The following is a 115,343-nucleotide window of genomic DNA, read 5'->3' as shown; positions in this document are numbered from 1 at the left end:
GTATTTACTTAGGAGGAAAAGTAGGATGGCTAGAGGAACAGTAAAATGGTTTAATGCAGAAAAAGGATTTGGCTTTATTGAAGTAGAAGGTAGCGAAGATGTATTTGTACATTTCAGTGCAATCAATAGCGAAGGATACAAAGCATTAGATGATGGACAAGAAGTAGAATTCGATATTACAGATGGCGATAGAGGACCACAAGCTTCTAACGTTGATAAAGTATAAACAATAAACTAATAAAGCTCCATGTAATCGCCTAGGCGATTACATGGAGCTTTTAATATAATTGCAGTTTAACGCAATAAATTATTTTTTAGCAAGTAGGCTGAATAGGAATACTACAATTACAGCACCAACGATTGCTGGAATAAGTGCAATACCTTCGATTGAAGGACCTAAGTCACCCAATAAATATCCACCTAAAGCAGAACCGATAAAACCTACTACGATGTTACCAATAATTCCACCTGGTACATTTTTACCGATGATTGCTTGACCAATGGCACCTACAACTCCACCGATGATTAACATTAAAATAAAACCTAACATAATAATTCTCTCCTTTTTCTTTGCTTCTTTATGTTATTAACTATACCGTAATGACATAATTTGTTCAAATAATACGACTCGTAAATAAAAAACTTCCCTAAGAAGGGAAGTTTTTTACTTAGTTTTCTGTGATTTTAAGCAGTTGATCTCTTAGACGATCTTCCATTCTAACGAGTTGCTGTTCAGCTTCTTTACGCTTAGAACGGCCTTCTTGTTGAATAGAAAGAGTCTCTTCAAGTGTTTCAACCAAATCAGTCTGTGTTTTCTCCAGTGTTTCAATATCGATAATACCACGTTCGTTTTCACGAGCTGTTTCGATAGAAGACTGTTTCAACATTTCGGAATTCTTGGTTAATAAGTCGTTTGTTGTTTCAGAAACTTGTCTTTGAGCGGTAACGGCTTCTTTTTGACGTAATAAAGTTAACGCAATAACAATTTGGTTTTTCCATAGAGGAATCGCTGTATTGACAGAAGTTTGAATCTTTTCTGATAAAGCTTGATTTGTATTTTGAATCAGACGGATCTGAGGCGCTTGTTGAATCGTCATTTGTCTTGCAACTTTTAAATCATAAACTCTTTTTTCAAGACGATTCTGGAACTGGTTTAAATCATTTACACGTTGAACATCCATCTGATTTGTACTGCTCTCTGCAACTTTCATCGCATTCGGTATGGATTCTTTTTGCAATTGTTCCAATTTTAACTCTCCGGCAGCAATATAAATATTTAACGCTTCAAAATATTCAAAGTTTTTTTCATACAACGCTTCAAGCATTTCGTTATCTTTTAGCAGCATATCTTTTTCTTTATCTAATTTAACGGCAATTTTGTCTATTTGAGCGCCAATCTTTTGATATTTGGCAGTTGTTTCGTAAATTGAGCGGTTAATTTTTTTGAACATTTTTTTGAAGATATTTGAATTATCTGCACGTAAATCATCGGGATTACTTTCTTTCAACCGGAACATTAAGTCGTTCAATGTTTCACCGATATGCCCAGTTTCTTGATTCTGCACATGATTCAGAACAGAATGGGAAAAATCTCCTAAGCGCTGCTGAGCAGCCGATCCGTAGTTCAAGACAGCATCTATATCATTCTCAGCGATTTGATTAGAAAGTTGTTGTGCTTGCTTTTGACGTTCCTCAGGTAAGGTGTCAAATAATCTTCTCGTTTCTTCAGCTTGTTCGCCTGTCAAAGAAGTACTCGTATTAGTACTAGGAGCAGGAGGGTTTTTCATAGTTTCTCCAAAGGGGTTCGCCAGTAAATCATCTAGCTCACTTGTTGACTGATCTTTTACTTTAGTAAGATCTTGCTGTGTATTCTTATCATCCATATAACGTGACATCCTTTCAGAATCAAAATGGGTTAAACTTCTTCATTGTTGATAGTATCTTCTTGGAAACCATTATCCTTGTCCAAAGATCTTTTTGCAAGTTCTACCTCTACTTCCATATCCACAATATCATCAGACTTGAATTGCACATAGTCTTCAGCGATTTGCTGACACATCTTATCTAAAGTTTGAGAGGCTTTGTCCAACATATCATAAGTTGCTTTACTTTTAGCTTGGTGGTTATTGATTTCATTATACTTACCAGACAAGTCTGCTAGAGAAGGTAAGTGAACATAGAGGAACTGATCAACTTCATGAAGACGGTTAGGCTCCTTGATGATTTCTCTGAACATTGACTTCGTTAGATGGATTGTATTGTTACGATTTTCGATCGCTTTTAATTTTCCAGTAGCTAACATATTAACTTCAATGTCTCTAATCTGTTGTTTTGCTTTTTGCATAGTTTGACGGAAGTACTGGATGTCTTCTTTCTCAAGACCTTTAGAGACGTAAAAAGCTTCTTTCTCAGAAGAAAGTTTTGGTAATTTCTTTTCATCAGCGGGACGATGTTTTCTTCCACGAGCGTAAAGTAATAGCACACCCAAAGAAATACTTAGTAATCCTGAGGGAATAACGTGAAATCCAAAAGCGACTAGAAAAGTAAACAAAAAGATGATCGTTGTACAAGTCAGTATAATAACAAGTATATCTGCTAAACGGTTTTTATTCATAATGGCTCCTCCATATTTTCCTATGTGATTTGTACCTTCATTTTATCACACATTTTAAAAAGAATGACATAGGACCTAAGTAGGATATATGAAACTTTATAAGAATCTTAAACTTCATGAAAGTCAGACTTGTGTTCTATACTACTAATGAAATATGATAGTAGATACTGTATGATATCAATAGTTGGAAAGGAAAGTGATCGTTATGATTTTTGAAGAAAAAACGCTTAAAAGTGAAGTTATTTATGATGGTAAAGTAACAAAGTATGTAGTAGAAGATGTCCTATTGCCTAATGGGAAGCAATCAAAAAGAGAAATCGTTAGACATGCTGGAGCATCTGCAGTTATTGCTTTCACTAATGATGATCGTTTACTCCTAGTCAAGCAGTACCGTAAAGCCATCGAACAAATCAGTATCGAAATTCCAGCAGGATTAAAAGATCCTGAAGATACCGACGGAATGACAACGGCTAAAAGAGAACTAGAAGAAGAAACAGGTTATCAGGCGAAAGAGTGGGCATTTGTAACCTCTTTTTATAGCACGCCCGGCTTTACAGATGAATTTCTAGAAATTTATGAAGCCAAAAATTTAATGACTGTAGAAAACCCCTTACCTAAAGATGAAGATGAAACGATTGAATTACTTGCTTTGACATTTGATGAAGCTTGGGCTGAATATGAAAAAGGACATTTACGTGATTCGAAAAGTGTTTTTGCATTGTTTTATTGGAAAATGAATAGAATACAAAACAAGTAAAGGGTATGATATCATGGTATCCAGAAAAGAAATTAGAGATCAGAAGTTAAAAGAAACAAAAGAAAAAGCAAGAGAAACTAGAAAACTAAAAAAAGAAAACCGTAAAAAGGAACGACAATTATCTAAGCAGGGAAAAACAACAAAAAAACGATTTGATGAAATGGAACGCTATAGAAGAACTGAAAAAGTTCTTACAAGAGCCATTATCATCGTGTCACTCTTATTGATTATCGTTTTAGTTTTTGCATTTTATGGTTAAGTTGAAGAGGTAGGTAAAAAAATGAAAATTGGTATTATTGCAGCAATGGAACAAGAAGTGAAAGAGCTAGTCAAACAACTCGAACAAAAAGAAGAGACAACAATTGCAAATCAGACATTCTATAATGGAGTTATTCATGGACAGGAAATCACTTTAGTACAATCGGGTATTGGTAAAGTAAATGCCTCGATTGCAACGACTTTGCTAATTCAGACCTTTAATGTGGATGCTGTCATCAACACAGGTTCTGCTGGTGGGATTGGGAAAGATCTTCGAGTAGGAGATTTGGTCGTCTCTACTGAACTATCCTATAACGATGCAGACGCACGCGTATTTGGATACACTTTTGGTCAGATTCCTCAGATGCCGGCTGTTTTTTCAGCTGATCCGTCTTTGAATGATCAAGTGATTGCTGCAGCATCTGAAACAAGTTGGAACGTTTCATCAGGAATAATCGTTACAGGCGACTCATTTATTGCGGGTAAAGATCAAACAGATAAAATTAAGGAGTTTTTCCCAGAGGCACTAGTAACAGAAATGGAAGGGGCAGCTGTAGCTCAAACTTGTTATCAATTCAATACGCCTTTTACAGTGGTTAGAGCACTTTCTGACACCTCAGATGAAGAAGCTTCTGTATCGTTTGATGAATTTATCGAACTGGCTGGAAAACAGTCAGCTGATTTGGTGTTGAGATTTATCAACAATATTCAACAATAAAACTAAATAATAGAACGTGAACAGACCTTTTCGCAATTCAGAAGGTCTGTTCTTTTTTGTTTACAAGTTGATTCTTAAAGGGCAGTTCGATATACTAATCTTGATAGTGATAATCATTCTCAATTAGGGATAGATAAATCACGAGGAGGTTAAAATGAAAAGAATCAGTTTATCTGTTTTATTTCTAGTAAGCGTTATAATTTCTCTGATGGTTGGTGTTGAGAACGTAACGTTCATGCAACTATTATCACCAGATGAGTTAACAAGCATTATTTTGTTCACGTTAAGAATCCCGAGGACAGTCAGCTTATTGGCAGCGGGGGCTATTCTTTCAGTATCTGGACTATTAATGCAACAGATGACCCAGAATAAATTTGTTTCCCCTACGACTGCGGGAACGATGTCTAGTGCACGATTGGGAATGATTTTAGCCATGGTTTTTTTCGGACAGCATACAGTGTTCCACCGAACACTTTTCGCCTTTATATTCTCAATAATAGGTACCCTTGTATTTTTACAATTTCTTAAAACCGTTAAGTTGAGAAATTCAATCATGATTCCGATGGTTGGTTTGATGTTTGGTAATGTCGTAGGTGCTATCGGGACATTCATAGCTTACCAATATGATCTGATTCAAAATGCGACCGCCTGGCTACAAGGGAATGTATCGTTAGTTAGTTCACAAAATTATAAACTGATTTTACTTACGGTACCCCTTTTAATTTTAATCTACTTATTTTCCCAGTACTTTTCTGTTATGAATCTGGGAAGGGAACAAGCATCGGGCTTAGGGGTTGCCTATCAGCAAATTGAACTGATTGGGATCGTCATCGTATCCATAGCGACAGCAGCTGTACTTTTAACGGTTGGTAACATACCGTTTATAGGATTGGTTGTACCAAATCTTTTGTCACTCAGATATGGAGATCATTTCAGGAAGTTACTATTTCCAACCGTATACTTTGGAGCGCTGTTTTTGTTGTGGAGCGATATCTTTTCTAGGATCGTAATATACCCATACGAAGTACCTGTTAGTTTAGTTGTAGGCGTGGTTGGGACTGCACTGTTTTTATTTTTATTACTTAAAGGGGAAAAAGCATGACAGATAACAAACATGTTTATAGAAATATTTTCATTGCAGCTATACTAGCTATGATTATGGCTAGTATATACATGACGATAGGTTCAAGAGGGAACTGGTCTTATATTCTATCACTGAGAGGAAAGAAATTGGCTGCCTTGACTATCGTAAGTATCTGTTCGACAACTGCCACAATCTTGTTTCATACGATAACTCAAAACCGGATACTAACTCCTAGCATCATCGGGATGGATGCAATCTACATATTTTTTCAGACAATCAGTTTGTTTTTATTTGGACACAATCATTGGTTTTTACAAAATACGTATACAAACTTTTTTCTTTCTACAGTTTCCATGACCTGTTTTAGTCTACTGTTATATTGGTTTTTCTTTAAAAATTTCCCGGGTAGAATTTATTTACTATTGATGACGGGCTTAATATTAGGGACATTTTTTAGAAGCGCAACTTCATTTTTACAAGTGTTAATAGATCCGAATGAATTTTTGATTCTTCAGAATCGCTTATTTGCTAGCTTCAATAATGTAGACAGTTCACTGATTAATGTCAGTATGATCGTAGTACTACCAGTACTGATGTATATTTTTTATAAAAATAAGGCAATGGATGTTTTACATCTTGGTCGAACAAACGCTATAGGATTGGGTGTCAATGTAGATCGTTTTAATCTTATATTATTCATTTCAATCAGTTTGCTTGTTTCAATCTCAACGGCTTTGGTAGGCCCGGTAATGTTTCTAGGTTTTTTAGGTGCGAATGTATCTTACAAATTATTTAAGACTTACCAACATTGGTTATTGATTATCGGGGGGTGTCTCTTCACGATCTCTTTTGTTTTATTTGGTCAAATTTTGATTGAACATGTCTTCAAATTCCAAACGGCTCTAAGTATTATTTTGGAGTTTGTAGGAGGTAGTTATTTCTTATATATCTTATTAAAAGAAAAGGAGGTAGCTTGATGATTGATTTAAATCAAGTTTCAAAGAGTTATAAAGAAAAAATTGTTGTGGATACTGTAACGATTCCAATTGAAAAAGGAAAATTGACTGCTTGCATTGGTCCTAATGGTGCTGGTAAGACAACCTTACTAGAAATGATCAGTCGCTTAGTCCCTAAAGATACTGGAGAAATTTATATTGACGGCGGTGAAATTAAGAGCTGGAAGCCGGGTGAACTAGCGAAGAAATTATCGGTATTGAAACAATCCAACAAATTTTCCATGCGCTTGACTATAAAAGAATTAGTATCCTTTGGTAGGTTTCCTTATACAAAAGGTAGGCTGAATGCCCACTGTCATGAATTAATCGAACAATCTTTAAGGCAGGTTGGCTTACTTGAAATAGCGGATCAGTACATCGATACACTTTCTGGTGGGCAACTACAAAGGGCGATGATTGCGATGGTTCTTGCTCAAGATACGGATTATATCTTACTAGATGAGCCGTTGAATAATCTGGATATGAAATATAGTGTACAGTTGATGGATATTATCAGAACATTTGTAGACGATTTTGGGAAAACGGTCATTACAGTGATTCATGATATCAATTTTGCTGCAGCTTATGCTGATAATTTAATTGCTATGAAAGAAGGGAAAGTTTTTGCAGCAGGGCCAGTTGAACAGATGATTACCCAGCAGAATATTAAGAACATTTTTGACATAGATGTTGAAGTCATTGACCGTAAAGGGAAAAAGTTTGTAATGTACTACTAAAAAACTAAAAAAGGATGATAAGAGATGATCAAAAAAATCGTTGCGTTCAGTATAGGTACAATTATGTTAGCTGGAGGTTGTGCAAGTGAATCTGCGGAAGTAATCAATACAGAAGATCAGAGTAAAGATAGTCTAGAATCAATTGAGGTAAAAGATTCTAATGGATTAGCTGTTGACGTACCTGTGAATCCTGAAAAAGTTGTCATATTTGATATGGGCTTACTGGACACTTTTGAAGTGCTAGACTCAAAGGATAAAGTGGTCGGTACAGTAACTCAGAGCCTTCCAGATTATCTTAGCAGCTTCGGTGATTCAGATGTCGTTTCTGTAGGGAGTTTGAAAGAACCAGATTTGGAGGCTGTGTATGAATTGGATCCAGATTTGATCTTGATTTCCGGAAGACAATTGGATTTTTTAGATGAGCTAGATGAAATTGCACCGACACTTTATTTAAGTGTAGATCTAGAAAAATACTGGGATTCGTTTGCAGAAAACATGCAAACAATCGGTCAGATTCTTTTGATGGAAGAACAAGTTGAAGCTGAGCTAGACTCTATTCAAAAAGAGATGGGGGCACTGCAAGAAGTAGCACAGGATTCTGGAAAATCTACATTAGTAACGATTTTAAATGAGGGTAGCTTATCGGCTTTTGGAGAACACTCAAGGTATGGTATGCTGTATGAAGAGTTTGGTTTTATCCCCGTAGATAATAGCATTGAGTCTTCTATACATGGACAGTCGATTTCTTATGAATATATTCTACAAGAAAATCCTGATTTGTTATTTGTTGTTGACCGCTCACAAGCTATCGGAGGAGATACATCAGTTAGCGATTTATCATTAAATCCTGTTATACAAGAAACAAATGCTTATCAGCAAGACGCTATTATTTATCTTGATGCCGACTTATGGTATTTATCTGGCGGAGGGTTGCAATCAATCCAGTTGATGATGAAAGAAGTTCTGAATCAAGTAGAATTTTAATAATCTATCTTCTGATTATTTTGTATTAATTTAAACTATATGTTTAAATTAATCGTTATTTATGTTACAATATATAAAGTGGTTTTGGAGGAGTACAATGCATAAAGGATTCACCAAACAAGATTTTGAACTATTTTTTATTGAAGGTCTTGAAGACAGAATGAACATAATAAGGAATGAAATTCAACCTGTTTTCCAAGATTTAGGAGACACCTATGCACCAATGATCCAGGATGAAATTGGATATCCCATGCAATTTCATATCGCTCAACATAGGAGAAGAACATCTAATCCTCCCGAATCAACCTGGTGTGCAATCGGTGGAGATGTTAGAGGATATAAAAAATATCCTCATTTACAAATCGGTATAAACGAAGATCACGTTTTTATCTTTATTTCTATTATAGACAATCCTCTTTATGAAATCGAAATGGGCAAAGCACTCTTATCTAGTCCAGAGAACTTAAATTCATTGACTGAACAGTTTGTGCTCTCAGGAGATCATACTAAAGCAAAAATTGAACCTGTTAGTGAACAGAAGATGATTGAAAAACTCAATCGACTTCTTAAGGTAAAAAAGGGAGAATTCTTGATTGGAAGAGTGATAGAAAGAGATAGTGATCTTTTAGAGAACATAAAAGCACAAAATAACTATATTAAACAGACTATAACCCAACTTATCCCATTATACAGACAGTTGTTAGACATTCATTTCGAACAGAGTGAATCGGCGTAGTCAGCAAGTTAAGACGTTGCCGATTCAGATCAGGGAGGCAAAGTTGATTATTAAAACGAAAAGATTAATATTAAGACCATTTCAGCAAAACGATTTCGAGGAAACTTTCGCAATATATAAAGATGAACAAACTTGTAGATTCTTATTGCATGAGCCATGGAAATCAGATAACGCACATGAAGAATTTGACAAAAAAGTTTTGAAAAACATTTTGGATAAAGACCATACTTTAAATCTTGCAATCGTCTATGAAGACCAAGTGATTGGAGATTTATCTTTATGGTACACAGATGTGAAAGAGACCATAGAAATCGGATATAGTCTTAATCGTTCGTTTGCAGGCAATGGCTTTGCTTCTGAGGCAGTTCACGAAATGATTCATCAGCTTTTCTATGAACTAGGAGTTCACCGAGTTCAGATTAATATGGACGCTAGAAATACGAATTCCCAGAAAGTTTGTATTAAAATTGGTATGAGAAAAGAAGCTCACCACATTCAAGATTTCTGGTATAAAGGAGAATGGTCGGATAGTTTCGTTTACGGAATGCTTGATTCCGAGTATTTGGAATATAATTAGTCTATTAGTGAAACCCAGTCGCAAAATCATGACTGGGTTTTATTGCGTATCTTTAGACAATTTATGACAGATTAGATATGATGAGATTATAGTTATCTTCAGGAATATTACTTTGTACTAATGAGTGAGACTCTTGGAGAAATAGATAATGGAAGGTGAAAACATGAAAGAATTATTTGCATTTCCAACAGACGAGATTTTACAGACGGATGAGGTTTATCTTTCTATTTCGATGAACGCTCAAGATAACGCGTTTGAAACAGAGGCAAACCAGATTCAGTTTCAGAATTTATTGAAGGACGCAAAAGAGAAAATTTGCGATGTATATGATGAAAAAACATGTGACACTTTCTTAAACGAACTAGAAGGCTTAAGAGATGATACTAATTTCTGGAGAAGAGCAACTAAAAGCCTTGTTTTTTATGTAACACAAACAGATACATTCTTTTATCGATTAGGCGTAGAAGTAGATAATAATGTGGTCGTATCCAATCAGGCTTATGTACTACCATTGATTGATAACTTCCAGTATGTGAGTTATTTCCACTTGCTATGCTTGAACCATGATAAGTTTACACTTTATAATGGTCGAGGAAGCGAGTTACAGGAAATTCCACTTCCAGAAGATGCACCAACTGATTTAGAAAAAGCACTTGGAGAAGAATTGACCGGTGGAAACTTAAATTCTGGTGAATATAATGGTGCGGGTGGATCAGCGATGTTCCATGGACATAACGAAAAAAGTAATGAAGTTCAAATTGATCAAGACAATTACTTTAGAATTGTAGATAAATATATATTTGAACATTACAGTAAACCAACTGGTTTACCTCTCGTATTGTTTGCACTTCCAGAAAATATTGCAGACTTTGGGAAAATTTCTAAAAATCCTCATTTGGATGAAACAAAAGTCGAAGGATCGACTGCACAACTTTCAAATGCTGAGATTGTAGATAAAGCTAAAGAAGTAGTCAATGAGATTATTGATCGTCGATACAAAGAACTTGTTGAAAAGTTCAACGAAACAACTCCTGAATTCAAACTTGAAGCCCAGTACAATGATTTGGCTATGGCAAGTATTCAAGGTAAAATTGGCACCCTACTCATTGAAGACCACTACCAAGTTCATGGAACAATTGATGAAAATGGTCAGTACCAAGAAGGGTCAGAAATCAATGCTTACGTGAATCAGCTTGTTCAAAACGTTCTGAAAACTAATGGAAAAGTTTACGTTCTAGATGTAGCAAGTATGCCATCAGATACAGGAATCGCTGCATTATTAAGATTCTAGAACAGTTTTATAAAAATCAAACTGAAGCAGCCTTCAACTTACGAAATTAGAAGTAAGCCAAGGGCTGCTTCTTTTTTATGTTGACAGCATCGATATAAAACGGTATACTAGCATTTGTGTAAAATAATGCAGCAAGAAATGGTAACCGCGTCAACAGTTTCTTAATCAAGTAAACTAGTAACCTGCGGCTGCAATGGCGAACGTTCGTAGAAACTGCACGTATTACTGAATTTCTATCACGTTATTTTACTCCAAAAAAATTATTGGAGGAATACAATTATGGCTCGTTTCACAGGATCTTCTTGGAAGAAATCTCGTCGTTTAGGCATTTCACTTTCAGGAACTGGAAAAGAATTAGCACGTCGTCCTTACGTTCCAGGACAACACGGACCTACAAGCCGTATCAAACTTTCTGAGTATGGTATGCAACTAAAAGAAAAACAAAAACTACGTTTTATGTATGGCGTTAACGAACGTCAATTCTTTAACTTATTCAATAAAGCTGGTAAAATTCGTGAAGGTAAACACGGTGTTAACTTCATGATCTTACTTGAACAACGTTTAGATAACGTTGTTTACCGTCTTGGTCTTGCGACTACACGTCGTCAAGCTCGTCAATTGGTAAACCACGGTCACATCACTGTTGACGGAAAACGCGTTGACATCCCTTCATACAGCGTAAAAGTTGGAGAAGTTATTGGTGTTCGTGAAAAATCTAAAGACATGAAAATCATTAAAGAATCTGTAGAATCTTTATATGGTCGTCCAGACTTCGTTACTTTTGACGAAGAAAAATTAGAAGGCTCACTTACTCGTTTACCATTACGTGAAGAAATGTCTGCTGATGTTGACGATTCATACATCGTTGAATACTACAACCGTTAATCTTAACTGGTTAGAAAAGCTTGCACATAGTGCAGGCTTTTTTTTTATGAATTGAATGAAACCGTTCTATAAGTTTTTAACGTATGATAGAATGAAAAAAGACTAGAAGAATACTAGCTTAGGAGGGGGCTTGTGAAATATTTCAGAGAAGTTTTATTTGCTTTAACGATTTTCTCGATCGCTGGATGTGATTTAGAAACTGCTCAAGAAGAACCGGCAAGTCAGACAGAAATTGTAGAACAAGATTCAGTAACTGAAATGCGAGAATCGAAAGAAATCCCTGATGATTTAAACAGAGTTGGCTTAGTAGACGCTGCTGGTCAAGAGAATGAATATTCCTTTTATTTCTTGGATGGTGACCTTGGAATTTACGATGGTAATGTTCAAGGCTATAGTACAGAAGATATCCAAGCCAAATTTATTGAAACAATTGAGTCCATTCAAAGAAAGGAAACGGAAGATGCTTATACGGTCACCGCTGAAGACTTCGAATTGATCTTGATGAAAATGGGAGGCTCATTGGTGAGAAATGCTGATAACGGTGAAGAGTACGAAATGGTTTTACAATAGAAAAATCCTAGTTCTAATCAGCTTAAGAGCGACTAAAACCAGGCTTATCTAAATAAATGAATTATAAATGAGCGACTAATACTGCAGCAAATTCTTCTAGTACTTCTTTGTCTGTTTCAGTGAATCTATTTTTGATAGGCGCATCAATATCTAGCACGCCTATTTGAACAGAATTTTTGGTTAATGGTATTACAATTTCAGATTCGCTTGCAGCGTCACAAGCAATATGGCCTGGAAAAGCGTGGACATCAGGCACCAAGTAAGTTTTTTGTTCTTTGAAAGCTGTTCCGCAAACACCAGATCCATTTGAAATTCTAACGCAGGCTACTTTACCTTGGAATGGTCCGAGTACAAGTTCTTGATCGGCTTCTTCCCATAAATAAAATCCTGCCCAGTTAATATCTTTTAGTTGATCGGACAAGAGAGCGGAAGCGTTACTTAAGTTTGCAATTAGATTATTTTCTCCAGTCAGTAAAGCATCTAGCTGCTTATTCATCATGTGTTTGATTGCTTTTGTTTCCAAATAATCACCTTTTCATTTTTTATAATAGTTGACTAATACAAGCAATTAGTTTGTAATATCAATTTATTTTAAACCTAATTTATAGAATTTGCTTGTAAGTATAACATAATCCCCTAATATTTGATATACTGTTAAGAAGAGAAAAGTAGGCATCGTTCTTTGCTTGTAAGGCCTAGTCGGAGGGAAATCAAATGACGTTAGAAATCGTCGTGATCATTTTAATCGTTTTAATCGTTGCCCTGTACATAACTACTTATTTAGTCAGAAAAAAACACTACAAAGAAATTGACGAACTGGATATTAAGAAAAAAGCGTTGATGGAACAATTTCCAACAACTAAGATACAGTCGATCGATAAAAAAAGTATGACTGGACAATCTCAGGATACAGCAGATGAACTGAAAAAAACATGGGATCTTATTGAAACAAAGCAATTCCCATCTATTGAAAGCTTATTATTTGAAGCGGAGCAGGCAACAGATCGTTATCGCTTTAAAAGAGCTAGTACTGATCAAGAAGCTGCTGAAGAGAAACTGATAGAAGTACGCTTGGCGCTTAAAAATTTAAATGATCAGTTAGATGAATTGATGCAGCGGGAAGAAGATAATTTAAAAAGAATTGAAACCATCAAAAAAAGGTATCACAGTATTCGAAAAGATTTACTTGCTAAGAGTTTTTCGTTTGGGAGAGCAGTTGATGCACTTGAAGATAAACTTGGGATAATGGAATCCGATTTTGCGACTTTCTCACACCTAACAGTGACAGGTGATCACGAAGAAGCGAATCAATTATTGAAGCAATTGGATGAAACGATTGGTGAGATGGAAATTTATATGGTAGAGATTCCGGTTATACTGGAGAAAATAGAGGAAGAAACAAAAGAACAAGTACAAGAGTTAGAAAGTGGCTATCAGAGTTTGAAAGAGGAAGATTACATCTTCCCTGATGACTCTATAAAAGAAGCACTTTCTCTGATTCACGTCAAAATAGAAAGTATCAACAAGGATATAAGCAAGCTTGAAATTACTAAAGCAGAAGAAGAATCAGTCGCGTTAGATCAGAAAATCGATTCGGTTTATGATCAATTAGAGCTTGAGGTTGAATCCAAGTCGGAAGTGAGAGAACTGCTGAATCAAATCAGAAAAATTCTCCTTTACTTGAAAGAACAGAATCGCAAACTGTTGATTGAAATCGATCGCCTTTCTCAAAGTTATCATTTGTATCGAGATGAAGCGGAAGGTGCAGAAGCTGTAAATGAAAGTATATCGGAACAAGAAAAATTGTTTATGAAAATTAACCAAGATCTAACAGATAAACAAATCGCTTTCTCTGAAGCTAGTGAAAAATTGAATGGATTATTTGATGAATTAGAAGAACTGAATAAAAAACAGGTAGAAATCAGCTCAGATCTATCCGATTACCGTGATAGTGAACTGGAAATTATAGAAGATTTAGAAGAAATGGAATTGGCAATGCGAGAGATGAAGAGATACGTTGAAAGTAAAAATTTACCAGGATTGCCTCAGGAATATCTGGAATTTTTCTTCTACACAACGGATCATGTTCAACAATTAAACCAAGTGCTTGCTAAGCCGCGCTTAGACATGAATGAAGTTTACAAGCTTCATGAAATGTGCGAAGATGATGTAGACAAACTTGCGGATAAAACGGACAAGCTAGTTGATCAGGCGATTTTAAGTGAATTAGTTAGTCAAAGGCTGTATCGATACAAAAATGAGCATAGTGAAGTTGCAGAGACCATTCGCTATAGTCGGAATTTATTCTCAGAAGATTACGATTATGAGACTTCTTTGAAAATGGTTCGAGAAAAACTTGAATCAATTGAACCAGGCGCTTATGAGTTAGTAGAGAAAACTTATTTAAAAGAAAAAAGTTTTACCCAATAACATAAAATAAAGTTGGATTGTGATCGTCTATTCACAGTCCAACTTTTTTGTTACTTGATGGCCGTTGTTTTTTTGCTATAATGGAACTCGTTTGAACAATGGTTTATAGAGAAGTGACTAGATTGAAGAGGTGTAAGATGATTTATTTCGATAATAGTGCGACGACCATGATAGAGAGTACGGTTTTAGAGACGTATAATACAGTGAATCGACTATATTATGGTAATCCGTCTAGTCTGCATGCAATAGGAGAAACGGCGTCTGGTCTACTTAAACAGTCCCGTAGTTTAACAGCAGATCTACTAGGTGTTCTTCCAGAAGAAATTTTTTTTACTAGTGGTGGTACTGAAGGAGACAACTGGGTCATCAAGGGTACAGCGATAGAGAAAATTTCATCCGGAAAGCACTTGATTACAACACAGAGTGAGCATCCAGCAGTGCTTGAAGCTTTTAAACAATTGGAACTTCTAGGTTGGGACGTCACTTATCTTCCAGTAGATCAGTTCGGTATGATTTCGTTAGAAGACTTGAGAAATGCACTGAATAAAGATACGGTACTTGTTTCCATTATGGCAGTAAATAACGAAACTGGGAGTATTCAACCGATAGAAGAAATCGGTAGACTACTCGAAGCGTATCCAACTGTTCACTTTCATGTTGATGCAGTGCAAGCAATTGGAAAATCGGATATCAAGTTAGGGAAGACTAGTCGAATCGATATGGCTGTATTTTCTGGACATAAATTTCATGGACCAAAAGGAACAGGATTTGTTTATATAAAGAATGGTAGAAAACTTTCGCCTCTTTTGAGCGGTGGAGGTCAAGAAGCAAACGCAAGGAGCGGAACGGAAAATATTCCAGGAATTGTTTCCATGGCTAAAGCGTTAAAGATACTCTTACAGTCAAAGGAAGAAAAGCAGCTCGTTATGAATGAAATGATGGATATGCTGAAAAAAGATCTAAGCACACGTAGTAAGGTTATGGTATTTTCTCCTGAGCAGCATGCTCCGCATATTCTGTGCTTTGGGATCAAAGGTATCAGAGGAGAAGTTCTTGTGCATGCTCTGGAAAAAAGAGAGATCTATGTATCGACTACAAGTGCTTGTTCAAGTAAAAAACAAAGTGAATCTAGTTCATTGATTGCAATGGGGATTCCTAGAAAACAAGCTGAAACAGCTATTAGAGTCAGTTTATCTGAATGGAATACAGTAGAGGAGATGACGCAGTTCATCGACCATTTTGATGAGATTTACAAAGGATTTAATGGGATTTTTTAGAATAGAAATTGAGGGATCAGATGATTACAGAAGTTATGGCAAGATATGGAGAATTATCAACTAAAGGTAAAAATCGTAAATTATTTATTAAACAACTAGGTAAAAATGTAGCGTATGTATTAAATGACTTTCCAGCGCTCACGATTAAAGCGAATAGAGATCGATTGCATATCGAATTAAATGGAGAAGCATACGAAGAAATCGTAGATCGTTTGAAAAAGGTCTTTGGTATTCAAACCATTTCTCCTGTTATAAAAGTGGATAAAACGATTGAGCAAGCAAATCGTGCGGCACTCTATTTATTGAATCAAGAGTATGAAGACGGTAAAACATTCAAAATCACAGCTAGAAGAGCCGATCATGACTGGGATTTTGAAACAAACGAAGCGAATCAAATCATAGGTCAGTTTATTACAGAAGCTATACCTGGAATCAAAGTGAAAATGAAAAATCCAGATATCAATATCAGAGTTGAAATTAGATTAGATGGTATTTTCCTATCTACTGACTCTATTCAAGGAGCCGGTGGACTTCCAGGAGGAACAAGCGGAAAAGGAATGTTGATGATCTCTGGAGGAATTGATTCTCCGGTAGCAGGCTATTATGCATTGAAAAGAGGAATAGAATTAGAAGCTGTCCATTTTCATAGTCCGCCCTATACAAGCCCACAGGCGCTTCAAAAAGCAAAAGACCTTACGGGGAAATTAGTTGAATTTACTGGACCCATTACATTTATTGAAGTACCTTTCACTGAGATACAGGAAACAATCAAGAAATATGTGCCTCAAGGTTACATTATGACCATAACGAGACGCATGATGTTGCGATTGACAGACACCTTACGTGCACAGCGAAGTGGCTTAGCCATTATTAATGGAGAATCGCTTGGACAAGTAGCTTCACAGACTTTGGAAAGCCTATCTGTAATCTCAGAAGTAACCCACACACCGGTTCTTAGACCGCTGATTTCAATGGACAAGAATGATATCATCAAAATTGCAGAAGAGATCGATACTTTTGATCTATCCATTCTGCCTTATGAAGATTGCTGCACAATATTTTCCCCACCTAAACCGCGGACAAAGCCAAAGTTGTCTCATGTGTTGGAAAACGAAGCTAAAATAGACGTTGAAGGCATGATTGAGAGAGCTTTAGCAGGAATTACTATTGTAGAAATCGGTCTGAATCAGTCGAAGGAAACAGATCAGAAAGCATTATTCGAAGACCTTCTGTAGATTTTGTTGTACAAACAGCTTGCTTATCGTTAAAATGAAACTATTAAAAGATAGAAAGAGGTTATCAGCATGGATGTTAAAATGAAAGGTAAACCACTTACTACTAATGGAGAGATACCGGCTAAAGGGTCGCAAGCTCCAGCGTTCACTTTAAAAGATTTAAATGACCAATCAGTATCCCTTGAAGATTACAAAGGATATGTTGTTTTGATCAGTACGTTTCCGGATATTAATACGAGTACGTGCTCAAGACAGACCGGTAAATTTAATGAAATGGCAAGTACTTTGAAAGATACTAAAATTATTTCTATATCTTCAAACACCGTTGAAGAGCAAAAAGACTGGTGTGCTGCAAAATCAATCGACATGGATCTGTTGCATGATAGTGAAAGAAGTTTCTCTAAAGATTATGGGCTTTATGTAGAAGAAATGGATAAAACTGCTCGAGCAGTTCTTGTGCTAAATAGACAAGGTCAAGTTGTCTATAATGAAGTCGTTAAAGAAATGTCGGAAGATCCAAACTATGAAGCAGCGGTTGCGGCTGCCAAACATGAAGAAGCAGAGATATCTTAAATAAAGCTTTATTTTCAAAGAGTAGTTTGATAGAATATCAATAAATCATAAAAGATCAACTAATTGAATATAGAGCAATGATCAAGAGAAGTATCTGTCGTGTATTCTGTTTAAGAGAATGGGTGTCTGCTGTAAATCCCTAACAGAACCAATAGAGAAGTAGCTTGAGAGCTAACAGAGTGAAATTTGAGTAACTTTGTTTGAAGTAACGGATCATTACATCCGTATATGAAGAGGTTTAAAGGCACGGTCGTGTTCTTTAATCAATTTAGGTGGTACCGCGAATCAAGAGCATTCGTCCTATTGTTATAGGACGAATGCTCTTTTTATTTTGTGTTTAATTTGATGTTGAAAATAGGAGATGAGTATATGACAGAAGAAATTAGCATGTCAAAAAAGTATCAGCCTACTCAAGTAGAAGCCGGCAGATACGAACAATGGATCGAAAAAGATTTATTTAAGCCAAGTGGAGATGAAAAAGCAGAGCCTTATTCAATCGTGATTCCACCTCCGAACGTAACTGGGAAGTTACATTTAGGTCATGCTTGGGATACAACACTACAAGATATTATTATTCGTCAAAAAAGAATGCAAGGATACGACACTTTATGGCTTCCAGGAATGGATCATGCGGGGATTGCTACCCAAGCTAAAGTAGAAGAAAAATTAGCACAAGACGGAATCTCTCGTTATGATCTAGGAAGAGAAAAATTCTTAGAAAAGGTATGGGACTGGAAAGAAGAGTATGCATCAAACATCAGAGCGCAATGGGCTAAAGTCGGTATTTCCGTTGATTATAGTCGTGAGCGATTCACGCTTGATGAAGGATTAAATGATGCTGTTAAAAAGGTCTTTGTTGATCTCTACAACAAAGGATTGATCTACCGTGGAGAATACATTATCAACTGGGATCCTAAAGCTCAAACGGCTTTGTCTGATATTGAAGTTGACCATAAAGATGTTAATGGTGCGTTCTATCACATGAAGTATCCTTTAACAGACGGCTCTGGAGAAGTTGAGATTGCAACAACAAGACCAGAAACGATGCTTGGTGATACGGCTGTTGCTGTACACCCAGAAGATGATCGCTATAAAGATCTAATCGGTAAAACACTTAAATTACCTTTAGTAGGTAGAGAGCTTCCAATCATTGCAGACGATTACGTTGAAATGGATTTTGGAACAGGTGTGGTTAAAATTACACCAGCTCATGATCCAAATGACTTTGAAGTGGGTAATCGTCATAATCTAGAGAGAATCAATGTGATGGATAATGATGGTTCAATGAATGATCTGGCTGGAGAATACGCAGGAATGGATCGTTTTGAAGCGCGTAAAGCCATTATTAAAGATCTAAAAGAACAAGGATATTTGATTAAAGTAGAAGAAATGGTTCATAGTGTAGGACACTCTGAAAGAACAGGAGTCGTAGTTGAACCAAGACTATCTACTCAGTGGTTCGTAAAAATGGATTCACTTTCAAAGCAGGCAATAGATAATCAGGGAACTGAAAATAAAGTTCATTTCGTTCCTGAACGATTTGAGAAAACATTTAATAACTGGATGGGAAATGTACATGATTGGGTTATTTCAAGACAATTATGGTGGGGCCATCGTATTCCAGCTTGGTATCATAACGAAACTGGAGAAATGTATGTTGGAGAAACAGAACCTAAAGATATTCAAAACTGGACGCAAGATAATGATGTTTTAGATACTTGGTTTAGTTCAGCGCTATGGCCATTTTCAACAATGGGCTGGCCGAATGAAGACTCTGAAGATTTCAAGAGATACTTCCCAACAAGTACGCTAGTAACAGGATATGACATCATATTCTTTTGGGTAAGTCGTATGATTTTTCAAAGTTTGGAATTCACGGAAGAACGTCCATTTAAAAATGTATTAATTCACGGATTGATTCGAGACGAGCAAGGAAGAAAAATGAGTAAGTCTTTAGGCAACGGGATTGATCCTATGGAAGTAATCGACAAGTACGGTGCAGATGCTTTACGCTGGTTCCTGTCGAACGGTTCAGCACCCGGTCAAGATGTCCGCTTTAGTTATGAAAAAATGGATGCCGCTTGGAATTTCATCAACAAAATTTGGAATGCCAGTCGATATGTCATCATGAATCTAGAAGACTTTGACTTAAAAGACATGAACTTAAGTGGTAAACAATCAATCGCTGATAAATGGATCTTAGCTAGATTGAATGAAACCATTGCACAAGTAACCGATCTCTTTGAGAAGTTTGAATTTGGAGAAGGCGGAAGAGCACTTTACAAATTCATCTGGGATGACTATTGTGACTGGTATATTGAAATGAGTAAAGAAATTCTCTTCAATGGTTCACATGAAGAGAAAAACTCTACACGAAGCATTTTGGTGCATGTTCTAGATCAAACACTTAAGTTATTGCATCCAGTTATGCCATTCGTTACAGAAGAGATTTGGGAGAATATGCCACACTCTGGAGAGTCTCTCGTTGTTGCGGAGTATCCTCAAGTGAATGGTGACTTTGAAGACGAAGAAGCTGTTAGCAATATGAACATGCTAATTGAACTAATTCGTTCTATAAGAACGATTCGAGCTGAAGTGAACCGTCCATTATCTAAAAAGATCGATATTCTAGTTCGTGCGAAATCAGATAAAGAAAAACAATTCCTTACAGATAATAAGAGTTTCATTGAGAGATTCTGTAATCCAGAAACTTTAACGATCGATACAACCGTATCAGTACCTGATGAGGTTAAGACGGCAGTGATTTCAGGAGCGGATATCTTTTTACCTCTTGCTGGATTAGTAGATGTTGATGAAGAAATTGAGCGTTTAAGCAAAGAACTGGATAAATGGGCACAAGAGATCAAACGGGTGGAAGGTAAGTTATCAAACCAGAAGTTTGTTGCCAATGCACCTGAGAAAATTGTTGAAGAAGAAAGAGCAAAAGAAAGTGAATACAGAGAAAGACAAGCTTCTGTTGCAGACCAGCTTGAAAAACTCAAAGCTTTAAAAGGAGCAGAGTAATGAGTAAAGTAAAAACCGTCATATTTGATATGGATGGACTGATCTTCGATACAGAAAAAATTTATTATCAGTCCAATCAATCCATTGCAGATCAAATCGGTCTGCCATTCACATATGAATTTTACGAAAAATATGTTGGTGCCAGTGATAAAGATTTTTTTGCAGCCTTACATGATGAATATAAGAATGAATCTTTAGTTGAAGAATTTATTCAAAAAAGTCAAATTGATATTCATGAGACCCTTTTAAAGACGACGATTCCTAAGAAAAAAGGATTGCTCAAATTACTTGGATTTCTGAAAGATCAGCAGATTGAGATGGTTGTTGCTTCTTCTACTGAACGGAGTATGGTAGAAACTTTGATTAAAAATGCCGGAATTGCCGATTATTTCATCGGAGTTGTAGGTGGAAACGAAGTTGAGAATTCTAAGCCAGATCCTGCAATCTTTTTGAAAGCAATTAGTCTGACAACAGCTAAAAAAGAAGAAGCTGTTGTTTTGGAAGACTCATTGAATGGCGTAAGAGCAGCACATGCTGCAAATATCCCAGTACTGATGGTACCGGATTTGCTCACTCCAAATGAGGAAGCCAAAGATAAAGCTACGCATATTATTGAAGATTTAACTAAAGTGATCGACTATGTAAAAAACAAGGCTAAATAAATCAATAATCTATTTTTCCGTAAGTATATAGAAGAGAGAGGTGATCGTTTGCCTCTCTCTTTTTTATATAGAGGAGGACTTTTATGACCGTCTTAACGCAAAAATTTATAGATGTACCGGAACAATCCAGACCAAGAGAACGACTAAATGAATATGGTGCGAAGGCACTCGCAAACCATGAGTTGCTTGCTATACTCTTAAGAACTGGGACTAGAAATTTGAACGTACTACAGCTCAGTATGAATGTTTTATCTGAGTTTGATGATTTGTTTTCTCTTCGTCATGTTAGCGTGGAAGAACTAATGAGAATCCAGGGGATCGGAAAAGCCAAGGCGATAGAGCTGGTTGCGGCAATTGAATTAGGTGGGCGGGTCGCAAGAGCTTCTCAGATTAAAGAAGGTACGGTGACTTCAAGTTCATATATAGGCAATCTGCTTCAAGAAGAATTAGGAGGATTGCACCAAGAACATGTTATGGCAATCTATCTGAATACAAAAAACGAAATCATAAAAAAAGAAACGGTATTTAAAGGTAGTTTGAATAGTTCTGTTGCGCATCCGAGGGAAATTTTTAGAGGTGCAGTGAAATACGCTGCAGCGAGAATTATCATAGCTCATAATCATCCTTCTGGTAATCCAGATCCTTCAGAAGCTGATATTTCTTTTACTGAAAGAATGATTAAAGCAGGCGAGATGATAGGGATTGATTTACTGGATCATATTATTGTTGGGGAAAATTCTTATATCAGTTTAAAAGAGTGCGGACTGATCTAATTATATAACCGTACATGAAATTGGTAAAATAGAACTCTCTTTTTTTGAGAAAGCGTTAGTAAAAAGTTTATAAATTTCAAAATTAATTTCAAGTAAATTTTATTTAATTGAAGTAATTGCTTGCGTTATTAAAAAAAGCATGGTATAGTTTACTTAGCATTTTGTTAGGGAAAGAAAAAAGATATGTGTAATAACATTCCGATTCGTTACCATAGCAATAATGTGAAATATAATGTGCTTACGGCACGAGGAGGAAAAAGTAATATGGAAAATGGTACAGTAAAATGGTTTAACGCAGAAAAAGGTTTTGGCTTCATCGAACGTGAAGGTGCAGATGATGTATTCGTACACTTCTCAGCTATCAACGAAGAAGGATTCAAATCATTAGAAGAAGGACAAGCTGTAACTTTCGACATCGAAGAAGGCGCACGCGGACCTCAAGCTGCTAACGTAGAAAAAGCTTAATTAAACTTAAAAATTTTCAACCGAGAGAGCGTCTAACGCTCTCTCGGTTTTTTAATTACCCAGAAAAGATTTTATCTTCAAGGGTTACATAGAATCTATAGGTATTTTTCATGTCCTATGTTAGAATTAAGCAACAATTTGAGTTTCTTCTATCAAATTGGTGTCAAATATAAAAAAAGAATTAAAGTCACAATCTAGTAGTGAAAAATTCTTTATAAAAAGGTACAATGAAGCAATGAATCTTTGCAATTAAACGAATAAATATCTAACAAAGATCGTAATGTTTTATTTTGAGAGGGGAACGAACACGTGCGTTGGTTTAACAAAAAAGGAATCGGGATTGATTTAGGCACAGCGAATACAAATGTTTATGTAGAAGGAAAAGGTATCGCTATAGGAGAACCTTCCGTTGTTGCTAAAGATAATACAACAGGAGAAGTCGTCTCAGTAGGCCTAGACGCTCAAAAAATGATTGGCCGTACTCCTGGAAGTATTGTAGCCATCCGTCCAATGAAAGACGGCGTTATCGCAGATTACGATACAACGATCGCGATGATGGAATACTTTATTTCTAAAGGAACAGGCAAAAAAAATTCCAAGCCAAGTGTCATTGTATGTGTACCTGGTGGAGGAACTGAAGTAGAAAAAAGAGCCATTATTGATGCAACTAAAATGGCGGGCGCAAGCGAAGCGTTCTTAATTGAAGAGCCATTTGCTGCTGCAATTGGAGCAGGTTTACCAGTTAACGATCCTACCGGAAGCATGGTAGTAGATATCGGAGGCGGTACAACAGACGTTGCGACGATTTCACTGGGCGGTATCGTCAGTAGTCGTACAATTAAATTGGCTGGAGATCAGATGGATATTTCAATTATCCACTATATCCGTAATAAATATAATTTATTAATTGGAGAAAGAACGGCTGAATCAGTGAAAATGGAACTTGGTTGTGCTTCAATTGAAGCAGCAAAAGAACTAGGTTCTACAGAAATCCGAGGTAGAGATTTGTTGACAGGTTTACCGAAAACGATTGAAATCTCAGCTGTTGATATCGCTGAAGCTATCCAAGAAGTTGTAGACAGCATTGTAATTGCTGTAAAAGGAACGCTTGAAGATACATCTCCAGAAATCTCAGCAGATGTTATCGATAGAGGAATCGTCTTGACAGGTGGAGGCGCCATGCTGAAACACCTAAGTGAAGTGATTGCAGAGCAAACTGAAGTACCTGTATTTGTTGCGAATGATCCATTGAACTGTGTAGCAATTGGTACTGGAGAAGCTTTAAATCATCTAGACCTTTACCGTAAACAAAGCAGATAATTAAATTGGATAACTGAAATAGGCGGGAAGGGCTACTTCCCGCTTATTTATTGAATTCAAGTGAAGTGAAAAGCTGCTCAGAGATGATCTGATTTTTTTATAGATGGCTTTATAAAAACTACGAATATGCTTGGAATTATGGTAAAATGACCAAAGCTATAGTATTTGAGGTGTGAGAAGTGAACCAATTTTTTACAAACAAAAAAATGATTGTATTACTAGTGAGTGTTATATTATTTGTGTCGCTACTGTCTTTATCTTTGACGCAAGCCGGTTCATCTAATTTTGTACAGCAGTTTACAAACGATATCACAGCAGTTACAGGACGGATTTTTGCTAAGCCAGTTAATGCGGTGAATGATCTTTTTGGTTCGATTGATCGATTACAGGATACTTTTGAAGAAAATCAGCGATTAAAAAAAGAGATTGACCGTATTTATGAAACACAGGCTGAACTTGCAGTATTAAGAGACGAAAATCAAATCATGCAAGAAGAACTCGATTTACAGAACTCTTTAACGGATTTCCAAACGATTACTGGATCTGTCATTTCTAGAAATCCAGACGCTTGGGTTGATCAAGTGACCATTGACCGAGGAAGTCAGGATGGTCTGGAAAATGGCATGTCTGTTATGTCCAATAACGGTTTAATTGGGAGAGTTGTTGAAACCAACCCAACAAGTTCTAAAGTCGTTCTTTTGACAAACCTTGAAGGATCTTCAAATCAAGTTTCTGCGGAAATCTTATCAGAAGAAGTGATTAATGGACTCATCAGTGGTTACGATGTAGAAACGAATCGATTAATCATGACTCAAATAACGTCTACTGCAGAAATTGCAGAAGGAGAACAAGTGATTACTTCCGGTTTAGGAGGATCTATACCTCGTTCGCTGGTTATTGGAACGGTAGATGAAGTTACAATGGATGACCATGGGCTAGCACAAAGAGTTTATATCAAACCAGCTGCTGATTTTGAGCATATTCGATATGTGACGATTATTAATCGTACTGCTGAAAGCGGGGAATAAGAATGAGTCAATGGAAGAAGATTCTTTATCCCCTAATACTCCTTTTAGTAGCCTTGCTACTAGATGGAGTGCTGACGGCTCAATTAAAAGCGGTATTCTCAACGGACGTAGGAACAATTGTTCCAAGACTCACAGTACTTGTGTTACTGATCCTTTCTTTCTATCTGAGCTTTAAACACATTATATGGCTCTCTTTGATTATGGGATTCTTATATGATAGTTATTATACTGGGTATTTAGGTATCTATATGGCTACATTTACATTGATTGCCTATGTGATTCTTCAACTTAGAAGTTATTTCAAGCCTAATTTACTGATTTACGTACTGTTAAGTGTCGTCGTTATTACACTTTTAGAGTTTTTTGTATTCGGAGTTTACCGGGCCATTAATATTACGCAGCTATCTATGCAACTTTTCATTGTAGAGCGTTTGGGTATTAGCTTACTCTTCAATGGTATTATGATGTTAATCATAGGTTATCCTGTTGATAAGATAGGTCAGAAGGTCGTACAAAAAGAAGAGATGAGATTTAAAAGATAAGCTTCATTTGATAGAAACAATAAGTGAAATAGTGGAATGCCAATCTTTATTACAGAGGTGAAAAACTTGCAGAAGATTGTAACGCTTAAAGGAACGAAAGAAGGATTTCAATTACTAGTTGACCAGTCAGCTTCGTTTCTTACAATCGTTGAAGAAACGACAAAACTGATTAACCCATTAAAAAAGGAAGCTACAGCCGCGAAACCAATCGAATTGACGATCAAAACTGGAAATCGATTGTGGAACGAGAAAGAAAAAGAAGAAATCAGAACGCTGATTGAAGAAAAGTCCTATCTGAAAATTAAAGCGATTGATTCAGAAGTCGTTAAAATACAAAGAGCTTTAGAGTGGCATGATGAAGTCAGCACGAAGCTTGAAGTCAGCACGGTTCGTAGCGGTCAAATCATTGATGTAGAAGGTGATTTACTGTTAGTTGGTGGCGTACATCCAGGCGGGACTGTGAAAGCTTCTGGTAGTATCTATATTATTGGAGACCTCAGAGGTATTGCTCATGCGGGGACGAAAGGTAAAGAACAAGCTGTTGTCATTGCTAATTTTTCTTACAATGCACAAGTTCGTATCGCTGATCATGTACATGTAGTCGATACTGCTGAAAAAGAAACACAGGATACTGCAGCAAAATTTGAAGTGGTTTATTTGGATGACTTACATATTTTGAGAGTGTCGCCACTCAATGAATTGAAAAAGATTAGACCAGAATTAGGAAATGTTACAGGAGGATTAATCAATGGGTAAAGCCATCGTTATAACATCAGGTAAAGGCGGAGTTGGAAAAACAACTTCAACGGCTAATATTGGTACTGCATTAGCGCTACAAGGGAAAAAAATCTGCCTAGTCGATATGGATATTGGATTGAGAAATCTGGATGTCATACTAGGTCTAGAAAATAGAATTATATATGATATCGTGGATGTGCTTGAAGGACGTGCTAAGCTTCACCAAGCCATTATCAAAGATAAAAGATTCAATGATCAGCTATTTTTACTACCTGCAGCTCAGCATGCGGATAAAAACGTCATCAATGAAGATCAGATGATTGAACTGATTAGCGAGTTAAAGAAAGATTACGATTATGTACTCATCGACTGCCCAGCAGGAATCGAACAAGGATTTAAAAATTCAATTGCAGCAGCAGATGACGCTATTCTTATAACTACTCCAGAAATTTCGGCCATCAGAGATGCAGATAGAATCATCGGTTTAGTAGAACAGACTAAGATTGGTTCACCAAAACTAGTCATTAACAGAATTAGAAAGCGCATGATGCAACAAGGAGATGTCATGGATATAGATGAGATTACGAGACATCTTTCTGTTAAGCTTTTAGGAATTGTTTTTGAAGATGATGAAGTCGTCCGTTCTTCAAACAAAGGAAATCCAGTTGCGTTAGATCCGGATAATATTTCTTCTCAGGGATACAGAAATATAGCACGAAGAATTCTTGGAGAAACGGTGCCTTTAATGACACTTAAAGAAGAGAAGAAATCATTCTGGCAAAAGATATTTAACAAAAACTAATTGACTTGAATAGTTTGTTTTGGTATGATAGTAATGTTGTATTTGTGCCGCACCACAGCTACAACCGCTCGTATATGAGTTTTCAAGATCTGATTAAGGTCACTTATAACGGCGAGTCTTAGTGCAATAGAAAGCATAGCGTTTTGCGGTGTGCTTTACTAAATAAGGAGGTGCAACAAACATGTATGCAATCATCAAAACAGGTGGCAAACAAATCAAAGTAGAAGAAGGAAAAGCAATCTTCGTTGAGAAATTAGAAGGTGAAGCTGGAGATTCTGTTACTTTTGGTGAAGTATTGTTTGTTGGAGGAGACAACGCAATCGTTGGAACTCCAACAGTTGAGGGAGCTTCAGTAGAAGCTATCATCGAGAAACAGGGACGTGCTAAGAAAGTTACTACGTTCAAGTATCGTCGTAGAAAAGACTCTCATACTAAACGTGGACATCGTCAACCATACACTAAAGTAACAATCAACTCGATTAAAACAAAGTAAGCGAAAGAAGGATTTTAAATGATTCAAGCGCATTTTGATCGTTTGAAGAATAACCAAATCATTTCTATCGAGATTTCTGGTCATGCAGACTCTGGTCCATACGGACAAGATCTTGTATGCGCGGCAGTTTCGGCGCTTAGTATTGGAGCGATAAATAGTATAATAGAGCTGGCTAAATTGACGCCTTCTATTGATATCGATGAAGAAAATGGAGGTTATCTTTCCATGACTCTTCCAGACAATCGATCTGAAGAACAGTCTAATGTAGCTCAGATTTTATTGGAAAGTTTATTGCTATCGCTTAAAAGTGTACAGGAAGAGTCCCCAAAATATATCAAGATTAAACAGACTAAATAAAGATGGAGGTGCATTCTAATGTTGAAAATGAATTTACAGTTGTTCGCACACAAAAAAGGTGGCGGGTCTACAACTAACGGTCGTGACTCTCAATCAAAACGTTTAGGCGCTAAACGTGGAGATGGTCAAGTCGTTTCAGGTGGTTCAATTTTATTCCGTCAACGCGGAACTAAAATCTATCCTGGAGAAAACGTTGGAAAAGGCGGAGACGATACTCTATTTGCAAAAATTGATGGCGTTGTTCGTTTCGAACGTAAAGGTAAAAACAAAAAACAAGTATCTGTTTATCCAGTAGCTAACTAATTTAACGGACTAATTCGTTAAGATGTCTGCCTAAACGGAAACTTTAAGGAATTATGAAGATCTAAGTTAATGGATCCTCATAATTCCTTTTTTGTTAGTGTGAATCCTTATTTTAATCTCTTGAGAAAACCAATAGAATCAGTTAAAATGAATATGTTACAGAGTTAAATTTTTCGATTACTTGACCGATTATTTCGTAACGCACACGTTTAGCAACAAAAGCTATTTTTCTCGATTCCAATTCTAGATTCTAGCTTGACGTGTACGGAATGAAGTGTCTTAGTCTTGTAGAAAGGCGGGCTAAAGTGTCGACAGAACATATCGAATCTGTTTACCAAGTTCTGGATCAATCTGCTATGATGCTTAAAGAAGATCTTCAGGTCTCTTACATGGAAGCTTTGATTGAAACAGGAGAAAATTTGCTGGATAACAAAACCGTTCGTATTTTGGATGGTAAACCATCCAAATACACTCAAGATGAACTTGAAGCTCTGTATGAGCAAGTAGATCTTTCAGAAATCGCTTCAAATGAGTTGAGACAGGCAATACAACTTTCAATATTGAGAGGAATGCGTGAAGATTTTGTTCAAGCAAACCACCAGATGACACCAGACTCTATTGGGTCATTAATGGCTTACTTGGTAGAAGTCTTAGCACCACCGAAACCAGAAGCCCCGTACCATTTACTGGATCTATCTATAGGAACGGGTAACTTGACCTATACACTCTTTCATTTCTTGAATAGAGACAATAGAATGATTCAGCTTTCAGGAATAGATAATGATGAGTTACTTCTGTCTTTAGCCGCTACTAGTGCAGCTCTTCAGGATGTAACCATTAGCTTAACGCTCCAAGATGCTTTAAGTAATCTGCTCATTGAACCAGCGGATACAATTGTATCCGACTTACCAGTAGGATATTATCCGTTAGATGAACAAGCTGAAAAGTTCGAAACTTCATTTTCGACAGGACACTCCTTTACCCATCATCTGATGATTGAACAGGGAATGAACTATCTGAAAGAAGGGGGCTTTGGGTTTTATCTGGTACCTTCAAATCTTTTTGAATCAGAAGAAGCCAAAGACTTACTTGCATTTATCCAGAAAGTAGGCCACTTTCAAGGAATGCTTACACTACCTAAAGAATTATTCAAAACAGAACAGTCCAGAAAATCGATTCTAATTGTTCAAAAAAATGGTGTGGGTACCCAACAGGCTAAAGAAGTCTTGTTAGCAACTGCTCCTGATTTTAAGAATTTACCAGCTATGCAAGCTTTAATAGCTGAAATAACGCAATGGAAACATAATTTTCTGAACTAATTAACTATAAAAGGAGAGACATGATGTCTAAGACAATTGCTATTAATGCTGGAAGTTCCAGCTTGAAATGGAAACTTTTTGAAATGCCTGAAGAAACTGTATTAGCTTCTGGTATCGTAGAACGTATCGGATTGAACGATTCGATTTTCACAATTAAATACGGTGAAGGTCAAAAATATAAAGAAGTATTAGATATTAATGATCATGAAGTTGCTGTTGAAATGTTACTAAAACAATTAACTGAATTAAACATTATTGAAGACTTCGATGAAATTACGGGTGTAGGGCACCGTGTTGTTGCTGGTGGAGAAATCTTCCAAGATTCAGCACGTGTTACAGACGAAGTCATTGATCAAATCGAAGAGCTTTCTGAATTTGCACCACTTCACAACCCAGCTAACGCTACTGGAATTAGAGCTTTCCGTAAAATTTTACCAGATATCACAAGTGTTGCTGTATTTGATACTTCTTTCCACCAAACAATGCCGAAGGTAAATTATATGTATAGTATTCCAATGGAATATTACAAAAAGCACAATGCACGTAAATACGGTGCACACGGAACAAGCCATAAATATGTAGCGGAACGTGCTGCTGAAATGATGGGTAAACCAGTTGAAGATCTTAAAATCATTACGTGTCATCTAGGTAATGGTGCTTCAATTACTGCTGTTGATGGAGGGAAATCTGTTGATACGTCAATGGGATTCACACCTTTAGCGGGAGTAACAATGGGTACTCGTTCTGGTGATATCGACGCTTCATTACTTCCATTCTTAATGGAAAAAGAAGGTATTGATAACATTAACGACATGATCTATATCTTGAACAATGAATCAGGCTTAAAAGGTCTTTCTGGTATCTCAAGTGATATGCGTGATCTTGAAGATGTAGAACATACAAATGAAGATGCTGCCTTAGCACTTCGCATTTTTGAAGATAGAGTTAGAAAATATGTAGGTTCATACGCAGCAACAATGAACGGCGTAGATGCAATCGTATTTACTGCTGGTATTGGTGAGAATGGTGTTGAGACACGCGAGAACGTGATCAACGGATTGACATTCTTAGGAGCTGAAATTGATACTGAGAAAAATGATGTTCGTGGAGACGAGCGCTTTATCTCTACTGAAGATTCTAAAGTTAAAGTCTTACTTGTTCCAACTGATGAAGAAGTCATGATTGCTCGTGACGTTGAAAAACTTAGATAACAACTAAATAAAAGCACATTGCCTTTATGAGGAAGGGCAATGTGCTTTTTTGCATGTTGTTATTTAATTAAGTTATTTTTCACATCTGTTCGAACGACCAGTACATCACAATCTGCGTGTCGAATGACATATTCAGAAACGGAACCCACAAATATTCGCTCAACAGCATTTAGTCCTGTAGCACCTAGCATAATCAAATCGACATCGTTAGACTCAGGAATTTGTTTAGCAACCATTACTTTTGGAGAACCATATTCAAGTACAATTTTCACATTAGAAACGCCGTCTTTTTCAGCTTCAGCTTTGTACTGTTCTAAAGTGTTCTGCGCTTCTTCTCTGGCATTATCAGCAATGGATCCATCAAAAGTAGAAAAAGACTGATAAGCACGTGTATCTATAACATGAGCTAAAACTAGAGCAGCACGATTTCGTTCGGCCACAGCAACGGCTTTTTTGAAAGCTTTTTCTGCCGCCTGAGAACCATCAACAGCAACGAGTATTTTATTGTATTCTTGTAACATAGGGATTCCTCTCCTTTGTATTCAAGTTTTCTGTAATTGTATATCTATAGTATACAAGAAAAAATAGAGATTATGATAATAGTTTAACCTTTTTGCAAAAGAAGGGTATAAAAAAACCACTTTAGTTTCCTAAAGTGGTTCAATTGCTAAGTATAAGAAATCCGATGGTGCCGGTAGATTGTCGTGTTTGGTTGAACCCGCAATATAGCAGGTGGGCTTCACCGGAAAAATATCTGACTACCAAGTGATAAGGCATGACATGAATTCTTCCTTCAGAATCCCAGGTTTTAAAGAATATGTTCGGTCAACACAGTAGCCGACAACGCGTACACCTCAGAAATCTTACTCTTATAATAGCATCGAATCCTAACTTTGTCAATCAGTTGAATTGTGTACTTAAAACAATATAAGCAAAATAATTCAGTGTAATCGTTTGTTCGTTTGATTAAGTTTATGAATTGAACTTGTTGTATTGTTTTGACAATGCTTCCTCAAATTTACTTTTTGAATTGGGGACATAGTACAGGGCTCCATTTAGCGAATCAGGTAAATATTGTTGTTCTACCCATGAATCAGGATAGGCATGTGGGTATTTATAAGTGACTCCTCGATCAAGCTCCTTTGCTCCGCTATAATGACTATCTTTTAAATGATTAGGCACGTGTCCACTTTTTCCTTGCCTTACGTCTGAAAGTGCTTGATCGATTGCAGATATAGCAGAATTTGATTTTGGAGAAAGTGCTAATTCAATGACTGCATTTGCTAACGGAATTCTTGCTTCGGGGAACCCTAATTTTTCTGCAGATTGAACGGCTGTTACAGCTCGAGCAGCGCCGGCAGGATTTGAGAGACCGATATCTTCGTAGGCAATAACCATTAGTCTTCTACAGATAATTTGAAGCTCCCCAGCTTCAACCAGTCGTGCCATATAATGTAAGGCGGCATGAACATCACTACCTCGGATGGATTTTTGGAAAGCTGAAATAACATCATAGTGTGCATCACCATCTTTATCATGGGTGAGCACTTTTCTTTGCAAACATTCTTCGGCTATCGCTAATGTAACTCGGATGATGTCTTCATCATCTACGGGAGTCGACTCAGCAGCCAGTTCAAGAGCATTCAGAGCACTTCTAAGGTCTCCGTTCGTTGCTCTAGCAAAATGCGTTAGAGCCTGCTCATCTACAACAAGTGACAGCTTGCCTAGACCGCTTTCCTTATCAGTTAAAGCTCTGTTTAGTGCCGATTTGATTTGTTCTTCGGATAGTGGTTGTAATTCAAATATTTGGGATCGGCTTCTAATAGCCGGATGAATAGAAATATATGGATTTTCTGTTGTAGCACCGATCAAGATGATACGACCACTTTCAAGGTGAGGTAAGAGGAAATCCTGTTTTGGTTTATCTAACCGATGAACCTCATCTAATAATAAAATAACCGTTCCACTCATTTTTGCTTCTTCAGCAACAATTTGTAAATCTTTTTTTGAATCAGTTGCTGCATTGAGCATTCTAAAAGCATACTGAGTTGATCCCGCAATGGCACTTGCAATACTAGTTTTTCCAATTCCTGGTGGTCCATATAAAATCATGGAAGATAAGCGTTTAGCTTCAACCATACGCCAGATAATTTTTTCTTTTCCTACAAGATGTTCTTGTCCAACAATCATATCTATAGAAGTGGGTCGCATACGATAAGCTAATGGCTGACTCAAACTAACAGCTCCTTTCGATTTCATTATAAGTAGTATAACACGAGAAAAATAGAATCTCTAATTTTAGTGAACGTCCGTTTGTGTATAGAGAAAATATTTATCGCAATCTTATACTGTTTAGACGTACTACTTTGTGATACTATGTATAGTGAATTAGTTCCAAAAAGGGAATAGATGAGGGCATGATATGATGGATATTAAAGGAATAATCAGCAATAATCGATTAAATAAAAGTGTAATGCAAGGATCTTTTGGTATTGAAAAAGAAGGCATTCGTGTGGATGAAGAGCAGCGACTTTCGCTAGAAGACCATCCTGCAGTTTTTGGGGACCGTTCGTACCATCCCTATATTCAAACTGATTTCAGCGAAGCACAGCTGGAAGTTGTAACACCACCTATGGCATCTCTCGATGAAGCGTTCAAGTGGATGCAAGCATTAAATGATGTTACCCAACGCTCCATTAGTCACAGTGAATACGTTTGGCCGTTTAGTATGCCAGCTGTTTTACCCGACACAGAGCAGATCCCAATTGTAAGAGTTAGTGATCAAAGTGAAGTAGCTTACAGAGAAAAACTCGCAAAAAAATATGGAAAGAAAAAGCAATTGATCAGTGGTATCCACTATAATTTTGCATTTTCGGATGATTTTATCCAAGCTATATTCGAAAAACAAGAAACGTACAGAACAGCTAAAGAAGTTAAGGATGAAATTCATCTTAAACTGGCGCGTAATTTCTTAAGTCATCAATGGATATTGACCTATCTATTCGGTGCTGCACCATTTGCACATGAATCATTTTTTGAAATAGATAAAAAAGAATCTATTTTAAAGGATCCAATTCGTTCTATCCGCAATAGTCAGCACGGCTATCACAACACGAACGATATCGTTGTTCGTTATGACGAATTACAGCACTACGTGCAAGATGTTGAAGATATGGTTGCAAAAGGCACGCTTAGTGAAGAACGAGAATTTTACGGAGCGGCTCGACTAAGAGGTAAATCCAAGAAAATTGGTCGTATGATCGAGACCGGTATTGAGTATGTTGAGTTCAGACCATTTGATATCAATCCTTATAGTGCTCTTGGATTGACGAAGGAACAAGCAACGTTTATTCATCTGTTTTTTGTGCTCATGATTTGGATGGAAGATTCCAAAGATTCGGCTATGATTCAAGAAGGAACTCGTAAGAACGAAGAAGTTTCTGTGGAAAATCCATTTAGCCAAACAAAGTACCATGAAGAAGGTCTTGAGCTTTTAGAAATTATGAAGCAAATGGCAGAAGAACTGGATTTAGATGCGGTGTATCATGAAGTAGTGGATACGGCTGTAGAGCAGTTCAACTATCCAGAGAAGACACTTGCTGCTAAACTGACCAGTCAAATAAAATCAGTGGACCGATATCTTGAAATTGGGAAAACTCTTGGACAAGGCTATAAAAAAGAAGCGAATGAAAAACCCTATCTTCTTAGTGGTTTTGAGACGATGGAGATGTCTTCTCAATTATTGATTTTCGATACACTACAAAAAGGTATTCGATTAGAAGTTCTGGATGAAGTCGACCAATTTTTGAAGTTGTCTCACAAAGGACACGAAGAGTATGTGAAAAACGGAAACATGACCGCTAAGGATACCTATATTTCACACTGGATCATGGAAAACAAAACGGTTACGAAAAAAATTCTTAAAAGCAAAGGATTCAAAGTACCTGGTGGAGAAGAATACCAAACTAAAAAAGATGCGCTTGACGATTTTTATAAATTTGAGAATCGTTCTATAGTTGTTAAACCTAAGTCGACTAATTACGGATTAGGCATTACGGTCTTTAAGCATTCTCCGAGTATAGAAGACTTTGAAGAAGCCATTGATATTGCATTTAGTGAAGATGCTTCGGTACTAGTAGAAGATTACGCAGCTGGAACGGAATATCGGTTCTTTGTACTTGATGGTAAGGTGAAAGCCGTCTTGTTAAGAGTTCCTGCAAATGTAACGGGTGATGGTGAGCGTTCCGTACGTGAACTGATTGAACAAAAGAATGAAAATCCTTTAAGAGGAACAAAGCATAGAGCACCTCTTGAAAAGATACAATTAGGTAACATTGAAAAACTAACATTAAAAGAACAAGGCTACACTTTTGAAAGTATTCCTGAAAAAGGTGAGACAGTTTATCTAAGAGTAAATTCAAATATTTCGACTGGTGGAGATTCTATTGACTTCACAGATGAAATGGATGAAAGTTATAAAGTACTGGCAGAAAAAATGGCCTTACCTATTGGGGTAAAAGTAACCGGAATCGATTTGATTATTCCAGATTACACAAAACCTAGTACAGAAGATGATCCTGGATACACCGTTATTGAAGCTAATTTCAATCCAGCCATGCATATGCATGCGTTTGTGTCTCAAGGAAAAGGTAGAAGACTAACAGTAGAAATACTCAAAATGCTGTTTCCAGAGGTTTACGCATAAAGTCAGTACCTGTTGATTTCCCAAGGAACGTATAGAAAGAAAGTGACATAATGAATCAATCTGTTTATTTAGATTACGCAGCAACAAGTCCAATGCATCCGGAAGTCATCGATGCAATGTCAAAAGCCATGCGAAGTCATTTTGGAAATGCCTCTAGTACGCATCAATATGGGCGATTGAGTAGAGGCGTATTGGATGAAGCAAGAATGGTTTTCGCGAAGAGTATTCAAGCAAAGCCTAATGAGATTTTGATAACAAGTGGTGGCACAGAAAGTGATAATACCGCCATCTTGAAGACTGCTGAAAAGTTTGGTACAAAAAAACGTCATATTATTACAACTAATGTAGAGCATCAAGCTGTATTGAAACCGATGGAATATTTAGAAACATTAGGATATGAAGTAACTTATCTGACTGTCAATGAAGAAGGTTTCGTTACGGCTGATCAAGTAGAACAATCTTTAAGAGAAGATACTTTTTTGGTTTCAATCATGTTTGGTAACAACGAAGTGGGTACAATTATGCCGATAGCCGAAATTGGCGAATTGCTGAAAGATAGAGAGCAGCCTATTTTATTCCATACCGACGCTGTTCAAGCTTACGGTTCAAAAGCTATCGATGTTAGCCAGTTGAATGTCGACTTGTTATCTGTTTCCGCACACAAAATTGGTGGACCAAAAGGCATCGGATTTTTATACTGTAGAGAAGGATTGTCCTTACCGAGTCTGATTCTTGGTGGAGAACAAGAAACGAAAAGACGAGCAGGGACAGAAAATATCCCAGCTGTCGTTGGGTTTAAAACTGCTGTCGAATTAATGTTAAGAAATCAAACTCAGCGCGTTCAAAAGTATTTAGAGTTAAAAGAAGAACTGTTGAACCAATTAGAAAAAGCTGGCATTGCCTATAAAATCAATGGAAATCTAGAAAAATCATTACCTCAAATCATCAGTTTACACCTCAAAGAAGTGGACGCTGAGCGTATGCTAATCAAGTTGGACCTTTCTGGCATAGCAGTATCCGCCGGATCGGCTTGTACAGCGGGTAATATTGACCCAAGCCATGTACTCACAGCTATGTACGGAGAAAATCATCCAGCGATTAGCGAGACTATTAGAATCAGTATGGGATTTGAAACGAAAAAACAAGATATCGACAGACTCGTTACAGTATTAGATAAAGAGATCAACAAACACTGAGCACAAAATAAAAATAAATGTTATTGATAAGGAGAGCATGAAATGGCTACTAAACCAATTGACAGTTTATCAGGAAGCAAGGATCAGTATAAAGTGAATGACCAAGCAAAAAGGTATACTTTAAAAGACCACGGATTCACTGAAACTAAAAATGGGTCTTTTCAGTATGAAAGAACATTAAGTAGCGTGATTTCCGATAAAACAGCACCTAAATTGAAGATTACGATTTCAAAAGATTTAAAAGAATTAAAGCTTGTAACGGTTACAGCAAATGGCTTAAAAAAGATCGATATTTTTAAAGATACTGACCTTAAACAAGCTCAATTGATGGTTGAAAATATTTTAAGTTCCTTTGTAGAAGAGTCCGTACTAGAAAAAGCATAAAGCATCCTCAAAGTAGTCCTATCAGATTAAAATACTTTTAAACAACTTGATTTCTTCTTTTAAGTAAGTATAATGATAAAGACTGAAACTTACGAACCTTCAATTCGTGTATAGTTCAGAATCTAAACTGAAATGATGGTGATTTTATGACAGACAACTCGAAAACTAGAGTCGTCGTCGGAATGAGCGGAGGAGTGGATTCTTCTGTAACAGCTTTGTTGCTTAAAGAGCAAGGTTATGAGGTTATAGGCGTATTCATGAAAAACTGGGATGATACAGATGAAAATGGCGTTTGTACGGCTACAGAGGACTATAAAGATGTCGCATTAGTCGCAAACAAAATTGGTATACCTTATTATTCTATCAACTTCGAAAAAGAATACTGGGACAAAGTATTCACTTATTTTTTAAATGAATATAAAAAAGGTAGAACACCCAATCCTGACGTTATGTGTAACAAGGAAATCAAGTTCAAAGCATTCCTTGATTATGCAATGGAATTAGGTGCAGATTATGTGGCTACAGGCCACTACGCTCGCGTTACGCGTGATGAAAATAACGTTACACACTTGCTAAGAGGACTAGACAATAATAAAGATCAAACTTATTTCTTGAATCAACTATCTCAAGAACAGTTATCAAAAGTGATGTTCCCGCTAGGGGATATGGATAAGAAAGAAGTTCGTAGAATAGCTGAAGAAGCAGATCTTGCAACAGCGAAAAAGAAAGATTCAACTGGGATTTGTTTTATTGGAGAAAAAGATTTCAAACAATTTTTAATGAACTATCTTCCAGCACAACCAGGTAATATGGTGACATTGGATGGAGAAATTATGAAACAACATGATGGTTTGATGTATTATACGATTGGTCAGAGAAAAGGTCTTGGAATTGGTGGAAATGGTACATCAAACGAGCCTTGGTTTGTCATTGGTAAAGATCTTGAGAAAAATGAGTTGTATGTTGGGCAAGGATACGAACATCCAACGCTCTATGCCACTCATTTAGACGCAAGTGACTTTTCTTTCACTAATCATGAAGAAAAACCAGAAACGTTTCACTGTACTGCTAAATTTAGATACAGACAAACAGATGTTGGCGTAACGGTACACCTTGATAAAGAACAAGGAACAGCGCAAATTGAGTTTGATGAGCCAGCCCGTGCAATCACCCCTGGACAAGCAATCGTTTTGTATGATGGAGACGAATGTATCGGTGGCGGACTAATAGATGCTGCTTACAGTAAAGAAACTGAATTACAATATGTTTAGCAACAGCTAAATAACTAAATATGAGAGGAGATAAATGGTCAGCCATCTATCTCCTTTTTTATTTTAGTGTATACTGATTTATGTCAAGCACTAGAAAAACAGCTGCGATTTCGATAGAATAGTAGAAGCGAAAACGAGGAGGGGTATAATGGAAGAAGAAACGCTTCAATTGGAAGATCACCAAGAGAAATACATCAACGGAGAAGTGTTGGCTATTTATTTTTCCAGTCCTTCGAATTTTTTCAAGGTTATGCTCGTGTCTGTTACGGAGACAAATACTGCGTATGATAGTACGCAAGTAGTTGTTACTGGTAGTTTTGGACAAGTGCATGAAGGGGAAAGTTATCGTTTTTTTGGGAAACTTACGGAGCATCCAAAGTACGGGCTTCAATTCTTAGCGGATCGTTATGCAAAAGAACAACCTTCAAGTGGACAAGCGGTTGTCTCATACTTGTCCAGCAGTCGATTCAAAGGTGTTGGAAAGAAAACTGCGGAAACCATTGTAGATACCTTGGGTGAAGGGGTACTAGATTTAATTTTAGATGATCCCAATCAACTTGACCGAGTTCCGGGTTTGAATCAAACAAAAAAACAAATGATTATGGATGTTCTCGATAAAGAACAAGGGATGCAAAGAGTCGTCCTCGCTTTAAATAAATACGGCCTAGGAAATCAGTTAGCTTATAAGGTCTATCAGAAGTACGAAGGCAAGACCTTATCTGTTATTCAGGAGAATCCTTACCAGTTAATAAAAGAAATCGAAGGAATTGGGTTTAACCGTGCCGATCTGATTGCCGAAGAAATTGGAATCAAGTCGGATGCACCTGCTAGAATTCAGGCAAGTATTTTGTATTCTATCCAAGAACTCACGTTAAGTGATGGAGATACATATGCTTCCAGCAAACCACTTCTTCAAAAAACCATACAGGTACTTGAAGAAAGTCGACCATTTATTATTGATCCAGAAATTGCAGCGGACAATATTATTGCGTTGGTTCAAAACCAAGAAATTATTCAAGATGATGATCGCTTTTATATTCCTTCTTTATATGCATCTGAGTGGGGAATCGCGACATCCGTAGAAAGACTCATTGAGCACGCTAGTAAAATTCCTCATTCAAAAAAGACTATCCACAAAAAACTCACAAAACTTGAAAAAACAATGAGGATTACCTATGGAGATTCTCAAAAGAATGCCATTGAAGAAGCGCTTAAATCGCCGATCTTTTTACTTACAGGGGGACCAGGTACTGGAAAAACGACCGTATTAAATGGTATTGTGACACTTTTTGCTGAATTGAATGATTTGTCACTTGACCCGAATGAGTACAAAGATGAAGCATATCCTATTCTACTAGCGGCGCCTACGGGAAGAGCTGCCAAACGTATGAAAGAAACGACAGGATTGCCCGCTTCTACTATTCACAGACTTCTAGGCTTAACGGCTACAGATGATGAAGAAGAGCTTGGTGATCATGATCGCAACCTGAAAGGAAAACTTCTTGTAATCGACGAGATGTCAATGGTTGATACATGGCTTGCTTATCAGCTTTTTAAAGCCGTTCCTAGCGATATGCAAGTCATTATGGTTGGAGACAAAGACCAACTGCCCTCCGTGGGGCCGGGGCAGGTTTTGAGAGATTTTCTTGAAAGTGACGTGGTACCACAGAAAGAATTAAAAGATATTTATCGTCAAGGAAATGATTCTTCCATTATTCCTCTAGCCCATAGTATCAAGGAAAATAAACTACCAGAGGATTTTAGAGAAAAGAAAATCGATCGTAGCTTTTTCCCTTGTTCAACCAATAAAGTATTGGATGTTATCACACAAGTTGTATCAAGAGCGATTGAAAAAGGCTTTTCGGCTCAAGATATACAAGTTTTAGCACCTATGTATAAAGGCCCTGCTGGTATCAATACGTTGAATAAGCATTTGCAGGATTTGTTTAACCCTAATCCAAATGGCGAAAAAAAAGAAATGAAATTCGTAGACAGCGTCTATAGAATCGGCGACAAAGTTTTGCAACTCGTCAATGACCCTGAAAGAAATGTGTTCAATGGGGATATGGGGATCATCACAGGCATTATTCCAGCTAAAGAATCAGAAACGAAGACAGACAATTTGGTTATTGATTTTGAGGGAAACGAAGTAACCTACCTCAGAAACGAATGGAATAAGATCACACTCGCATACTGCTGTTCTATTCATAAAGCACAAGGAAGCGAATATAAGATGGTTATCCTACCTATGGTCAATGGCTACCGTAGAATGTTGAAAAAAGATTTGCTCTATACCGCGATTACACGTGCCAGTCAAATCTTAATTTTGTGTGGGGAAGAAGCAGCTTATAGAAGTAGTTTAAACTCTACAAGTATGTTGCGAAAAACCACGTTAAAAGAAAGATTATTAGCGGAAGATCCTTTAAGTATCGAAGAGACAGAAGGGTTCACAACGGTTGAAGAGACGGAAGAACAAGATAATCGGACTGAAAAGCAATCCAAATACCTTACTCCAATTATGGTTGACAATAATGAAGTTGACCCGCTTATCGGTATGGTTGGTATAACGCCTTACAGTGAATAATAAACGCCTAAGAAGACGATTTCTAATCTTCTTAGGCGTTTATTCGTTACTGTTTTTTAATGAATCCAGAAGGCTCTTTTTTTGCTTGAAATAGTATAATCGCCGTGAAGTTCTTTTAACTCACCGTCATGTTGTCCGTATTGGTGAGACTGTATGTTTATAGCGTAATCTGTCATTTTAACAACGTTCATCTTTTTATGAGCAAGGTGGTCTTTTTTTAGGATGACTTTAGTTAGCAAAGATAAAAGTTCGCTAAAAGATACTTTTTCAGCAATCACGAGCTCAAATACACCATCAGTTGGATCGGCTTTTGGATGAATCGGAATCCCACCACCGAAAAACCGATGATTCACACACACAGCCAGTAATATATTTGAGAATTCCAAAGAATGGTTACCTGTATTTATACTGATATTGAAAGGCTTTTGTTTAAAGTAGGCAGATAGAATTGAGCTAAAATAAGCCGCATTACCAACAACTTTTTTAAATTTCGATTCAGCCAATGAATGGATAACCATTCCGTCGATCCCAACCCCAAAACTATTTAAAGCATATGAACGCGTATGTTCATGTTGAATTTCAATGATATCGAGTTGTCTAGGGGTAGTCGTTTGAAGCATATATTGAATAGATGCCTGAATAGTCAGAGGAATGTTGTGGGAACGAGCAAAATCATTTCCAGAACCTGTTGGAATATAGCCAATAGGACAATCCGCGTTTTTTGATTCTAATCCATTAATAACTTCACTAAGCGTACCATCTCCACCAACCACTACTAAAAGAGTATGAACTGTTAACGTAGCGGCAAGCGAACGAGCTATTTCGAAAGCATGTCCAGGATAGTGAGTTTTGTGAACACTATAAGTATATCCTTGTTCGTCAGAATATTGTTTGATCTGCTTCAAAGCTTTATGACCATTTCGGGAATGTTCGTTTAGTATGTAAGTGAATTGTTGATTTGTATTCATGGAATCACTCCATTCTTTATATAACAGTAGTATACGATATCCAAGTTCTTTGTAAAACCTACTATGATAAAATACTCATGAATCCGCCAACAGGGTTGAGAAAGTGATTTGCATAATGATAGAATGATTCGAGTTACTAACAAATTGAGGAGGAATGATATGCTAAAAATGGCAAGACGGTTTACTTTAAGTGCAGTAGATTATGTTTATATCGTGATTGGATGCTTGATTACGGCGGTTTCTTTTCAAGTGTTTTTACTACCAAACGAAATTGTATCTGGAGGGATAACAGGGTTATCGATTATAGCTAATAACCTTTATGGGTGGACTCCAGCAGTTTTTCAGTATGCGGTCAATATTCCCTTACTAATATTATGTTTTGCACTACTTGGTAAAGCCGCAGGATACAAAACGATTCTTGGAAGCATGTTACTACCTTTTTATCTAATTTTCCTTGAAGATTTAAGCCCGCTCACAAATGACCCTTTACTAGCAGCTGTTTTTGGTGGAGTATTCACAGGACTAGGATTAGGGATTGTATTTCGTGCTAAGGCCACAACTGGAGGAACAAGTATTATTGTTCAGATTTTATATCAGTACGCTCGCCTTCAATTTGGGTTGAGTACTGTCTTGGTAGATGGAGCAGTGATTTTCTTTGCATTAATTGTATTTGATCCAGAAACGGTTATGTATTCACTGATTGCTTTATTTATCATTTCAAGAACGATTGACTTGGTGCAGCTTGGTTTCAATCGAAACAAAAATATCTTTATTATTTCTGATAATCCAAAAGCTATCAAACAAGAAGTCTTGCATACTCTACAAAGAGGTGTGACGAATCTTGGTGTACGTGGGGGATATGGAAATACAGAAAAAGATATGCTAATGGTTGTTATCCAAGAAAGAGAGTTCACACTCTTGAAAGAAACGGTGTTGGAAGTTGATCCGGATGCATTTGTTGTTGCAATGAGTGCAAGTGAAGTGTTGGGTAGAGGATTTTCTCTTCATAAACAATTCAATGTAGACGAACCGATGCTGTAAATACACTTAAAGATTGTTTGATAAACGGTCTAGATTTTCAGCAAGTATTGACTGTATTTGAAAACTAGGCTATACTCATTTTAACGAAACTATAGGATATAGTTGATGAAAATGCTATTTAAGAGAGATTCTTGTCTTGGTGAAAAAGAATCATAGCAAACTTTTAACTGCTCCCTATTGTACTGTGTGAGAAATCACACCGCTTTCTTGGCGTTAACAAGACTTAAGAGGTAATGACAACTGAGTAAAGTCATTGCAAACGAGGTGGTACCGCGCGTAATACGTCCTTGTGAGCAGTGTTCTTTAGTCAGTTTTTTTTTGTGATTAAAAGTTAAAAGACGAGAGGACAGATTTGAAAAATGAAACAAGTAAATAGTTCTGAATTAAGACAACTCTATCTAGATTTTTTTGCAGAGAAACATCATAAAATTGAAAAAAGTGCTTCTCTAGTACCGATTGAAGATCCGTCACTATTATGGGTGAATTCTGGGGTTGCTACAATGAAAAAATACTTTGATGGTTCTGTGAAACCAGAAAACCCTAGACTTGCAAGCTCGCAAAAAAGTATTCGTACGAATGATATTGAAAACGTCGGTAAGACAGCAAGACACCATACTTTATTTGAAATGCTTGGCAACTTTTCTATCGGTGATTATTTCAAAACAGAAGCAATCGAATGGGCTTGGGAATTTCTGACAAGTGAAAAATGGATGAATATGGATCCTGAAAAGTTATATGTAACAGTATATCCTGAAGACAAAGAAGCTTATACAATCTGGAAAGATGTAGTTGGGCTAGGTGAAGACCATATTGTTGAAGAAGAAGGTAACTTTTGGGATATCGGTGAAGGTCCTTGTGGTCCCAACTCAGAGATTTTTTATGACCGTGGACCTGAATACAATGATTTGTCAGAAAATGATCCTGAAAGCTATCCAGGAGGAGAAAATGAACGCTGGTTAGAAATCTGGAACTTAGTGTTCTCTCAATTCAATCATAAACCTGATAATACCTATGATCCACTTCCAAATAAAAATATTGATACGGGTATGGGACTTGAAAGAATGCTTTCTGTTATTCAAGATGTACCAACAAACTTTGAAACGGATCTGTTTATGCCGATCATTCAAAAAGTAGAAGATATTTCTGGAATAACGTATTTAGAAGCTCCGAACAAAGGAATGAGCTTCAAAGTGATTGCAGACCATGTGCGTGCAATTACGTTTGCAATTGGAGATGGGGCATTACCTTCTAATGAAGGGCGTGGATATGTCTTAAGACGCCTACTCAGACGTGCTGTTATGCACGGCCGTAAGTTAGGTATTGAGAAACCTTTCTTAACCAAACTAGTTCCAGTGGTAGGAGAAATCATGCAAGAACACTACCCGGAAGTATTAGAAAAGGCTGATTTTATTACCAAAGTCATTTCTAATGAAGAGGATCGATTCCATGAGACTCTTGCGGAAGGTCTAGGAAGACTCAACGAAATCACTGAACATATTCAAAAAAATCAAGAAACGGTTATTAACGGAGAAGATGCATTCCAGTTATATGATACATTTGGATTCCCGATTGAGTTAACAGAAGAAGTAGCGGATGAACAAGGTTTGACAGTGGATATCAGTGGTTTCGAAAAAGAGATGGAGAAACAGCGTGAACGTGCTAGATCTGCTCGAAGCGACGAAGGGTCAATGTCTGTTCAAAGTAATCTTCTAACTTCTCTTGATAAAGATAGTGAATTTATTGGGTACGATAATATTCAGTCTGAAGCGACTCTTGAGACTATATTGTTTGAAGAAGCTTTTCAGGATACAATTTCATCCGGTAGTAAAGCTAGACTTATATTCGACGTGACACCTTTCTATGCTGAAAAAGGTGGACAAATTGGAGATACTGGTCAAATCAAAAATCAAACTGGAGAAGTTGTGGCTAAGATAGAGACGGTTAAAGCAGCTCCCGCAGGACAACCCCTTCATGAAGCAAACATATTAGCTGAAATGAAAACAGGAGAAGTCTATACATTAGAAGTCGATCGTAACCGTCGAAACTTGATTGAAAGAAACCATACAGCAACACACTTATTGCACCAAGCACTTAAAGATGTACTGGGGGATCATGCTAATCAAGCTGGTTCATTAGTAACACCAGATCAGTTAAGATTCGATTTCACTCATTTTGGACAAGTAACAGATCAGGAATTGAAACAGATGGAAGAGATTGTAAACCAGAAGATATTTGAATCACTTTCTGTTTCTACTGTGGTAACTTCAATTGAAGAAGCTAAAAAACTTGGCGCAATGGCACTTTTCGGAGAAAAATATGGCGATAGCGTCCGCGTTGTAATGATCGGAGAGTATTCCAAAGAGTTTTGTGGAGGCACACATGTTTCGAATACATCAGATATTGGATTATTCAAAATCATATCGGAATCTGGTATCGGAGCAGGCACAAGAAGAATTATCGCCAAAACCAGTGAAGGTTATTATAGATGGATGGAAAGCCAGCTAGCCTTATTACAAGAAACAAGTGCAATGGTTAAAGCACAAACAATCGAAGAAGTTCCTAATAAGGTTTCTCAATTATTAACAGAGTTGAAAGAAGTCAAACAAGAAAATGAGTCATTGAATGCTAAAATGGCCAATGCTCAAGCAGATGATGTATTCAAACAAATCGAAGAAGAAGCTGGAATGACGTTTATAGCGCAAGAAGTTCAGGTTAAAGATATGAATCAGTTGCGTCAATTAGCAGATAAGTGGAAGCAAGAAGTTTATTCAGATGTACTAGTATTAGGATTGAAAAATGAAGACAAAGTCAATCTGATTGTTGCAATGAGCGATAAAGCTATTGCTGCCGGACTCAAGGCAGGTAATTTAATCAAAGCGATTGCCCCCAAAGTTGGCGGTGGCGGTGGTGGACGCCCTGACATGGCCCAAGCTGGTGGTAAAAACCCAGAAGGACTTGCAGATGCTCTAAGTGCTGTGCAAAACTGGATTCTAGAAAACCAATAAATGAATCAAATAGATCTTTCTAGCCAGGTAGTTTAAAGAATCCCTTTGAATGATATGAAATAAAGGGGACCTCTTGATTTCACTATATAATAGGTAAACCGTTTATTGGTCATTGTACTTTTATTTAATTTCTTGTAAAATAATAACACATAAGCTTTATACGAAGACAAAAATTAAAGGATTTGCTTATGAAGTACGGAGGGAGATTTATGACTTCAAACGATCATACAGTACGCTTTAGTGTAGATAACAATCAAGAACACAACGTAGAGGATACTTTGAGAATTGTATATAAAGCACTTGAAGAAAAGGGGTACAATCCGATCAATCAAATCGTTGGCTATCTACTTTCCGGTGACCCAGCTTATATACCAAGACATCATGATGCGAGAAATTTGATCAAACGACACGAACGTGACGAAATTCTAGAAGAATTAATGACTAAATATCTAGAAAGTGACAAATAAATCATGCGCGTAATGGGATTAGATGTCGGATCTAGAACAATTGGAATTGCCGTTAGTGATCCTCTTGGGTGGACAGCACAAGGTATTGAAATTATCAAAATCAATGAAGATAAAGGTGATTACGGAATTGAACGTATGAAAGAACTCACCGAATCTTATGAAGTAGAGCGTTTTATCGTAGGTTTACCAAAAAACATGGATAGTTCAATAGGTCCAAGAGCAGAAGCATCGCTTGAATATGGTAAACTGTTAGAAGAGACATTCGGATTACCTGTCGAATATCAGGATGAGCGACTAACCACAATGCAAGCTACCCGCATGCTGATAGAAGAAGGAAATGCGTCTCGGAAAAAAAGAAAACAAGTAATCGATAAGTTGGCTGCAGTAATGATTTTACAAGGCTATCTTGATCGAAAAGCAAATAATCATTAATGAGGAGATGTAAAAATGGCAAACGATCACAACCACGAGCACGATCACGAACATATTACAATAATCGATGAAGAAGGTAACGAAGAATTATATGAAATCTTATTTACTTTTGATTCAGATGATTTTGAAAAATCTTACGTACTTGTTTACCCTGCTGGTACAAGCGAAGGGGAAGAAGTTGAACTTTCAGCATTCTCATATACAGAAGTAGACGGAGGACTTGAAGGAACATTAAGTTCTATCGACTCTGATGAAGAATGGGAAATGATTGAAGAGGTACTGAACACTTTCATCGAAGAAGAAGACGACGACGAAGCTTAAAAAGGATAACAATAGCCATGCGAAATGCTCCTGTTAATTTCACATGGCTATTTTCTTTTGTATATTAGGTTTAAGCGATAGAGTACATATAAGATGCTAGATCCAAAGAACCTTTAGAAAATTAGCTTTAATCTAGCAAGTGTATTGTGTATAATAGAACAGATATAAACATTTTTGAAAAGGAATGGTTCAAATATGCCAGACCAGGAATCTACACATACTGTGCGCAAAATCGTACTGAGTATCGTGGCTATATTGATCGTTTTGATTGTGATTCTAGGTTTTTCAAGTTATCACTACTATACTTCTTCTCTAGAACCTCTAGACCCAGAAAGTAATGAAGAGATACCAGTTGAGATACCTATCGGATCATCTAGAACAGATATTGCTCGTATTTTGGAAGAGAAAGGCATCATAAATAGTGCTTTTGTATTCAATTACCACCTTAGATTCAATGGTGAACAAGGATTTCAAGCGGGATACTATTTATTCTCGCCTGCTTTGTCTTCAGATGAAATTGTTCAAAGCTTGAAAGAAGGTGGCTCACCTATAACAGAGGAAACTGCTGGTAGATTAACGATACCAGAAGGATATACAATCGAGCAAATTGCTGTAGTTATTGATGATCAGACTGATTTCACAGAAAAAGAATTCTTTGATCTGATCAAAAATGAAACTTTCCTTCAAGAAAAAGTAGAAGAATTTCCTGAGCTTCTAACAAGCGCGTATGAAGCGAGAGAAGAGACCATATATGCTTTAGAAGGCTATCTATATCCGGCAACATACGAATTCAATGACGATACGACACTTGAAGCCGTCATTACTCAAATGCTTTCTAGGATGGATCAAGTTTTAGAAACGTATTATTCAGATATTCAAGAACAAGAAACAACCGTTCATGCGATTCTAACGATGGCATCTTTCATAGAGCGAGAAGGCATTACTTTCGAAGATCGCGAAATTATTTCAGGTGTATTTTACAATCGATTAGCAATTGATATGCCTCTTCAAACGGATGTTAGTGTAACCTATGCTTTAGGAGAACATCAGGAAAGAATCACGTATGATGATCTGGAAACAGACTCTCCCTATAATCTTTATCAACATAGAGGGTTAGGACCAGGTCCAGTTAACAGCCCGGCAGAGGATTCTATAAAAGCGAGTGTTTATCCGGCTGAAACGGATTACTACTACTTTATAGCAGATCTATCTACGAAAGAAGTTTATTTCTCACAAACATATCAGCAACACTTAGAATTACGAGAAGAATTAAATTAAAGCATTGAGCCTTTTGGGCTCAGTGCTTTTATTGAGAAAATCGGACGATCTCTTTAAATGAGCCTGTTCAATCGAGAGGAAAATTAAATATGAAAAAAACAAAACCAATAGTAATAGGTGTCACAGGCGGTTCAGGTAGTGGTAAGACAAGTGTAAGTCAAGCAATCTTTAATCATTTCCCTGGTAGATCGATCATGATGTTAGAACAAGATTCCTACTACAAAAATCAGGATCATCTAGATTTTGAAGAAAGACTTGCTACAAACTATGATCATCCCTATGCATTTGATACAGATCTGTTAATTGAGCATCTAAACAAACTAGTTAATTATGAAACCATTGAAAAACCTGTTTACGATTATACTAAGCACACTAGAAGTAGCGAAGTGATTGTACAGGATCCAAAAGAAGTCATCATACTTGAAGGTATCTTGATACTAGAAGATTCAAGACTTAGAGAAATGATGGATATTAAAGTATACGTTGATACAGATGATGATATTAGAATTATTAGAAGAATTAAAAGAGATATCGAAGAGCGCGCGCGTACATTAGACCAAGTTATTGAACAATATCTTACTGTTGTGAAACCGATGCATACACAATTTATTGAGCCTACTAAAAAGAATGCGGATATTATTATACCTGAAGGTGGAAGAAATCAAGTTGCAATAGATTTGATGACAACCAAGATCGATACGATTTTCAAAAAACGCTCTCTTTAAGCAAAATATTCAAGGAGTATTTAATAAAAAAACGCTTTACAAGATGTTAAGTTCGTGGTATCTTGATTCCATTGAGATTCCGAGCCTTGTGTTTGAATCGATATAGTAAGGTTTAGCTTATTATCCGGAATACTTGTTTGATCAGATTTTTAACGAATATATTATGGGGTGAAGTACTTGATGACAGAAAAAGTATATCCAATGACTTTAGAAGGTAAAGAAAATTTGGAAAATGAACTAGAAGAACTAAAAACAGTTAAAAGAAAAGAAGTTGTAGAAAGAATTAAAATTGCTCGAGGATTTGGAGATTTATCGGAGAACTCTGAATATGAATCAGCGAAAGATGAGCAAGCTTTTATTGAAGGTAGAATTAGTACAGTTGAACACATGCTAGCAAACGCGGAAATTATTGATAATTCCAAGTCAAAAACAGATGAAGTATCTTTAGGACGTTCCGTTATCTTTAAAGAACTACCAAATGGTATCGATGAAGAATACACAATCGTCGGTAAAGCAGAAGCTGATCCGTTTTCTGGAAAAATTTCAAATGAATCACCAATTGCTCAAGCTCTTTTGGGTAAAAAAGTTGGAGAAAAAGTTGAAATCAGTACACCAGGTGGATCAATGACAGTAGAAATCACTAAAGTATTTTAATTAAATACCAAAAGAACAAAAGATGGTCGTACTGTCTTTTGTTCTTTTTTATTTTCTACTCATACTTAAGACTGATTTTTCCTCTGTAGTAGTGCGGTATGATGAATTATCCATTATACTATAAGTACATCAATCTTGAGGAGCATGCAAAATGAATCATCCATTATTCAAACTGGTTATGGGGCTACTGGGTATCTGGTTACTTTACGATATCGTTACGAGCGGATCACTTCTAGTTCTATTTTTACTTGGGCTATTTTTAATGATCTTTCCAGATAAATTATTTAAAAAAAATCATAAACAAGAAAATCTATTCTGGTTAGGACTCATACTGTTTGTACTATCTATTTTCTTCACAAGTGCTGCCTGGGTGATTCTGATTGTACTACTAATCTTTAAAGTTGGAGAAGATCATAAGATGTTCAAGACCATAAAAGATCCTTTAACTAAAAAACAACCAAAATGGAGAGAAAAAGATTACGTTTCTTTTCAATTCAAAGAAGAACAAGAAGAAACAGTCAAATTATCTAGAAAAAAATGGTTTGGTGATGATTCGATAGGGTATGATATCTACGAATGGGATGATATCAACTTTTCTAAAGCGATGGGAGACACTGTAATCGATTTAGGAAATACCATACTTCCGAAAAAGGAAAATATCGTTATGATCCGAAAAGGACTGGGCGATACTAAATTACTGATTCCTGAAGAAGTTGGTGTATCACTGGATCTTTCTGTACTACTTGGGAAAGTTAAAATCGGGAATGATCATTTAGATTTAAAGAATGAAACATTGAAATGGCAGTCAGCGACTTATCCAGAAAGTTCCAGAAAGATCAAGATTGTATTAAACGCTTTAATCGGAGAAGTCGAGGTGATCTTTATATGAAACGCAATGCGACTGAATTCTCCAAGTACTTTTTTCTATTCTTTATCATGATTTTTTTGTTCACACTGTTTATCTGTTTTACGTATACAAGTGAAGACTGGTTTTATATGATTTTTCAATATCGATTTCAAGGGTTTCCTTTAATCTTTTATTTATTCTTCTTCTCTGTTTTCTTAACGTTTATCATGCTAGCCTATATGAAATCTTATGAACGAAAGAAACTCAAGAAAGTCGAAGAAGGACTTAAAATGATGTCAAAAGGCCATTATTCTGCTTCAATTTTTCTTGATATGTATTCTTTAGATACACCACTACAGGTGAATAAAGAGATCGACCGTCAATTTATCAAGCTGCATGAAAAATTGATGCGAATGGCAGAGGAAGCCATTATCGCCAGTCAGAGATCAACACAGATGAGCAATGAGACAAAAATTGAAATTCTTGAGAATGAACGTCACAGAATAGCGAGAGAGTTACATGATTCCGTAAGTCAGCAGCTATTTGCTGCCTCAATGATGTTGAGTGCCGTCAACCAACAATCGGATGAATTGGATGAAAAATTCAGTACTCAATTAAATTTGATTGAAAAAATCATCAATGATTCTCAAACAGAGATGAGAGCATTACTGTTGCATCTTAGACCAGTTAAATTGGACGGAAAAACCTTAAAGCAAGGTGTAGAACAATTACTTAAAGAATTATGCACCAAAATCAATACAGAGATTCGTTTTGAAATTGAAGACGTCAGACTGGCACATGGTATTGAAGACCATTTATTCCGAATTGTTCAAGAATTGCTTTCCAATGTATTAAGACATGCAAAAGCTGAAGAATTAGAAGTTTATTTGAAAAAGGTACATGAGACAGTTTTGCTTAGAATGATTGATGATGGTGTTGGTTTCGATATGAGTCATAAGAAATCTGGAAGTTATGGTTTGGAAAATATTCGTGAAAGAATTAATGGGATCGGTGGAGATGTAAAAATCATCTCTTTCCCAGAAAAGGGTACTAGTATTGAAATTAGTATTCCAATTGTAGCAGGAGGAGAAAAATGATACGACTATTATTAATTGATGACCATCAAATGGTTCGTTTAGGACTGTCATCGTATTTTTCAATTCAGGAAGACATGACGGTGGTCGGTGAGGCAGAAGATGGACTTCAAGGATACGAAATTGCAATAAAAGAAAAACCAGATATTATACTAATGGATTTAGTAATGGAAGTAATGGATGGAATTGAGTCTACTCAAAAAATTCTCCGTGAGTGGCCGGAAGCTAAAATCATTATTCTGACCAGCTTTATCGATGATGAAAAAGTCTTTCCGGCTATGGATGCGGGTGCTTCAGGGTATCTTCTGAAAACATCTTCGGCTGGTGAGATAGCAGAAGCCATACGATCTACATACAACGGCGATCCTTACTTTGAGACAGAAGTTACAGAAAAACTAATAGAACACGAAAATAATAAGGGTAAACTGATTTTACATGATGAATTAACGAATCGAGAAAAAGAAGTACTTCAACTGATTTCTCAAGGATATTCTAATCAAGAAATTGCAGATGCACTTTTCATTACACTGAAAACTGTAAAAACACATGTATCGAATATTTTATCCAAGCTTCAAGTAGAGGACCGCACACAAGCCGCAATTTACGCCTTTAGACATGACTTAGTAGAATAAAAAAATACCCGGTGGGCATGCCCACCGGGTATTTTGCTGTTAACTGATTTATTTAGTTAAAATTACTGGCAAGATTATAGGTTTACGTTCTGTTTCAGCGAATAAGAACTGTTTGATATCTTCAATCAGATCGTTACGCATTTTGTATTCATTTACTTGTTTGAACTCAAAAGATCTTTGGATACTTTCAAAAGCAACTTTTTGAGCACTTTGAATCAGTTTCTCAGATTCTCTCATGTAAATGAATCCTCTTGAAATGATATCCGGACCTGCAAGAACGGTACGTTTATCTGTATCAATCGTTGCAACGACAACAACAAGACCGTTGTCAGACAATAATTTACGGTCTTTCAATACGACATTACCGATGTCACCAATACCGCTACCATCAATATAAACGTCTTGAGCATTAAACTCTCCAGCGCGTCTAGCAGAATCTTCTGTGAAAGCAACAATTTGACCATTGTCAAGAATAAAACAATTATCTTCAGGGACACCTGTTTGCTGTGCTAAATTAGCGTGAATACGTTGCATACGGTGCTCTCCGTGAATAGGAACAAAGAATTTAGGTTTCATCAAGCGAAGCATCAGTTTCTGTTCTTCTTGACCACCGTGACCAGAAGTATGAACATTGTTGACTTTACCATGAATAACGTTGGCGCCAGCTTCTAGTAATTGGTTGATGACTCTATTTACACTAACTGTATTACCTGGAATTGGAGAACTAGAAAATACTACTGAATCTCCTGGTTGGATCGTGATCTGACGGTGTGTACCATTTGCCACACGGCTTAAAGCAGCCATTGGTTCTCCTTGAGAACCAGTACATAAGATCAATACTTCGTTGTCTTTATAACGCTTCAGTTCATTTGGATGAATAAAAGTACCTTCTTCAGCTTCAATATAACCAAGTTCTTGCCCGGTTTCCAATGAAGTCACCATACTACGTCCGAAAACGGCGATTTTACGACCGGTTTCGTTTGCAGCTTTGACCACTTGCTGTACTCGAGATATATTAGAAGCGAAGGTAGCGAAGATAATTCTACCGTCAATTTTTTTCAGTAAGCTTTGAATAGATTCCCCAACAACTTGTTCTGATTTTGTAAAGTTGGGTACTTCAGCATTGGTACTATCAGAAAGTAATGCCAAGACGCCTTCCTCACCGATTTTAGCCATTTTATGCAAATCAGCAGGTTCTCCAACGGGCGTAAAGTCAAATTTAAAATCGCCTGTCTGAACGATATTACCATTCGGAGTTTTCACAACAATACCATAAGATTCTGGAACACTATGTGTTGTACGGAAAAATGATATAGACGTTTTTCTGAATTTTACAACTGTGTCTTCGTTGATTTCATTAAGCTCAGCAGAACGCAGTAATTGATGTTCATTTAATTTGTTACGAATCAAAGCCAAAGCTAATTTGCCAGCATAAATAGGAATGTTCAATTGTTTAAGAAGGAACGGAATTCCTCCAACATGATCTTCGTGACCATGCGTAATGAATAGTCCCTGAATCTTATCTTTGTTTTCAATAATGTAAGAATAGTCCGGAATAACATAGTCAATACCTAGAAGGTCATCTTCAGGGAATTTAATACCCGCATCGATCAGGATAATTTCATCCTGGAACTGAACTCCGTAAGTATTTTTACCTATTTCATTTAAACCACCTAAAGCAAAAATAGCTGCTTCATTATTTTTAATATTCGGTTTCATCAAAAATCTCCTTTTAATATTGTTTTCAATCAGATTGTATATTTAACGTTTGGACATAAGCTTGAACAAACGAATACAGTAAAGACTAGGGTAACCAAGTCTTTTTGCATATTATGAAAAAAAGCCACTTTTGAGTAAGGTTCCATCAAGACATGGCTCGAGTTTTCATTTTTCAATTTTAATATCCGTCCGATGAGTTGGCCTATTTCAGCCAACGGTTAGTACAATTCTACCATACTCAAAACAATAAGTATAGAAGAAGCGAATTCATGAAAACAGAGCGCGACAAGAGGTTTTAATTTAAAACAATCAAGGATTCGTTCATTTTAATATTCTTAGTTGTATGGAATGGATTACACGGGTTACACTAGCAAAGTAAAGACAAATAGAGCTAAGAATTTAAGGAGACGGACAATGACTAAAAAAATGATCTTTTTCGATATAGATGGAACGCTTTTAACAGATGAGAAAACGATTTTAAACAGTACTAGAGAGGCAATCAAGACTTTACAGGAAAATGGTCACGAAGTAGCCATTGCAACAGGGAGAAATGCATTAATGGCAAAAGAATTAATTGATGAACTTAATGTACCCAATTATATCGTCTGTAACGGTGCTGCTGGTTTTTTCCATCACGAAGAAGTCTATTCTAATCCTCTTGATAATCAGGCTTTAAAACGTTTGATTAAAATCGCGGATAAGCACGATCATCAGATGATTTATGAAACGGCTAAAGAACTTAAAAGACGGAGTGAAAAGGTCAGTGAAGAAGTAAGTTCAGGAATGAAACATGTCGGCTTCCCGGTTCCAGATACTGATCGGTCGTTCTATAAACATCATGATTTAACTCAAGCATTGATTTTTTATGGAGAAAAACATAGTCATTTATATGAAAATGGGCAGTTTCCTGAATTCAGGTTTGTAAGATGGTACGAATCTGGTGTTGATATTCTTCCATCAGATGGTTCAAAGTTTGAGACAATAGCTAAAATGGCTGCTTTAAAAGGTTTTGAAAAAGAAGACGTTATTGCTTTTGGTGATGGACTCAATGATTATGAGATGATAGCAAATGTTGGGCTAGGCATATCTATGGGAAATGGAGAAAGTATTGTTAGAGAAGTGGCCGATATGGTTACGGCCTCGAATAATGATGACGGAATTTATAAAGCTTTAAAAGAATTAGAGTTGATTTAATAGTTAATAAAAGTTCGTTTAAGCAAGTTTTATTCAGATATTTCAAGAAATTTCATTTCTTTCTAAACAATTGCGATTTAGTGCGTTTTAATTAAGATATTGAAACTGGTCTAGTCATTCGATATAATTAGTTTTACTATCCTTTTAAATAAAGCGGTTTACAGATATTGTACTTGATTTAGAAATGGAGATGTTCATGGAAACAAACGATAAAATAGTTGCTACTTCAGCTCGTCAAATTACGCAGAACACTCAATATTGGATGCTCATATTATTTGGAATATTTCTGGTGCTCATATCATTCGTTTTCAATACACCTTTGGAAATTATCAATGGTCAGGCAGTTATTCTTACAACTGCATCCAACTTAACGACTGATTATTTTGAACTTGCCAATGTGGGCGCAACCTTTTTCAATTCTGGAATACTGACATTGCATGCTTTACTTTTGATAAAAATTACAAAAGCTAAAATTAACGGTTCACTGATTGCCGCTGTATTTACAGTTGCGGCTTTCTCATTTTTTGGTAAAAACCTCTATAACTCCATGCCAATCGTCGTTGGGGCATTCACCTATGCTTGGGTAACGAAGGTACCTGCCGAAAGATCATTACTAGCCGCTTTGTTTGGAACAGCGCTAGGGCCACTTGTCAATGAGATCACATTTAATATCGGCTTACGTTTAGGGATAGGCATACTTCTAGGAAGTGCAGCCGGATTTGTAGCTGGATTTATTTTGCCACCATTAGCCCATCATTTTGTAGGCTTCACCAAAGGGTTTAGTTTATATAATATTGGATTCTCAAGTGGTGTAGTCGGTACGATTTTCACCTCAATCCTTAGAGCTACCGGGGTCGTTATCGAACCAATTTCATTAATCTCTAAAGGAAACAATATGCAGATGTCGCTATTATTTTTTCCATTATTTACAGTTATGTTACTGTATGGTCTCTATTTAAATTCTTGGTCACTAAACGGATATAGTCGTATGATGAAGCATTCTGGACAATTATCCTCAGACTTTGTAAAAAAGAATGGGTTTAACCTTACACTGATTAATATGTCTTTATTAGGGTTTGTAGCTTTGGGATTCGTATTATCATTAGGAGGAGAACTGAACGGTCCAGTCATTGGGGGCGTTCTGACCGTAGTGGGGTTCGGTGCGTTTGGTAAACATCTTAAAAACGTTATCCCTATCTTGTTGGGCGTTACATTGATTGGCTACCTTAATAATTACGATATGAGTGATACTTCAGTTATCATAGCAGGATTGTTTGGAACAACGATAGCACCTATAGCTGGTCGATACGGACTAGTAATGGGAATGATTGCTGGTGGTTTACATTTAACGGTTGTTAGTAATACAAGTTATCTTCATGGTGGAATCAATCTTTACAATAACGGTTTTGCAGGCGGTTTTGTAGCCGCGCTAATGATTCCATTATTAGAAGCTGTTCATTACCACAGAGAGCAGCGCAGAGAAATTAGAGAACCAGTCGATCCAGCAGAATCTATTAGTACAGAAGAAGATTAAAAAAGCTGAAAATGGTGTGTTTAACTTTACTCAAAGAGTGCGTTAAACATCATTTTCAGCTTCTTTATTTTAATTAATCTATTCTCTTGATCCTAAGACGTCGATTCCGTCAGGAAGAGCAAGTGGATTTTCGGGATCAATTCGGTCGTAGAACATAATGCCGTTCAAATGATCGATTTCGTGCTGAACAACAATAGCTGGGAACCCTCTTAGGCGTTCTTTATGTTCTTTGCCATCCAAATCAACATATTCAACAGTTATGCGTTTATGTCTAGGCACAAAACCTTCAACTTCTCTATCAACTGATAAACAGCCTTCACCATCGGGTAGACAAGTCTGTTGAACAGAATGGCTCACAATTCTTGGATTAATCATGATTCTACTAAATGCATGTTCTTCTGACTCTTCATCAGCTGACGGTAAGTGAACAGCTAGCAGCTGACTAGAAACATTTACTTGAGGAGCAGCGATACCTACGCCGGCTCTTAATTCATACTTCTCAGCAATTTCAGGGTCTTGACTGTTGATCAGAAACTGTAACAGTTCATTAGCCAACTGTTTAGTGTCTTCTGACAGAGGCAACTCTACTTTTTTAGCGATTTCACGTAAAGTTGGATGACCTTCCCTAATAACATCTTTCATTGTAATCAATTGAATACACTCCTTCATTCAGCATTCTTCTACTCAGAGAGTTAGCTTCACCATTTTAACAGTTTCAGTAAAGAAATGCACGTCACAATAGACTATTTAGCAGTTGGAAAATAGAGCAAACGATGAACCATTTATTAAATGATATAGTGAAAAAAATCACAAAAGAAAGCAATCTAAACTATTGAAAAACACATCTTGAGTATTCATTAATATTATATAACAGTTTAAAAGACTGTATTACTATCGCTAGCGCTGATCACTGAAATTTAGATGCGCAAAATAAAAACACATTTATAGTGTTTATTTTCACAAATAGTTTTTAACCTTGTTCTATCAACGTTTTTAAGCGCATTCTCAGAGCTAAAGACTTGCAAAATAGAGTAATGCGTGGTAAGTTTAATAAGGAATCGAGAAAAATGATACAGTTGGTTTTAGCTGTTTCAACTAATAAAACTTTTAATTAAAAGAGAGGAATGTATAGTCTATGGCAAAGCAACCAGTTGATTACGAAGCATTACTAAGTTCAATCGAAGCTTCGTTTCCGATGGTTCAGATTCTTGATAAAGATGGTAAGGTCGTAAATGAAGACATTATGCCTGATTTATCAGATGACGAGTTAGTAGAATTAATGGAGAGAATGGTGTGGTCACGTGTGTTACATGATCGCTCTATGGCTTTAGCGCGTCAAGGACGTTTAGGATTTTACGCTCCAACTATGGGACAAGAAGCTTCTCAATTAGCAAGTCAATTCGCATTCAAAAAACAAGATTGGCTATATCCAGGTTACCGTGATGTTCCTCAATTGATTCAACACGGTTTACCATTATCACAAGCATTCTTGTGGTCAAGAGGTAATGTTGAAGGAAACAATTATCCAGAAGGTCTTAACGCAATTCCGCCTCAAATTATCATTGGCGCGCAATACATCCAAGCGATGGGTAATGCAGTTGGGCAAAAATTTGCTGGAAAAGAAGACGAAGTTACTTTCACTTATACTGGTGATGGTGGTTCTTCACAAGGTGATGTTTATGAAGGTATGAACTTTGCTGGACGTTACAAAGCACCAGTAGTATTCTACATCCAAAACAACGGCTATGCGATTTCTACTCCACGTGAGAAACAATCTGCAGCAAATGTATTGGCTCAAAAAGCAGCAGCAGCGGGTATTCCGGGTATCCAAGTTGACGGAATGGATCCGTTAGCAGTATACGCTGTTTCTAAGCAAGCACGTGACTGGGCAGCGGCTGGTAATGGTCCTGTTCTTATTGAAACAATCACTTCACGTTTCGGACCACACTCAACTTCTGGTGATGATCCAACTCGTTATCGTGAACAAGAATCATTCGATTACTGGGAACAACGCGATCCACTAATTCGTTTCCGTAACTTCTTAACTGAAAAAGGTCTATGGACTGAAGAACGTGAAGAAGAATTAATTGAAAAAACTAAAGAAGAAGTTAAACAAGCTGCTAAAGAAGCAGATCAAGCTCCAAAAATGAAAGTCTCTAAATTCTTAGATAGTATGTTTGATGCTCCAGGTCAAAACATTACTGAACAGATTGAGAAATACCAAGCAAAGGAGAGTAAATAAGCATGGCGAATCTAACAATGATTCAAGCGATCACTGAAGCTTTAGATCAAGAATTAGCTCGTGATGAAAAAGTCTTGATTTTCGGAGAAGATGTTGGTAAAAACGGAGGAGTTTTCCGTGCGACTCAAGGTCTTTACGATAAATATGGTGAAGAAAGAGTTAACGATACGCCTCTTGCTGAGTCAGGTATCGGTGGTATGGCATTCGGTTTAGCTGTACAAGGTTTCCGTCCAGTAATGGAAATCCAATTCTTTGGTTTCGTATTTGAAGTAATGGATTCAGTTGTAGGACAAATCGCTCGTACTCGTTACCGTATGGGTGGAAATATGAACATGCCAGTAGTTGTACGTTCTCCTTTCGGTGGTGGGGTTCACACTCCTGAAATGCACGCTGACTCACTTGAAGGATTAATGGCTCAATCTCCTGGATTGAAAGTTGTCATCCCTTCTAACCCTTATGACGCTAAAGGACTCTTAACTTCAGCGATTCGTGAAAACGATCCTGTAGTATTCCTTGAGCACATGAAACTTTATCGTTCATTCCGTGATGAAGTACCTGAAGAACAGTATACTGTACCAATCGGTAAAGCAGCTGTTGCTAAAGAAGGTACTGATGTAACGGTTGTAGCTTATGGTTACATGGTTCGTGAAGCACTAAAAGCAGCTGAAAAACTTGAAAAAGATGGTGTTTCTGTAGAAGTAGTAGATCTACGTACAGTTTCACCTATCGATTACGAAACAGTCGTAGCATCAGTTGAAAAAACTGGTCGTATGGTTATGGTTCAAGAAGCTCAACGTCAAGCTGGCGTGGGTAATACTGTCATTTCTGAAGTATCTCAACGTTCTGTACTTTCACTTGAAGCACCAATCGGATTCGTATCTGCACCTGATACAATCTATCCATTTGGTCAAGCTGAAAACACTTGGTTACCAAGTGCTGACGATATTTCTGAAGCAATCAACGAAGCTGTAAACTTTTAATTAAATCAATAAGATCGGTACGTTAAATATCGATCTATCAACAAAAGGGGAAAAACTAGTTCAGTATCTCGAGTATCTGTATTGGTTTTTCTTCCTATTGTTGTATGTATTGATCAACGTAGTTAGAAAACAGATGATTGAATAATCATAAACGAGAAGGGAAGAGCGCAAACATGGCTTTTACATTTAAACTCCCTGATGTAGGGGAAGGAATGGCAGAAGGCGAGATCGTCAGCTGGTTAGTTTCTGAAGGAGACACAGTAGAAGAAGGCGACTCAATTGCTGAAATTCAAAATGATAAATCAGTAGAAGAATTAGCATCACCAGTTGATGGAACAATCAAGAAATTCTTGGTAGAACCAGGTACTGTTGCAGCAGTTGGAGATCCAATTGTTGAAATCGATGCTGAAGGTCACGAATCAGAAGAAGCTAAAACTGAATCTAAAGGATCTACAGGTACGTTCACATTCAAACTTCCAGACGTTGGAGAAGGAATGGCAGAAGGCGAAATCGTTAGCTGGTTAGTTTCTGAAGGAGATACAGTAGAAGAAGGCGATTCAATCGCTGAAATTCAAAACGATAAATCAGTAGAAGAGTTAGCATCACCAGTTGATGGAACAATCAAAAAATTCTTGGTAGAACCAGGTACTGTTGCAGCAGTTGGAGATCCAATTGTTGAAATTAGTGCAGAAGGTCACGGATCTGAAGAATCTTCAGAATCTAGTGCTTCTTCAACTGAATCTGGAACGGCTAAAACAGACCCAGCAGGATCTGAAGCTGCAACTTCTGGAGAAGTTGTTAAAACTTCAAACCCTGATAAACGTGTTCTTGCAATGCCATCAGTTCGTCAATATGCTCGTGAAAAAGATGTTGATATCAGTGCTGTAGAAGCTACTGGTAAAGGCGGACGTACAACTCGCGAAGACATCGATACTTTTGTATCAGGTGGCGGAGCTGTTGCGAAAACTGAAGAGACTTCATCTTCTAAAGAAGAAGCTACTCAGTCTGCTGCTAAAGCACCTGCTTCTAAATCTACTGGATCATCTAAAACAGTTTCAGCTGATGCTAAACCGTTTAAATCTGGTCGTGCAGACGAAGAGACTCGTGAGAAAATGAGTACAACTCGTAAAGCAATCGCTAAAGCAATGGTTAACAGCACGTTAACAATTCCTTCAGTTGCATTATTTGACGAAGTAGACTTCTCTAAGGTTATTGCTCACCGTACGAAATTCAAAGCAATCGCAGCTGAAAGAGGAACGAAATTGACGTTCTTACCTTACGTTGTTAAAGCTTTGATTTCAGTGATGAAGAAATACCCAGCACTTAATGCATCAATTGATGACACTACTGACGAAGTGGTTTACAAAAACTACTTTAACATCGGTATCGCTGCTGATACAGAACAAGGACTATACGTACCAGTAGTTTCAGATGCGAATACTAAATCAGTATTTGACATCGCTGATGAAATTAATGATTTAGCTTCTAAAGCTCAAGAAGGAAAACTTAAAGGAAGCGATATGGCAGATGGATCTATTTCAATCTCTAATATCGGTTCTGTAAATGGTCAGTTCTTCACACCAATCATTAACCACCCAGAAGTGGCAATCTTAGGTGTAGGACGTTCATTCAAGAAACCAATCGTTAACGCTGAAGGTGAAATCGTAGCGGCTCCAATGCTTCCATTGTCACTTGTATTCGACCACCGTATTATTGATGGTGCGACAGGTCAAGCTGCAATGAACGAATTGAAAAAATTATTGGCAGACCCAGATTTACTATTAATGGAAGGCTAGGGTGAATTTTAAATGGTTGTAGGAGATTTCGCAATTGAGTTAGATACAGTTGTAATCGGTGCTGGACCTGGTGGCTATGTTGCTGCCATCCGCGCTGCTCAAATGGGACAAAAAGTTGCCATTGTAGAAAAAGAATTTATTGGTGGAGTTTGCTTAAACGTTGGATGTATTCCTTCTAAAGCATTGATCTCTGCTGGTCACAAATACCAAGAGTCATTAGATTCTCAAGTTTTTGGTATCACTACTGAAAATGTAACACTTGATTTCTCAAAAACTCAAGAGTGGAAAAAAACTCAAGTTGTTGACAAATTAACTAAAGGGGTAGAAATGCTTCTTAAAAAGAACAAAGTTGAGATTCTTTACGGAGAAGCTTTCTTCAACGATGAACACACTCTACGTGTAATGGGTGAAGATAGTGCTCAAACTTATTCTTTCAACAATGCTATTGTTGCAACTGGTAGCCGTCCGGTACAAATCCCTGGATTTAAATTCAGCGATCGCGTACTAGATTCTACTGGAGCATTGAACTTGACTGAAGTTCCTAAGAAAATGGCTATCGTTGGTGGTGGTTATATCGGTTCTGAATTAGCTGGAGTTTACGCTAACTTAGGTACTGAAATCACTATTCTTGAAGGTCTTCCTTCAATTCTTAATGGTTTTGATAAAGACATGGTTAAATTAGTTGAGAAAAACTTCAAAAACCGTGGCGTGAACATTGTCACTAAAGCTATGGCTAAAGAAGCAGTAAAAACTGATGATGGCGTAACAGTTAAATACGAAGCTAACGGAAAAGAAGAATCTTTAGACGTTGATTATGTATTAGTAACCGTTGGTCGTCGTCCGAACACTGACGAACTTGGTCTAGAACAAGCTGGCGTAAATATGAGTGATCGTGGCTTGATCGAAGTAGATAACCAAGGACGTACAAATATCGAAAGCATCTTTGCTATTGGTGATGTCGTTCCTGGTCCTGCACTAGCTCACAAAGCTAGTTATGAAGCTAAAATTGCTGCAGAAGCAATCGCTGGTAAAAAAGTTGCTGTTGATTATCGTGCGCTTCCAGCAGTAGCCTTTACTGATCCTGAAATTGCATCTGTTGGTTTAACTGAAGCAGAGGCTAAAGATCAAGGTCTTGACACTAAATCGACTAAATTCACATTAGCTGGAAATGGTCGTGCATTATCTCTTAACGCTACTGAAGGTTTCGTACGTTTAGTAACAACTAAAGAAGATAACGTAATTGTTGGAGCTCAAGTTGCTGGACACAGCGCTTCAGACGTTATTGCTGAACTTGGATTAGCGATTGAAAGTGGAATGAATGCGGAAGATATCGCAATGACTATCCACGGACACCCTTCTCTAGGTGAATCTGTAATGGATGCAGCAGAAGCTGCTCTAGGACTACCAATTCACATGTAAGAATTTACAGTAGATTAAATCGAGTGAGGATTTTCCTCACTCGATTTTTCTTTTTACATAAAATTAGCGACAGCTAAACTTTGATAGAAAACCTAAAAACTTATATAATGAACAGAACGAATAGAAAAGAGGAATTTAAATGTCAGTTATTCAAAAAAGAGACCAATTGATAAAACAATGGATAAAAGAAACTGCTGAAATGATTGAAGAAGCAAAAGAAAAAAGTTTAGAAGTAGAAGAAAAATCAGCAAGAAATGACCTTGTGACAAATATGGACAAGAAAATCGAAGAAGTCTTAACTGATAAAATTAGAAGCCATTTTCCTAATGATCGTATTTGCGGGGAAGAAGGTTTTGGAGATGACCTTGAAGATTTGAAGGGGACTGTCTGGTTTATCGACCCGATTGATGGAACGTTAAACTTTGTTCTTCAACAAGAAAATTTTGCCGTAATGATTGCAGTATATGAAGAAGGCAAAGGTGTGCAAGGATATATCTATAATGTGACAGAAGAGAAACTTTATCACGCTATAAAAGGTCAAGGTGTATTTTGTAATGGCCAACCAGTAAGCACACCTGAGAACAAAAGCTTGTCAGATGGACTGTTGGCTACAAATAGTCAATTAATGACACAAGACGCTTTCAGCGATTATAGAAAAATCGCAGGCCGATCTATGGGTGTCAGAATGTTGGGCTCTGCTGGCTTAGAAGTAACAGAACTCATTAAAGGAAATATTATTGCGTATGTAGCCACTAAATTAAGCCCGTGGGATATTGCACCTGGGAAACTCATGCTGGAAGAATTTGGTTTTAAAATATCAAACTTCTCTGGAGAACCAGTTGATTTATTGAAATCGAACCAGACAATTTTTGCATCACCTAGCGCCTACGACGAAATTGTGACAGCCAATTTGAAATAGTTTAAAAAAACAGTGTATTTTCTGAAAATTACTGTTATAATAAGAAGTGGAAAAAAAGATCCAATGACTTAGCATTTATTCTTGCGTTGGAGTCAAACCAAGAGTAAGTGTCTTTTTGTGTGAAAATCTGTTAAAACTTTTATAGAAGTTTTATTTGACTGAATATGAAATTTTGGATTCTAAAGATTTGTAGTTTAAAAATGATAAAGTCTCACCGTAGTTATTAAGGAGTGAATGATTAAATGGAAATTAGAAATGATATTCGTAATATTGCAATTATTGCCCACGTCGACCATGGTAAAACAACACTGGTTGATGAATTAATGAAACAGTCAGATACACTGGAAGCTCACAACAAGTTTAGTGAACGTGCAATGGATTCAAACGATCTTGAAAAAGAACGCGGAATCACAATTCTTGCTAAGAACACGGCTGTTAAATACCAAGATACTCAAATCAACATCTTGGATACACCTGGTCACGCCGATTTCGGTGGTGAAGTTGAGCGTATCATGAAAATGGTTGATGGTGTAATTTTGGTTGTTGATGCATATGAAGGTACGATGCCACAAACGCGTTTCGTATTGAAAAAAGCATTAGAACAAAAATTACGTCCAATCGTTGTTGTAAACAAAATTGACAAGCCTTCTGCTCGTCCTAAAGAAGTTTTGGATGAAGTATTAGATTTATTGATTGAGTTGGATGCAGACGAAGAACAATTAGAATTTCCGGTAATCTATGCTTCAGCATTGAACGGAACTTCAAGCTTCTCTGACAACCCAGACGATCAAGAAAACACAATGAACCCAGTATTTGAAACAATTGTTTCTGAGATTCCTGCACCTGTGGATAACAGTAACGAGCCATTACAATTCCAAGTTTCTTTATTAGACTATAACGACTATGTTGGACGTATTGGTATCGGACGTGTATTCCGCGGTACAATCAAAGTTGGAGACAACGTAACATTAAGTAAATTAGATGGATCAACTAAAAACTTCCGTGTAACAAAACTATTTGGTTTCTTCGGTTTAGGCCGTGTGGAAATTCAGTCAGCTAAAGCTGGTGACTTGATTGCAGTATCTGGTTTTGAAGACATCTTCGTTGGAGAGACCGTTACACCTGTTGACCATGTAGATCCACTACCAATCTTACGTATCGATGAGCCAACATTACAAATGACTTTCTTAGTAAACAACTCTCCTTTTGCAGGTCGCGAAGGTAAATGGGTTACTTCGAGCAAGTTAAATGAAAGATTGAATATGGAATTACAGACAGATGTTTCTTTAAGAATCGATCCGACTGACTCTCCAGATGCATGGATTGTTTCAGGTCGTGGAGAGTTACACTTGTCTATCTTGATTGAAAACCTACGTCGTGAAGGATACGAATTACAAGTGTCTCGTCCGGAAGTAATCATCAAAGAAATCAACGGTAAAAAACACGAGCCGTTTGAGCGTGTTCAAATTGATACCCCAGAAGAATATATGGGATCAATTATTGAAAACCTTGGACAACGTAAGGCTGAAATGAAAGATATGGTCCACACTGGAAATGGTCAAGTACGCTTGATTTTCTCTGCCCCTGCACGTGGTCTAATCGGATTTACAACGGAGTTCCTTTCTATGACTCGTGGATATGGTATCTTAAACCATACATTCGATGAATATTTACCAATGGTTGCCGGTGGAGCTGGAGAGCGCCGTCAAGGAGCACTAGTATCTATGGAAAATGGTTCTGCTACAACATACGGTATCATGAACTTAGAAGACCGTGGTGTCATCTTTGTTGAACCAACAACTGAAGTATATGCTGGAATGATTGTTGGACAACATAACCGTGATAATGACCTTTCTGTTAACGTAGTTAGAGAAAAACAAAAAACAAATATCCGTTCTGCGAATAAAGATCAGACAAACGTTATCAAACGTCCTCGTATCTTAACGCTTGAAGAATCATTAGAATTCTTGGCTGAAGATGAGTATTGTGAAGTAACACCTGAATCTATTCGTTTACGTAAAAAAATACTAGATAAAAACTTGAGAGAAAAATCTGGTAAAAAATCTAAGTAATTTATCTAAGTCAGTAGCAGTTGCTACTGACTTTTTTATTGAACATAATTAAATGAATAGTTGTCTCAAAGCGCTTTTATGCTATACTATTATTAGCAATGATTACCAAAGGGGGCTACAGAGTGGATCGTCTGCGAAATGCACTTGCTAAAGATATTTTAATGGAAGACGCTAGTAAGATTTCTACTTTGATCGAAAATCAAAAACACTTATGTGTGGCATGCCCTGCTTTTGAAGAGGTTATTGATACACAAATGTTTGGGTTCTCAAAAAAAATTGAATTTGCATCCTCTATGGGGATATTAGATGAAGAAGAAGGTCAGCTCATGTTGAGTGAACTGGAGAAACATCTGAATGATCTAATCAATGAAGCTTACGACGAATTAAAAGAATGAGAAAAAGAAAATACTAAAATCCTCTCATATTGAGTGGATTTTTTTGTTATAATAGGTGAAATCAATCGTTTCGAGGAGAGAATTAAATGTTAGAAGACCAAAATGAAAGATCCTGTTTAGTCGTATGGGTCTATACAACCAAATATATCAATAAATTGAAACGATATGGATTAGTCCATTATGTCTCAAAAAAAATGAATTATGCTATTTTGTATATAGATAAAAAGGATAAAGAGTCTGTTCAACAAAATCTTTCCAAGCAACATTTTGTAAAAAAAGTTGAAGAATCTTATCAATGTGAAATGCCTAAGACATTTGACGGCGTACTTGATGAAGTTCGAGTACTCGCAGCTCAAAGAAAAAAAGAAGATGAAAGTAAAGAAATTTCTATATTTAATCAGCTTTCTTCTGGCTGGAACTGAGGTTAAAAATGAGAGTGATATCTGGAGAATATGGTGGTCGCCCTTTAAAAGCAGTACCAGGAACGACTACTAGACCAACAACCGATAAAATCAAAGAATCTGTATTTCACATGATTGGTCCTTATTTTGATGGAGGAACCGTACTAGATTTGTATGCTGGAAGTGGTTCTCTTGGAATAGAAGCTGTATCAAGAGGCATGGATCGGGCGATTTTAGTAGATTCTAATTTCAAAGCAATCAAGGTTATTCAAGAGAATGTCGAGATGACAAAAGAACCTGAAAAATTCACAGTTTTGAAGAAAAAAGATCGTCAAGCCATAGTAGAATTAGAAACAGCCGAGCGATCATTTGAATTGGTCATCCTGGATCCCCCATATGCACTGCAAGAAATTAAAGAGGTTGTTAAAGATCTTGAAAACAGAAAACTGATTGGCTCAACTTCAATGATTTTATGTGAAACAGATAAAAACACTATTTTACCTGAATCTATAGGATCTTTCAGTACAACAAAACAAAAAATCTATGGGTCAACAAGAATCACCGTTTATAGAGGAGGCCATGAGTGAGTATGAAGGCTCTATATGCAGGTAGTTTTGACCCATTTACGAATGGACATTTAGATATCGTCAAACGAACATCTACGCTATTCGATGAAGTCATTATTGCTGTTAGCGAAAATATTTCAAAACAACCTTTATTTGATGTTGATCAAAGAATGCAGATGATCATTGATTCACTTGAATCTCAATTACCAAACTCAAATGTGAGGGTGTTGAAACATAAGGGTGGTCTAACAATTGATCTGGCAGAAGAGTTAGAAGTCAAAGCCATGATTAGGGGTATCCGTTCTATTAAAGATATGGAATACGAGATGGATATTGCTTCAATGAATAAAACTCAAAACAAAGATATTGAAACAGTTTTCTTAATGTCAGATGAACAGTATCGCTTTGTCAGTTCTTCTTTGATTAAGGAAGTTGCAAAGTTTCAAGGAAACATCCATGGATTGGTTCCTGAAAACGTAGAAAAACAGATAAAGCAAAAGAATAGGTAACTAGGAAAGCAGGGAAAGTGATTGAAAAAGATACCTTTATGGATAAAACTTGTCGTGATACTAGGATTCGGCTATTTATTTTTTTTAAGGCCTATTCCTTATTATATTGAAAGACCGGGTGGCGCTTTAGATCTCAATCCCGTAGTAGAAGTTGAAGGAGCCTATTCTGAAGAACCGGGTAAATTCATGATGACGACGGTTGAAATTCTTCAAGCTACGCCTTTTTCTTACCTATTCCAGTTTTTGCCCTATAATGATGTCGTCACCGAAGCAGAACTTTTTGGAGAAATAGATGACTACGAAGCGTACAACAGATTGCAGAAGTACTATATGGATAGTTCAGTTCATTCAGCAGTGGTTGCTGCATTTGATGCTGCAGAGCTACCTTATGATCTGACCTATAACGGTGTTTATGTTATGAGTGTAACTGAAAACTCAAACTTCTCGTCATCTCTTCAAATGGGAGATACGATTACTTCTGTGGATGAGCTAGAATTTGAAAATACAGACCAATTTATGGACTATATTAAATCTAAAGATGTGGGCAATACCGTTACAATTCATTACGAACGTGATGGCGTAGAGAATGTATCTGAAGGACAGTTGATTGAGTTAGAAGAAACTGGAGAACCAGGTATTGGAATTTCTTTAGTTGATCAGTCTACCGTCGTAACAGATCCGGAAGTGACCATTCATTCCGGTCAAATAGGCGGGCCTTCTGCTGGATTAATGTATTCTCTACAAATTTATTCAATGATTACGGACTCTGATTTGAGAGAGGGACAAACCATTGCAGGAACGGGAACCATTTCAGATGATGGAACTGTTGGACCTATTGGTGGAATTGATAAAAAGGTCGTTGCTGCTGATAAAGAAGGCGCAACTGTTTTCTTCGCTCCAGATGATGAACTGTCTGCTGAACTGAAGGAAGACTACCCTGATTATAAAACAAATTATGAAGTCGCTGTAGAAGCTGCAGAAGATATTGATACAGATATGGTAATCGTACCAGTTAAAACGTTTAGCGATGCCGTCGAATATCTGGAAAATTTGAGTCCTGTAGCTCATTTGTCTTCTGATAAAGACCTAGTTCATTTAATTGCTGCATAAATTATTCAAATAAGGAGATCAGGTGAAAAACTTGATCTCCTTATTTTTTTGTTCATTAGTTTTATAAAAGTAAAACAGTATATATAATAGAAGGTCAAAATGGAGGAGAGGATAAATGGAAAAGCTCATCTATTGGTTAAAAAATCAGCCGCCGTTAACCTACTATATCGTATGTTTTACTTTTGTCATTCTAGGACTGTTTTTATTCTTAGTGTTTGCTGTAAATAAACCTGAGACATTTGTAGAAGAAGAATTAACAGAACTATTTTCTGATACAAGTATTTCAGCAGAAGAAACCTTTAATGATGAGGCAGAAGAAAACATTAGTGAATCATCAGAGCTTATTATTGAGCTCAAAGGACAAATAGTCAATCCGGGTGTCTATACTTTAAAAGAAGGCGCGCGATTAGGAGAGGCGATTATAGAAGCAGGAGGCGTAACAGAAAAGGCGGATGATCGAACGATCAACAGAGCGCTTGTGCTTGTTGATCAGATGATGGTCTATATACCAGCAATCGGTGAAGAAGAGTTTACAAACATTGACACCGGAGTGAATAATGAAACTCAAAAAAATAAAGTAAATATCAATACTGCTGACCAAGTAGAATTAACACAGCTCAACGGAATTGGAGACTCTAGAGCGCAGTCAATCGTCCATTACCGGGAAGAAAATGGTCGATTCAAGACGATTGAAGAAATAAAGAATATATCGGGTATTGGAGAAAAAATATTTGAATCTATAAAAGAAGATATTGTGGTAGATTAACCTTTGAGTGATTGATATGCAAAATACTCTCTTGTATACTATATAGACGTAGGAACGCATTATTGGTTTTAAAACCAGTAAAGATTGTGAGGAAAAAAGATGACAGATAGAATCCCATGGAATCAATATTTCATGTCACAGAGTATGTTGCTAGCTATGAGAAGTACTTGTACCAGACTATCCGTAGGTGCCACCATTGTTAGAGAAAAGAGGGTTATTTCGGGTGGCTACAACGGCTCTGTAAGTGGAGACGTACACTGTATTGAACATGGATGTTATGTAGTAGATGGACACTGTGTAAGAACAGTTCATGCCGAAATTAATGCTATTTTACAATGCTCTAAATTTGGTGTTAAGACAGAGGGTTCCGATATCTATGTGACGCACTTTCCATGTTTACAGTGTACGAAAACGATTATACAAGCAGGTATTCAAAAGATATATTATTTGAGAGATTACCACAATAATGATTATGCTTTGAAACTTTTGGAGCATGCTAAAATTGATGTCGAACAGGTAGATGTTCCAAGTGACTTGTTTCAAAATATAGGGCATCTTTATAATTCAGATTCAAAACCCGATCATACGCTTTCATAAAACTTGAAATAAAAGGTTTTCTAATCTTTCCGGCCGTACTTTCGTTAGCAATGATAACGATGGTCTTAGAAAACTTTTCGGCGCTGTATGTGGCAGTAGTAATAGTCGTCATTATACGCTTGATTATGACCAGAAATGGTCAAATTCTGGTCATTTCGGTGTTTGTCGCGTTAATGCTCTGTAGTTTGATTATGGTAAAGACACATAACGAAAAAACATGGTTAAATAAAGATATACAAACGATTCGTGTGCTCATCAAAAAAAGCACTGTTGATATTGATGGGGATCGACTTAGATTTACGGGTTTGGTTCATCTAGATAATGAGCGTGCTGAGGAAGTGATCATTACCTATAAAATCCAGTCGGAAGCAGAGAAGAGTGACTTTTTAACAAATTCTTTCTCTGATTATGTTGAACTGACTGGTTCATTATCAAAACCAAATCAAGCGCGAAATTTTAATCAGTTCGATTATAGAAAATATTTATACAGAAACCAAATTTATTGGATTTTTCAAGCAGATACTATAGAAAAACTACCTGAAGAAAAGACTGGTATGCCTTTTTCATATCGAGTGGATAGAGTAAGAACAGATTTCTTGAAATTTCTTGATCAGATTCTATCCGGTAAAACGAGTACCTATGTAAAAACGTTGCTTTTTGCAGACAAGAGAGCAATGTCCGAATCCACTTTGGAAAACTATCGAAATCTAGGTGTGATTCATCTTTTAAGTATATCAGGGTTGCATATCCAATTTATGATTGCCTTAATAAGAAATGGTTTACTAAAATGCGGATTAACAAAAGAGACAACAGCTATCTGGCTACTCGTATTCTTGCCCATTTATGGATATCTTTCTGGATTTGGAGTCAGTGTGTTTCGAGCCATTGTACAAGCTTTGATTGCTACAGTGTTTACACTACTAAAGCATCCATCGTCGTCACTGGATAATTGGGCATTAACATTGATGTTGGCAATACTGATTGATCCTTATCAAATTTATTCTGCTGGTTTTCAGTTAAGTTATCTACTGAGTTGTCTGTTGATTTTACTTTCAAATCAGAAAAATATTCAGTCGATGTCACCCTTAAAGCAAATGATTGTATTGAACTGCACGCTCTCAATTGTGAGTATTCCAGTACTATCTTTTCATTTCTTTGAATTTTCTTGGATTGTTATTCTACTGAATTTCTTTTTTATTCCACTATTCTCTTATTTGCTGTTGCCGTTATTGGTGAGTTTGTTTATTGTGGGTATCTTAATCAGTAAGTGGACATTATTTGAGTGGATTAATACTATTTCAGATCAATTACTGAGTGGCATAGAACTAGGTGTCAAACTTTTGAGCGAAAGCTATGATTTTTCTTTTGTAGTCGGTAGACTGTCAGTAGTCGGCATGATTTTTTTAAGCTTAGGTATCATAATGTTGTTGATCTCTTTAGAAAAAAATAGAGGTTATAGTAAGAAGGGTATGATCCTAGTTGGATGTCTTTTGTTTTTTGTAGGATTATTTTCAGAACAATTGTCGCCTGTTGGCAAAGTTATGATGATAGACATTGGTCAAGGAGATGCACTGTTGATCAAACAGCCATTTGGTAAAGGCAATTATTTGATTGACACTGGTGGACTAGTGGAATGGAAATCAGTAGAAGAGTGGAGAAAAAAAGAAACACCTTTTGCAGTAGGGGAAGATATTGTCTTACCGACTATAAAATCGCAAGGTGTAAACAGACTTCATCAAATTTATCTTTCACATGCTGATGCTGACCATATTGGAGCTCTTGAAGAAATCATTCAAGATATACAGACACAAGAAATTTTAGCTACTCAGTCGACCTTTTTGGATCCATCACTTGAAGCATTGATGCCAGAGTTCAAAAAACGAAAGATTCAACTCACTGTTTTAAGTAGGGACCTAGAAAGTGCCTTGGGTCCTGGGTTGAAAGTCATTTATCCGGATCATAATATAAATGTAAAAGAAAATCAAAATAAAAACGAGGCTTCATTGGTCTTGTATGGTAAAATCGGTCGATACAGGTGGTTATTCACAGGAGATCTTGAAGCGAACGGAGAAGATGAACTTATCCGAACTTATCCAAACTTAACAGTGGATATTTTGAAGGTAGCTCACCATGGAAGTTTGACTTCTTCACAAGAAACTTTTTTAGATTCTTTGGAACCGAAAATAGGGTGGATTTCGAGCGGTGTGAACAACGTCTATGGACATCCAAACCCTGAAGTGTTGAATCGATTAGAAGATAGAGCAATCGATTTTTACAGAACAGACCTAAAAGGAGCCGTCCTGTACGAATATTATGCTTTCCCCTTTATTAACCTTAATGATGATCGTATGATACAAGTAATACCTCATCATGATGATACAAATTAGTGAGGAGCTCAGGATGATTGAGTTAAAAAAACAAATCAAAGCAATAGAAAATAAAACATACTCAGCCGTTTATCTGGTTCAGGGAACGGAACAATATCTAAGTGAGAAGGTGAAATTTGCGTTTATCAATTCAGTATTGGATGATGAAGTTTCTGAGTTCAATTTTGGCCAGTTCGATATGAGAGAAACAACGATTGATGTAGCTTTACAGGAGGCTGAATCCTTTCCATTCTTTGGAGATAAAAGGCTTGTCTTTGTACAGTCTCCTTATTTCTTAACTGGTAAAACGATAACCAATGGCCCCGATCACGATATGAGTTATCTTGAATCCTATCTAGGAAATCCATCTGATTTTTCAGTACTAGTTATATTTGCAGCTTATGAAAAACTGGATAAACGAAAAAAAATAACTAAAACCCTGCTGAAGCAAGCTGAAATCATCAATATTGAGCCGCTAAATGAAAAATCCGTTTACGATCTTGTGAAGTCTACATGTGAGACTGAAGGATATTCTATTGATTCGGATGCACTAGATAAACTGATTCAGCTCACTGATCGGAATCTTTCCAAAAGTATGACTGAATTAGATAAACTGATGATTTATCATCATCAAGATAAACAGATCAACTTATCTACGGTGGAGCAACTAGTTCCTAAAACACTTGAACAGAACATTTTTGAATTAAATGATTTGGTGCTGAGTAAAAAGGTTCAGGAGTCCGTTGAACTTTATCAGGATCTGTTGACGCAAAAAGAAGACCCAATTAAAATAATAGCGTTGATGATCGGTCAATTTCGATTGTTACTTCAAGTGAAAATTTTGAGAAGAAAAGGTTACCAGCAAGCTGACATTGCAAAAATCTTAAAAGTACATCCTTTCAGGGTGAAACTTGCACTGCAAAAAGAAAAGAAATTTGAACAGAAGATACTCTCTAAAGCCCATCACCATCTTATAGATGCAGACTATTTAATCAAATCAGGTAAAGTAAATCCAGAGCTTCAAGTTGAACTATTTATTTTGAAATTTTCTGATGATCAGTCACATTTACAAGTAAACTAAATAAGTTTCTGCATGAAATATTGCAAAAACGATTCGTATCATGTAGAATGGAGAATGTTGAAAAACAACTGAATAGAGAAGGTTTCATTCGATGAAAAACGAACAGAAATGTACGTTTTATAGTGAATGAACTGGATTTAAAGAAATTTTATAAAGGAGTGTTTTCAGAATGCCAAATATGGTACAAGCTATTAAACGTCAGCGTCAAGATACTAAAAAGAATGCTAACAACGTTGCGCAAGTGTCAGCTATGCGTAGCACTAAGAAAAAATATTTAACTGCGGTTGAAGCTGGACAAGATAACTCAGCTGAATTATTTAAAACAGCTGCTAAAGCTATCGACCAAGCAGCGTCTAAAGGATTAATCCACAAGAATAAAGCTGCTCGCGACAAGTCTCGTTTATCTAAAAAATTAGGTTAATGACCTTAAGTTCGTATAAAAAGTTCTTCTTTCAGACATCAGTCTAAAGGAGAACTTTTTTTGACCTTTTGTGGTATTATTATTAATACGAATGTATGTTTAGGTTTAGGAGGAAATAAAGAATGTCTGAGAATCAATTTAAGTTACAATCTGTCTATGAGCCAAGTGGAGATCAGCCAGAGGCAATCAAAAAACTCGTTAAAGGAATCAAAGAAGGTCAGAAAGAACAAGTCTTACTAGGGGCTACGGGTACTGGAAAAACATTTACGATGTCGAACGTTATCCAGCAAGTCAATAAACCGACTCTTGTTATTGCACACAACAAGACACTTGCGGGACAATTATATTCAGAATTCAAAGAGTTCTTTCCTGACAATGCGGTAGAATACTTTGTAAGTTATTATGATTATTATCAACCAGAAGCTTATGTCCCTTCAACCGATACATTTATTGAAAAAGATGCATCAGTAAACGATGAAATAGATAAATTAAGACATTCGGCTACTAGTTCACTATTAGAAAGAAGAGACGTGATCGTAGTTGCTTCTGTTTCTTGTATCTATGGACTTGTAAATCCCAAAGATTACGCAGAACATGTATTGTCTCTTAGATCAGGCATGGAGATCAGCCGAGATGCTGTACTCAGAAGATTAGTTGATATGCAATTCGAAAGAAATGATATCGACTTTCAACGAGGTAGATTCCGTGCTCGAGGAGATATTGTTGAGATATTCTTAGCTTCTAGAGAAAGTGAAGCGATCAGAGTCGAATTTTTCGGAGATGAAATTGAACGGATAAGAGAAGTGGATGTACTAACAGGAGAGGTTAAAGCAGATCTTTCACATGTGGCTGTTTTCCCAGCTACCCACTTTGTTTCAAATGACGAACAGACGAGATCAGCAATCGAGTCCATAAAAGATGAATTAGGTGGAAGACTAGAAGAGCTGAAAGAAGATAACAAGTTACTTGAAGAACAGCGTTTAGAGCAGCGGACGAATTATGATATTGAAATGCTGATGGAAATGGGTTATTGTTCAGGGATTGAGAATTATTCTAGACATATGGATGGAAGAAAGCCGGGAGAGTCTCCGTATACATTACTTGATTTCTTTCCAAAAGATTCACTTTTCATCGTGGATGAGTCTCATATTTCAATGCCGCAGATTCGAGGCATGTATAATGGAGACCGTGCAAGGAAACAACAACTTGTAGAACACGGCTTCAGATTGCCAAGTGCATTGGATAACAGACCGCTTCGTCTGGAAGAGTTTGAAGAAAGAGTTCCTCAAATTACCTATATCTCTGCCACACCAGCAGATTATGAAATGGAACGGTCAACTCAAATTGTTGAGCAAATTATCCGACCTACAGGACTTCTTGATCCAATTATTGAGATCAGACCGATCAAAGGACAGATCGATGACTTAATTGAAGAGATCAATCTACGAATAGAAAGAAATGAAAGAGTCTTTATTACGACACTAACGAAGAAAATGTCTGAAGATTTGACCGACTATCTAAAAGAAGTTGGGATCAAAGTTCAGTACCTTCACAGTGATATCAAGACCCTCGAGCGAACACAAATTATCAGAGATTTGCGTATAGGTAAATTTGACGTACTAATCGGAATCAACTTGCTTCGAGAGGGGTTAGATGTACCAGAAGTTTCAATGGTTGCGATCCTTGACGCAGATAAAGAAGGTTTCCTTAGAAGTACGCGTTCTTTGATACAGACAATGGGACGTGCTGCGCGTAATGAGAATGGTCGAGTCATCTTGTATGCTGATAAACGAACAGACTCAATGAATAGAGCGATTGAAGAAACTGAGCGTAGACGTGAAATTCAAGAAGAATATAACCGTGTTCATGGGATTACCCCAATGACGATCAAGAAAGAAGTACGAGATCTTATCAAGATTTCTACAATTATCGAAGACGGGGAAGACTTGACAGAAGATACGTTCAAACAACTTTCGAGAGAAGAAAGAAGAGAACTAATCGAGACAATGGAACTCGAAATGAAACAAGCTGCGAAAGAGCTGGACTTCGAGAAAGCAGCTCAGCTTCGTGATGTGGTTCTGGAAATTAAAACGAAATTTCCTAAGTGATCAACAGAAGACTGTTGACTTTTGTTTAAAAGACCTGTAGAGTAAATGAAAAGTTAATAGATATCCTTTAACAAGTAGTCCTGTGAGGCTAATAAGGAGCAGAATTTTCATTGAGAGCAGTAGTTATAAGCTTTTAGTGGAGATTCACAGGTGAAGTGTATCTTCATCTTTAAACCTAACAAATCATTAGGAAGCTCTCTTATCGCACAAGGATAAGAGAGCTTTTTTGTCTGTTGGCGTTCATATGTTGCTTCGATTCGGATCATTAACGAAAAGTAAAAACAAATTTGGAGGAGTCAATATGCAGAACAGTCAGGAAATAGAAGTAATCAATGAAGTCGCAATCAAAAGAGCTTTGACGAGAATTACTTACGAAATCATTGAAAAAAATAAGGGAATTGACAACTTAGTTCTTCTTGGTGTAAAAACAAGAGGCGTATTCCTCGCTCAACGCATTGCTCAAAGAATTGAACAATTAGAAGGACATAAAGTTGAAATCGGAGAGTTAGATATTTCTAATTACCGTGATGATCATAAAAATGAAACAACGACCATTCCGGCACCGGATATTGCTACTTCGATCGAAAACAAGCAAGTCGTAATTGTAGACGATGTGTTATATACAGGTCGTACAATACGTGCAGCATTAGATGCAGTTATTGATAGCGGTAGACCGAAAAGAATTTATCTTGCTGTGTTGATTGACCGTGGACATAGAGAGTTACCGATAAGAGCCGATTTTGTAGGGAAAAATATTCCAACCGCTAACGATGAGTCAATTCAAGTCTGTTTAAAAGAAGTCGATGACAAAGATACTGTTACAATCATCAAACCAACTAAATCATAAGTGAACTTTAAAAAGTAGTCCAGAGAGGCACTAAAGGTCACTGAGGAATCCATTAGAAGGATTGAAGAAGCTATCACACTTGTGAAAGATTCTTTACCAGATTAATGGAAGCAGACTATCCTCAGACCTGACGCGCATCTGGCTCAGGTCTTTTTTTGTAAATAAAATCAAAAAAGAGAGGAACTTGAAAATGAAAAATGGGGTGCAACAACTTAAACGTAGACATTTTATTACCTTAAATGATTTTACACCCGATCAGATTCAGACACTGATTGATCATTCATTAAAATTTAAACAGGGTCAGATGACTGCCCAATTTCATGATCGTTATGCAGTGAATCTTTTTTTTGAAGACAGTACACGCACACATAAGAGCTTTGAAATGGCAGAGAGAAAATCAAGCATACAAGTTTTAGAATTTTCTCCTGAAAATAGTAGCCTAAAAAAAGGCGAAACTTTATATGATACTGTAAAAACGTTTGAAGCGATTGGGGTAGATCTTATCGTGATCAGACATGGACAAGAAGCTTTTTACGAAGAACTGATTAGTATACCTAACTTGAGGTGTTCGATTGTGAATGGTGGAGATGGAGCCGGTCAGCATCCAAGCCAATCGCTTTTAGATTTAATGACTATCTATGAAGAATTCAAAACGTTTCAGGACTTGAAGATAGCGATTGCTGGAGACATAAGACATTCCAGAGTAGCAAAAAGTAACGCGCAAATACTGAATAAACTAGGTGCTAAAGTTTACTTTACAGGCCCAGCAGAGTGGATGGATGAGTCACTTCATGCATATGGAACTTATGTAGAAATGGATGAGCTCATCGACAAAGTAGATGTTTTGATGTTACTTAGAGTACAACACGAACGGCATAGCAATCATGGACAAGTTTTTTCTAAAGAGGGTTACTTAAAAGAATATGGATTAACTAAGGAACGTGAAAGACGAATGAATGAAAACTCAATCATCATGCATCCGGCACCAGTAAATAGAGGTGTAGAGATTGCAACAGAATTAGTTGAGTGCCAACGTTCAAGGATTTTCAAGCAAATGGAAAATGGTGTTTACGCTAGAATGGCCATTATCGATTCACTACTGAACGAATATTAGGAGGATACAATGACACTACTGATAAAAAATGCGCATACCTTGATAGGTCACTCAAAGCAGATTCAAGATATTTTGATTGAAGGCGGGAAAATAAAAGAAATAGGAGACCAACTCTCGTCTGATGGGGGAGAAGTCATTGACGTTCAAGAAAAGCTGGTTGTACCAGGTCTGATAGATGTACATGTTCACCTTAGAGAACCTGGATTTGAATATAAAGAAACGATTGAAACAGGATCGGCTGCAGCTGCTCGAGGAGGATTTACAACGATCTGTGCAATGCCTAATGTAAACCCAGCTCCAGATACTCCTGAAAAGATGCAGAGAATACAACAGTTGATTAAAGACACAGCACTAGTAAATGTAAAGCAGTATGCGCCTATCACAGAATTGCTGACAAGTGAGACCCTTACAGATCAAGAGGCTTTAATAGAAGCAGGCGCTTTTGCCTTTACAAATGATGGCGTAGGCGTTCAATCAGCAGCAACCATGTATAAAGCAATGAAAGAAGCTGCTAGAAATCATGTTGCAATCGTTGCTCATACAGAAGACGATTCGTTACTATTTGGTGGCGGTGTGATGCACGAAGGGATTCGAAACAAAGAATTGAACTTACCCGGAATGAGCCAACTAACGGAGTCCACTCAGATTGCTCGGGATGTGCTTTTAGCAGAAGCAACAGGTGTTCACTATCATATTTGCCATGTATCAGCAAAGGAAAGCGTCAGAGTTATTAGAGAAGCTAAAAGAGCTGGAATCAATGTTACAGCCGAAGTTACACCACATCATTTACTACTATCAGAACAAGACATTCCGTCAGACAATACGCTGTATAAAATGAATCCACCACTTAGAGGCAAAGACGATCAAGAAGCTCTTTTGGAAGGCTTACTCGATGGGACAATTGACATAATCGCAACAGATCACGCTCCGCATAGTAAAGACGAGAAAAAAGGGTCAATGATTGGATCACCATTTGGAATTATCGGCAGTGAAACAGCCTTTTCATTACTCTACACTCATCTAGTTAAAACGCATAAAATCACACTTGAACAGCTGATTGACTGGATGACGATAAAACCTGCAGAAGTATTTGGTTTTAAAGTCGGTAGACTAGCGGTTGGTTCTCCGGCAGATATTGCTTGTTTTGATTTAGAAAATAAAACGAAGATTTCAAAAGAGACGATAAGATCTAAATCGTCTAACACACCATTTATTGGTTGGGACATCGCTGGAGATACGTATCTAACGATTGTAAATGGAAAAGTTGTATACCAGGAGGGAATCTAGTTGAAAAAAAGAATGTTGATTTTAGAGGATGGGAATATTTTTAAGGGATACGGGTTTGGTTCAGACAAAGAAACGATTGGAGAAGTGGTCTTCAACACAGGTATGACAGGATACCAGGAATCCATCACGGATCATTCTTATAATGGACAACTACTGACATTTACTTATCCACTAATAGGAAATGCAGGAATCAACCGCGATGACCATGAATCTGTCTTTCCAACTACAAAAGCAGTCATCGTCAAAGAATATGCTAGAAGGCCCTCTAACTGGCGTAGTCAGATGAATTTAGATGAATTTTTAAAAGAAAAAGATATCCCAGGACTTTCAGGGGTAGATACAAGAAGATTAACTAAAGTTATTAGAGAACATGGGGCTATGAAAGCAATCTTAACGGATGCTACAGAAGATGTCGAAAAGTATTTAAAAAAGTTAGCTGAAACAGAACTTGATCATGATCAAGTCGCGCAAGTTTCAACAACTCGCCCTTATGTGAGTCCAGATAATGGCAGAAAAGTTGTGGTCATTGACTTTGGCTTAAAACACAGTATTTTGCATGAACTGAACAAACGCTCTTGTCACGTAACTGTTCTTCCACATGATACGAAAGCTGAAACGATTATGAATCTTGATCCAGATGGCGTTATGCTAACGAACGGTCCTGGAGACCCAACGGATCTTCCAGAGGTACTAAACATGATTCAAGCCATTCAACCACAAGTTCCAGTATTTGGAATTTGCTTAGGGCATCAATTAATTGCTCTAGCCAATGGCGCTAGAACATACAAAATGAATTTTGGGCATAGAGGATTTAATCATCCAGTCAAAGAAATCGCAACTGGAAAAATCGCTTTTACTTCTCAAAATCACGGATATTCAGTGGAGAAAGAATCCATTGACCCTAATCAATTAAGAGTGACACATCTTGAGATTAATGACGGAACGATAGAAGGATTAAGACACCGTACTCATCCGGTATTTAGTGTACAGTATCATCCTGATGCAGCACCTGGACCACATGATGCAGAAGATTTGTTTGATCAGTTCACAGAACTGATGGATTCTTGGAAAGCGGGGAATAAAGATGCCTAAAAGAGACGATATTCATAAGATTCTAGTTATTGGATCGGGACCAATCATTATCGGACAAGCAGCGGAATTTGATTATGCTGGAGCACAAGCTTGTTTGGCACTCAGAGAAGAAGGATATGAAGTTGTGCTGGTTAATTCCAATCCAGCTACAATTATGACCGATAAAGAAATCGCAGATAAAGTCTATCTGGAGCCACTGACACTGGAATTTGTTTCTAAAATTTTAAGAAAAGAACGCCCAGATGCAATTCTACCAACTCTTGGTGGACAGATGGGGCTGAATATGGCTATTGAATTAGATGGTAGTGGGATATTAAAAGAATTGGATATTGAATTACTTGGAACAACGCTATCAGCGATCAATCAAGCAGAAGATAGAGACTTATTTAGAACACTCATGCATGAATTGAATGAACCTGTTCCTGATAGTGAAATTGTCCACTCCATTAATGAAGCAGTTGGCTTTGCAGAAAAAATTGGATATCCTCTAATTGTTCGTCCTGCCTTTACAATGGGCGGAACAGGTGGCGGTCTTTGTGATAATGAAGAAGAACTGAGAGAAATCGTAGCGAACGGTATCAAATTATCTCCAGTTCATCAATGTTTAGTGGAAAGAAGTATCGCAGGGTACAAAGAAATTGAATACGAAGTCATGCGGGACAGAAACGATAACGCAATGGTTGTTTGTAATATGGAGAACTTTGATCCAGTAGGTATTCATACCGGGGATTCAATCGTACTGGCACCTAGCCAAACCTTAACGGATAAAGAGTATCAAATGCTAAGAGACGCATCCCTCAAAATTATTCGAGCGTTAGAAATTGAAGGTGGATGTAATGTTCAACTAGCGCTGGATCCAGATAGTTTTAATTATTACATCATAGAAGTGAATCCTCGCGTGAGCCGGTCTTCAGCACTTGCAAGTAAAGCAACCGGTTATCCAATCGCTAAATTAGCAGCTAAGATTGCCGTTGGACTGACACTCGACGAAATGAAAAATCCTGTTACAGAAACGACGTATGCTCAATTTGAACCAGCATTAGATTATGTTGTCGCAAAGATTCCCAGATGGCCTTTTGATAAATTTGAATCAGGGGATCGTAGACTGACAACTCAAATGAAAGCTACTGGGGAAGTTATGGCTATTGGAAGAACCATTGAAGAAAGTCTTTTGAAGGCTGTACGCTCACTGGAGATAGGTGCAGAACACGTCGAGCTCGAAGAATGCAAGCAAATAGATGATCAGCGATTGATCGACAAAATCGTTAAAGCAGAAGACGATCGCCTCTTTTACCTTGTTGAAGCGATCAGAAGATCTTACCCAATTGAAGAACTAGCACAACTAACAAAAATTGATTTGTTTTTCCTGGATAAATTACTTCACATTGTAGAAATCGAACAAATGCTAGAAAAATCACCCTACGACTTGGATATATTGACTTACGCAAAACAATATGGATTTTCTGATTATAAAATTGCTGAAGTCTGGGGAACAACTATAGAAGACATTGCGAATACAAGAAAAAAAGCACAGATTTTACCAGTCTACAAAACCGTCGACACTTGTGCTGCAGAGTTTGATTCTTCAACCCCATACTTTTACAGTACTTACGAAGAAGAACAAGAAAGTATCCGTACAGCCAAAAAATCTATTTTAGTATTAGGATCAGGACCTATTCGGATTGGTCAGGGTGTAGAATTTGACTATGCAACGGTTCACTCTGTCAAGGCAATCCAGCAGGCAGGGTACGAAGCCATTATTATGAACAATAATCCAGAAACGGTATCAACGGATTTCTCCATATCAGATAAACTTTATTTTGAGCCTTTAACCATTGAAGATGTGATGAATGTCATTGACCATGAACAACCAGAGGGTGTTATTGTACAATTTGGTGGACAGACAGCCATCAATCTAGCAGAACCACTAGAAAGACGCGGAGTTAAGATTTTGGGAACCACTGTTGAAGACTTGGACCGTGCTGAGAATAGGAATGCATTCGAAAAAGCATTGAAGAGCCTTGGAATACCGCAACCTGAAGGGGACACAGCACGTACAGAAGCTGAAGCCTTAGCGATTGCAGAAACGATTGGATATCCAGTTTTAGTGAGACCAAGTTACGTTCTAGGCGGACGAGGTATGCAGATTGTGGATAATACAACGGATCTTTCAGTCTACATGAATGGTGCAGTCAAATTATCTTCTGAACACCCAGTACTAATTGACCGTTATCTAATTGGTAAAGAAGTAGAAGTAGACGCTATCTGTGACGGAGAATCCGTTCTGATACCAGGTATTATGGAACACATTGAACGTTCAGGTGTGCATTCAGGAGATTCCATGGCTGTATATCCGCCTCAAAACCTATCAGATAAGATTAAAAATACCATCGTTGATTATACTGAAAAACTCAGCAAAGGATTAAAGTGCTTTGGATTAATGAATATTCAGTTTGTCATTCATGAAGACCAAGTATATGTTATTGAAGTCAACCCAAGAGCAAGCCGGACAGTGCCTTTCTTGAGTAAAGTTACAGGTATACCTATGGCTCAAGTTGCTACAAAGATCATTCTTGGACAATCTTTGAAGGACCAAGGCTATACAAGTGGTCTTCACAAAGAGCCGAAACTCGTACATGTAAAAGCACCTGTTTTCAGCTTTTCAAAATTACACCGAGTAGATGCATCACTCGGACCAGAAATGAAATCAACTGGAGAAGTCATGGGAAGTGACAGAACACTTGAGAAAGCTTTATATAAAGCTTTTGAAGCGAGTAGCATGCATTTGCCTGATCACGGAAAAGTCTTGATGACATTAGCAAATGAAGATAAAGAAGAAGGGATTGAACTTGCCAGACGATTCCGAGAAACTGGATATTCCATTATCGCGACTGTGGGTACTGCGGAAGTATTGAAAAATAAAGGCATATTAGTTGAATCTATAGCAGAAAAAACGACTGAACAGACAGAAGAACCCGTTTTAACCTTAATTCAAGCTAACCAAGTAGATCTTGTTGTCAACACAATGGGCAAAAATATAGAAGCAATAACTGATGGGTTCTATATTCGTAAAGCCTCGATTGAAAAGGGCATTCCTTTAATGACTTCACTGGACACAGTATCTGCCATTTTAAGCGTACTAGAGTCTAGATCATTTTCTACTAGCGCACTATAAAAGTTCACGGAGGAATGTACATGGAAAACTTAGCTGTATCTCTACCAGGATTGAATATGAAGAACCCGATCATGCCAGCCAGTGGCACGTTTGGCTTTGGAGACATGTATCATGATCTATATGACTATAATACGCTTGGAGCAATAGTACTCAAATCCACAACAAAAGAAGCCAGAACTGGAAACGAAGATCCTAGATTTTTTCTGATGGAGCATGGGGCATTGAATGCGGTAGGTTTGAAAAATCCTGGAGTAGACAAAGTTCTCTCAGATAAGATTCCTAATTTAAATCAGTACAACACACCCGTTATGGCAAGTGTTGCTGGGAAAACAGTAGAAGAGTTTGCTCAAGTAGCAAGGAAACTTAGTGAATCAGAAGGTATTTCAGCTCTAGAAATCAATGTATCTTGTCCGAATGTAAAAGAAGGCGGACTAGCCTTTGGAACAGATGCAAAAAAGGTTAGAGAAATCACAGAAGCAGTAAAAAAAGTGACGACACTACCGGTTTATATAAAACTATCACCAAATGTTACAGACATCGTAGCGATTGCAAAAGCAGCTGAATCTGGTGGAGCAGACGGTATAACCTTAATCAATACGGTTTTAAGTATGCAATTTGATGTTACGACCAGAAAACCAGTCCTAGGAAATGTCATGGGTGGACTATCTGGAGAAAGTGTCCTACCAATAGCTATTCGTATGGTTTATCAGATCGCTCAAGAAGTTGATTTACCCATTATAGGTATGGGTGGTGTTCAGTCGACTGATGATGTTTTGCAAATGTTACTTGCCGGAGCGTCTGCAGTAGCGATTGGAACAGCGACGTATAGAAATCCTCTGATTATGAAGCAGATTATAGCTGAATTGCCTAAACGATTAAATGAGTTAGGCATCCCTTCAATAGAATTTCTGATTTCTGAAGTGAAAAAGGAGAGAAACAATGGACAATAAGCCTATTATCGCACTGGATTTTTCGACAAAGGCAGAAGTAGAGAGTTTCCTGACACACTTCTCCAAACAATCTCTTAACGTTAAAGTCGGGATGGAATTGTTTTATCAAGAAGGTATTGAAATCGTAAAACAGTTAAAAGAATCTGGACATGATGTATTTTTAGATATTAAACTTCACGATATTCCTACAACGGTTTACAAGGCAATGAGAGGCTTAGCTAGTTTGGGAGTGGACATGGTGAATGTTCATGCTGCTGGAGGCGTAGAGATGATGGCAGCAGCTAAAGAAGGGCTGATAGCTGGAAACAAATCAGGATCAAAAAAGCCATTACTCATAGCGGTAACCCAATTGACGAGTACGACTGAAGAAAATATGCGAAGAGAACAAAAGGTAACTGGTACACTTGAAGAGAGCGTGTTGAATTATGCTAGACTATCTTATTTTGCTGGTATTGATGGTGTCGTTTGTTCGGTACATGAAGCAAAAAAAGTTGAACAAGTGACTGCACCAAAATTTTTGCGTGTTACACCGGGTATCAGATTGTCAGGAGATCTAACAGACGATCAAAAAAGAATAGCTACTCCATTAGAAGCAAAGAAAGAAAAAGCGACACATATTGTAGTAGGACGATCCATCACTAAATCAAAAGATCCGGCTACTGCTTATCAAGAAATATTAAAACATTGGAACGGAGAATGATATGAGCTACTCAGCGAAAGTATCCAAAGATCTGCTTGAAATCGGAGCAGTCTCAATACAGCCTAATGATCCATTTACTTGGACAAGTGGAATGAAGAGTCCAATCTACTGTGATAATAGAATCACTATGAGTTATCCAGAAATCAGAAATACAATTGTTGAAGCATTTGTTTCGATTATCAATCAATATTACCCAGAAGTAGAAGTCATAGCAGGAACCGCCACAGCAGGTATCCCACATGCTGCCTGGATAGCACAGAAATTAAATTTGCCAATGGTTTATATTAGAAGCTCGGCAAAAAAGCATGGAAAAGGAAAACAAATTGAAGGAACCTTTGAACCAGATGCTAAAATGGTCATCATCGAAGATTTGATTTCTACTGGCAGCAGTGTCATCAATGCTGTTCAAGAAGCTAGAAGAGAAGGCGCGGAAGTATTGGGTGTAGCAGCAATTTTCACCTATGAATTAGATATCAGTACGTATGCATTCGATGAGCTACAAGTTACCCTGAAGACCATCACCACGTACTCTGAAATGATACAAGTAGCCTTAGAATCAGGTAGAATTAAAGATAGTGATCGAACGAGCTTGATGGAATGGAAAAAGGATCCTAAAAGTTGGCAGTGATACTTGATTTTTAGTATGAAGTGCTGTAAGATTTATAAAGTGCTTTAGTACTGAAAAAGACTTCCCGTTTGATTCATACTTTAGAACACAGACCATTACTTGGATAGGCGTAACACCAACGTTATCTCAGTAACTGGATTCAAAAAAAAGAGGAAGAGGTGTAGTGAAATGGCTATAACAAAAGAACTTAAAACACAAATCATGACAGAATATGCTCGTCACGAAGGAGATACTGGTTCTCCAGAAGTGCAAATCGCTGTATTGACTGCTGATATCAACGAATTGAATGAGCATGCTCAAAGACATAAAAAAGATTTCCACTCTATGCGTGGACTAATGAAAAAAATCGGTCACCGTCGTAACTTGTTAGCTTATTTACGTAACAAAGATATCACACGTTACCGTGAATTGATCCAACGTTTAGGACTACGTCGTTAATAAAAGGCTATATAAACCGCTTAGTTATAAAAGTTAGATGGATATGCGGGTAAAGATATATATACGCCTGCCATCATCTTAATAGCGAATCCGGATGTATAAGCTGGATTTGGTTTATAAAAAAAGCGGGATTCTTTTGAATCTCGCTTTCTTTATAGTCAAAATTTGGAAAAATCGGGAAGATTTGATTCTCTACTATGCAAATGTGATTTTTTTAAAGGAAAAATGACATTTGTTTAGTAGAACGAACTTCCTGTCAATAAAGATCAAAAGGAGAATATAATGTCAGATAAAAAAGTATTTTCAACCGAAATCGGTGGAAGAACTCTAACAGTAGAAATCGGTCAATTAGCCAAACAAGCCAATGGTGCTGCATTACTTAGATATGAAGATACTGTCGTATTAACTGCTGCAGTAGCAAGCAACCAAGCTAGCGATCGTGATTTTTTCCCGTTAATGGTTAGTTACGAAGAAAAAATGTACTCAGTTGGTAAAATTCCTGGTGGATTTATCAAAAGAGAAGGACGTCCTTCTGAAAATGCAACCTTAACTGCTCGTCTAATTGATAGACCATTACGTCCAATGTTTGCTGAAGGATTTCGTAATGAAGTTCAAATCACAAACACCGTTATGTCTGTTGATCCTAACAATTCTCCAGAAATGACAGCAATGCTTGGTTCGTCATTAGCATTAAGTATTTCAAATATCCCGTTTAATGGACCAATTGCTGGCGTAAATGTTGGTAGAGTGAACGGAGAACTTGTCATCAACCCAACTGAAGAGCAAACAGAACAGTCTGATATTCATTTAACTGTCGCGGGTACTAAAGAAGCTATCAACATGGTTGAGAGTGGAGCAGAACAAGTATCAGAAGAAGATATGTTAGAAGCATTACTTTTTGGACATGATGCAATTAAAGAACTTGTAGCATTCCAGGAAAAAATTGTAGCAGAACTTGGACAAGAGAAAATGGAAGTGATCCTTTCTGTTCCAAACCAAGATCTTAAACAAAAAATCACGTCAGCTTATAACGATAAAATGAAAGAAGCCATTCAAACTTTCGATAAGCAAGAAAGATCTGAAAAGACAGAAGCTGTTAAGCAAGAAATTATTGAAGCTTATCAAGAAAAACTAGCTGATCATGAAGAAAAAGACAGCATGATGAAAGATGTTAAAGCAATTGCTTCTGATATGGAAAAAGATGAAGTACGTCGTTTGATTACTCAAGAAAACATTAGACCTGATGGACGTAAAGTCGATGAGATCCGTGCACTTGAATCAGAAGTTTCTATTCTTCCTCGTGTTCATGGTTCGGGACTGTTTACTCGTGGACAAACTCAAGCACTATCTGTTGCCACACTTGCACCACTTAATGAGCACCAGATTATTGATGGTCTTGGAAGTGAAAACAGTAAGAGATTTATCCATCACTATAACTTCCCTCAATTTTCTGTAGGGAGTACTGGACCAGTAAGAGGACCAGGTCGTCGTGAAATTGGGCACGGAGCTTTAGGAGAAAGAGCTTTAGCACAAGTGATTCCAAGTGAAGAAGAATTCCCATATATGATTCGTTTAGTAGCAGAAGTACTTGAATCAAACGGTTCTTCTTCTCAAGCAAGTATCTGTGCAGGAACACTTGCTTTAATGGACGCTGGAGTACCGATCAAAGCACCAGTTGGCGGTATTGCAATGGGCTTAGTTATGGAAGGTGACGATTACACCGTACTGACGGATATCCAAGGGCTAGAAGATCACCTTGGCGATATGGACTTTAAAGTTGCTGGAACAAGAGAAGGTATTACAGCCTTACAAATGGATATTAAAATTGAAGGAATCACTAGAGAGATCTTAGAAGAAGCATTGACTTCCGCTAAAAAAGCTCGTCTTGAGATTCTTGATAATCTTGAAGCGGCTATTGGAACTCCACGCACTGCATTGAGTGCATATGCACCAAAAATCGAATCAATCAAAATCAAGCCAGAACAAATCAAAGTGGTTATTGGTAAAGGCGGAGATACAATTAATGGAATCATCGCTGAGACAAATGTTAAGATTGATATTGATGAAGAGGGTACTGTTTCAATATATGGTCAAGATGCAGATGCAATCAAACGTGCAATCGAAATTATCGAACAATTGACTGAAGAAGTAGAAGTTGGAAAAATTTACAAAGGAACCGTTAAGAGAATTGAAAAATTCGGCGCATTTGTAGAAATTATCAAAGGAAAAGATGGATTAGTCCATGTATCCGAACTTTCTGATAAATATATCAAGAATGTTGAAGATGTGATTTCCGTTGGGGATGTTCTTGAAGTTAAAGTAACAGAAGTTGATAAAATGGGAAGAGTAAACCTTTCTAGAAAAGCTGTTCTTGAAGCGAAAGAACCAGAAACTGAAACAGAATAACTTAAGCTAATAAATAAAGCACCCTTTTAAAATCTAACTGAAATCAGTTGATGGATAAAAGGGTGCTTTATTGTATTCTGGATTCAGATATATCCATTGTCCCCTCGAATAGAATAATGAGTGGAAATGAGTGGCGTTGTTTCAGAAGTATCTAAATAAGTTACGACTAGGGCCCCATCAACATCTAGAGAGTCGATAGAAGCTTTTCTTCTACTATCTGTGTCTTCAATCCAATATTGATGCCCGATCAAAGCGGAGTGTTTTCTGCAAACATCTAAAAAAGGCTTCGAGTCCTGATCAGAGAGCCAAGATTCATAATAGGTTTCAAAAAACTCTAAAAATTTAGAAATAATCTTGTTTGGATCAACTGTTTCGACTTCTATTTTAAGAGAACTGGCTTTTTCTTTTAAGAATAGCGGAATATCCTCTTTATCCAGATTGGTATTGACTCCTATACCAATAATGATGCCTTCAAGTTGACTTCCTGAATATTCTGCTTCAGTTAAAATGCCAGATATTTTCTTTTTATGGACCAACACATCATTGGGCCATTTGATTTCTGCCTGAATATTATTAGCTGATAAAGATTGGACAAGTGCAGCAGCGGCCATTTGTGTCAAAATAGAGTAACGGAGCTTTTGATTTGAAGGTTTGAGTAGTAGACTCATCGATATTGTTTTTCCAGCAGGGGAAGACCACTGTCGTCCTAACCGTCCTTTTCCAACTGTCTGTTCATGGGCAAGAACTAAGGAACCATGATTTAATGAACTCAGATGCTTTTTGATATAGTCATTTGTAGAATCAACTGACTGAAGAAGTATTATATGATGACCAATTCTTTCAGTTTCCAGCTGGTTTATAATAGACGTTTTAGATAAAATAGGGTTCAAGAGCGTAACCGTTTTAAAGTCAAATTTGATGGGCATTCCATCTTCTGATAGTTCTTCTAATACCTTCTTTGTCATTTTTTCAGAACATGAACAAGCCTCACTAACTTCTATTATTGAAGCAGAATGAGTGGGCTCACTGTTTAAGTAATCCAGATGAATAGCTTTTAAGTTTTGAGGAACCATGATTTGATCTCCATTTCCTTCAAGTTTATAGTAGTAAAGTATACAGATACTAAAAGAGAAAGTCGACTCGTTCCTAAGTAGAAGATTAGTAGGAAATAAGGAATTTCTATGCTATACTAAAATCAGTGTAGAGTGAACGGACGTAAGAAAAATAGGCGAAATAGACTATAATAACTAAGTTGAACTATACGTTAAATCAACTTTTAGAGGTGAAAAATTTGAGTAATATTAAGATTATTCCTTTTGGAGGAGTAAGAGAAAACGGAAAAAATTTATATGTCATTGAATCAGGAGAGGACATCTTTGTCTTGGATTGTGGATTAATGTATCCAGAAGACGACTTGTATGGTATTGATGCAGTTATTCCTGACTTCAGCTATTTACTAGAAAACAAAGACCGCATTGCAGGTGTGTTTTTATCACACGGACATGAGGATGCTATAGGCGCATTGCCATACTTCCTTGAATCTTTCAATGTACCTGTGTTTGGATCAGAACTAACCATTGCATTAGCAAAATTATTTGTTAATGAATCCAGTCTTGGTGCCGATTTTGATGATTATCATGTAATCGATGAACACACAGAAATTGATTTTCATGGAAACTTAGTGAAATTTTTCAGAACAACGCATACTATACCTGACTCTATGGGTATTTCTGTTAAGACTGATGACGGGAACATTGTCTACACTGGAAACTTTAAGTTTGATCAGAGTGCAAGTGAAGGATACCGTACGGACTTTTCTCAGATTTCTGAGATCGGTAAAGAGGGTGTACTTGCGTTATTGAGTGATTCAAATGAAGCAGAAAGTACGATAGAAAATGTTTCTGAGAAAAAAGTTCAAGAAGAAGTTTTGGATATTTTCCAAGACTCAAATAGTAGAATTATTGTTGCTGCAGTAGCAAGTAATATTTTACGTATTCAACAAGTGCTGAATGCGGCACAAGCATCTGGAAGAAAAGTATTCATAACAGGACGTAATCTTGAAGCGATTCTCGCAACAGCGATTGAATTAGACAAATTGACACTTCCTGATGAAAATTTAATCGTCTCAGTGGATAAAATTGATCAGTTTGATGATAACCAAATTATCGTACTTGAAACTGGCGCTTCTGGTGAACCAATTAAAACACTTAGCCGTATGGCAACAGGCAATCATGGACAAGTTAACATTAAAGAAAATGATCTTGTATTTATTGCTACAAGTCCATCTATTGCAATGGAAGTAACCGTTGCTGAAACAGAAAACTTGATCTACAGAGCGGGTGCTACTGTTAAGCATATTTCTGATAATATGAAAGCTTCTGGTCATGCTACGCCGAACGATTTACAATTGATGATCAATTTACTTCAACCGAAGTATTTTATACCAATCCAAGGAGAGTATCGTATGCTTGCAGCTCACGCTGATTTAGCAAACGAAACAGGTATGGATAACGCAGATATCTTTATTTTAAGTAATGGAGATGTTTTGAACTATCAAAATGGTAAAATGAATCAGACTGGTCAAGTACCAGCTGAAAATACGTTAATTGATGGAATTGGTATTGGAGACATTGGAAATATTGTTTTAAGAGATAGACGACTATTATCTGAAGATGGTATTTTTGTAGCGGTTGTAACGATCGACCGGAAAAAACGCAAAGTCGTTTCTGGCCCACACATTGTAACAAGAGGGTTTGTCTTTGTTAAAGAAAGTCAGGATTTAATTAATGAGTCTAACGAAATCGTTACTGACGTGGTACGCAAAAATCTTGAACATAATGATTTCGACTGGGGATCTATCAAGCAAGATATTAGAGAAGAACTCGGAAATCATTTATTCAAAAAAACACGTAGACGTCCAATCATCTTACCTGTTATAATGGAAGTGAACCAAAATCGTCGATTCAAATAAATCACGATAAATTAACTATTTGTACTAGGGGAGCCAATTGAATTGGCTGAGAGTGGACTATAAAGTCCAGACCCTTTGAACCTGTACGTTCGTACGTGCGTAGGGAGAGTACCTAGAATCAGTGTCTAAAAGTATTTTTGTGCTTTTTTGCTATGATGATAAGAATTTACTCCTCCTCTAGTATACATAGTATCTATAGGAGGAGTTTTTGTATGCAGAACGAGAAGTTAAGAATTTATATTGAAGGGACACTATTTGCGGCCATTGCCATGATTTTGTCTTTAATACCCATAGGGATTGGATCATCTTTTAGTGTTTCATTAGGGACGATTCCGTTGACATTTTTTGCCATTAGAAGAGGAATGTTGCCTGGTTTATTTGCGGGCTTTTTATGGGGAATTTTGCATGTAGTAGCTGGAACAGCTTATATATTGAATATCTATCAATTTATTATTGAATATGGATTTGCTTTCACTTGTGTTGGTTTTGCCGGGTACTTTAGCCAAACCATCATCAAAAATATAAAAGAAAATTCACTGAGCAGCGCTAAAAAGTATTTGATCATCACGACATTCATAGGATCGGCTGCACGTTGGTTCTGGCATTTTTTAGCTGGTGTATTCTTTTTTGGAGACTATGCAGTGTGGGGGCTTGATCCAATAACGTTTTCTTTGCTATTTAATGGAGCGAGCATGCTGGCAACAATAGCGGTCACGATTATAGTGTTGGTGTTATTATTCGATAGAGCATCATCTATGTTTGTGCCTAAATCAAAAAATTAATTCTTGAAAATATTTTCCATCAAGCAGTCTCTACTATTAGAGGCTGCTTTGTTTTTTACCAACCAATTGTTACAAAATAACGTATTCTTTTAAAAGGGACTTCGCTTTAGGAGCCCTCTAGGGATAATATATGTAGACGGGTAAAGGCAGAATAGTGTAAACTGATTAAGAAAAACTCTAGAAGGCTAGTGTCAGGTGTTCGTAGAGGAGTCAATAAAAGACTATAAGGGGAATAAAATGGAGATTATTAGAACAATATTCTGGTTATTTATTTTTATCAATTCAATTTTAGCATTTATAACAGTTTTCAGAGAAAGAGAAAGAGATATTGCAGCAATATGGGCATGGCTACTCGTCATTACAATGTTACCCGGGATCGGAATTGTTCTTTACCTATTTCTTGGACGAAAAATATCTCAAGAAAATATTTTCGACATTCGATCACAGAAAAGAATTGGTATGACGCAATTGGTTGAAGCGCAAAAACAGTTAATTGAGTCCGAAAATCTAGATGTTCCGGAAGCGAAGCATATGGATGCTACCTTGGAACTAGTTTCTCTCTTCTTAGAAAGTAATGAAGCTATTTTAACCAAAGGAAATAAAGTGGATATTATCACAGATGGTAAAGAAAAATTCGATAGATTAATAGAAGACATCGGTAAAGCAGAACACCACATTCATGTGACTTACTATATATTTAAAGCAGATGGTATTGGTACAAGATTGTTAAAAGCTCTAGAAGAAAGAGCTGAAAATGGGGTTGAAGTTAAAGTTTTATATGATCCGATTGGGGCTAGAGTCGTAGGCGCTCATTTCTTTGAACATCTAAAAGCTCTAGGAGGAAAAGCTGAGCCTTTCTTCGGTTCTAAATTTTTCAGACTGAACTACAGAAATCACAGAAAAATAGTCGTAATCGATGGAAAAGTGGGTTATACAGGAGGCTTTAATGTCGGAGATGATTATTTGGGTCTCTACGAAAAGATGGGATACTGGAGAGATACACATCTTAGAATCAACGGAAACGGTGTTCTTCCTTTGCAAACAAGGTTTTTGATGGACTGGAATGCATCTGTAAAACATCATCCAGTCAGTTATGAAGAAAGTTATTTTCCAGTTTCATCTTTTATAGGCTCCACTGATCTACAAATTGTTTCCAGCGGACCAGATACTGAAATGCATGCAATTAAAAAAGGTTTTCTTAAAATGATTAGTATGGCTAAGGAGTCCGTTTATATCCAGACACCCTATTTCATACCAGATGAAGCGTTGATGGAAACGATAAAAATTGCGAGTTTATCTGGTATTGATGTTAAATTGATGATCCCCAACAAACCAGATCATCCTTTCATATACCGTGCTACTCTTAGCTATGCGGAAGAAATGATTAACTCAGGCGTCAAAGTATATATTTACGATGCTGGATTTATTCATGCAAAGACAATCGTAATAGATGGAGAAATATTATCAGTGGGTACAGCCAACTTTGATATAAGAAGTTTTAAGCTGAACTTTGAAGTCAATACCTTTATTTACGATCGCCATTTGGCGAAAGAGCAAGTAGCTATTTTCGAGAAAGATATGGAAGCTTCTTATGAATTAACTCGAGAAATCATAAACCAGTATTCTAAATGGGAATTATTCAAGCAGCAATTTAGTCGTTTGTTTTCGCCAATACTATAGGTTTTGTAATAAGTATGTATAAAATTCATTTGTAATAACGTGAAAAAGTCTTCAAAGGGAACGTGTTTCTCCCTCTGAAGACTTTTTAGTGTTAAGAAATATACTAGCAATAAATAAAACGAAAGTTTAAACTATAGAGTTTACTTAACTAGTCTAATATGTCTGATTTGATCACTGTTTATCAAATGAACAGTATTACTATTATGGCTATTCAAAATGATTTGACTACTATAAGGAGAAAAAGAAGCTGTTCCAGTACATTCGGATATAGATGAGTCGTGTGCAGATGGATTCAATTGTATAGTAATCAGTTTCTGTTTACGCACAGCTTGTTTGATGAAGTGTCTTAGTTGTAAAGCTGGCATTTGTTTATGAACTGCAAAGTGACTACGATTTAAATAAGTTTCTTTGAAGTAATGAAGGATTTGATTTTTTTCAACTGCAAATTTTTCCATGAGCTCATCTCCCGAACGTTTGTTTAAATAGATTATACCGAACACGCATTCCGTTTGTCAACAAAGAATTAGAAAGTCAATTTGGACAACTAAATTTCGACTTAAGAAGCCTTCTACTAAGTAAGTACAGTTAAGGTTAAATGGTTTTTAACTTCGGAAAATTTCATTGACTGTCTGTTTCAATGTGTACGTTTATTTTGAGTTAGAGTTTAAATAACATAATAAAAAATAGGGACTATAAAATACAAATCATAGTGATGAAAACACTATTGAAAACTCGCGATATTAAGAATCTTAGGTTAAAGTGTCCACAATTGGTTAGAGTAAACTTAAAATAAAGAATATGAAGTTGCAAGTGCTAACAATCTTTGATTCTACAACAAAAATCTTCATTTATAGTAGGGCTATCGAATTGAAATCTCGTGAGACGTATGGTATCATATTACTCGTAGTCGAAATAAAATATTAATGCGGTTGGGCGTGAGCTTTCAAGGATAATTTCTTCTGGGGTGAGAAGAGGCTTGTTAGTTGCGCCCTTTTTGGCGGAAGGAGGCACGATATGAACCGTGAGGCAATTAATTATGTAAAAGACGCTGAAGCACGCGCTTCTCAATTACGGAAAGATGCTGATAACGAAATCAAGCAGATCGAAAAAGAAACAGCCCAAGAAGTTGAATCTATTCGAACAGCACTTGAAGCAGAGTTGTCAGAATACAAGTCTGAGCAAGAGCAAATTTACAGTAGTAAATTAGAGAAAGACAAAGCTGAAATGGATGAATCCGCTAGTAGAGAAGCAGAGCGGTTCGAACAGGCTTATCAAGAGAACAAAAATGCTCTAGCCAATCGAATAGCAGAGGAGGTAGTGCGTCGATATGGCAATCGCTAAAATGAAAAAACTGACTTTGATGGCCGAGCAACAGAACAAAGAAACATTGTTGCGTTCTATTCAAGAAATGCAGAGTATCGAAGTCATTTCACTATCGGATGTTTTAGAAGAAGAAATTCTTGATCAGTTTGAAGTCACAGATTCTTACAAAGAAACTGCGGATTTTCAAACAAAAATTCAAGATATTGAGCACGCAATCACTTTTGTTAACAAGTATGTTCCTCAACCTGGAACGATTGAAAAATTAAAGACAAAGCGTGATGTTTTCTCTTTGGAAGAATTGGAGAGCCATGTTTCAAACGTAGACGTGGATGATTTAATCGACAAAGTGAATTCAAGAGAACAAAAGTTGAATCAGATTGAAGAGCAGAAAAAGGCTCTTCAAGAAGAAGAATCATTTTTAAGAAAATGGCGAGGACTTAATTTCCTTCCTCAAGAAGTTAAAGGACTTAAGTTGTTGAATGTTCACATCGGAACAGTTGATAATGAACATGCACCTTTATTAACCCAAGGATTAGATGAGTTAGCTACTGTATACTTTGAAGAAATTTATAGTAGACAAGATGAATCTGCTTATATGATCATTGTTCCAAAGGATAATGAAGAAGCTTTCAGTAAACTCGTTGTAGAATTAAGTTTCAGAGAACTAAAATACACGTATGACCTGTTACCGGAAGATGCATTATATGCTAATTTAAATGCTCAAAAAGGGTTACGTGAAGAAGAATCGGCTGCTAAAAAAGAAATGAAAGAGTGGAAACCACTTGTTAAAGATCTTGAATTAGCAGAAGAATACTACTATAATCTCGGACAAAGAGATTTAGCTAAAGACTTGGTTTTAAATAGTGAACACCTATTTATTGCTAGTGGATGGATTGAAGAAGAAAAAGTTGATTTGTTGAAAAATACTCTTCATTCTGAAATTGGAGAAGATAGTATTGTTGTTATGACAGATGATGTGAAAATGGAAGAATTCAACCAGGTTCCAATCGTTTTGAAAAATAGCAACTTGATCAAACCATTCGAATTGATTACTGAGATGTTCAGTTTGCCAAAATACAATGAAGTCGATCCAACACCACTTATGTTCCCGTTCTTCATGATTTTCTTCGGTATGATCGGAGCAGATTTAGGATATGGAGTTTTACTTGGACTCGTTACTTTCGTCGCATTGAAATTTTTCAGTGTAGAAGGCTCTACGAGAAGATTTATGAAATTTCTTCATATACTATCGTATCCGACTATGGTATTCGGATTGTTTTTCGGAAGTTTCTTCGGAATATCGTTACCGTTCCATGTACTCTCGTTGCAAGATAATGTTATCGAAGTTATGATTTTATCAGTTGCTCTGGGTGTAGTCCAATTGATTTTTGGGTTAGTTATGAACGGAATTATCAAAAATCGTCAAGGACAAAGAGCTTCTAGTTATGTAGATGGTTATGCTTGGGCAATGATGCTACTAGGACTTGTAGTTTATGTTTTAGGCTCAATGGTCTTCAATATACCAATCGTTTCTCAAGTTGGTCTTGGTTTAACATTGATTAATGTTGTAGGGATTATTGTCGTTTCAACAATCTCTAGTAAAAACAAGGGACTTGGATTTGGATTGGGATTATACAACTTGTACGGTGTTACTGGTTACGTCGGAGACGTCGTTAGTTATACTCGTTTAATGGCGTTGGGTGTAGCAAGTGCGAATATCGCAATGGCCTTTAACTTGATTATCGGATTCTTGCCACCACTGTTCAGATTCACAATCGGTGTAGTATTGATTATCGCTCTTCAAGGAATGAATATTGCATTATCATTCTTAAGTGCATATGTCCATTCATCAAGATTACAATACGTGGAATTTTTCGGTAAATTCTTCGAGGGTGGCGGTAAGCCATTAACCCCTCTTAAAACACTTGAAAAACACATTTGGTTAAAAAAAGAAACTAATTAAATTAATGGAGGAATAATATAATGGAATTTTTACAAACACTTTTAGGGGACAACATGGGTCAAATTTTTGCTGGATTAGGAATAGCTATGGCTGTTATCTTTTCAGGTATCGGATCTTCACGCGGGGTAGCAACTGCCGGTGAAGCTGCAGCAGCGTTAACAAAAGAACAACCAGAATCATTTGGTCGTGCATTAGTACTACAAATGCTACCAGCAACACAAGGTCTTTACGGTTTCGTTATCGGGTTCTTGATTTTCCTACAAATCACTCCTGAATTAGCAGTATCAGAAGGTTGGTACCTGTTTATGGCTGGATTACCAGTAGCATTTACATGTCTTTCTTCAGGTGGTAACCAAGGTCGCGTTTCTGCAGCAGCTATGCAAATCTTAGCTCAAAAACCAGAACACACTACTAAAGGTATCATCTACTCAGCAATGGTTGAGACTTATGCAATCTTAGGATTCGTTATTTCCTTAGTAATGATCATCTTATAATAAAAATAGAATCACTTCTTTAATAGAGTAAAGATCGTATTGAACGGAATCTTTACTCTATACTGAAAGAAGAAATACTAAGGAGGTTCAGTATGGCGGATTTAAAATTATTAACAGAAAAAGTTATTGAAAAAGAAAAAGTAGCTATTCGTCAACGTGTTGAAGAAGCACGCAAAAACGCTGAGGATGAAGTCCAAGCAGCTCGCGCCAAAGCAGAACAAGATAAAATTGCGCGCAAGCAAACAATTGACGAAAATGCACAACAAAACTATACAATTCGTAATAATACGCTTGAGATTCAAAAAAGAAATGACGTCTTATCTGCTAAACAAGCGATTCTTTCGCGTGTTTTGGAAGATGCTAAAGTTGAGTTAGATCAAATTAACGAAGCGGATTTCAAACAATTTACAAAAGATGTTATTTCTCAATTCCAATCAGAAAATAAAGTAACCATTGTACTAGGCTCTAAAACAGCAGGTTTAATCGACCAAGCATGGTTGGAAAGTGTAACTGGCTCATCAATTGAAGCGACTCTTTCAAACGAGACGGTTAAAAATGAAGCTGGATTGCTAGTACAGATACAAAGTATTGAATACAACTTCTTATTCGATGCATTAATTGAAGATGCAAGATCAGAAATTGTACCGATCATAACTAAAGAATTATTTGTTTAAGGAGGAGAAAAACTTGAAAGATACCGCTTATGGTTCAAGTAATGTACTCATTCGTGTGTATGAAAATAACCTCCTTAATCGGGGACATTATGACCGTATGCTGGCAGCAGATTCATTTGAAGACGCTGTAAATGTACTACGTGAAACCCCATATAGAAATGATGTTGATCGAATAAAAGAGGATAAAGATTATGACACCATGCTAATGAATGAGTTACATCAAACATTTGATGAGTTATTTAAAATCTCACCGAATAAAGCTCTAGTAGAAGTTTTCGGTTTACGTTATGCATACCATAATCTAAAAGTGTTATTCAAAGAGGAGTTCACAGAACAAGATTTGGATCACCTGTTTATCCCAATCGGACGTTACGATATCTCTGAATTGAGACAAGCCGTTAGAACAGGAGCTTCAGACGTTCTTCCTCAACCTTACTTGGATAGTATAAATGAAGTACAAATGGACTACGATGAGTACCAGAATACTCAGTCAATAGATATTATTTTAGATCGTCGGTTCTTCAGTCATATGCGTATACTTGCTGATGAAACTGGTGAGCAAGGTATACCAGAAATGGTTGAGACTTTTATCGATTTTCAGAATTTATCTACACTGACTCGAGCAATGAAACAAAACAGAACACGTAACTTCTTGGTTACGATTTTGTCTAGCTCTGGTTCTATTCCAAAGGCTGATCTTGTGGATATTGCGAACAAAGATATGAGTACGGCTGCCAATACTTTGAAAAATACTAAGTATAAATCAATTATTGAAGCATCTGTTGACTCTGATACAAACGAGATTTCACCAGTTAAGCTGGACTTTGAAATTGATAATGCCTATATGAAAATGATGCAAGATGCTAAATTGAAGTCTTTCGGTCCTTTACCGATTGCAGCTTTTATTTACGCAAAAGAAACTGAAGTCAAAAATCTACGTCTCATACTTTCTGGTAAGGAAAACGGCGTTTCTGCCGATGGAATTAGAGAAAGGATGCGATTAAATTATGCCTAGCAAAATTGGTGTTGTTGGAGACAGAGAATCTGTATTAGCGTTTAAAATGCTTGGATTTGATGTATATTTTGCTTCAGAAGCAAAAGAGACCAGACGTACGATTGATAAACTCGCAGACCAGAAATACGGGGTTATTTATTTAACTGAGCAATTGGCAGAACTGATCCCAGATACGATAAGAAGATATGATGCTAAGTTAACACCTGCCATCATTTTGATCCCGAATCATGCTGGTTCACGCGGCATTGGGAAGAAACGTGTCCAAGAAAACGTCGAAAAAGCTGTGGGTCAAAATATTTTATAGGAGGGTACGAATTTGAGTAACGGAACAATCGTTAGTGTTTCCGGACCTTTAGTTACGGCTAAAGATATGGAATCAGCTAATATACAAGATATTTGCCGAGTAGGTAATTTAGGATTGATTGGTGAAATCATTGAGATGCGAGGAGATGTTGCATCTATTCAGGTATATGAAGAGACTTCAATGGTTGGACCTGGTGAAAAAGTTGAAACAACTGGAGAACCATTGTCAGTTGAGCTTGCGCCGGGAATGATTGCACAAATGTTTGATGGTATTCAACGACCATTAGATGAATTTATGGATAAAACGCAAAGTAACTTCTTGGAACGTGGTATGGAAATCAAGCCACTGAATAGAGATAAAGAATGGGAATTCACAGCTACAGCCGAAGTAGGAACTAAAGTTGTTGCTGGAGACATTTTAGGTACTGTTCAAGAGACTAGTGTATTAGAACACAGAATCATGGTACCAAATGGTATCAGCGGAACAGTTAAATCAATTACTAGTGGAACGTACAAACTTACAGATCCACTATATGTTATTGAAACTGAAAATGGTGACAAAGAATTCACAATGATCCAAAAATGGCCCGTTCGACGTGGTCGTCCAATTCAACGTAAATTAAATCCAGTTGAACCATTAATTACTGGACAACGTGTTATTGATACACTATTCCCTGTTGCAAAAGGTGGAGCAGCTGCAGTTCCTGGACCATTTGGTGCCGGAAAAACAGTTGTACAACACCAAATCGCTAAATGGGCAGATGTAGATTTAGTTGTTTATGTTGGTTGTGGAGAACGTGGTAATGAAATGACGGACGTTATCAACGAGTTCCCTGAATTGATTGATCCTAATACTGGAAAATCAATCATGGAGAGAACAGTATTGATTGCGAATACTTCTAACATGCCAGTTGCGGCACGTGAGGCTTCTATCTATACAGGTATCACAATCGCTGAATACTTCCGTGATATGGGCTATTCAGTCGCAATCATGGCTGATTCAACTTCTCGTTGGGCAGAAGCACTTCGTGAAATGTCTGGTCGTCTAGAAGAGATGCCTGGGGATGAAGGATATCCAGCATATCTAGGTAGTCGTCTAGCTGAATACTATGAAAGAGCTGGTAAAGTTGTTTCTTTAGGTTCTACAGGACGTGAAGGATCAATCACAGCTATCGGAGCCGTTTCACCTCCAGGTGGAGATACTTCAGAGCCCGTTACACAAAATACTTTACGTGTAGCTAAAGTTTACTGGGGTCTTGATTCATCACTTGCACAAAGACGTCACTTCCCATCAATCAACTGGTTAAGCTCGTATTCATTATATTCAAATGAAATGAATGAATACGTTGGTAATAAACTGAATGTTGACTGGAATGGTAAAGTTACACGAGTGAAATCTTTACTACAAGACGAGTCAGAACTTCAAGAAATTGTTCGTTTAGTTGGGGTTGAGTCTCTATCTGAGAAAGACAGACTGAAATTAGTTGTTGCTCGAATGATTCGTGAAGATTTCCTACAACAAAATGCGTTTGATGATGTTGATACGTATACTTCTCGTGAGAAACAATTTGAAATGATTGAAACGATTCTCGATTTCCAAGATAAAGCTCTACGTGCAATGGACTTAGGTGCTTATTATGACGAAATTAATGAGGGTACTGAAGAAATCCGTGAAAGAATCGGACGTTCTAAATTTATCCCTGAAGAAGAACTTTCTCGTTTCGCTGATATTCGTAAACAAACAGAAGAAACGATTCAAAAGGTTATTGAAAAAGGTGGTGTAGAGTCAGATGCTTAAAGAGTATAAAACAGTTTCCGAAATAGTCGGACCCTTAATGACCGTTACCGGTGTTGAAGGTGTTAAATATGATGAACTTGTTGATATTGAACTTCAAGACGGCACTAGAAGACGTGGACAAGTACTTGAAATTAACGGTGAGAATGCTGTTGTTCAATTATTCGAAGGGTCAACTGGTATTAACTTGAAAGATACTAAAGTACGTTTTTTAGGTAGACCTCTATCATTAGACGTATCTGAAGACATGATTGGTCGTACGTTTGACGGAATGGGCCGAGTAAATGATGGCGGACCAGACCTTATCCCTGAAAAAAGTTTAGATATCAATGGTATTGCAATCAACCCGATTGCACGTAACTATCCAGATGAATTTATTCAAACAGGTATATCAACGATTGATCATTTGAACACTTTGGTTCGTGGACAAAAACTACCTGTGTTTTCTGCATCTGGTTTACCACACAAAGAGCTTGCGGCTCAAATCGCTAGACAAGCAAGTGTTACAAACTCTGATGACAAATTTGCCGTTGTATTTGCTGCAATTGGTATTACGTTTGAAGAAGCTGAATTCTTCATGGAAGATTTCAAGAAAACCGGCGCAATCGATCGTTCAGTATTATTCGTCAACTTGGCAGATGATCCTGCGATCGAACGTATCGCAACACCTCGTATGGCACTAACAGCTGCTGAGTATTTAGCGTTTGAGAAAGATATGCACGTTTTAGTTATCATGACTGACATGACAAACTATGCGGAAGCACTTCGTGAAATCTCTGCCGCTAGACGTGAAGTTCCTGGTCGTCGTGGATATCCTGGTTACTTGTATACCAACTTAGCGACATTATATGAGCGTGCTGGACGTCTGGAAGGATCTAAAGGATCTGTTACTCAGATTCCAATCCTGACAATGCCCGAAGAAGATATCACGCACCCGATTCCCGATTTAACGGGTTACATCACAGAAGGACAAATCATTCTGTCTCGTGACCTATTCAACCAAGGGTATCAGCCACCAATCGATGTATTGCCTTCTCTTTCTCGTTTGAAAGATAAAGGTACAGGCGAAGGTAAGACACGTGAAGACCACTCAGCTACAATGAACCAGATTTTCTCTGCTTATGCACAAGGTAAAGAAGCGAAAGAATTATCTGCAGTACTTGGGGAAGCTGCTTTGTCTAAAAGTGACCGTAGTTATGTTGAATTTACGAACAAATTCGAGAAAGAATACGTAAATCAAGGTAACTATGCAAACCGTTCAATTCAAGAAACACTTGATTTAGGATGGGACTTACTGAAAGTCTTGCCACGTGGTGAACTGAAACGTATCAAGGATGATATGCTGGATAAATATTTACCAAAAGGAGAGTGAGGTAAATGGCTAAATTAAATGTCAACCCCACTCGAATGGAACTATCAAACCTTAAAGATCGTCTTTCGTTAGCTTCTAGAGGACATAAACTCCTCAAAGATAAGCAAGATGAACTGATGAGACGTTTCATTACGTTGATTCGTCAAAACAATGAATTGCGTATCGAAGTGGAAGAAAAATTATCTAAAGCTATGCAATCTTTTGCGATGGCTAAGTCACTTGTTCATGAAAACTTCATTGAAGAGCTTATGGCAGTGCCTACTCAAAGCGTTAATCTAAATATTGACCAGAAAAATATCATGAGTGTTCGAGTTCCTCAAATGCATTTTCAATATGATGACAATGCTGGGGATCCAAAAGACTTAAGTTATGGATATCTGAATTCCAATGGTGAATTAGATCTGACCTTTGAATATCTGGTTGAAGTTATGCCAGACATGCTAGAGTTAGCTGAAATTGAAAAAACTTGTCAATTGATGGCTGATGAAATTGAGAAAACTAGACGTCGTGTAAATGCACTTGAATTCATGACGATTCCACAACTTGAAGAAACTATTTACTTTATTCAAATGAAACTTGATGAAGCAGAACGTGCTTCTATCACTCGTTTGATGAAAGTAAAAGACATGGGTTAATGGATATGGAAAGCACCGATACTTGGTATTGGTGCTTTTTTTATTTGAAGTGATTAAAGTTGTCAAAAATCTTAACAGATTGTACTATGAATAAGAATGATCTGACTGATTAGGAGGCACTACAATTGATTGAAAATTTTTTCGATTTAAAAGAAAATGAAAAAAGTGCACTTGTTCTAGGAGGTGGGGGTGCAAGAGGTTCTTTCGAGATTGGTGTTTGGAAAGCTTTAAAAGAATTAAATTTTGTTCCAGATATTATCACTGGAACATCAGTAGGCGCTTTAAACGGAGCTTTAATGCTGCAAGGCAATGTTGAAGAGGCTGAAACCATGTGGAAAGATATCGAAGGATCATCAATTTTAGACTATGAATTTCCTTTAAGTATTGATAGTTTCAATGATTATCAAAGAACATTAGGCGGCTTCTTTATCAAAGCTATTGGCTCCAAAGGATTGAGTTCAGCCCCTTTGAAAGAACTCATTAGCGAATATATTACTGATGAATCAGCCATACGCAAATCTCCCATTGATTTTGGGCTATCAGTAACGAATGATGATACTGGGGAAATAGAATTCTTCTATTTAAAAGATATACCTGAAAATCGTTTGAAAGATTACCTGTTAGCCAGTGCTTCATTGTATCCCGCAATGGAAAAAACCATTATTGATGGTACGGCATATATGGATGGAGGCTATAAAAACAATATACCCTATGAGATGGTTATAGATAGAAAGCCAGATAAAATGATTGTTGTAGATTTACAAGGTCCCGGTCTTTTTAGCGTTGACCACAGAGTAGATAGTGTTCCAACTAAATGGGTTCGAACGCAGTGGTCGTTGGGGGATTTGCTTTTGTTTAATAAAAAAAGAACCTCATTGAATATTGAGTTAGGTTACTTAGAAACAATGAAACTTTCTAATCGATTTAAAGGATTCTGGTATACTTTTGAAACAGACAGTATCGAGGAAGATTACCGTGCTTTCTATCAATCTCTAAATAAAATCATGCAAGGAAAAGATTTTGATGGTTTAGAAGACTTTCTTGAAGATGAAGAATATCAGATAAATATGGTTGGAGAGATATCAAGTAAGTGGAACAAAGAAGTCACTTACGAGACACTTCCATTAGCAATGATGGAACTGGCTGGAAAGTGTTTTAGATTATTGCCCGAAGAAGCATATAAAGCTGAAGCTTTTCAGAGAGAAATTTTGGATAGGATGCAGACTCTAAATAACGAAGGGTCTTTTAGTGAGCTTGCACCCGAATTTCACTTAAGTGGAAAAGAATGGGCAGAAAAGATTAAAGAAAACGTTCCTTTTGTATCTGATCGTCAAATGACTTTGTTTATCTACAATACACTCAAAAATTCCACTAGCGATCTTTCAAATATTTTATCCAAATTAGTAGCTACTATCAAACCATTTCCTTTTATGCTGGCACTTTATATGCTTTACCTCGAAGAGAAATTCAGTCATTAAATAAAATAACTAAAAAAATTCCCAAAAATTTCCTATTATGTGGTAATATTGAGGATAAGGGTTCAAACGAGAGAAATGTTTTGGGAAGGAAGTAGTAATGACTGATCGAGGATTATTGATTGTTCTATCTGGGCCGTCAGGAGTAGGCAAGGGAACAGTTAGAAAAGCCATTTTTGATAATTATAATAATGATTTTGTATACTCTGTTTCAATGACTACTAGAATGCAAAGAACAGGCGAAGTAGAAGCGGTAGACTACTATTTTCGTACGAAAGAACAATTTGAACAATTGATTCAAGAAGACGGATTACTTGAATATGCAGAATACGTCGGTAATTATTATGGGACACCTTTAGAATATGTCAATAAAACACTAGATGAAGGCAGAGATGTTTTTCTAGAGATTGAAGTACAAGGAGCACTGAAAGTCAGAGAAAAAATGCCGGAAGGTATTTTCGTGTTCTTATCACCACCTGATCTTGAAGAACTGAACTCGCGTATTGTCAACCGCGGAACAGATAGTCATGAGATGATTCAAAAGCGTATGACAAAAGCGGTGGAAGAATTAAAACTGATTCAGTACTATGATTATGTGGTAGAAAATGATACAGTTAATAATGCAGCTAGAAAAATTCGAAATATCATTGAAAGTGAACATCTTAAGGTTACACGCAATTTAAAAGAGTTTGCAGAAATTATAGAGGAGATGGAATAATATGTTATTATATCCTTCACAAGATAAATTATTAGACAAAATCGATTCAAAATATTCATTGGTTATACTTGCTTCTAAAAGAGCTAAAGAAATGCAACATAGCCACAATGTAGATTTGTTAGACGATTATCAGTCTATTAAAAATGTAGGTAGAGCTCTTGAAGAAATTGAATCTGGAGATATCGTTCTAGATCCCGAAAGTATCCAACACTAAACGAGTACAAATTAACAAAACCTCTGCGGGTATTGTGTTATTGTAGAAAAGGAACCTTCTTATCTGCAATAAACACTGGCAGAGGTTTTTTTATGAGTAGCCAGTTTACATCTATTGTTGAGAGTAAATGGAGGTCTTAAAGACTTTCGTTCTATTTCTTGGTAAAATAATCTTATTAGATAAGTGAGGATGTGTAGATCATGAAAGATTTGAAAGTAGCCTTTTATGTAACGGGTGGAATTGCTGTTTACAAATCTATTAGTTTAATGAGAGAATTAATTAAAATGGGCGCTGACGTCCAAGTTGCCATGACCCCTTCAGCAACAGAATTTGTATCCCCATTGACATTTCAAGTATTGAGCAAGCATGCCGTTCATATAGATACCTTTTCAGAAGAAGATCCGCACTACGTACAGCATATACATTTTGCCGACTGGGCAGATGTTTCTATCGTTGCACCTGCTACAGCCAATACAATTGCAAAACTAGCAAATGGAATGGCTGACAATTTTGTGACTTCAGCATTGTTGGCAACTGTATCACCAATATTTTTAGTTCCAGCAATGAATGAACATATGCTAGAGCATCCAGCGACGCAAAAGAATATTGACACACTGAGAAATCGTCATCATTATGTCATGGAGCCTGAAACAGGTTTTCTCGCAGAAGGCTATAGTGGTAAAGGCAGATTTCCAGAAACAGATGCGATTATTGAAGCGTTAGAAGGATTTTTGATGGAATTCAGAGAAAACTTGCCATTAAAAGGGAAAAAAGTACTGATCACTGCGGGGGGAACGAAGGAAAGAATTGATCCGGTTCGTTTCATCTCAAATGACTCGTCAGGGAAGATGGGACATGCGCTTGCAGAAGCCGCATGGAGTGCAGGCGCAGAAGTGACCTTGATAACGGTGAGCGATTTGCCATCACGCAAACAAATTAATCGAATCCAAATTGATTCTGCTGCACAAATGTATGAAGCCGTTAATCAAATGTTTCAAGAAATAGATGTGCTGATTATGGCGGCTGCTGTTTCAGACTATGCGCCTTTGAAAGTTGAAGAACATAAAATGAAAAAACAAGATCAGTTAACGATTGAATTGAAAAAAAATCCAGATATTTTAAAAGAAATGGGTAAAAAGAAAACAAAACAATTTTTAATTGGATTTGCCGCTGAAACAGAAAACATTGAAACTTATGCTTTGAAAAAGTTGACTGAAAAAAATGCAGATTTAATTGTAGCAAACGATGTGGGTAAAAAAGACAGAGGATTCAATTCCAATCATAATGAAGTCACAATATATTCAGACACTAATCAGCCCGTAACAATCAAATTATCCAAGAAAGCAGAAATTGCTCAAAGTATCATTGAAATACTGATCGAACGTTTAGAATGAAAGGAAGACCAAAATGCCTTACGTAGCCGAAGTGATTGTTGATGTTCCAGTACTGCAAACAAACAGACCGTTTCACTATAAGATTCCTCAAGCGTTCGAACAGCGTTTAGAACCAGGGATGAGAGTAGTGGTTCCATTTGGTAATGGTTCTCGATTAGTACAAGGGTTCGTTACAAATATATTCGAGTCGAGCGATTATGAAGGAAAGCTCAAGGAAATCGATGAGTTGATGGATCTTGCGCCAGTTTTAAAACCGGAATTGATTCAACTTGGCGAATATATGGCTAGAAGTACGTATAGTTTTCAAATCAGTTGTTATCAGACCATGCTTCCTGCAGTACTAAGAGCAAAATACGAAAAAACGGTCACTATTGTCGATGATATCGATGAAGAGTTGTTTTTCGAATTATTCAAAGGTAAAGATACCTTGTCTTGGGAAGAAGTGATTGATCGAAACTTAGTCAAGCAGATGTTGGAACTTAAAGCGGCAGATAAAGTAGAAGTCAATTACAACGTTAAGGATAAGCGTACGAAGAAAACTGTTAAGAAAATCAGATCTGTATCAAATTTTGAACAATTGGAAGAAATACGTGAAACACTTAGACAAAATGCTAAAAAGCAAATTGCTTTGATTAATGTTTTACAATCAATGGAAGAAAATGAATGGGTCGATACGAAGGGGATTAAGGAAGAATATGGAATTTCACTTTCTTCTATCAATGAAGCTCAGAAAAAAGGCTGGCTAGAAATCAAAGATGTTGAGGTTTATCGAGATCCTTTTAAAGATATTACTATAGATAAAAGCCATCATTTGAAGCTTAACGATGAACAGCAAGTAGCCTATGATCAGATATCTAAAAAATTGGACAGCAAAGAACACCAAGTTTTTTTGTTGAAAGGTATAACGGGTAGCGGAAAAACAGAAGTATATCTTCAGACGATTTCAAAGGTTATTGACCAAGATCTGGGAGCATTGATGCTCGTGCCGGAAATTGCATTAACACCTCAAATGGTATACAGATTTAAAAGTCGATTCGGTGAAAAGGTAGCTGTGCTGCACAGTGGACTTTCGGAAGGTGAAAAGTACGATGAATGGCGCAAAATCAATAATGGAGAAGCATCAGTTGTTGTAGGCGCTAGATCCAGTGTATTTGCACCTTTGAAAAAGATTGGCTTGATTATCATTGATGAAGAACATGAAACTAGCTACAAACAAGAAGAAAACCCGAGATACCATGCGAAAGATATTGCAATCTGGCGAGGTGATTTCCACAACTGTCCTGTTATTTTAGGAAGTGCGACGCCATCCTTGGAGTCTAGCGCAAGAGCAAGTAAAGGCGTTTATACTTTACTGGAATTAAATGAACGAGCAAATAAGAAAGCTTTACCAGAAGTAAAAGTCATTGATATGCGAGAAGAAGCCAAAATAGGGAATCGAAGCAACTTCTCAATGGAATTACAGGCAGCTATTAAAGATCGAATAGAGAAAAATGAGCAGGCTGTTTTGATGTTGAATAGGAGAGGGTACTCTTCATTCGTGATGTGTCGAGATTGTGGATTTGTGTTGGAATGCCCGAACTGTGATATTTCGCAGACGCTGCATATGGATACAAAAACCATGAAATGTCATTATTGCGGACATGAAGAAGGTATTCCATCTATCTGTCCAAGTTGTCGTAGTAAGAGTATCCGCTATTTTGGAACTGGAACGCAAAAAGTCCAAGAAGAATTACAAGAACTATTTCCGGATGCTAGAATTCTTAGAATGGATGTAGACACGACAAGAAGAAAAGGCGCTCATGAGCGGTTATTGAATGATTTTGGCGATAAAAAAGCCGATATTTTGCTTGGTACTCAAATGATTGCAAAAGGTCTGGATTTTCCCGATGTTACACTGGTTGGGGTAATTAATGCAGATACATCTCTAGGATTGCCAGATTTTAGATCAGCGGAAAGAACTTTCCAATTACTCACTCAAGTCAGTGGACGAGCAGGTAGAGCTGAAAAAATAGGGAAAGTCTATGTACAGTCATTTAATCCAGATCATTATGCCATTCAATACGCGAAGAGACATGACTATAATGCTTTTTACAAAAGAGAAATGCAGTTGAGGCATATCAGTGATTATAGTCCATACTATTTTCTAGTAAGTATCTCTGTCAGCCATGAAAATGAAATGACTGCCGCAAAAAAAATCGGGGAATTCATTCATTTTATAAAACCGGTGCTGAGCGAAAAGGCGATTGTCTTGGGACCAACACCTAAATCAATTGCTAGAACGCATAATCGCTATCATTTTCAAGCCATTATAAAGTATAAAAAAGAGGCAGCGTTATCTGAAAGATTGCATGAACTATTGATGAACAGTCAAAAAGATCAGGCCAAAGGTCTGTTCGTTTCAATTGATGCGCAACCCATGAACTTCATTTAAAGAAACATTCATTAGGAGGAACACTGTGTATAAAATCGTCTTTATGGGAACCCCTCAGTTCTCAGTCCCTATATTAAAAGCACTATCGGAATCAGAACAAGTTGAGGTTGTTGCTGTCGTTACACAACCAGACAGAAAAGTAGGACGGAAAAAAGTTCTGACACCACCACCCGTCAAAGCTTTGGCGTTAGAACTGGATCTGCCAGTTTACCAGCCGGAAAAATTATCTGGATCTGAAGAAATGCAACAAATCCTCGATTTGAAACCAGATTTATTAATAACTGCGGCTTATGGACAATATGTTCCGACTAAATTGCTTTATACTCCAGAATTCAAATCTATCAATGTTCATGCATCTCTTCTTCCGAAATATCGTGGTGCTGCACCAATCCATTCAGCGATAATCAATGGAGATGATGAAACGGGTGTTACAATCATGTATATGGAGAAAGAAATGGATGCTGGGAATATCATTGCTCAGCAAACAATACCAATCACAAAACAAGATGATGTAGGATCTATGTTTGAAAAATTGAGTCTCTTGGGAAGAGATACTCTCATGGAGATATTACCAGCTATTTTTAATAGAACGAATCCTTCAATTGAGCAAGATCCGAATGAAGTGACGTATGCACCTATGATTCACTCAGAACAGGAAAAAATTGACTTCAATCAAACAGCTGAAGAAATCGACTGTAAAGTTAGAGGGTTGCGACCTTTCCCAGGATCTCATACTTATTTCCAGGGAAAAAGAATGAAAATTTGGTCAGTCAAACCAGTAGAGGGTACAGCTACTAAAAAACCAGGTACGATTGAAGAAATCCAAAAAAATGCCATTGTGGTTGCTTGTGGTTCAAGAACGTTAATTGAACTGATTGAAATCCAACCCTCTGGGAAACCAAAAATGAAAACAAGAGATTACCTTGTTGGCGCAGGTAGTCAACTGAAAGAAGGATGTAAATTTGGCGAATAATACGATTAGAAACAGTAGCCGCTATCTAGCTATGACCATACTTGAAAAAGTGAATACTAAAGGGGCATTCAGTAATATTGTCTTGAATCAGACAATTGAAAAACATGCACTATCAAGAGAAGATAGCAATTTATTAACGGAACTGGTTTATGGTGTGATTCAGAGAAAACGAACGCTGGATTACACATTAGAGCCTTTTCTTGATCAGAAAAAAAAGCTGGAAAACTGGGTACTAGAACTTTTAAGACTTTCAGTTTATCAATTACATTACCTTGAACGCGTTCCAGATCACGCTGTCTTAAATGAAGCGGTGAATATCGCTAAATCCAGAGGACATAAAGGGATTGCTGGACTAGTGAATGGTGTGCTTAGAAACGTACTGAGAAGTGAAAAGCCAGACTTTCTTAAAATTGAAGATCCAGTAAAGAGACTGGGTATCCAGTATAGTCTTCCTGACTGGATGATTGAAAAAAGTATAAATAAAATTGGGATAGAAGAAACAGAAAAATATGCACAATCTCTTTCTGAAAAATCAAAAGTCAGCTTGAGAGTGAATCAGAAACAAATCACGATTGAAGAAGCTATTGAGCAATTGACGGCAGAAGGTTATAGCGTCAAGAGAAGTATCGTATCTCCTCAAGGATTGATTAGTGAAAGTGGGTTGCCTGCAAAATCAGAGTTATTCAAATCTGGTAAACTGACGATTCAAGATGAAAGTTCAATGCTGGTTGCTCCTTCGCTACAATTAGAGCCAGGGGATAAAGTTTTGGATGCTTGCGCAGCGCCTGGTGGTAAGACAACACATATCGCTTCTTATCTAGATGCTCAGCTAGGAGGAGAAGTACTGGCACTTGATCTCCATAAGCATAAAATCAAGCTCATTGAAGACAACGCGAAGAGACAGAACGTAGAAGCCGTCGTTATAGCTAAAAATATAGATGCTCGTAAAATTAGCGAAGAAGTTCAAGCTGAATCATTCGATAAAATACTAGTGGATGCACCTTGTTCCGGTCTAGGTCTGATGAGAAGAAAACCTGAAATCAGATACTCTAAAACAATAGAGGATTTGAAATCTTTGAAAAAAATACAAATCGATCTTTTGACACACATGGCACCTTTATTAAAAGAAAAAGGTCGATTAGTATACAGTACGTGTACCATTACACCCGAAGAAAACGAAGAAGTTATTCAAGCTTTTCTAGAAAAGCATCCTGATTTCAAAGTAGAACCAGTCATTTTAGAAAACAACCAATTAAAATTGGATAGTGACGATATGTTGAGACTTTATCCGCATGAATATCAAACGGATGGTTTCTTTATCTGTTCATTAGTTAAAGATAATTGATACTTGTACATCTAGAAAAAATAAGACATACTACTAGTTAAAAGCACCTATCCAATGATTTGGGTAGGTACATAGAGACCAGAAAAAAGCACTTTATTTATAAATCAGAGGTGAACGAAACTGAATATTACAACTAGATCTAATATTGGTAAGCGAGATTCAAATCAAGACTATGTTTCTACGTTTGTTAATGCAGATAATCAAACATTAGCTGTTTTATGTGACGGAATGGGTGGACATAATGCCGGTGATATTGCGAGTGAAATGGCTGTTTTGCAGCTAGGAAATAGCTGGGAACAGTCTGATTTTAAAAATAAAGATATTGAAGCTGTAGAAGACTGGTTTCAAAATCATATTAATGAAGAAAATAAGAGGATTTATGATGCTGCCAATATATTTAAAGACCTTCAAGGCATGGGTACTACACTTGTTGCAGCTGCTGTATTTGAAGAAATGACGGTCATTGCAAATATTGGCGATAGTAGAGCGTATATCGTAGAAGGAACTTCTATTACACGAATAACAGAAGACCATTCTTTTGCTAATGAATTGAAAATGACGGGGCAGATAACAGAGGAAGAAGCATTAACGCATGAGAAGCGAAATACACTTACACGTTCTCTTGGTGTTCGCTCTGAAGTGAAAATTGATTTTTTTAGTTTTTTTAATCCTGGAAAGCAGTTATTGCTACTTTGTTCTGATGGATTGACGAATGCTATAAGTGAAAGTGACATTCTTTCAATCGTATCTAAAGACAAAAGTGATGCATCTAAAGCAGATGAGTTAATTGAACAAGCTTTAAAGAATGGCGCAACGGATAATATTACGGTATGTCTGCTGGATCTTGCCCCACAAAGCCTTGGTCTTGAACAAACAGTAGAAAAAAAGGAGGGGAATTAGATGGAGACTGGAGAAAGAATCAATGGAAGGTACAAAGTCATCAAGAGTATTGGTGCAGGTGGTATGGCCAAAGTCTACCTTGCTAAGGACCTTATCCTCGAAAGAGACGTTGCTGTTAAGTTAATGGCTTATAATTTCCATAATGACGAAAACAGTATTAGAAGATTTAAAAGAGAAGCACTTGCAACGACAGAACTTGTCCATCCAAATATTGTAAATATTTATGATGTTGGAGAAGATGAAAATCCTTATATTGTAATGGAATACGTAGAAGGTACAGATTTGAAGCAATATATTCATGATCACCATCCAATTCCATACAAGAAATCCATTGGTATAATGAGTCAAATACTGGATGCTGTTCGGTATGCTCATCAGCACCATATCATTCATAGAGATATCAAGCCACAAAATATTTTAATTGATCATCATGATTCAGTGAAAATAACGGATTTTGGGATAGCTGTGGCGCTTTCTCAAAATTCTATTACGCAAACCAATTCTTTACTAGGTTCTGTTCATTATCTATCTCCTGAACAAGCTCGTGGAAGTATGGCCACCAAGCAGTCGGACATTTATTCATTGGGGATTTTATTGTTTGAATTGCTGACAGGAGATGTTCCCTTCGATGGTGAGTCTGCTGTTTCTATTGCATTGAAGCATTTCCAAAATGAGCTACCGTCGATCAGAGATATTGATAACCGTATTCCACAGCCGCTCGAAAATGTTGTTTTAAAAGCAACGGCTAAAGAAGCAAGTCAACGTTATCAGACCATTGACGAGATGAAAGAAGACTTAATGACGGCACTTTCTCCTGAGAGAGCTAGTGAAAGTAAGTTTGTACCAAGAGACTCTGATAAAGAAGACACCATGGTCATTACGCCAATTGTCGTACCTGATCAACCAGAACAGGATCAGTCAGAAAGCGAAGTCAAACAGAACGCTAATGATCAACAGGCTGAAGAAAAGACGCCTCCTAAAAAACGTAAAAAAAGAAAATGGATCTGGTTGGTATTGATCCTTTTATTCTTAACCATAGTTGTAGGGGCTATTGGATTCTTTACAAGACCTGGAGAAGTCACGGTTCCAGAACTTGCTGGAATGACACAAGAAGAGGCTGAAGAACAACTAACGGAGTTAAACTTAACACTTGGCGAACCGATAGAGCAGACTAGTGAAGAGGTAGAATCAGGATCGGTGATTCGTTCTAATCCGGCAGCTGGCTCTACACTGAGAGAAGAAGCTGAGGTTGTTCTTTATGTTAGCACTGGACAAGAACCGTATGAAGTTGAAGACTATGAAGGGGAAGTTTACGAAGACATTCGGGCAGAACTGACTACATTAGGATTTACTGTTGAGAGTGTCCAACAAAGTAGTAATACAATAGCAGAAGGAAATATCATTTCTCAAGATATTGAAGCTGGAGAAGAAATCATTCCAGGAGAAACAACTATTACTCTGACTGTAAGTACAGGACAGGCAGGTTATACTTTAAGAGATTTGACTGGATATTCAGAAGCGGGTGTTTTAGACTATGCAGATGAACTGAGTTTGTCCGTATCTAGTACGGATGAACCGAGTGATGACATTCCTGCAGGACAAGTCAGTAGTCAGTCACCGGAAGCTGGAACAACCATTTATTCAGGAAGCCGTATTTCAGTTGTGTTTTCTACAGGGCCAGAAGAAGTCTCG

The 115,343-nt window shown here is 37.0% G+C and carries 108 protein-coding genes, 1 other RNA gene, 1 riboswitch and 3 other annotated features (1 of these 113 only partly in view); of the genes, 97 read left to right on the top strand and 12 right to left on the bottom strand.

What is annotated here, in order from left to right; translation table 11 throughout:
• The first annotated feature begins 25 nt into the window (after positions 1-25).
• Positions 26-226: a cold-shock protein gene (locus tag VXN63_RS03610; RefSeq protein WP_225744323.1), complete on the top strand. Its 201-nt coding sequence runs from the start codon at positions 26-28 to the stop codon at positions 224-226.
• 81 nt (positions 227-307) lie between these two features.
• Here the strand turns inward: VXN63_RS03610 and VXN63_RS03605 are convergent, their stop codons facing one another.
• From VXN63_RS03605 to VXN63_RS03595, 3 genes are all read right to left on the bottom strand, one after another.
• Positions 308-550 (bottom strand): GlsB/YeaQ/YmgE family stress response membrane protein, encoded by a 243-nt coding sequence (locus VXN63_RS03605; RefSeq protein ID WP_225744322.1) that lies wholly within the window; start codon positions 548-550, stop codon positions 308-310.
• A 118-nt stretch (positions 551-668) separates the two neighbouring features.
• Positions 669-1,883 (bottom strand): toxic anion resistance protein, encoded by a 1,215-nt coding sequence (locus tag VXN63_RS03600; protein WP_327756575.1) that lies wholly within the window; start codon positions 1,881-1,883, stop codon positions 669-671.
• Positions 1,884-1,915: 32 nt separating this feature from the next.
• Positions 1,916-2,614 (bottom strand): 5-bromo-4-chloroindolyl phosphate hydrolysis family protein, encoded by a 699-nt coding sequence (locus VXN63_RS03595; protein WP_327756574.1) that lies wholly within the window; start codon positions 2,612-2,614, stop codon positions 1,916-1,918.
• Positions 2,615-2,819: 205 nt separating this feature from the next.
• Between VXN63_RS03595 and VXN63_RS03590 the strand changes: the two genes are divergently transcribed.
• The 12 genes from VXN63_RS03590 to VXN63_RS03535 all read left to right on the top strand — a co-directional run bounded on the left by VXN63_RS03590 (position 2,820) and on the right by VXN63_RS03535 (position 12,206).
• Entirely contained in the window at positions 2,820-3,371 is a 552-nt protein-coding gene (locus tag VXN63_RS03590; protein ID WP_327756573.1) for an NUDIX hydrolase, read from the top strand.
• A 13-nt stretch (positions 3,372-3,384) separates the two neighbouring features.
• Positions 3,385-3,630, top strand: a complete 246-nt coding sequence (locus tag VXN63_RS03585; protein WP_327756572.1) for a hypothetical protein — start codon at positions 3,385-3,387, stop codon at positions 3,628-3,630.
• Between the two features lie 21 nt (positions 3,631-3,651).
• Positions 3,652-4,347 carry a 5'-methylthioadenosine/adenosylhomocysteine nucleosidase gene (locus tag VXN63_RS03580; protein ID WP_327756571.1) on the top strand — a complete coding sequence of 232 codons (696 nt, stop codon included), beginning with the start codon at positions 3,652-3,654 and terminating at the stop codon, positions 4,345-4,347.
• Between the two features lie 154 nt (positions 4,348-4,501).
• Positions 4,502-5,449: an ABC transporter permease gene (locus VXN63_RS03575; RefSeq protein WP_327756570.1), complete on the top strand. Its 948-nt coding sequence runs from the start codon at positions 4,502-4,504 to the stop codon at positions 5,447-5,449.
• Complete coding sequence (locus VXN63_RS03570; RefSeq protein ID WP_327756569.1) at positions 5,446-6,408, top strand: iron chelate uptake ABC transporter family permease subunit; 963 nt, start codon at positions 5,446-5,448, stop codon at positions 6,406-6,408. The genes VXN63_RS03575 and VXN63_RS03570 overlap by 4 nt, the downstream gene beginning before the upstream one ends.
• Complete coding sequence (locus VXN63_RS03565) at positions 6,408-7,163, top strand: iron ABC transporter ATP-binding protein (RefSeq protein WP_327756568.1); 756 nt, start codon at positions 6,408-6,410, stop codon at positions 7,161-7,163. Before VXN63_RS03570 ends, VXN63_RS03565 begins: the two co-directional genes overlap by 1 nt.
• A 24-nt stretch (positions 7,164-7,187) precedes the next feature.
• Entirely contained in the window at positions 7,188-8,147 is a 960-nt protein-coding gene (locus VXN63_RS03560; protein WP_327756567.1) for a siderophore ABC transporter substrate-binding protein, read from the top strand.
• 97 nt (positions 8,148-8,244) lie between these two features.
• A complete protein-coding gene (locus VXN63_RS03555) occupies positions 8,245-8,883 on the top strand; it encodes a DUF1054 family protein (RefSeq protein WP_327756566.1) in 639 nt (212 codons plus the stop codon).
• 43 nt (positions 8,884-8,926) lie between these two features.
• Positions 8,927-9,460, top strand: a complete 534-nt coding sequence (locus tag VXN63_RS03550; RefSeq protein ID WP_327756565.1) for a GNAT family N-acetyltransferase — start codon at positions 8,927-8,929, stop codon at positions 9,458-9,460.
• Between the two features lie 163 nt (positions 9,461-9,623).
• A complete protein-coding gene (locus tag VXN63_RS03545) occupies positions 9,624-10,751 on the top strand; it encodes a baeRF6 domain-containing protein (RefSeq protein ID WP_327756564.1) in 1,128 nt (375 codons plus the stop codon).
• A gap of 279 nt (positions 10,752-11,030) precedes the next feature.
• Entirely contained in the window at positions 11,031-11,636 is a 606-nt protein-coding gene (rpsD, locus tag VXN63_RS03540) for a 30S ribosomal protein S4 (protein WP_225744309.1), read from the top strand.
• A gap of 132 nt (positions 11,637-11,768) precedes the next feature.
• Positions 11,769-12,206, top strand: coding sequence for a hypothetical protein (locus tag VXN63_RS03535; RefSeq protein WP_327756563.1), 438 nt, complete (start codon positions 11,769-11,771; stop codon positions 12,204-12,206).
• 61 nt (positions 12,207-12,267) lie between these two features.
• Here VXN63_RS03535 and VXN63_RS03530 read toward each other — a convergent pair whose 3' ends face one another.
• The gene (locus tag VXN63_RS03530) at positions 12,268-12,705 is read right to left on the bottom strand and encodes a GAF domain-containing protein (protein ID WP_327756635.1); all 438 of its coding nucleotides are present in this window, start codon (positions 12,703-12,705) and stop codon (positions 12,268-12,270) included.
• A 215-nt stretch (positions 12,706-12,920) separates the two neighbouring features.
• On the opposite strand from VXN63_RS03530, the gene VXN63_RS03525 reads away from it, so the two are divergent.
• From VXN63_RS03525 to VXN63_RS03440, 18 genes are all read left to right on the top strand, one after another.
• Positions 12,921-14,636 (top strand): septation ring formation regulator EzrA, encoded by a 1,716-nt coding sequence (locus tag VXN63_RS03525; protein WP_327756562.1) that lies wholly within the window; start codon positions 12,921-12,923, stop codon positions 14,634-14,636.
• Between the two features lie 137 nt (positions 14,637-14,773).
• Positions 14,774-15,913, top strand: coding sequence for a cysteine desulfurase family protein (locus tag VXN63_RS03520; RefSeq protein WP_327756561.1), 1,140 nt, complete (start codon positions 14,774-14,776; stop codon positions 15,911-15,913).
• Between the two features lie 20 nt (positions 15,914-15,933).
• Positions 15,934-17,148, top strand: coding sequence for a tRNA uracil 4-sulfurtransferase ThiI (gene thiI, locus VXN63_RS03515; protein WP_327756560.1), 1,215 nt, complete (start codon positions 15,934-15,936; stop codon positions 17,146-17,148).
• A 69-nt stretch (positions 17,149-17,217) separates the two neighbouring features.
• Positions 17,218-17,721: a thiol peroxidase gene (gene tpx, locus VXN63_RS03510; RefSeq protein WP_327756559.1), complete on the top strand. Its 504-nt coding sequence runs from the start codon at positions 17,218-17,220 to the stop codon at positions 17,719-17,721.
• Between the two features lie 68 nt (positions 17,722-17,789).
• Positions 17,790-18,027, top strand: a binding site (T-box leader).
• Positions 18,028-18,090: 63 nt separating this feature from the next.
• Complete coding sequence (locus VXN63_RS03505) at positions 18,091-20,745, top strand: valine--tRNA ligase (RefSeq protein WP_327756558.1); 2,655 nt, start codon at positions 18,091-18,093, stop codon at positions 20,743-20,745.
• Positions 20,745-21,407: an HAD family hydrolase gene (locus VXN63_RS03500; RefSeq protein WP_327756557.1), complete on the top strand. Its 663-nt coding sequence runs from the start codon at positions 20,745-20,747 to the stop codon at positions 21,405-21,407. The genes VXN63_RS03505 and VXN63_RS03500 overlap by 1 nt, the downstream gene beginning before the upstream one ends.
• Before the next feature lie 83 nt (positions 21,408-21,490).
• Positions 21,491-22,180 (top strand): RadC family protein, encoded by a 690-nt coding sequence (gene radC / locus VXN63_RS03495; protein WP_327756556.1) that lies wholly within the window; start codon positions 21,491-21,493, stop codon positions 22,178-22,180.
• A gap of 264 nt (positions 22,181-22,444) precedes the next feature.
• On the top strand, positions 22,445-22,645 hold the full coding sequence (locus tag VXN63_RS03490) for a cold-shock protein (RefSeq protein WP_034302391.1): 201 nt from the start codon (positions 22,445-22,447) through the stop codon (positions 22,643-22,645).
• Positions 22,646-22,954: 309 nt separating this feature from the next.
• Entirely contained in the window at positions 22,955-23,965 is a 1,011-nt protein-coding gene (locus tag VXN63_RS03485; protein WP_327756554.1) for a rod shape-determining protein, read from the top strand.
• Between the two features lie 179 nt (positions 23,966-24,144).
• Positions 24,145-24,993, top strand: a complete 849-nt coding sequence (gene mreC / locus VXN63_RS03480) for a rod shape-determining protein MreC (protein ID WP_327756553.1) — start codon at positions 24,145-24,147, stop codon at positions 24,991-24,993.
• Between the two features lie 2 nt (positions 24,994-24,995).
• Entirely contained in the window at positions 24,996-25,535 is a 540-nt protein-coding gene (gene mreD, locus VXN63_RS03475) for a rod shape-determining protein MreD (protein WP_327756552.1), read from the top strand.
• 66 nt (positions 25,536-25,601) lie between these two features.
• Complete coding sequence (locus VXN63_RS03470; protein WP_327756551.1) at positions 25,602-26,291, top strand: septum site-determining protein MinC; 690 nt, start codon at positions 25,602-25,604, stop codon at positions 26,289-26,291.
• The gene (minD, locus tag VXN63_RS03465) at positions 26,284-27,075 is read left to right on the top strand and encodes a septum site-determining protein MinD (RefSeq protein ID WP_225744296.1); all 792 of its coding nucleotides are present in this window, start codon (positions 26,284-26,286) and stop codon (positions 27,073-27,075) included. Before VXN63_RS03470 ends, minD begins: the two co-directional genes overlap by 8 nt.
• A gap of 52 nt (positions 27,076-27,127) precedes the next feature.
• Positions 27,128-27,204, top strand: a sequence feature (ribosomal protein L21 leader region).
• Positions 27,205-27,256: 52 nt separating this feature from the next.
• Entirely contained in the window at positions 27,257-27,568 is a 312-nt protein-coding gene (gene rplU / locus VXN63_RS03460; RefSeq protein WP_225744295.1) for a 50S ribosomal protein L21, read from the top strand.
• Positions 27,569-27,586: 18 nt separating this feature from the next.
• The gene (locus VXN63_RS03455) at positions 27,587-27,925 is read left to right on the top strand and encodes a ribosomal-processing cysteine protease Prp (protein ID WP_225744294.1); all 339 of its coding nucleotides are present in this window, start codon (positions 27,587-27,589) and stop codon (positions 27,923-27,925) included.
• A 27-nt stretch (positions 27,926-27,952) separates the two neighbouring features.
• Entirely contained in the window at positions 27,953-28,228 is a 276-nt protein-coding gene (gene rpmA, locus VXN63_RS03450; protein ID WP_305067565.1) for a 50S ribosomal protein L27, read from the top strand.
• 305 nt (positions 28,229-28,533) lie between these two features.
• Positions 28,534-29,547: a class I SAM-dependent methyltransferase gene (locus VXN63_RS03445; RefSeq protein ID WP_327756550.1), complete on the top strand. Its 1,014-nt coding sequence runs from the start codon at positions 28,534-28,536 to the stop codon at positions 29,545-29,547.
• A gap of 23 nt (positions 29,548-29,570) precedes the next feature.
• Positions 29,571-30,758 carry an acetate/propionate family kinase gene (locus VXN63_RS03440; protein ID WP_327756549.1) on the top strand — a complete coding sequence of 396 codons (1,188 nt, stop codon included), beginning with the start codon at positions 29,571-29,573 and terminating at the stop codon, positions 30,756-30,758.
• Between the two features lie 59 nt (positions 30,759-30,817).
• Here the strand turns inward: VXN63_RS03440 and VXN63_RS03435 are convergent, their stop codons facing one another.
• The 3 genes from VXN63_RS03435 to VXN63_RS03425 all read right to left on the bottom strand — a co-directional run bounded on the left by VXN63_RS03435 (position 30,818) and on the right by VXN63_RS03425 (position 32,993).
• Complete coding sequence (locus VXN63_RS03435; protein ID WP_327756548.1) at positions 30,818-31,279, bottom strand: universal stress protein; 462 nt, start codon at positions 31,277-31,279, stop codon at positions 30,818-30,820.
• 154 nt (positions 31,280-31,433) lie between these two features.
• Positions 31,434-31,622: non-coding RNA, 6S RNA (gene ssrS / locus VXN63_RS03430), on the bottom strand.
• A 108-nt stretch (positions 31,623-31,730) separates the two neighbouring features.
• Positions 31,731-32,993, bottom strand: a complete 1,263-nt coding sequence (locus VXN63_RS03425) for a replication-associated recombination protein A (RefSeq protein WP_327756547.1) — start codon at positions 32,991-32,993, stop codon at positions 31,731-31,733.
• A gap of 187 nt (positions 32,994-33,180) precedes the next feature.
• On the opposite strand from VXN63_RS03425, the gene gshAB reads away from it, so the two are divergent.
• From gshAB to recD2, 5 genes are all read left to right on the top strand, one after another.
• On the top strand, positions 33,181-35,463 hold the full coding sequence (gene gshAB, locus VXN63_RS03420) for a bifunctional glutamate--cysteine ligase GshA/glutathione synthetase GshB (RefSeq protein ID WP_327756546.1): 2,283 nt from the start codon (positions 33,181-33,183) through the stop codon (positions 35,461-35,463).
• Positions 35,464-35,513: 50 nt separating this feature from the next.
• The gene (locus VXN63_RS03415) at positions 35,514-36,659 is read left to right on the top strand and encodes a cysteine desulfurase family protein (RefSeq protein ID WP_327756545.1); all 1,146 of its coding nucleotides are present in this window, start codon (positions 35,514-35,516) and stop codon (positions 36,657-36,659) included.
• Positions 36,660-36,701: 42 nt separating this feature from the next.
• Positions 36,702-37,043 (top strand): hypothetical protein, encoded by a 342-nt coding sequence (locus VXN63_RS03410; protein WP_327756544.1) that lies wholly within the window; start codon positions 36,702-36,704, stop codon positions 37,041-37,043.
• A gap of 146 nt (positions 37,044-37,189) precedes the next feature.
• Positions 37,190-38,314, top strand: coding sequence for a tRNA 2-thiouridine(34) synthase MnmA (gene mnmA / locus VXN63_RS03405; protein ID WP_327756543.1), 1,125 nt, complete (start codon positions 37,190-37,192; stop codon positions 38,312-38,314).
• Positions 38,315-38,462: 148 nt separating this feature from the next.
• Positions 38,463-40,898, top strand: coding sequence for an SF1B family DNA helicase RecD2 (recD2, locus tag VXN63_RS03400; RefSeq protein WP_327756542.1), 2,436 nt, complete (start codon positions 38,463-38,465; stop codon positions 40,896-40,898).
• Between the two features lie 56 nt (positions 40,899-40,954).
• On the opposite strand, the gene VXN63_RS03395 is transcribed toward recD2, so the two are convergent.
• Complete coding sequence (locus VXN63_RS03395) at positions 40,955-41,866, bottom strand: diacylglycerol/lipid kinase family protein (RefSeq protein WP_327756541.1); 912 nt, start codon at positions 41,864-41,866, stop codon at positions 40,955-40,957.
• A 159-nt stretch (positions 41,867-42,025) separates the two neighbouring features.
• Between VXN63_RS03395 and VXN63_RS03390 the strand changes: the two genes are divergently transcribed.
• From VXN63_RS03390 to VXN63_RS03340, 11 genes are all read left to right on the top strand, one after another.
• Positions 42,026-42,907 (top strand): YitT family protein, encoded by an 882-nt coding sequence (locus VXN63_RS03390; RefSeq protein ID WP_327756540.1) that lies wholly within the window; start codon positions 42,026-42,028, stop codon positions 42,905-42,907.
• Positions 42,908-43,266: 359 nt separating this feature from the next.
• A complete protein-coding gene (gene alaS, locus VXN63_RS03385) occupies positions 43,267-45,912 on the top strand; it encodes an alanine--tRNA ligase (RefSeq protein ID WP_327756538.1) in 2,646 nt (881 codons plus the stop codon).
• A 209-nt stretch (positions 45,913-46,121) separates the two neighbouring features.
• A complete protein-coding gene (locus VXN63_RS03380; protein WP_327756537.1) occupies positions 46,122-46,379 on the top strand; it encodes an IreB family regulatory phosphoprotein in 258 nt (85 codons plus the stop codon).
• A 3-nt stretch (positions 46,380-46,382) separates the two neighbouring features.
• Positions 46,383-46,811 (top strand): Holliday junction resolvase RuvX, encoded by a 429-nt coding sequence (gene ruvX, locus VXN63_RS03375; RefSeq protein ID WP_327756536.1) that lies wholly within the window; start codon positions 46,383-46,385, stop codon positions 46,809-46,811.
• A gap of 15 nt (positions 46,812-46,826) precedes the next feature.
• Positions 46,827-47,132: a DUF1292 domain-containing protein gene (locus VXN63_RS03370; protein WP_327756535.1), complete on the top strand. Its 306-nt coding sequence runs from the start codon at positions 46,827-46,829 to the stop codon at positions 47,130-47,132.
• Between the two features lie 195 nt (positions 47,133-47,327).
• A complete protein-coding gene (gene mltG, locus VXN63_RS03365) occupies positions 47,328-48,410 on the top strand; it encodes an endolytic transglycosylase MltG (RefSeq protein WP_327756534.1) in 1,083 nt (360 codons plus the stop codon).
• 89 nt (positions 48,411-48,499) lie between these two features.
• Positions 48,500-49,135: a uridine kinase gene (gene udk, locus VXN63_RS03360; protein ID WP_327756533.1), complete on the top strand. Its 636-nt coding sequence runs from the start codon at positions 48,500-48,502 to the stop codon at positions 49,133-49,135.
• A 180-nt stretch (positions 49,136-49,315) separates the two neighbouring features.
• Positions 49,316-49,789: a transcription elongation factor GreA gene (gene greA, locus VXN63_RS03355; protein WP_327756532.1), complete on the top strand. Its 474-nt coding sequence runs from the start codon at positions 49,316-49,318 to the stop codon at positions 49,787-49,789.
• A 151-nt stretch (positions 49,790-49,940) separates the two neighbouring features.
• The gene (liaF, locus tag VXN63_RS03350; protein ID WP_327756531.1) at positions 49,941-50,678 is read left to right on the top strand and encodes a cell wall-active antibiotics response protein LiaF; all 738 of its coding nucleotides are present in this window, start codon (positions 49,941-49,943) and stop codon (positions 50,676-50,678) included.
• Positions 50,675-51,733, top strand: a complete 1,059-nt coding sequence (locus VXN63_RS03345) for a sensor histidine kinase (RefSeq protein WP_327756530.1) — start codon at positions 50,675-50,677, stop codon at positions 51,731-51,733. The genes liaF and VXN63_RS03345 overlap by 4 nt, the downstream gene beginning before the upstream one ends.
• Entirely contained in the window at positions 51,730-52,362 is a 633-nt protein-coding gene (locus VXN63_RS03340) for a response regulator transcription factor (RefSeq protein WP_327756529.1), read from the top strand. Before VXN63_RS03345 ends, VXN63_RS03340 begins: the two co-directional genes overlap by 4 nt.
• A gap of 48 nt (positions 52,363-52,410) precedes the next feature.
• On the opposite strand, the gene rnjA is transcribed toward VXN63_RS03340, so the two are convergent.
• On the bottom strand, positions 52,411-54,081 hold the full coding sequence (rnjA, locus tag VXN63_RS03335; protein ID WP_327756528.1) for a ribonuclease J1: 1,671 nt from the start codon (positions 54,079-54,081) through the stop codon (positions 52,411-52,413).
• A gap of 414 nt (positions 54,082-54,495) precedes the next feature.
• On the opposite strand from rnjA, the gene VXN63_RS03330 reads away from it, so the two are divergent.
• Positions 54,496-55,275, top strand: coding sequence for a Cof-type HAD-IIB family hydrolase (locus VXN63_RS03330; protein ID WP_327756527.1), 780 nt, complete (start codon positions 54,496-54,498; stop codon positions 55,273-55,275).
• A gap of 196 nt (positions 55,276-55,471) precedes the next feature.
• The gene (locus VXN63_RS03325) at positions 55,472-56,809 is read left to right on the top strand and encodes a DUF1576 domain-containing protein (protein WP_327756526.1); all 1,338 of its coding nucleotides are present in this window, start codon (positions 55,472-55,474) and stop codon (positions 56,807-56,809) included.
• Positions 56,810-56,887: 78 nt separating this feature from the next.
• On the opposite strand, the gene def is transcribed toward VXN63_RS03325, so the two are convergent.
• Positions 56,888-57,460 (bottom strand): peptide deformylase, encoded by a 573-nt coding sequence (def, locus tag VXN63_RS03320; RefSeq protein ID WP_327756525.1) that lies wholly within the window; start codon positions 57,458-57,460, stop codon positions 56,888-56,890.
• Positions 57,461-57,944: 484 nt separating this feature from the next.
• On the opposite strand from def, the gene pdhA reads away from it, so the two are divergent.
• The 27 genes from pdhA to pnp all read left to right on the top strand — a co-directional run bounded on the left by pdhA (position 57,945) and on the right by pnp (position 89,194).
• Positions 57,945-59,051, top strand: a complete 1,107-nt coding sequence (gene pdhA / locus VXN63_RS03315) for a pyruvate dehydrogenase (acetyl-transferring) E1 component subunit alpha (RefSeq protein WP_327756524.1) — start codon at positions 57,945-57,947, stop codon at positions 59,049-59,051.
• Between the two features lie 2 nt (positions 59,052-59,053).
• Positions 59,054-60,031, top strand: coding sequence for an alpha-ketoacid dehydrogenase subunit beta (locus VXN63_RS03310; RefSeq protein ID WP_327756523.1), 978 nt, complete (start codon positions 59,054-59,056; stop codon positions 60,029-60,031).
• Between the two features lie 173 nt (positions 60,032-60,204).
• Positions 60,205-61,827 carry a 2-oxo acid dehydrogenase subunit E2 gene (locus VXN63_RS03305; RefSeq protein ID WP_327756522.1) on the top strand — a complete coding sequence of 541 codons (1,623 nt, stop codon included), beginning with the start codon at positions 60,205-60,207 and terminating at the stop codon, positions 61,825-61,827.
• Positions 61,828-61,839: 12 nt separating this feature from the next.
• The gene (gene lpdA / locus VXN63_RS03300) at positions 61,840-63,246 is read left to right on the top strand and encodes a dihydrolipoyl dehydrogenase (protein WP_327756521.1); all 1,407 of its coding nucleotides are present in this window, start codon (positions 61,840-61,842) and stop codon (positions 63,244-63,246) included.
• Positions 63,247-63,385: 139 nt separating this feature from the next.
• The gene (locus VXN63_RS03295; protein WP_327756520.1) at positions 63,386-64,165 is read left to right on the top strand and encodes an inositol monophosphatase family protein; all 780 of its coding nucleotides are present in this window, start codon (positions 63,386-63,388) and stop codon (positions 64,163-64,165) included.
• A 242-nt stretch (positions 64,166-64,407) separates the two neighbouring features.
• Complete coding sequence (gene typA, locus VXN63_RS03290) at positions 64,408-66,237, top strand: translational GTPase TypA (RefSeq protein WP_327756519.1); 1,830 nt, start codon at positions 64,408-64,410, stop codon at positions 66,235-66,237.
• 122 nt (positions 66,238-66,359) lie between these two features.
• On the top strand, positions 66,360-66,632 hold the full coding sequence (locus VXN63_RS03285) for a DUF1507 family protein (RefSeq protein ID WP_442915287.1): 273 nt from the start codon (positions 66,360-66,362) through the stop codon (positions 66,630-66,632).
• Between the two features lie 86 nt (positions 66,633-66,718).
• The gene (locus VXN63_RS03280) at positions 66,719-67,054 is read left to right on the top strand and encodes a YlbG family protein (protein WP_225744261.1); all 336 of its coding nucleotides are present in this window, start codon (positions 66,719-66,721) and stop codon (positions 67,052-67,054) included.
• 8 nt (positions 67,055-67,062) lie between these two features.
• Entirely contained in the window at positions 67,063-67,620 is a 558-nt protein-coding gene (rsmD, locus tag VXN63_RS03275; RefSeq protein ID WP_327756517.1) for a 16S rRNA (guanine(966)-N(2))-methyltransferase RsmD, read from the top strand.
• 2 nt (positions 67,621-67,622) lie between these two features.
• On the top strand, positions 67,623-68,108 hold the full coding sequence (gene coaD, locus VXN63_RS03270; protein WP_327756634.1) for a pantetheine-phosphate adenylyltransferase: 486 nt from the start codon (positions 67,623-67,625) through the stop codon (positions 68,106-68,108).
• 21 nt (positions 68,109-68,129) lie between these two features.
• A complete protein-coding gene (locus tag VXN63_RS03265; protein WP_327756516.1) occupies positions 68,130-69,218 on the top strand; it encodes a SepM family pheromone-processing serine protease in 1,089 nt (362 codons plus the stop codon).
• Between the two features lie 115 nt (positions 69,219-69,333).
• Positions 69,334-69,984, top strand: coding sequence for a helix-hairpin-helix domain-containing protein (locus VXN63_RS03260; protein WP_327756515.1), 651 nt, complete (start codon positions 69,334-69,336; stop codon positions 69,982-69,984).
• Positions 69,985-70,083: 99 nt separating this feature from the next.
• The gene (locus VXN63_RS03255) at positions 70,084-70,581 is read left to right on the top strand and encodes a ComE operon protein 2 (protein WP_327756514.1); all 498 of its coding nucleotides are present in this window, start codon (positions 70,084-70,086) and stop codon (positions 70,579-70,581) included.
• A 59-nt stretch (positions 70,582-70,640) separates the two neighbouring features.
• Positions 70,641-72,968 (top strand): DNA internalization-related competence protein ComEC/Rec2, encoded by a 2,328-nt coding sequence (locus VXN63_RS03250; protein WP_327756513.1) that lies wholly within the window; start codon positions 70,641-70,643, stop codon positions 72,966-72,968.
• A 13-nt stretch (positions 72,969-72,981) separates the two neighbouring features.
• Positions 72,982-74,028 (top strand): DNA polymerase III subunit delta, encoded by a 1,047-nt coding sequence (holA, locus tag VXN63_RS03245; protein WP_327756512.1) that lies wholly within the window; start codon positions 72,982-72,984, stop codon positions 74,026-74,028.
• A 169-nt stretch (positions 74,029-74,197) separates the two neighbouring features.
• On the top strand, positions 74,198-74,449 hold the full coding sequence (gene rpsT, locus VXN63_RS03240) for a 30S ribosomal protein S20 (RefSeq protein ID WP_327756511.1): 252 nt from the start codon (positions 74,198-74,200) through the stop codon (positions 74,447-74,449).
• Between the two features lie 122 nt (positions 74,450-74,571).
• Positions 74,572-76,557, top strand: a complete 1,986-nt coding sequence (gene uvrB / locus VXN63_RS03235) for an excinuclease ABC subunit UvrB (protein WP_327756510.1) — start codon at positions 74,572-74,574, stop codon at positions 76,555-76,557.
• Positions 76,558-76,858: 301 nt separating this feature from the next.
• On the top strand, positions 76,859-77,404 hold the full coding sequence (gene pyrR / locus VXN63_RS03230; protein ID WP_327756509.1) for a bifunctional pyr operon transcriptional regulator/uracil phosphoribosyltransferase PyrR: 546 nt from the start codon (positions 76,859-76,861) through the stop codon (positions 77,402-77,404).
• A 190-nt stretch (positions 77,405-77,594) separates the two neighbouring features.
• Complete coding sequence (locus VXN63_RS03225) at positions 77,595-78,518, top strand: aspartate carbamoyltransferase catalytic subunit (RefSeq protein WP_327756508.1); 924 nt, start codon at positions 77,595-77,597, stop codon at positions 78,516-78,518.
• Positions 78,519-78,527: 9 nt separating this feature from the next.
• A complete protein-coding gene (locus VXN63_RS03220; RefSeq protein ID WP_327756507.1) occupies positions 78,528-79,805 on the top strand; it encodes a dihydroorotase in 1,278 nt (425 codons plus the stop codon).
• Positions 79,806-79,817: 12 nt separating this feature from the next.
• Positions 79,818-80,897 (top strand): carbamoyl phosphate synthase small subunit, encoded by a 1,080-nt coding sequence (locus VXN63_RS03215; protein ID WP_327756633.1) that lies wholly within the window; start codon positions 79,818-79,820, stop codon positions 80,895-80,897.
• A complete protein-coding gene (gene carB / locus VXN63_RS03210; RefSeq protein WP_327756506.1) occupies positions 80,890-84,072 on the top strand; it encodes a carbamoyl-phosphate synthase large subunit in 3,183 nt (1,060 codons plus the stop codon). The genes VXN63_RS03215 and carB overlap by 8 nt, the downstream gene beginning before the upstream one ends.
• A 14-nt stretch (positions 84,073-84,086) precedes the next feature.
• Entirely contained in the window at positions 84,087-85,022 is a 936-nt protein-coding gene (locus VXN63_RS03205; RefSeq protein ID WP_327756505.1) for a dihydroorotate dehydrogenase, read from the top strand.
• The gene (pyrF, locus tag VXN63_RS03200) at positions 85,012-85,722 is read left to right on the top strand and encodes an orotidine-5'-phosphate decarboxylase (RefSeq protein ID WP_327756504.1); all 711 of its coding nucleotides are present in this window, start codon (positions 85,012-85,014) and stop codon (positions 85,720-85,722) included. The genes VXN63_RS03205 and pyrF overlap by 11 nt, the downstream gene beginning before the upstream one ends.
• A gap of 1 nt (position 85,723) precedes the next feature.
• Complete coding sequence (pyrE, locus tag VXN63_RS03195; protein ID WP_327756503.1) at positions 85,724-86,350, top strand: orotate phosphoribosyltransferase; 627 nt, start codon at positions 85,724-85,726, stop codon at positions 86,348-86,350.
• 168 nt (positions 86,351-86,518) lie between these two features.
• On the top strand, positions 86,519-86,788 hold the full coding sequence (gene rpsO, locus VXN63_RS03190; RefSeq protein WP_327756502.1) for a 30S ribosomal protein S15: 270 nt from the start codon (positions 86,519-86,521) through the stop codon (positions 86,786-86,788).
• Between the two features lie 282 nt (positions 86,789-87,070).
• A complete protein-coding gene (pnp, locus tag VXN63_RS03185; RefSeq protein WP_327756501.1) occupies positions 87,071-89,194 on the top strand; it encodes a polyribonucleotide nucleotidyltransferase in 2,124 nt (707 codons plus the stop codon).
• Between the two features lie 83 nt (positions 89,195-89,277).
• Here the strand turns inward: pnp and VXN63_RS03180 are convergent, their stop codons facing one another.
• Entirely contained in the window at positions 89,278-90,267 is a 990-nt protein-coding gene (locus VXN63_RS03180; RefSeq protein ID WP_327756500.1) for a biotin--[acetyl-CoA-carboxylase] ligase, read from the bottom strand.
• A gap of 218 nt (positions 90,268-90,485) precedes the next feature.
• On the opposite strand from VXN63_RS03180, the gene VXN63_RS03175 reads away from it, so the two are divergent.
• The 3 genes from VXN63_RS03175 (at position 90,486) to cls (ending at position 94,627) form a co-directional block, all read left to right on the top strand.
• Complete coding sequence (locus VXN63_RS03175) at positions 90,486-92,165, top strand: ribonuclease J (RefSeq protein WP_327756499.1); 1,680 nt, start codon at positions 90,486-90,488, stop codon at positions 92,163-92,165.
• A 16-nt stretch (positions 92,166-92,181) separates the two neighbouring features.
• Positions 92,182-92,289: riboswitch (TPP riboswitch) on the top strand.
• Between the two features lie 88 nt (positions 92,290-92,377).
• Positions 92,378-92,947 carry an energy-coupled thiamine transporter ThiT gene (thiT, locus tag VXN63_RS03170; protein ID WP_327756498.1) on the top strand — a complete coding sequence of 190 codons (570 nt, stop codon included), beginning with the start codon at positions 92,378-92,380 and terminating at the stop codon, positions 92,945-92,947.
• Between the two features lie 237 nt (positions 92,948-93,184).
• Positions 93,185-94,627, top strand: coding sequence for a cardiolipin synthase (cls, locus tag VXN63_RS03165; protein WP_327756497.1), 1,443 nt, complete (start codon positions 93,185-93,187; stop codon positions 94,625-94,627).
• A gap of 140 nt (positions 94,628-94,767) precedes the next feature.
• On the opposite strand, the gene VXN63_RS03160 is transcribed toward cls, so the two are convergent.
• Complete coding sequence (locus VXN63_RS03160; protein WP_327756496.1) at positions 94,768-95,082, bottom strand: hypothetical protein; 315 nt, start codon at positions 95,080-95,082, stop codon at positions 94,768-94,770.
• Positions 95,083-95,554: 472 nt separating this feature from the next.
• Positions 95,555-95,601: a sequence feature (sodium ion sensor (DUF1646 type); this cis-regulatory element may regulate processes involved in with the transportation of sodium ions), on the top strand.
• 40 nt (positions 95,602-95,641) lie between these two features.
• Here VXN63_RS03160 and VXN63_RS03155 point away from each other — a divergent pair.
• From VXN63_RS03155 to pknB, 18 genes are all read left to right on the top strand, one after another.
• Complete coding sequence (locus VXN63_RS03155; protein WP_327756495.1) at positions 95,642-95,968, top strand: hypothetical protein; 327 nt, start codon at positions 95,642-95,644, stop codon at positions 95,966-95,968.
• Entirely contained in the window at positions 95,955-97,913 is a 1,959-nt protein-coding gene (locus tag VXN63_RS03150) for a V-type ATP synthase subunit I (protein WP_327756494.1), read from the top strand. The genes VXN63_RS03155 and VXN63_RS03150 overlap by 14 nt, the downstream gene beginning before the upstream one ends.
• A gap of 20 nt (positions 97,914-97,933) precedes the next feature.
• A complete protein-coding gene (locus VXN63_RS03145) occupies positions 97,934-98,407 on the top strand; it encodes a V-type ATP synthase subunit K (RefSeq protein ID WP_327756493.1) in 474 nt (157 codons plus the stop codon).
• A gap of 92 nt (positions 98,408-98,499) precedes the next feature.
• Positions 98,500-99,081, top strand: a complete 582-nt coding sequence (locus VXN63_RS03140; protein ID WP_327756492.1) for a V-type ATP synthase subunit E family protein — start codon at positions 98,500-98,502, stop codon at positions 99,079-99,081.
• Between the two features lie 13 nt (positions 99,082-99,094).
• Positions 99,095-100,096, top strand: coding sequence for a V-type ATP synthase subunit C (locus tag VXN63_RS03135; protein WP_327756491.1), 1,002 nt, complete (start codon positions 99,095-99,097; stop codon positions 100,094-100,096).
• Positions 100,089-100,400, top strand: a complete 312-nt coding sequence (locus tag VXN63_RS03130; protein WP_225744234.1) for a V-type ATP synthase subunit F — start codon at positions 100,089-100,091, stop codon at positions 100,398-100,400. Before VXN63_RS03135 ends, VXN63_RS03130 begins: the two co-directional genes overlap by 8 nt.
• 12 nt (positions 100,401-100,412) lie before the next feature.
• Positions 100,413-102,197 carry a V-type ATP synthase subunit A gene (locus VXN63_RS03125; protein WP_327756490.1) on the top strand — a complete coding sequence of 595 codons (1,785 nt, stop codon included), beginning with the start codon at positions 100,413-100,415 and terminating at the stop codon, positions 102,195-102,197.
• Complete coding sequence (locus tag VXN63_RS03120; protein WP_225744232.1) at positions 102,190-103,566, top strand: V-type ATP synthase subunit B; 1,377 nt, start codon at positions 102,190-102,192, stop codon at positions 103,564-103,566. Before VXN63_RS03125 ends, VXN63_RS03120 begins: the two co-directional genes overlap by 8 nt.
• A 5-nt stretch (positions 103,567-103,571) precedes the next feature.
• Positions 103,572-104,201, top strand: coding sequence for a V-type ATP synthase subunit D (locus tag VXN63_RS03115; protein WP_225744231.1), 630 nt, complete (start codon positions 103,572-103,574; stop codon positions 104,199-104,201).
• A gap of 125 nt (positions 104,202-104,326) precedes the next feature.
• A complete protein-coding gene (locus VXN63_RS03110) occupies positions 104,327-105,679 on the top strand; it encodes a patatin-like phospholipase family protein (RefSeq protein WP_327756489.1) in 1,353 nt (450 codons plus the stop codon).
• A gap of 97 nt (positions 105,680-105,776) precedes the next feature.
• Positions 105,777-106,394, top strand: coding sequence for a guanylate kinase (gene gmk / locus VXN63_RS03105; protein ID WP_327756488.1), 618 nt, complete (start codon positions 105,777-105,779; stop codon positions 106,392-106,394).
• A 1-nt stretch (position 106,395) separates the two neighbouring features.
• On the top strand, positions 106,396-106,608 hold the full coding sequence (rpoZ, locus tag VXN63_RS03100) for a DNA-directed RNA polymerase subunit omega (protein WP_327756487.1): 213 nt from the start codon (positions 106,396-106,398) through the stop codon (positions 106,606-106,608).
• A gap of 200 nt (positions 106,609-106,808) precedes the next feature.
• Positions 106,809-108,002, top strand: coding sequence for a bifunctional phosphopantothenoylcysteine decarboxylase/phosphopantothenate--cysteine ligase CoaBC (gene coaBC, locus VXN63_RS03095; protein ID WP_327756486.1), 1,194 nt, complete (start codon positions 106,809-106,811; stop codon positions 108,000-108,002).
• A gap of 13 nt (positions 108,003-108,015) precedes the next feature.
• A complete protein-coding gene (gene priA / locus VXN63_RS03090; protein ID WP_327756485.1) occupies positions 108,016-110,433 on the top strand; it encodes a primosomal protein N' in 2,418 nt (805 codons plus the stop codon).
• 25 nt (positions 110,434-110,458) lie between these two features.
• On the top strand, positions 110,459-111,406 hold the full coding sequence (fmt, locus tag VXN63_RS03085; RefSeq protein WP_327756484.1) for a methionyl-tRNA formyltransferase: 948 nt from the start codon (positions 110,459-110,461) through the stop codon (positions 111,404-111,406).
• Positions 111,396-112,751, top strand: coding sequence for a 16S rRNA (cytosine(967)-C(5))-methyltransferase RsmB (gene rsmB, locus VXN63_RS03080; RefSeq protein ID WP_327756483.1), 1,356 nt, complete (start codon positions 111,396-111,398; stop codon positions 112,749-112,751). Before fmt ends, rsmB begins: the two co-directional genes overlap by 11 nt.
• A gap of 120 nt (positions 112,752-112,871) precedes the next feature.
• Complete coding sequence (locus tag VXN63_RS03075) at positions 112,872-113,651, top strand: Stp1/IreP family PP2C-type Ser/Thr phosphatase (protein WP_327756632.1); 780 nt, start codon at positions 112,872-112,874, stop codon at positions 113,649-113,651.
• Positions 113,652-115,343: the 5' portion of a Stk1 family PASTA domain-containing Ser/Thr kinase gene (gene pknB / locus VXN63_RS03070; protein WP_327756482.1), read on the top strand. Its footprint extends 312 nt past the window's final position; 1,692 of the gene's 2,004 nt are visible here — the first part of the coding sequence; the start codon lies at positions 113,652-113,654; its stop codon lies off the right edge, out of view.

The sequence above is a fragment of the Marinilactibacillus sp. XAAS-LB27 genome, assembly GCF_036039175.1.
Taxonomy (GTDB): domain Bacteria; phylum Bacillota; class Bacilli; order Lactobacillales; family Carnobacteriaceae_A; genus Marinilactibacillus.
The sequence above is the reverse complement of the archived record's forward strand: the minus strand, read 5'-3'. Positions and strand labels throughout refer to the sequence as shown.

Coding starts and splice junctions, on each gene's coding strand:
- VXN63_RS03545 (WP_327756564.1), top strand. CDS start 9,624: ATGAAAGAATTATTTGCATTTCCAACAGACGAGATTTTACAGACGGAT.
- uvrB (WP_327756510.1), top strand. CDS start 74,572: ATGTCTGAGAATCAATTTAAGTTACAATCTGTCTATGAGCCAAGTGGA.
- tpx (WP_327756559.1), top strand. CDS start 17,218: ATGGATGTTAAAATGAAAGGTAAACCACTTACTACTAATGGAGAGATA.
- VXN63_RS03605 (WP_225744322.1), bottom strand. CDS start 550: ATGTTAGGTTTTATTTTAATGTTAATCATCGGTGGAGTTGTAGGTGCC.
- VXN63_RS03345 (WP_327756530.1), top strand. CDS start 50,675: ATGAAACGCAATGCGACTGAATTCTCCAAGTACTTTTTTCTATTCTTT.
- VXN63_RS03610 (WP_225744323.1), top strand. CDS start 26: ATGGCTAGAGGAACAGTAAAATGGTTTAATGCAGAAAAAGGATTTGGC.
- carB (WP_327756506.1), top strand. CDS start 80,890: ATGCCTAAAAGAGACGATATTCATAAGATTCTAGTTATTGGATCGGGA.
- VXN63_RS03390 (WP_327756540.1), top strand. CDS start 42,026: ATGCTAAAAATGGCAAGACGGTTTACTTTAAGTGCAGTAGATTATGTT.
- pyrR (WP_327756509.1), top strand. CDS start 76,859: ATGCAGAACAGTCAGGAAATAGAAGTAATCAATGAAGTCGCAATCAAA.
- VXN63_RS03520 (WP_327756561.1), top strand. CDS start 14,774: ATGATTTATTTCGATAATAGTGCGACGACCATGATAGAGAGTACGGTT.
- VXN63_RS03505 (WP_327756558.1), top strand. CDS start 18,091: ATGACAGAAGAAATTAGCATGTCAAAAAAGTATCAGCCTACTCAAGTA.
- thiT (WP_327756498.1), top strand. CDS start 92,378: ATGCAGAACGAGAAGTTAAGAATTTATATTGAAGGGACACTATTTGCG.
- VXN63_RS03250 (WP_327756513.1), top strand. CDS start 70,641: ATGGTCTTAGAAAACTTTTCGGCGCTGTATGTGGCAGTAGTAATAGTC.
- VXN63_RS03500 (WP_327756557.1), top strand. CDS start 20,745: ATGAGTAAAGTAAAAACCGTCATATTTGATATGGATGGACTGATCTTC.
- VXN63_RS03560 (WP_327756567.1), top strand. CDS start 7,188: ATGATCAAAAAAATCGTTGCGTTCAGTATAGGTACAATTATGTTAGCT.
- liaF (WP_327756531.1), top strand. CDS start 49,941: ATGAATCATCCATTATTCAAACTGGTTATGGGGCTACTGGGTATCTGG.
- rpmA (WP_305067565.1), top strand. CDS start 27,953: ATGAATTTACAGTTGTTCGCACACAAAAAAGGTGGCGGGTCTACAACT.
- ruvX (WP_327756536.1), top strand. CDS start 46,383: ATGCGCGTAATGGGATTAGATGTCGGATCTAGAACAATTGGAATTGCC.
- VXN63_RS03325 (WP_327756526.1), top strand. CDS start 55,472: ATGGAAACAAACGATAAAATAGTTGCTACTTCAGCTCGTCAAATTACG.
- VXN63_RS03330 (WP_327756527.1), top strand. CDS start 54,496: ATGACTAAAAAAATGATCTTTTTCGATATAGATGGAACGCTTTTAACA.
- alaS (WP_327756538.1), top strand. CDS start 43,267: ATGAAACAAGTAAATAGTTCTGAATTAAGACAACTCTATCTAGATTTT.
- udk (WP_327756533.1), top strand. CDS start 48,500: ATGAAAAAAACAAAACCAATAGTAATAGGTGTCACAGGCGGTTCAGGT.
- VXN63_RS03415 (WP_327756545.1), top strand. CDS start 35,514: ATGAATCAATCTGTTTATTTAGATTACGCAGCAACAAGTCCAATGCAT.
- VXN63_RS03580 (WP_327756571.1), top strand. CDS start 3,652: ATGAAAATTGGTATTATTGCAGCAATGGAACAAGAAGTGAAAGAGCTA.
- VXN63_RS03340 (WP_327756529.1), top strand. CDS start 51,730: ATGATACGACTATTATTAATTGATGACCATCAAATGGTTCGTTTAGGA.
- lpdA (WP_327756521.1), top strand. CDS start 61,840: ATGGTTGTAGGAGATTTCGCAATTGAGTTAGATACAGTTGTAATCGGT.
- VXN63_RS03150 (WP_327756494.1), top strand. CDS start 95,955: ATGGCAATCGCTAAAATGAAAAAACTGACTTTGATGGCCGAGCAACAG.
- cls (WP_327756497.1), top strand. CDS start 93,185: ATGGAGATTATTAGAACAATATTCTGGTTATTTATTTTTATCAATTCA.
- radC (WP_327756556.1), top strand. CDS start 21,491: ATGACCGTCTTAACGCAAAAATTTATAGATGTACCGGAACAATCCAGA.
- VXN63_RS03595 (WP_327756574.1), bottom strand. CDS start 2,614: ATGAATAAAAACCGTTTAGCAGATATACTTGTTATTATACTGACTTGT.
- VXN63_RS03140 (WP_327756492.1), top strand. CDS start 98,500: ATGGCGGATTTAAAATTATTAACAGAAAAAGTTATTGAAAAAGAAAAA.
- VXN63_RS03525 (WP_327756562.1), top strand. CDS start 12,921: ATGACGTTAGAAATCGTCGTGATCATTTTAATCGTTTTAATCGTTGCC.
- pdhA (WP_327756524.1), top strand. CDS start 57,945: ATGGCAAAGCAACCAGTTGATTACGAAGCATTACTAAGTTCAATCGAA.
- VXN63_RS03280 (WP_225744261.1), top strand. CDS start 66,719: ATGTTAGAAGACCAAAATGAAAGATCCTGTTTAGTCGTATGGGTCTAT.
- pnp (WP_327756501.1), top strand. CDS start 87,071: ATGTCAGATAAAAAAGTATTTTCAACCGAAATCGGTGGAAGAACTCTA.
- pyrF (WP_327756504.1), top strand. CDS start 85,012: ATGGACAATAAGCCTATTATCGCACTGGATTTTTCGACAAAGGCAGAA.
- pyrE (WP_327756503.1), top strand. CDS start 85,724: ATGAGCTACTCAGCGAAAGTATCCAAAGATCTGCTTGAAATCGGAGCA.
- thiI (WP_327756560.1), top strand. CDS start 15,934: ATGATTACAGAAGTTATGGCAAGATATGGAGAATTATCAACTAAAGGT.
- VXN63_RS03555 (WP_327756566.1), top strand. CDS start 8,245: ATGCATAAAGGATTCACCAAACAAGATTTTGAACTATTTTTTATTGAA.
- VXN63_RS03115 (WP_225744231.1), top strand. CDS start 103,572: ATGGCTAAATTAAATGTCAACCCCACTCGAATGGAACTATCAAACCTT.
- mnmA (WP_327756543.1), top strand. CDS start 37,190: ATGACAGACAACTCGAAAACTAGAGTCGTCGTCGGAATGAGCGGAGGA.
- minD (WP_225744296.1), top strand. CDS start 26,284: ATGGGTAAAGCCATCGTTATAACATCAGGTAAAGGCGGAGTTGGAAAA.
- greA (WP_327756532.1), top strand. CDS start 49,316: ATGACAGAAAAAGTATATCCAATGACTTTAGAAGGTAAAGAAAATTTG.
- coaBC (WP_327756486.1), top strand. CDS start 106,809: ATGAAAGATTTGAAAGTAGCCTTTTATGTAACGGGTGGAATTGCTGTT.
- gmk (WP_327756488.1), top strand. CDS start 105,777: ATGACTGATCGAGGATTATTGATTGTTCTATCTGGGCCGTCAGGAGTA.
- rplU (WP_225744295.1), top strand. CDS start 27,257: ATGTATGCAATCATCAAAACAGGTGGCAAACAAATCAAAGTAGAAGAA.
- VXN63_RS03205 (WP_327756505.1), top strand. CDS start 84,087: ATGTACATGGAAAACTTAGCTGTATCTCTACCAGGATTGAATATGAAG.
- VXN63_RS03130 (WP_225744234.1), top strand. CDS start 100,089: ATGCCTAGCAAAATTGGTGTTGTTGGAGACAGAGAATCTGTATTAGCG.
- VXN63_RS03120 (WP_225744232.1), top strand. CDS start 102,190: ATGCTTAAAGAGTATAAAACAGTTTCCGAAATAGTCGGACCCTTAATG.
- VXN63_RS03380 (WP_327756537.1), top strand. CDS start 46,122: ATGACTTCAAACGATCATACAGTACGCTTTAGTGTAGATAACAATCAA.
- VXN63_RS03310 (WP_327756523.1), top strand. CDS start 59,054: ATGGCGAATCTAACAATGATTCAAGCGATCACTGAAGCTTTAGATCAA.
- VXN63_RS03455 (WP_225744294.1), top strand. CDS start 27,587: ATGATTCAAGCGCATTTTGATCGTTTGAAGAATAACCAAATCATTTCT.
- VXN63_RS03220 (WP_327756507.1), top strand. CDS start 78,528: ATGACACTACTGATAAAAAATGCGCATACCTTGATAGGTCACTCAAAG.
- coaD (WP_327756634.1), top strand. CDS start 67,623: ATGAAGGCTCTATATGCAGGTAGTTTTGACCCATTTACGAATGGACAT.
- VXN63_RS03585 (WP_327756572.1), top strand. CDS start 3,385: ATGGTATCCAGAAAAGAAATTAGAGATCAGAAGTTAAAAGAAACAAAA.
- VXN63_RS03155 (WP_327756495.1), top strand. CDS start 95,642: ATGAACCGTGAGGCAATTAATTATGTAAAAGACGCTGAAGCACGCGCT.
- VXN63_RS03575 (WP_327756570.1), top strand. CDS start 4,502: ATGAAAAGAATCAGTTTATCTGTTTTATTTCTAGTAAGCGTTATAATT.
- VXN63_RS03160 (WP_327756496.1), bottom strand. CDS start 95,082: ATGGAAAAATTTGCAGTTGAAAAAAATCAAATCCTTCATTACTTCAAA.
- mreD (WP_327756552.1), top strand. CDS start 24,996: ATGAGTCAATGGAAGAAGATTCTTTATCCCCTAATACTCCTTTTAGTA.
- rpsD (WP_225744309.1), top strand. CDS start 11,031: ATGGCTCGTTTCACAGGATCTTCTTGGAAGAAATCTCGTCGTTTAGGC.
- rpoZ (WP_327756487.1), top strand. CDS start 106,396: ATGTTATTATATCCTTCACAAGATAAATTATTAGACAAAATCGATTCA.
- VXN63_RS03570 (WP_327756569.1), top strand. CDS start 5,446: ATGACAGATAACAAACATGTTTATAGAAATATTTTCATTGCAGCTATA.
- VXN63_RS03295 (WP_327756520.1), top strand. CDS start 63,386: ATGTCAGTTATTCAAAAAAGAGACCAATTGATAAAACAATGGATAAAA.
- priA (WP_327756485.1), top strand. CDS start 108,016: ATGCCTTACGTAGCCGAAGTGATTGTTGATGTTCCAGTACTGCAAACA.
- VXN63_RS03260 (WP_327756515.1), top strand. CDS start 69,334: ATGGAAAAGCTCATCTATTGGTTAAAAAATCAGCCGCCGTTAACCTAC.
- VXN63_RS03440 (WP_327756549.1), top strand. CDS start 29,571: ATGTCTAAGACAATTGCTATTAATGCTGGAAGTTCCAGCTTGAAATGG.
- holA (WP_327756512.1), top strand. CDS start 72,982: ATGATTGAGTTAAAAAAACAAATCAAAGCAATAGAAAATAAAACATAC.
- rpsO (WP_327756502.1), top strand. CDS start 86,519: ATGGCTATAACAAAAGAACTTAAAACACAAATCATGACAGAATATGCT.
- mltG (WP_327756534.1), top strand. CDS start 47,328: ATGCCAGACCAGGAATCTACACATACTGTGCGCAAAATCGTACTGAGT.
- VXN63_RS03215 (WP_327756633.1), top strand. CDS start 79,818: ATGTTGATTTTAGAGGATGGGAATATTTTTAAGGGATACGGGTTTGGT.
- VXN63_RS03370 (WP_327756535.1), top strand. CDS start 46,827: ATGGCAAACGATCACAACCACGAGCACGATCACGAACATATTACAATA.
- VXN63_RS03530 (WP_327756635.1), bottom strand. CDS start 12,705: ATGATGAATAAGCAGCTAGATGCTTTACTGACTGGAGAAAATAATCTA.
- VXN63_RS03255 (WP_327756514.1), top strand. CDS start 70,084: ATGACAGATAGAATCCCATGGAATCAATATTTCATGTCACAGAGTATG.
- VXN63_RS03225 (WP_327756508.1), top strand. CDS start 77,595: ATGAAAAATGGGGTGCAACAACTTAAACGTAGACATTTTATTACCTTA.
- gshAB (WP_327756546.1), top strand. CDS start 33,181: ATGATGGATATTAAAGGAATAATCAGCAATAATCGATTAAATAAAAGT.
- VXN63_RS03565 (WP_327756568.1), top strand. CDS start 6,408: ATGATTGATTTAAATCAAGTTTCAAAGAGTTATAAAGAAAAAATTGTT.
- VXN63_RS03410 (WP_327756544.1), top strand. CDS start 36,702: ATGGCTACTAAACCAATTGACAGTTTATCAGGAAGCAAGGATCAGTAT.
- VXN63_RS03600 (WP_327756575.1), bottom strand. CDS start 1,883: ATGGATGATAAGAATACACAGCAAGATCTTACTAAAGTAAAAGATCAG.
- VXN63_RS03490 (WP_034302391.1), top strand. CDS start 22,445: ATGGAAAATGGTACAGTAAAATGGTTTAACGCAGAAAAAGGTTTTGGC.
- recD2 (WP_327756542.1), top strand. CDS start 38,463: ATGGAAGAAGAAACGCTTCAATTGGAAGATCACCAAGAGAAATACATC.
- VXN63_RS03180 (WP_327756500.1), bottom strand. CDS start 90,267: ATGGTTCCTCAAAACTTAAAAGCTATTCATCTGGATTACTTAAACAGT.
- VXN63_RS03145 (WP_327756493.1), top strand. CDS start 97,934: ATGGAATTTTTACAAACACTTTTAGGGGACAACATGGGTCAAATTTTT.
- VXN63_RS03395 (WP_327756541.1), bottom strand. CDS start 41,866: ATGAATACAAATCAACAATTCACTTACATACTAAACGAACATTCCCGA.
- VXN63_RS03590 (WP_327756573.1), top strand. CDS start 2,820: ATGATTTTTGAAGAAAAAACGCTTAAAAGTGAAGTTATTTATGATGGT.
- VXN63_RS03435 (WP_327756548.1), bottom strand. CDS start 31,279: ATGTTACAAGAATACAATAAAATACTCGTTGCTGTTGATGGTTCTCAG.
- VXN63_RS03305 (WP_327756522.1), top strand. CDS start 60,205: ATGGCTTTTACATTTAAACTCCCTGATGTAGGGGAAGGAATGGCAGAA.
- typA (WP_327756519.1), top strand. CDS start 64,408: ATGGAAATTAGAAATGATATTCGTAATATTGCAATTATTGCCCACGTC.
- rnjA (WP_327756528.1), bottom strand. CDS start 54,081: ATGAAACCGAATATTAAAAATAATGAAGCAGCTATTTTTGCTTTAGGT.
- rsmD (WP_327756517.1), top strand. CDS start 67,063: ATGAGAGTGATATCTGGAGAATATGGTGGTCGCCCTTTAAAAGCAGTA.
- rpsT (WP_327756511.1), top strand. CDS start 74,198: ATGCCAAATATGGTACAAGCTATTAAACGTCAGCGTCAAGATACTAAA.